Genomic DNA, 115,343 nt, shown 5'->3' on the forward strand with positions numbered 1-115,343 from the left:
STRCSSATNDATACTNTRYCHNAGCDCGATCATGCGATCAAATCGTGTATCCGGTCTTAGCTACCGTTTCCGGTAGTTATCCCAGTCTTACAGGCAGGTTGCCTACGTGTTACTCACCCGTCCGCCGCTAAGTTATCCCCGAAGGAATAACTCCGCTCGACTTGCATGTATTAGGCACGCCGCCAGCGTTCGTCCTGAGCCAGGATCAAACTCTCCATTAAAGTGTTTGACTTGCTCATTTAAAACTAACTGACAAGAACTCGAAAGTTCTTTATTTAATGCTTTAATTCACTCGTTGTTCAGTTTTCAAAGATCAATTTCTTTCGTTTCGTTCTCACCAGTGTTTCTCGGTGACAACTTTTATATCTTATCATGTTTGATTTCATAATGCAAGCTTTTTTTTAATTTTCTTTTTCAAAGCTTTAAAATCAAAATGCTGTGATAGATTATCTCGCCGGCGCCTTGTTAACGACCGGAATAATAATATACCACAGCATTCAAACCAAAGTCAACAGTTTTTTATATTGATTTATTTCAATAGAATCTCTTGGATAAAGAGACTTCTTTCATTCACCAAGTTGATGATAACTCCATTCACAGATACCCACGGACGAGTAGGATGATTGCGATCAGAGAATACAATCTCCCCCATGCGGCCGTCATTTAACCGCACAATCATACCATGATGGAATTGAGTCACTTTTCGAATAAAGGTCTGTACATATTCCGCATCCAACTTACCGAACGACTCTTCCTCCAGCTGCTCTAACACCGGATATGGAGACTGCCCCTTTTTAAAGGTACGGTCTAAGGTCATTGCATGGAAGATATCTGCTACGGCCACAATTTTGGCGTACTGATGGATCTGATTAGCTTTCACGCCTAACGGGTACCCTGAGGCATCAATTTTCTCATGATGTTGTAATGCTGCACGTTTCACTCCCTCATTAAGCGAAGCGACATTCTTTAGTAAATTGTAACCATAGGTTGTATGGCGTCTCACTTCTTCTGTCTCTTCACGTGTTAAAGAACTCGGCTTAAAAAGAATATCAGGATCCACCTTCGCATTTCCGATATCATGAAGCAGCCCTGCTAATGCGACCTGCATAAGTTCTTTTTGCTGAATTCCTTGCCACTTCGCTAAGCAGTAGGAGGTTAATGCGACCAATACCGCATTATGGTACATATACTCTCGTTCTTTCATTTGACGAGGTATAAAGGTAAGAATGTTGTAGTCTGAAATATCTGCAATCAATAATTCTAACTGAGAGCGCAGTCCCATCATTGGTATTTCGTTCACTAGAGCGTCCTTGAAGGCTTTCTTGACCAATGCGACCATCTTGTCATACTTTTCATAAAAAGATGCAGAGACAGGAGACGCCGCATCTCCTGCGGTCGCCTCCTGTGCTTCTTCAATCTCTTTCATCTTTCTATAATCCTCAGGTCGATCTACCGATACTTGCGTAACGAGAAAAGCTTGAAGTATTTCAAGATCACGCTGCAATAGAACTTTTCCTTTGTAGAACAGCAAACTTCCCAATGGTGTATGCACATCTTGCGTGATTTTATCGCCCATTTTCAATTGAGAAATAGACACACTCGCCATTTGGCTTCACTTCTCCCATATATACGCTGCAGATGATTATTGTTGATCATCACCAGGTTCTGTCTCGTCCTGAGTCGGAGCTTCTGCTTCCTCTTGGTTGTTCATTGATTCTTCTGTCATGTCTGTAAGCTCTTCTTCGTTCGACTCTTCTTCCTCTTGCTTATCTGCCCGAGCAACGGTTGCAACAGAATCATCTTCACGAATATTAATTAGTCTAACCCCTTGCGTGTAACGGCCCATAGTAGAGATACCGGACATGCTCATACGAATTAATGTACCCGACTCTGTAATAATCATCAGGTCTTCTTCATTACGTACAACTTTAAGTCCAACGACTGGTCCGTTCTTCTCGGTCACATTTATGGTCTTGATCCCTTTACCGCCACGGCTCTGTGTACGGTATTCGGTTGCAGGCGTACGTTTACCATAGCCTTTCGAAGTAACAATCAATACTTCAAGTTCAGGATCGACGATATCCATATCAATGACTTTATCATCATCGGAAATATTAATCCCTTTAACCCCAGTAGCACTCCGTCCCATTGAACGAACATCCTCTTCAGGGAAACGGATCGACATACCTTGGCTTGTACCCATAATAATCTCTTGGTTGCCGTCGGTTAATTTAACCCCGATTAAATCATCATCCTCGCGCAAATTGATGGCGATCAATCCGCCCTTGCGAATGTTGGTATAATCGTCTAGCGGCGTTTTCTTCACAATACCTTGACGTGTTGCGAAGAACAAGTATTCATCGCTATCGAACTTTTGCACCGGAATGACCGCATTAATGGTCTCGCCTTGCTCGATATGAATCAAGTTAATAATAGGTGTTCCTCTTGCCGTACGGCTTAAGTCTGGAATTTCGTACCCTTTAATTTTGTACACTTTACCTTTATTCGTAAAGAACATGAGGTAATGATGCGTATTGGTGACGAAAAGATGCTCGACAAAGTCGTTATCCTTCGTATCCATCCCAATAACACCTTTACCTCCGCGTCTTTGACTGCGGTAAGTGCTTACTGGAAGTCGTTTGATATAACCAGAATGGGTCAGGGTTACAATAACATCTTCTTGTGGAATCAGATCCTCGTCTAGGATGCTTTCCTCGCCTACCGTAATTTCAGTGCGGCGCTCATCTCCGAATTTGATCTTGATTTCATTTAGCTCTTCGCTAATGATATCGAGTACCAATTGCTCATTGGCAAGAATTTCGCGATACTCCGCAATCTTAGCCATTAATTCTCGGTACTCACTCTCGATTTTATCACGTTCCAAACCGGTTAGACGGCGTAGACGCATATCGAGAATGGCCTGTGCCTGATCAAAGCTTAGACCAAAACGTGTAATTAAGCCTTCACGTGCCTCTTCATCGGAATTAGATGCGCGAATCAAAGCGATAACCTCATCAATATGATCCAGCGCGATCCGTAAACCTTCTAAGATATGTGCACGAGCTTCTGCTTTTTTCAGTTCGAACTCGGTACGACGACGAATAACAACTTTCTGATGTTCCAGATAGTGATAAAGCATGTCTTTTAAGTTCAGCACTTTAGGCTGCTTGTCGACGAGAGCCAGCATATTAATCCCGAAATTCGTCTGCATTGCTGTATGTTTATATAGATTGTTCAGCACCACGTTAGGATTGACATCTTTACGCAATTCAATCACGATGCGCATTCCGTTGCGGTCTGACTCGTCTCTTAAGTCTGTAATGCCGTCTAGTTTCTTCTCGCGAACTAGTTCAGCGATCTTCTCCACTAACCGGGCTTTATTCACTTGATAAGGGATTTCGTGAACTACGATTCTTGCACGATTTCCATTCTCTTCAATCGTAGCTCTGGCACGCATCGTAACCGATCCGCGACCTGTATTATATGCTTGGCGAATACCTCCGCGTCCCAGAATCAATCCTGAAGTCGGGAAATCAGGTCCTTGTATGTAATCCATCAATTCCATAGGCGTAATCTCTGGATTATTAATAAGCGCCTGAACGCCATCAATGACTTCACTTAAGTTATGCGGCGGAATGTTGGTTGCCATACCTACAGCAATCCCAGACACCCCATTCACGAGCAAGTTCGGAAAACGAGCAGGTAAAACAACGGGCTCGTGCTCTTCACCGTCATAGTTGGGAGCATAATCTACCGTATCTTTGTTAATGTCTCGCAGCATTTCCATGGCAATTTTGGATAAGCGTGCTTCGGTATAACGCATTGCGGCAGCAAAATCACCATCGATAGAACCAAAGTTACCATGACCATCGATTAACATGTAGCGAAGCGAGAAATCCTGGGCCATACGTACCATCGTCTCATACACTGCTGAATCACCATGCGGATGATACTTACCGATAACTTCTCCGACGATTCTAGCCGATTTCTTATACGGCTTGTCCGGCGACATGCCCAACTCCGACATCGCGAACAATATTCTACGGTGAACCGGCTTTAGACCATCGCGAACATCAGGTAAAGCACGGCTAGCAATGATGCTCATTGCATAATCCATAAAGGATTCACGCATTTCTACACCAATGTCCCGATCATTAATTTGCGAGCGTGTTTCTTCTGACATGCTGGACCTCCTAATCTGTATATGCCTCAAAAAACATATTCATATAACTATATTACTTCCACCATCCAACCACAATTAAACATGGGCTAGAACGTGTCATTGTACATATGCACAACACTTCTATTATACCATATGAAAAGAGTTGTTGTCCTTTACTGTTTTCATTTTCATTTCTTTTCATGAACCCAAGGATACACGAGCAACCCTAATCCAATAAGTATTACACCGAGACCAAAGGTTCTCCAATCCGCTGTACCGGCCACGATAATCCATACCGCATAAATACATGCTAATGATGCAATGATCCCGTCTACAATACGTTGACGACGTCTTGTGTATGTCTCTCCAGTCCATACCAGCTTCAACTGGAACAACACGGCAATCAAGTAAGGGATCAATGATGCCAAGGTCGCAATGAGAATTAAAAAGTTATAAAAACCTGCCATCGTCTTGGATATAACGGAAAAGACGAGAACTTGCATCATCAGGCATGTGCAGAGCAGAGCAAACACCGGCGTCCCCTGTTCATTTACCTTACTAAATACAGGCGGGAATAATTTGAGCCGGGCAGCCTGATAAGGCACTTCTGCGCTTAGCAGCACCCAACCAATCATAGAGCCGGCCAGAGAAATTAAACCTAGGCCCGCCATGACGTATGCACCTGAGGTTCCGAGCACCATTTGCAGTACTTCAACAAGCGGCTTATCCGTCTTAAGCAACTGCTCTTGCGGCAGCGCCCCAAGAGCAAGAAACGTGATGATGACATAGAACGTTACCGCGATAAGCAGACCAAGGATCGTCGCCTTTCTAACATCTGACACTCTTTTTGCCCGTCCAGCGAAAACCATGGCAGATTCCACCCCGATAAAAGCCCATAGTGTAAGTACAGCCGCTTGGTTGACTTGTCGTAATAATCCAATGGGTTCGCCAGTTGGCTCGGTATAGGGCTGGTTTAATGGAACCATATGGCTGTACTCAAAAACGGTTAAGGCCAAAATAATAAAAATGATAAACCCGGCGATCTTTGCAGCGGTGGCTGCGAAATTAAATTTGCCTGCTTCCTCTACACCGCGTAATACAAAAAAATAACAGGACCAAATGAGTAACGTACACACGAGAAACGAAAGCACATTCCCTACACGAAACTCCACATTTCCGATCACAAAAGCAATATACGATGAATTTAAAATCGGGAAAAAGGTCGATAAATACGTTGTAAAGGCTGTAATGACAGCCGCATTTCCCACCCAGTTGGCTACCCAGTATCCCCAAGAAGCAAGAAACCCGGCGAACGTAGATTTTTTCGTATGTTCGGGGAAAAGCGCTTTGGCATACAACTGTGGACCCCCGCTAATGTCCTTTCTTCGAATGGCTAGATTTCCGAATACAAGCGCGAGCATTAACACGCCCGTCCCTGTAAGGATCCACGCCCATAATATAGCTAGCGGATTCGCCACCTCGGCCAAACTCCGAGGGAGCATAAAGATTCCCACTCCTACCATATTGCCAAGAACTAATGCGGTGAGTAATCCTACACTTAACTTTTTTTCTTGCATGTACTCCCTATTCCTCCTCGTGCTGTTGATCATGTTGTTGAATGAAGTACTCTGGTGACGTGCTAAAGCACCGTCTACAAATAAAAGGGAAGATGGTTTCCCATCTTCCCCCAGATATGAAATCGTAATTTAAATATCTAAGTTCCTAACATCTTTAGCGTACTGATGGATGAAATCACGACGTGGTTCTACGTTGTCGCCCATCAAGGTATCAAAGAGTATATCGGCTTCCATAGCATCGTTAATCGATACTTGTAGCATGGTCCGGCTCTCTGGATCCATCGTAGTTTCCCATAATTGTGTTGCATTCATCTCGCCCAGCCCTTTATAACGCTGAACATTGAATTTCGCGCCCTCGCCGAAAGTAGCGATAATATCATCGCGTTCCTTCTCACTACCCGCATAACGAACCACTTTATTACGTTCGATCTTGAATAATGGCGGTTGAGCAATATAGACATAACCTGCTTCAATAATCTTGCGCATGTAGCGATAGAAGAACGTGAGCATCAAGGTGCGAATATGCGCGCCGTCGACGTCGGCATCCGTCATAATAATAACTTTGTGATACCGCGCTTTCCCAATATCAAAATCATCACCGATTCCCGTTCCGATCGCCGTAATCATCGCTCGTATTTCAAGGTTGGATAGAATCCGGTCCAATCGCGCTTTCTCTACGTTAAGGATTTTGCCTCGCAATGGCAAAATCGCTTGGAAATGACGATCCCGACCTTGCTTCGCTGATCCGCCCGCAGAGTCACCCTCAACAATGTAGAGTTCACTGATCGAAGCATCTTTGGAAGAACAGTCTGCCAATTTCCCAGGCAATGATCCCACTTCAAGTACGCTCTTACGACGAGTAAGTTCACGAGCTTTACGAGCTGCTTCCCTTGCGCGCGCCGCTTGTTGGCCTTTCTCTACGATTTTTTTCGAGACAGCTGGATTTTCCTCCAAGAATTCTTGGAATTTCTCCGCAAAGAAGGATTCCACGATTCCGCGAACTTCACTATTTCCGAGCTTCGTCTTTGTCTGTCCTTCGAACTGCGGCTCAGGAATTTTGACCGAGATAATCGCTGTTAATCCTTCACGCACATCATCCCCGGAGAAGTTCGAATCACTAGACTTCAACGATCCTGATTTACGAGCGTAGTCGTTAATGATCCGCGTTAATGCGCTCTTAAAGCCGGATTCATGCGTACCGCCTTCATGGGTATTGATATTGTTCGCGAAGGAATAGATATTCTCTGTGTAGCCATCATTGTATTGCAACGCGACTTCAACCGTAATGTTATCTTTTACGCCTTCTACATAGATCGGCTGCTCATGCATCACTTCTTTACTGCGATTGAGGTATTGAACGAATTCAATAATCCCGCCGTCCGCTTTGAAGGTATGCGATTGATTCGTGCGCTCATCCAAGAGCGAAATGGAAATACCTTTGTTCAAAAAGGCAAGTTCACGTACACGAGCTACTAACGTATCGTACTCAAATATCGTCGTTTCTGTAAAAATTTCTGGATCCGGTTTGAAACGGATCGTTGTACCTGTTTCTTCGGTCTCTCCTACAACTTTCACGTCATATTGCGGAGCTCCGCGATGGTATTCTTGCTGGTGAATCGTACCGTCACGTTTGACTTGTACAATCAGCTGTTCCGACAAAGCATTTACAACGGATACACCTACCCCGTGCAAACCACCCGAAACCTTATAGCCTTCGCCGCCGAATTTACCGCCTGCATGTAGGACCGTTAGTACTACTTCAAGCGTCGGACGTTTCAATTTTGCATTTTCACCGACCGGAATTCCCCGGCCATTATCTATAACGGTAATACTATTATCTTCATGAATAATGATTTGAATCGTGTCGCAATAACCTGCCAACGCTTCATCAATACTATTATCAACGACTTCCCACACCAAGTGATGGAGTCCTTTGCCGCTTGTTGAGCCGATATACATCCCTGGCCGTTTGCGTACAGCCTCTAGCCCTTCAAGCACCTGAATCTGACTGTCATCATACGTATTTGGGTTCATAGACATGCCCTTCACCTACTTCATATAGTTTCAGTTTAACGAGTCGGGGGTATACAACATTAGGCCCCCGCCGTAAAAGAGTTCGCTCTTTTTTTCAACGTGGTAGAGGAAATCGGAGAATAATATATTTTGCCTTTCGTGACAACGATCGATTTAGCTTCCTCATCACCGATCACTTCCACGTTCTTATGCTGATGAGCATAGGTCAGAAATTGTTTTGAGCATTTCGAAGATTTCTCAATAGAGACATCAAAAATCGCTACGAGTTCTGCTGAACGGATCACTTTTTCCCCGCCCAAATGAATATACATTAGGTTCCACTCCTAGAGCTTTCCTGATAGAAAGCTAATTTCGTAAGCAAGTTCTTAACGCATCACATTTCCCGCACGGACATGATAAATGTTCGCATCCTTCAGTTTACTCGCATGAATACTTTCAATCCCGGTCGTTGTAATAAACGTTTGGACTTTGCTCTGGAAGGTCTCGATCAGCTGCGTTTGTCGATTCTGGTCGAGCTCTGATAACACGTCGTCGAGCAGCAGTACCGGATATTCGCCAATTTCCTCATGAATCAATTCGATTTCGGCTAGCTTCAGGGACAATGCCGTTGTCCGTTGCTGCCCTTGAGAACCGAATGTCTGGACTTCTTTATCGTTTATATAAAAAGAAAGATCATCACGATGAGGCCCAACTAAAGTAATTCCACGCCGTACTTCTTGTTCCTTCATTTGTGATAACTTTATCATAAAATGTTCAAATAAGACAGCTTCATCTTCCGTTCCGTCCATAGGGAACGAGGGAAGATACTGAATGGAGAGCTGTTCTAAACCATCCGTGATCCCCTCATGAATCGTTTTTGCCCACTGTTCCAGCTTACTTATAAATTGTTTCCTTTTTTTGATAATTTTAACACCATGGGTCACAAGTTGTTCATTCCATACATCAAGCATGGCTTGGGAACTGGCCCCTTGCTGCCATGCGTTTTTCAACACATTATTGCGTTGGATGACAATTTTCTGATATTGCTGCAGCGCATAAATATAATTGGGCTGCACTTGTCCGATCTCAATGTCGAGGAAGCGGCGGCGAACACCGGGTGTGCCCTTCACAATTTCCAGATCTTCCGGAGCAAACATGACGACATTTAGCGCCCCAATAAAATTACTGAGTTTCTTCTGCTCTAGACCATTGATTTTGGCCTGTTTCCCTTGGGGAGACAGATTAAGCTCTAGGTTAACAGGTCCGTATTTCTTATCGATCAACGCCCCTAGATGAGCGGAATTCTCCCCCCATCCAATGAGCTCTTTATTCTTATCCGTTCGATGAGATTTGGTCAAGGCAAGAACAAAAATCGCCTCAAGCAGGTTGGTCTTCCCTTGTGCATTCTGACCGATGAAAATATTGACGTTCTGCTCGGTGCTCAGTTCTATTTGCTTCACGTTGCGATAGTTCTGTAACTGAATATTCTTAACAAACACGCCTTCGCCTCCCCTGGTTCTCCGAACGAAACCGTTGTTACGAAAGCGCTGAACGTTCTACTTGGAATTCGCCGTGTCCGTCGACCTTCACGATATCGTTCGCATACAGCTTCCGGCCCCGACGATTCTCGAGCTCACCATTCACCCATACTTGTTCTTCTTGTAAAAAGAACTTAGCATGTCCACCCGTTGCGATGCAATCAGACAGCTTCAAAAATTGGCCGAGCGTAATGTATTCGGTCTTGATTGTAATGTTCTTCATGATTCATTTTCCTTTCCCAGGCATTTATCCTGGTATCTACTACACTTGTGGCGTACGATACGGCAAAATTAAATGCAAGCTGTTCTGATGATCTGTCGGTTTAATAATGATTGGGCTCATCGCCCCTGTGAATCCTATAAATATATATTCACTTTCGATGACTTTCAGCACGTCTAACATATATTTGGAGTTAAACGTAATTCGAAGTGGTTCCCCATTGTTTTCACGTACCTCAAGCTGCTCCGTTACTTTACCAATTTGTGTCGAACTGGAAGAAATTTCGATACTGCCGTCTTCTTTTGTCATCAGCAACACAATATTCGTTTTTTCTTCACGAGACAGCAAATAAGCACGGTCGATCGCTTCCGTTAATTTTTTTGTGTCCAGAACGAGTTCTGTTTTGTAGTGGTTCGGAATAATTTTAGAAGTATCGGGATAAATGCCGTCCAATATACGCGTGTAGAAGAGCACTCGACCGATTTTGAACAATACTTGGTTATCGGATACGACAATATCTACCAGCGTATTTTGATCCGGGATGATTTTGCTCAATTCATTTAACGTTTTACCAGCAATAACGACATTGTTGATACGTGCTTCGGCTTCGACGTCGATGGTAGCTGAACGGCTTGCCAGACGATGACGGTCAGTTGCAGCAAATTTCAACTCGTTACCAACGAGGTTCCAAAGAACACCGGTGAGAATTGGCGTACTTTCGTTCGAAGAAATGGAGAACACGGTTTGTTTTATCATGGTTTTCAATAAATCGCCATGTACAGAGATGATTTGATTTTCTTCAATGGTTGGAAGGACTGGGAACTCTTCAGGATCCAAACCGACCATTTGAATTTCGGTTGCTCCTGAACGAATTAACGTTTGGAAATGGGAATGTACGTCGATTTCGATATATTCTGACGGCAATTTTTTGATCATTTCGATAAAAAATTTAGCAGGCAGCACAACGCTTCCTGTTCTTTCGATCTGGACGATGGTTTGCTTGTCATCTTCAACGGGAATAAAACTCTGAATCGATATATCGGTATCGCTTGCCGTTAATGTAACCCCTTGATGCGAAACATCAATTTTGATGCCGTTCAAAATGGGAATAGTCGTACGACTGGAAATTGCTTTGGATACATGTTGTATCGATTCATTAAGTTCATGTTTTAAGATGCTGATTTTCATTGTGACACTCCTTCTTATTTGGTGAAGAAAAGGATGTTTTCTTGCGATTGTTTATAGTTGTAATTCTTTAAATAATTATTAGTAATAGCAGTAGGCACACTGAATATGTGGATAAGTGCATAAATCGTCCATAAATGAAGCCTATCCACATGTGTATAGATTGTGCATAGGCTCTTCATTTGTTCACGTTGGATTTTTAATTTTTTCCGTGATGTTGTTAATGATTTTATATAATTCCTGATCTTGCTTCAGATTCTGGCTGATTTTCTCGTGGGCATGAATGACCGTTGTATGGTCGCGCCCGCCAAAAGCTTCACCGATCTTCGGAAGGGAGTAGTCCGTTAATTCCCGGGACAAGTACATCGCGATTTGTCGAGGATAGGCGACGGCTTTCGTCCGTTTTCTCGCTTTAAAGTCTTCCATTTTCAGATTATAGAACTCGCCAACCTTCTGCTGGATATGTTGAATCGTGATCATGCGCGGCCTTGCCGATGGAATGATATCCTTCAACGCTTCTGCTGCAAGATGTGACGTAATATCCTCGTTAATGAGGGATGAATAGGCTACGACGCGAATGAGCGCTCCCTCAAGCTCACGAATGTTCGTATCGATCTGATTCGCGATATATACCATGGCTTCATTCGGAATATCCAGGTTCTCTGCCTTGGCTTTCTTCCGCAGAATGGCAATACGCGTCTCTAGATCCGGTGCTTGAATATCCGTGATTAATCCCCATTCGAACCGAGAACGCAACCGCTCTTCCAAGGTCGGAATCTCTTTTGGAGGTCGGTCACTAGAGATAATAATTTGTTTCCGTTCCTCATGCAGCGCATTAAACGTATGGAAGAACTCTTCTTGCGTACCGTCTTTCCCCGCTAAGAACTGAATATCATCAATAAGAAGAATATCGATATTGCGATATTTGTTCCGGAAGCTCTCCCCTCGATTATCACGAATCGCATTAATGAATTCATTCGTGAATTTCTCGGACGACAAATAGAGTACTTTGGCAGTGGGGTTATGTTCCAGGATATACTGGCCGATGGCGTGCATTAAGTGGGTCTTCCCAAGTCCAACGCCGCCATAGAGAAAGAGCGGATTGTATGCTTTGGCCGGTGCCTCTGCAACGGCGAGCGATGCGGCATGCGCAAAGCGATTGTTCGCACCAATAACAAATGTATCGAAGGTATACTTCGGATTTAACATATGAGGGAAAGGCTCATCATGGACGACTGGCTGAGCTACGGCGATGGGAGGCTGAGCAAGAACTTGCTCGGCTTGTTTAGGTTCTTCTATTACGAATTTGACTTCAACCTGCTTGTCCAAATATTCGGAAATCGTTGAAGCAACAAGCTTTGTATAGCGGCTTTCAAGCCATTCCACAGCGAAGGATGTCGGTGCAGATATGATCACGGTAGAATCCGTAAGAGATACGGCTCTTGTTGCTTTAAACCAGGTATCAAAGCTGGGTTTGCTTAATTTGGTTTGGATGACAGACAAAATTTGAAGCCATAGTTCATTCGTATGGCTGCTATCCACAGTTGGTCACTCCTTTAATCTTTTCAAAATGGTTGTGGCCATCGGAATTCTGTCATATGCGGCAGAAAAAGAAAAAACGATGTAGAAATATCCACAAAACTCAGAATGACAAAACTGAATTTGTACCCCAACATCGAAGTTTGTTCACAACGTTATCCACAGGCTGTTGATAAAATTGATATTATTTTAGGCTATTCACAACAAAAAGTAATCTAATCATAGCAAAAAGGGCCTTGATTTTCAACGAATCCCAGTAATTTATCCACAAATTCAATAACTTGTGTATAATTTTTATGTACAACACAAGATATTGTTTATAACTTGTTGAGCAGTCGACAAAGTACTCCAAAATTTGATTTTTATTATTCACAGGTTGTCCGCTGTGGGTAAGTATTTGTCGAACAAAACTGTGTATATGTATGAAAGGGCAGCTGTGGATAAATGATGTCGATTCAAAACGTAAAAAGAGGGACAAGTTTTCGACTTCTTTCATTAGTAGTGTATGAATGATGGACAGACACCATACATCATGGAGGATCGTCCAAATGTGGCAGAAAGCGGAAGCGGTTGACTTTTAGGCTGCTGCGTGGTTTAATGTAAAAAGGTGTTTTTTTAACTAGGACCGAAATGAATTCCTTTGAGGGGGTGCAAATAAATGAGACCAACATTTAAACCCAATGTGAGCAAACGCAAAAAGGTTCATGGTTTCCGTAAGAGAATGAGCACGAAAAACGGCCGTAAGGTGTTAGCTGCTCGTCGTCTTAAAGGCAGAAACAAATTAAGCGCGTAAGGCTTACGATAAGACCACTTATGGTGGTCTTTTTTTTTCATGTGTGAAAAACCTCAATCGAGGTTCATTAAGAAGAGCAGAAACAGTACGTCGTCCAAAGGGCGGGGTCTGTTTGTGTTAAAGAAAAACGGTTTATATACACGTCAGAATGTCGATACTACTGACAGTTACATCCATGCTAATAGATGTTGTTCAAAAGATTCTTTTGAGCATGAACTAACGGGGATGAGGAATTTGTTGTGCAGAAAAAGTTACGTTTAACCAATCGCGCGGATTTTACGCGTGTGTACCGGCGTGGTAAATCATTTGCGAACCATCAGTTTGTGGTGTATTGGTTCCATAAACCGGATGTAGAACAGTTTCGAGTCGGTATTTCAGCGAGCAAGAAGATTGGGAATGCGGTCGTTCGCAATCGAATGCGCAGGATGATTAAAGAGATTGTTAGGAAGCATGAGGCCAAATTAATCGATCATATTGATTTGGTGTTTATTGTACGAAAAGGTGCTGTCCAGATGTCTTTTCAAGAGATGGAGAAGAGTATTCTTCATGTATTGAAAAAAGCATCTCTAGTAAAGCGTGAACGCTAGAGGTGGACAGTTTCTTTGTTGTACTAAATATGTTATTATTTACAGTGGAATCGGTAGGCGAAGAGAGGAGTTATGAAATTTGTTCCTGAATATGTTACGGAATCGTAAATGGATGTTAGTGGTCTCACTCGTGCTGCTCGTAGTTGTGTTGGCTGGGTGCGCCCCGACGAACCATGTAACCATGACAACAGAAGAATTAAAGAATGGGGGCTTCTGGCAAGCCAACGTTGTGTATTATTTCTCATTAGCACTGGATACGTTTGCAAAATGGTTCAACGGAGCTTACGGTCTTGCAATTTTAATCATGGTAATTATTGTTCGTACATTAATTTTACCTTTAACGATTAAGCAGATGCGCAGCTCAAAAGCAATGCAGGCCATTCAGCCTGAGATTAACAAGTTGAAAACGAAGTACAAGGATGATCCGAAGAAACAGCAAGAAGAAACAATGAAGCTGTTCCAAGAGCACTCCGTCAATCCCATGGCAGGATGTCTTCCGTTAATTATTCAGATGCCAGTGTTTATTGCGTTGTATAACTCCATTTATATGAACGTAAATATTTATGATCACACTTTTTTATGGTTGCAATTGGGTGAAAAGGACCATTTATATATTCTACCAATCATTGCAGCGATTACAACTTTCATTCAATCCAAAATGATGCCAACACAAGCTACGGGCGGAATGCAGTTCATGTTCCTGATCTTCCCGGTGTTGATTTTCGTTATGGCGATTCAGTTCCCAGCCGCACTACCGTTATACTGGGTTTACAGTAATATCTACACGATTACTCAGAATTACTTCCTATATAAACGTGGAGACAAAAAAGACAAAGATAATAACGATAATAAAGATAACCAGAACGGTAATAAAAAAAGCAAAAAAAATAAGGGGGCTCTTCCTGCGAAATGAGAACAGTCGTAGCTTCAGGAAAATCGATTGAGGATGCAGTAAAGAACGGTTTAACCCAGTTGCAAACAACTGAGGATCGCGTTTCGATTACAGTATTAGAGCAGCCGTCCAAAGGATTGTTCGGTCTCATCGGTGCCAAAGTGGCCAAGGTTGAATTGGCGCTGCTTCCTGAGCCTGAGCCTGTAACGATATCGGCTGTACAAGCTTCGGCTGCACCGGTTGCGGTTCAAGAGAAAAAAGACGATGCGTTCCCATTGGAAGAAGCTGTTCGTTTTATTAAAGAAGTTGCTCTAACGATGGATTTGGACATTGAAGTAGAGCATACGGTAGAGAGGGAAGGTAATGTTCTGAACATTACCGGTTCCAATCTCGGATTGCTTATCGGACGTCGCGGTCAGACGCTAGATGCTTTGCAGTATTTGACCAATATCGTCGTCAATCGATACTCCAAGAACCATTTGCGTGTTATCTTGGATGCGGAATCGTTCCGTGATCGCCGGAGAAAGACGCTGGAGGAATTGGCAGATCGATTGGCAGGACGCGTCATACGTACGAGAAAAGATGTGGTACTTGAGCCGATGTCTCCGCAAGAGCGGAAGGTTATTCACTCAAGACTGCAAGATCATTCCAAAGTAAAAACATTTAGTAAAGGCGAGGAACCAAATCGCCGTGTAATTATTACGCTTAAGTAGACGAAAATGCAATGACTCTTGGAGAGATGCCGAGTCATTGCTTTTTTCATAGATGAGAGGTGCAACAATGATTAATGATACGATTGCTGCGATCGCAACGGCGGTTGGAGAAGGCAGCATTGCAGTCGTACGTGTGAGTGGACCGGATGCGGTTGCGAATGTAGAAGCTATCTTTTCGTCCAATGAGAAGTTAACAGAAGCTGCATCGCATACCGTACATTATGGATATATTGTGGACCGCAAGACGAGAGAAAAGGTAGAGGAAGTTCTCGTCACGGTCATGCGTGCGCCGCGTTCTTTTACCATGGAGGATGTTGTTGAGATTAGTACGCATGGTGGCGTCATTGCCGTCAAAAGAGTCATGGATTTGCTGTTAGAATCCGATATCCGATTGGCGGAACCTGGTGAATTTACGAAGCGCGCTTTCCTCAATGGGCGGATTGACCTCTCCCAGGCGGAGGCGGTAATCGATTTAATTCGCTCTAAATCCGAACGTGCGTTCTCTGTTGCTTTGAAGCAAGTGCAAGGGAATTTATCGAAACAAATTGAAGAACAACGGTATACGTTACTGGAAACCATGGCTCATATTGAAGTAAATATCGATTATCCAGAGCATGATGTTGAGTCCATGACAAGTGCATTTATTCGCGAAAAATGTTCAAGTGTGATGGATGCGATCGAAAAACTGCTAAAAACAGCGAATGAAGGCAAAATATTAAGAGAAGGTATTGTAACAGCGATTGTCGGGAGACCGAATGTCGGAAAATCTTCCTTATTAAATGCATTGGCCAAAGAGAGCAAAGCGATTGTAACGGATATTCCAGGAACAACGCGTGATGTGATTGAAGAATTCATTACGATTAATGGTATTCCGTTGAAGCTGCTTGATACGGCTGGGATTCGCGATACGGCGGATGTCGTCGAGAAAATTGGCGTTGAGCGTTCCAAGAATGCATTAGAAGAAGCGGATCTCGTTATTCTGGTGTTGAATCAGAATGAACCACTTCATGAAGATGATATACAGTTAATGGAACAAATCAAAAGTAGACAAGTGATTGTGGTACTGAATAAAATGGATTTACCACAAAATTTAAATATGGATCAGATCGAAAGCCGGTTCGATGCACAACATATTGTGAAAATGTCAGTTAAAGAGCAAGAGGGACTAGATGCATTAGAGGAAGCTATTGCAGCGATTTTCTTCACGGGGGGGATTGAGGCGAATGATTTGACATATGTCAGCAATGTCCGACATATTGCCTTATTGAAGAAAGCGATTGTTTCATTGCAAGATGCCATTCAAGCCACGGAAGAACATATTCCCATTGATCTGATACAAATTGACGTAAGATTAGCCTGGGAGCATTTAGGTGAAATCATCGGTGAAGCGGTAGGCGATTCGTTGATTGATCAGATTTTCTCTCAATTCTGTTTAGGTAAGTGATAAAGGAGGATCCTTGAAATGGGTTATTTAGCTGGAGAATATGATGTACTTGTCATTGGCGCAGGGCATGCAGGCTGTGAGGCAGCACTCGCTGCAGCGCGAATGGGCTGTGAGACGCTATTGTTGACAATCAATTTAGATATGGTGGCATTTATGCCGTGTAATCCATCCATTGGAGGTCCGGCTAAAGGCCATGTCGTGCGTGAGATTGACGCTTTGGGTGGAGAGATGGGACGCAATATCGATAAGACCTTTATCCAAATGCGGATGTTGAATACAGGGAAAGGACCTGCTGTACATGCGCTGCGTGCACAAGCAGATAAATTCTTGTATCAACATATGATGAAGGAAACGATCGAAAGCACAGAGCATTTGACACTTCGCCAAGGTATGGTGGAAGAGTTGTTGATTGAAGATGGACAATGCGTAGGTGCAGTAACGAAGACGGGTGCAGAGTATCGTGCAAAGTCGGTTGTTCTAACAACAGGGACCTATCTACGCGGTAAGATCATTATGGGTGAACTCATGTATGAAAGCGGCCCGAACAATCAACAACCGGCTGTCAAACTTTCTGAATCTCTTCGCAATGCAGGTCTACAGTTGGTACGCTTCAAGACCGGTACACCTCCGCGTGTTCATAAAGATACGATTGATTTCTCCAAGACTGAAATTCAGCCAGGGGATGAGCAACCGAAATTCTTCTCATTCGAGACAACGTCATCAGACAATGAGCAATTGCCTTGTTGGTTGACGTATACTTCCGCAGCTACACATCAAATCATTAATGACAACTTACATCGTGCGCCGATGTTCTCGGGGGCGATTGAAGGAACAGGCCCTCGCTATTGCCCTTCCATTGAAGATAAGATTGTTCGATTTAGCGATAAACCGAAACATCAAATTTTCCTAGAACCTGAAGGTAAGAATACATCCGAGTATTATGTACAAGGATTATCCACGAGTATGCCCGAAGATGTTCAGCTTCAAATCCTTCGTTCGATTCCTGGATTAGAACAAGTGGAGATGATGCGTACAGGTTATGCGATTGAGTATGATGCAGTCGTACCAACCCAACTATACCCTTCGCTTGAAGTGAAGCTGCTCCCTGGATTATTTACGGCGGGACAAATCAACGGAACCTCTGGTTATGAAGAAGCAGCGGGGCAGGGGATTATGGCCGGGATCAATGCAGCTCGTAAAGTACAAGGCAAAGAAGCCGTTGTCATCGATCGTTCCCAAGGATATATTGGTGTTCTAATTGATGATTTGGTGACCAAAGGAACGAATGAGCCTTATCGTTTGTTGACTTCCCGTGCAGAATATCGTCTGCTGCTTCGTCATGACAATGCCGATTTGCGGTTAACACCAACAGGATATGATATCGGATTAATTAAGGAAGACCGATACGCAAGATTCCAGCATAAAAAAGAAATGGTCGAGCTAGAGATCGAACGACTTCGCTCCACAAAGATCCGCCCTGATGAAACAACACAAGCGATGCTTGCATCGGTAGGATCAGCTCCATTGCAGAATTCTGTAGACATTCTTACGATTCTTCGCCGTCCGGAAGTCACATATGCACACATCGAGCCGATTTCACCATCTTCGCATGAATTGACGGAAGAAATGAAAGAGCAAGTTGAAATTCAAATTAAATATTCAGGATACATCGAGAAGCAGTTGATTCAGGTTGAACGATTGCAAAAGATGGAGAAAAAGAAAATACCTGATGATATCGACTATTCGGATATTCACGGGATTGCAACAGAGGCAAAACAGAAGCTCAATAAAATCCGCCCGATCTCCATTGGCCAAGCATCGCGCATCTCCGGTGTAACCCCTGCCGATATTTCGATCTTGTTGGTTTACCTGGAACACTATAATCGCGTTATCGCATCGAGAGGATAAGATATGGATCCCATACAAACTGTTTTTGTAGAACGATTAGCGAGTCATGGCATTTCTTTAACGGATCAGCAATTGCAGCAATTCGAGATATACTTTAAAGAACTCGTGTCATGGAACGAAAAAATGAATCTAACAGGAATTACAGAAAGAGAGCAGGTCTACACGAAGCATTTTTATGACTCTGCTTCCCTTTCTTTCTTTTTGGAAATGAATAAGGTCAGCACATTAGCCGACATTGGCTCCGGCGCAGGCTTTCCAAGTATCCCTTTAAAAATTGTATTCCCGCATCTGAAGGTGACCATTGTGGACTCACTTAACAAGCGTATCCAATTCCTCAACCATCTTGTTGAGCAGTTAGATTTGCACGACGTGGAGTGTATTCATGGAAGAGCAGAGGATGTGGCAAGACAATTCAAGTACCGCGATCAGTTCGATGTTGTAACGGCCCGGGCTGTCGCAAGATTATGTGTATTGAATGAGTTCTGTCTTCCTTTTGTAAAAGTGGGTGGAACGTTCGCAGCGATGAAAGGCACCGATTTGACCGAAGAAATTAAAGATGCTGCGCGAAGTTTCAAAGAGTTGAAAGGTAAAGTTCAACGCGTAGAACATTTTAAGCTGCCGGTTGAGGATTCAGATCGTCACATTGTGTTGATACAGAAAACGGGGCCTACGACAGGGAAATATCCTCGTAAAGCAGGTACCCCCCTGAAATCTCCACTCGTATAAGGGGACACGATTTGTTTCACGTGGAACATTATTGAAAATTTATTATCGACGTCTCCCTTGGCAGGAAAAAGAGATAGATTTGGAGAATAAGTAATAGAGTAGATTTGTTTTGCGGTTGTAACCGTGGAGTGTTTTCTAGCATTTTGAAACCCAGTGAATCTGTCTTCTTTATGAACAGGAGGAAGAGGGATTCACGGTGTTTCTACTGGATCATGGTTTGGGTACATAGATCGGATATGAAGATGAACGGGATGAACACGCTGGTTTTTCTGTCATGATGAGAGATTGCACAGTTGGTTCAAATATAAGAAAAACCTCTAACGGGCCTTTCGAAGATGAGCGACCGCGATTAGATGTAGGTTTTATCGCCAAATAAAATTTTGTATTTCGGGACGTCGAAATTTCATAAATTCTATTGTGGTGAAAAAACCCCTATCGATTCCATCCAAAGAAGAGCGACCACGTTAAGATGTAGGTTTTATCGCCAAATAGAATTTTGTATTTCGGGACGTCGAAATTTCATAAATTCTATTGTGGTAAGATGTTATAATCTAAAGGATAGATTATATGCTTATATGTCATATGGGTATGAACTCTACTATAATAGAAGTAGAGATTCGTATCTTCTTGCTACCAATCTAGTACGATTATGAATTTAGGTGGTATCATACGGAATGAAAGAACAATTCTCTAAATTGTTTGGGATCGCAGAAAAGAATAATCAAGATGAGGTCAAGCAAATTCCCGTTGCGGAAATTGTAACAAGTCCTTATCAGCCTCGTACCATATTTGACGATGAACGAATCGAAGAGTTATGCCAGACGATTAAAACACATGGCGTGATTCAACCGATTGTTGTTCGTATGCGGAATGGCAAATATGAGATCATTGCCGGTGAACGTCGCTGGAGAGCTGTCACGAAGCTAGGGTTGGAGACGATTCCTGGTATTGTTCGTGAATTTAATGATTCTCAAGCCGCTTCTATTGCGCTCATTGAAAACTTGCAGCGTGAAGGATTAACTTCCATTGAAGAAGCTGTCGCTTATCAGAAATTAATAGACTTGCATAGTCTTACGCAAGAAAGTCTGGCACAACGTCTAGGAAAGAGCCAATCTACGATTGCCAATAAGATTCGTTTGTTGAATTTGCCGGAAGTGGTTAAACTTGCATTGATGGAACGTAAAATTACGGAGCGTCATGCAAGAGCTTTGTTATCTTTGGATAATGAAGAAATTCAACTTAAAGTGTTAAATGATATCATTACCAAAGAATTGAATGTGAAACAGACGGAAGCTCGCGTTGCTTTCTATAAAGAAGCAATGAATCCGAAGCAGAAGTCTAAACGTATTTCTTTTACCAAAGATGTGCGTCTCGCTTTGAATACAATTCGCCAGTCAATTGAGATGGTTTCCGGTACAGGCATGCAGATCAAAACCGACGAGAAAGATCATGAAGATCATTATGAGATCGTGATCAAAATACCTAAAAGATCATAGAACCTTCTGATGAATAGCGGTGTAATGACCGCTTTTCTTTCTTGTCTAAAATTTGAGGTGAGAAACATTGTCTAAAATCATAGCTGTAACCAACCAAAAGGGAGGCGTTGGTAAAACAACGACTTCTGTCAATTTAGGAGCTGCGCTTGCCACCTTGGGCAAACGTGTATTATTAGTTGATATCGATCCACAAGGCAATACGACAAGTGGAATCGGTGTTAACAAAGCAGATGTGGCGAACTGTATCTATGATGTCATTATTAATGATGTGCATCCTAAAGATGCGATTCTTCCGACTCGAATTGAGGGACTAAGTATTCTCCCTGCAACGATTCAGCTTGCTGGAGCAGAAATCGAGTTGGTGCCCACTATTTCGCGTGAAGTACGGTTGAAGAAATCTCTTCATCTTGTTAAGCATATGTTCGATTATATTATTATCGATTGCCCGCCATCTTTAGGCATCTTGACGATTAACTCCCTTACAGCGGCTGATTCTGTCATTATTCCAATTCAGTGCGAATACTATGCTTTGGAAGGACTTAGTCAACTGTTAAATACGGTACGATTAGTCCAAAAGCATTTAAATACGTCATTACAGATCGAAGGCGTGCTGATGACGATGTTCGATGCGCGTACGAACTTGGGTATCCAAGTCATTGAAGAAGTTAAGAAGTATTTCCAACAAAAAGTATATCAGACGGTGATCCCGCGTAACGTGAGACTCAGTGAGGCTCCGTCGCATGGTGAATCGATTATTACGTATGATCCGAGATCGAAAGGTGCAGAAGTGTACCTGGAGCTTGGAAAGGAAGTGATATCAAGTGAGTAAACGCTTGGGAAAAGGGTTGGATGCGCTTATTCCTTCATTGTCTATTAATGAAGATGATAAGGTTATAGAAATATCATTAGGTCATTTACGTCCCAACCCATATCAACCACGGAAAACATTTGATGAAGCTTCGATTCAAGAGTTAGCTGAGTCCATCAAACAACACGGTGTTATTCAACCGATTATCGTCCGTAGTGTTCTAAAAGGGTATGAAATCATTGCAGGGGAGCGTCGCTTCCGAGCATCACAATTGTGCGGAAATGCAACGATTCCTGCGGTTGTTCGTAATTTTAATGATCAACAGGTTATGGAGATTGCATTAATAGAGAACTTGCAACGTGAGAATCTAAATGCAATTGAAGTTGCTGTGGCCTATCAAGGGCTTATGGATCAATTCTCCTTAACACAAGAAGAACTCTCGATGAAGGTAGGGAAGTCTCGTTCCCATATTGCTAACTTCTTGCGGTTACTGCAACTACCAGAAGAAGTCAAAGATTATGTTTCACGTGGAACATTATCCATGGGGCATGCAAGAGCCATAGCAGGGGTGAAGGATACTGCAAAGGTAAAAGAACTTGCTAAGCTGACGATAAGTAATGAGTGGAGTGTTCGGGAGTTAGAAGAAGCCATTCAGAATTTAGACAGTAAAGCGACCGCGGAAAAGCAGAAAGTCAAAGCTCAGAAACGAGATCCATATATCCATCAGGTGGAGGAATCGCTTCGAGAACGATTCAAAACAACGGTGAAAATTAAACAAAGTAAAGAAAAAGGTAAGATAGAATTATCTTACTACAATCAACAAGATTTGGAACGGTTATTGGAACTTTTAAATTAGAACAATATAATAAGCATCCCCAATAGCATGCCATTGAATTCTTCCTAGGGAAGGATTACACTAAGGTATGCTATTCTTTTTCATAAAAGCGGGGTGTGATGAAATGGACGAAAATAACCGCCGACGTGTTATTTATATGGATCATGCAGCGACATCTTGGCCGAAGCCAGAACAGGTATTGCATGCAATGCAGGAGGCTCTTACTTCGTATGGAGCAAACCCGGGTCGAGGCAGTCATACGATGGCGGTACAAGCGAGTAGAGTGATTTTTCAGACACGAAGAAATCTGGCGAAGTTATTTGGGATCCGAAACCCGAATGACATTGCCTTCACCATGAATACAACAATGGCATTAAATATGGCGATAAAAGGTGTATTGCATTCAGGCGATCATGTGATTGTAACATCCATTGAACATAATTCCGTGCGGCGACCTCTTGAGTATTTAAAAAAACATCATGGGATCGAAGTGACGTATTTACAATCAACTACCGATGGCCAATTGGATGTATCCGAACTTGAACGATCTTTCCAGCCGCACACGAAGCTCGTGATATGCAGCCATAGTTCGAATCTATTGGGCACGATTCTACCCATTGCTCAGATCGGAAAGATAACACATGCAAGAGATGTTCTTTTCTTGGTTGATGCAGCCCAATCAGCAGGTATTCTACCAATTGACGTAGAAGCCATGAATATCGATCTGCTGGCTTTTCCAGGGCATAAAGGGTTATTGGGTCCTCAGGGGACAGGAGGGCTCTACATAAGCCCTGAGATCGATCTGGAGCCATTGCTTCAAGGCGGAACAGGGAGTCGTTCAGAGGATATTGAGCAGCCGTCTGTTCGACCAGATCGATACGAGGCCGGGACGCCGAACACGGTGGGGATTGCAGGATTGAATGAGGGCGTAAAATTCATTCTTGCGGAGTCGGTGGACAAGATTCATACAAAAGAATGGACGCTTACGCAGCGTCTCATGAAGGGACTCGAATCGATTCCATCTATTCAATTACTAGGGCCAGCATGTGGTGAGCCGAGAACAGGGATTGTATCCTTTATTGCAGAGGGTGTCGATGCTTCTGAAATGGCCTTCCGATTAGATCGAGAGTATCAGATCGCGGTCCGATCCGGCATGCATTGTACGCCGCTTGCGCATGAAACAGCAGGTACGTTAGGTAGCGGAGCCGTGCGAGTAAGTATTGGATATTTTACGACAGAAGAAGAAATTGAGGCTGTCATTACAGCCGTTCAAGCAATCATTGCGGATTATTTACGGTAGGGGAGAACAGAAGGAATGGACACGATGATGCAAGATCAAGTGCTATGGATGGTTGTAGGTGTATTAATATTGTTGACAGTAATTCTGTTCATCATGATATTGGTTCAAGCGTCAAGGTTGAAAAAGTTACGGCGTAAGTACAATGACATGATGGATGGCACAGGTGTTAAGGATTTAGAAGAGCTGATTATTGAAATGAAGGAGCATATTTATGCTTTGCAGGAAGGGCAATCCGAACATACCCAAGCGATTCAAGGCTTGAATGTAAAGATGAAGAAGTCGAAATCCAATGTCGGATTTCTACGGTATAATCCTTTTAGCGATAACGGTAGTGATTTGAGCTTCTCACTTGCCATTGTGAATGAAGAACAAGATGGAATCATTCTAAGTGGATTGCACAGTCGCGATAGTACGTATGTGTACGCCAAACCAATTGAAGAGGGAAAGTCCAAGTACGCATTATCTCCAGAAGAGGAAGAAGCGCTTAGTCTCGCGGAGCGTAAGGCTTAGGCAGATGATGCCATTGCTTGATGGCCAAATATAAGCTGTTCGCAATTATATCGGATAATTTCATAACCAAGCTCAGACGAGTGTTCTGTAGAACAAAGTATTCCATAAAGCCGCCTACGTTGACGATCCCTGTAATATGCATATCGCCGACCGGCGGCAATTGTTTATGTACCCCTGCACCAGGACGAACGGGACCCGAAGCGACTTGAATATTACCTACACTGCTCGTTTGGCCGAGGCAGGCGTCAATGCCAATGATAAATGGATTTTTGACATGGGTATCGATATGCTGTAATGTATCGGCTAAGTTGACAGCATGAACCGGTTCATCCAGCGTCCCAAAAACCTTAAAATGCGGGCTGTTGAATCTGGCGAGTGATGAGCCAACGAGAGGGCCAAGGCAATCGCCCGTCGAGCGATCTGTGCCGACACAGACGATGGTAATGGTACTTTCAGCCGTAATAGGGGTTAAGAAATCTACTATTCGGTTCGTTACTGCGGCGTGAATGTGAGATTCGGTATGAGACATTTTGAGAGAAGGTAGTTCTTTAATACGGCTAGAATAGATGGAAAAAGACATGTTGGCATAACCTCCGTCTATGAATTGTATTCCTAGTATATGGATGAAAGAGCGGTTTTATACTTGTGAAATAGAAGAATTCATTAGATGGTTATATTCCATTGAATTAGAGGAGTGCGAGCGAAAATCATGGAGTCGTGGATGCTTATTGCTTTTGATTCGACACAGCAGGCGCTGCGGACAGAAATGCTCTTGGAGTTCTTAGACATTGAGATTGATATCTGTCCGACGCCCAAAGAGATTACGGCAGGTTGTGCCTTGTCGATTCAGTTTCCAACAGATGATTTAAATACGGTGAAGAAGACCATTCAGGATGAGCAAGTTGAAATCCGGGGGATCTATTTTAAAAGTGAGAACGGGTATGATAACATCGAGATGTAACATCATGGAAGATAGGGAGTGATTTCATGTCGTATCTCTTTGCACTTGACGAGAATGAAACCACACAAATGATTGAGAATAATATTAGTTGGTTCCAAAAAAAGATCTGGGGGCCGCTCACGAATCCAGATTTGTGGGGAAATTTGATGTGGATATCCATCAAAATTATTCTAATCATCGTGGTATGTCGCGTATTGATTAGAGTACTACAAAAAACCATCAATCATGTGATTCTAAAAAAAGCGGATCAGCGTACGCAGGTGAACCCCCGTCGTATGATTACGATCGGTAAGCTGTTAAGCAGTGTTGTGCGGTATGGTATAAATGGTGTGATGATCCTTATGGTGATCTCCGAGCTGAATGTCGTGGATTTAAGGCCGATACTAGCCGGAGCCGGTGTACTCGGTCTAGCGATAGGTTTTGGAGCACAGAGTCTCGTGAAAGATATCATTACAGGGTTTTTTATCATATTCGAGGACCAGTTCGCTGTAGGGGATGTCATTGAGGTGAACAAAAGTCGGGGTACGGTTGAAATGATTGGACTTCGCTCGACTCGGATTTTAAGTTGGACAGGGGAAGTTTTCATTATCCCAAACGGCTTAATTAATGAAGTAACGAATTTCTCCTTACATAATTCCCTTTCAATCGTGGATATTGCCATTGCTTATGAAGAGAATGCGGATGAGGCGATTGAATTTATGAAGAAGGTTATGCCGGCGTTGAAGGAGCGTAATCTAGATCTTGTGAAGGAGCCGGAAGTGCTTGGTGTTCAGCTTATAAGCCAATCCAGCGTCACGATACGCATCATTGGGGAATGTAAACCTAATACACAAGCGGGCGTTTCTCGATTTATTAATATTGAAATGAAAAGATTGTTGGATGCACATGGAATTGAATTCCCGTATCCACGTATGGTCACCTATCATCGAAAGGAAAAAGGGGAAGTGGGAGATGGAGCGTAAACAATTCGAATTGTGGGATGTCGTTCAAATGAAGAAACCTCATCCATGTGGTACCAATGAGATGGAGATCATCCGCATGGGTATGGATATTCGCATTAAGTGTGTAGGATGCCAGCACAGTGTTCTTATTCCTCGCTCAAAATTCGAGAAGAACTTGAAGAAAGTTCTACGGAATACGAAGCGCCAAGATGAGGTTGCGGGGGATCCAACAAATTCATAATTTTTTTGGACAACTAGTTGCGAAAAGCTCTAAAATCTGATAATATTAATGATGCTGCGGAAAGGTACCCAAGAGGCCCAAGGGGGCTGACTCGAAATCAGCTAGGCGTCGCAAGGCGTGCGTGGGTTCGAATCCCACTCTTTCCGCCACCATAAACCTATAAGCAGAACCTCTCTAATCGTCAGTAGACGATGGGGAGGTTTTTTTGTGTTTCTAACCGAAATGATGGCTGCATTAGTTATCCACAATCTAAAGTGATGCTAGTGAATAAGATAAGAAGAAAAAATGGATATACACATGTGGGTAAAGGGTTTGGACAGAAATTCAACAATTGAATTTTGAAATATTTCTGTGGATAAGTGAGGTGGGGAAGAAGGAAGGGTTGTAGTGTAATTAAGTCAGTGAGAAGAAATTCAGCACGAATGATGTGTGGATTTCAACACTAATCTAGGGGCTGTCTTCGCTCAGGCCAACGTGATAGAATGACTGCGGAAATGTAAAACAATAATCCGTCGTGTAAGCAGCTAGGATATAGGTATTGATGTAAGCGGTTACAAATTGGGAGCAAGGTGGAGCAGGCGGCTTGGAAGTGTTCAATTATAACAGTGCTTATTTAGGGAAGTTATTCAAGAACCATACAGGGAGAAAGTATATACCGTCGCAGAGAAGGTTGGATATGCGAACGTGAATTATTTTCACAGTAAGTTCAAGAAGTATGTAGGTGATCACCGACGACTTATTGCAAACAGCGCAATGCTATGGATGAAGAAGAGATGTCGAACTAAATCAAACGAGCCGTTGCAGGGATGCGCAGGCTCGTTTTTTATGTTCTTCTTATGCAGGTAAAAGGGTAAGCAGTTCTTCAAAGGACGTGATGATGGCATCGGCGCCTTCCAGCTCGCCTGATTTACGGAAGCCTGCATAATCGCAGCCAATGGCTGTAATGCTATTCTTATTGCCTGCTTCAATATCGGAAGAGCGGTCGCCGACCATCCATGCGGATTGAATCTGATGGTTCGTAAGAAGCTTATGAACAAGATCAACCTTCGTTGCAGTCTGGTATTCGCCAGCGCTATAGAGGCTTTCGAATAAGGAATCGATGCCCATATGACGCGTTACGTCACGAACGTAATCTTCTTGGCCGTTACTGCCTACGAAGAGACGGATTCCTTGCGCTTTGAGGGCACGCAGTGTCTCGACAACGGCAGGATAGAGTTTGCCGTCCCCGCGCTCAAGAAGTTGATTTTCGTAGTACATCATCAATTCGTCGGCACGGGCGCGAACCTCTGCTGGCGTACCTGGCATGAGACGTTCCCAAATATGTTCGAGCAGCATGCCAAGGCAACCTAGGATATCTTGATCCGCCGGCACTTCTCCGTGATATAGATCTTCTTCGGCAAGATGTGCATAGGTAAGGCGGAAAGCTTCCAGCACAATGGTCTCGGTCTGAAATAAAGTACCGTCTAAATCGAAGATCATGGCTTCTGGTTTCTGTAACATGATGAACCTCCGTTTATGATTTTCTAGAACAACCTTAGTCATACCATATTTTGGGGGCAAGATACAAGGACAGAACCGAGTGCAGTAGATTGCGACCTGGTTCGATTTGGTGAACGTGCTTTCATCATGGGGACCTATATGATGTAGCTGTATGGCGAATTGCGGGGAGGAGCCGAATATTGAGCTACCTTTGGGAGCGTTGCAGGGCAGCATTCTCGACGTTCAGTGCGTGTATCCGCGCGTGAATGATTGCGAATGGAGTTGGAATGCTGAAGTGGGTACGCTAGGAGTGTGCTTGCCGAACGTGAAAACGGCGAGATTGTTCGAGATTCGGAAGTAAAGTGTTGAATTTTAATTGTTTTTTAATAATGCTGCCTAAACACAGGAGTGACCCATAGTTGGCAGGATTCAGGTACTTTATGGGTTCAAAATCTATGTTAAGGTAGTTGTGCGTTCATCTTGCATGGACGAACTACAAAACATAGGAGGACTTATATGAATCCTACAAATACAACGCAAGCCAAACGACTAGGTAAAACATGTGCAGCGGTTATTCTAAGCCTTTCCGTGGCTTTTTCTATAAATATGGCAACGAACTCGACGAAGGCTCATGCAGCATCAGCCTTATCGATTGCAGAGCAAGTGATTTCAACAGGGAAAAAATATATTGGGGTACCTTATAAATTTAGAGCACAAGCAGGGAATACGAGCGCGTTCGATTGCTCTTCTTTTACCGAATATGTATTTAAGCAGCAGGGGATCGAACTTCCTCGTTCCTCAAGAGAACAAGCGAACGTAGGGACGTACGTATCCCGAAATGACCTGCAGCCGGGCGACTTGGTCTTCTCCGATACGAATAAGGACGGAGTAATTAACCATGTGAGTATTTACATGGGCGATGGAAAGTTGCTTCATACGTACCGTGTAGGGATCGGCGTTACCATTTCGGATTTCGAGGGCAGCACATGGGATAAAACGTATGTTACCGCTCGACGCGTGATTCAGGGCGATTCTACCAACACAAATCAGCAGTAACTCTATAAAAGGACAACCTGCACCGTAGGTAGTATTATAAAAAGGAAGCTCGGGAATTCACCTGAGCTTCTTTTTCGTTTATCGTAACCTTGCATCTAAGCTAAGGTTGAAGTGGGATCACCCATGGGCCCTGAAGAAGAATTAACGGGTCTTGAATATAAAAAGTAAGGCTCTTGCGACCAGGTTGGATCGGTAAGTTTAACTCTTCTAGGGCTCTTGAGCTTTCATTTATATGTGTCGAGTAGCTTTGTCCATCAAGCTTCAGCGCATCTATCGCGAAATATTGCATGGTCTTGGGTTGATTGGGGTCAAAATGCATATTTACATAAATACGAACTTCATTTTCGCTCAAGCGATGCACTTGGGTAAAAGTAATCGGGAACCCAGCTAAGGATAGGGTCTGATTAACTTCAGCTGTGCCTTGTTCTGGGATGGAGAGCGTTACTGTTGCCTTTGCATTCCTGTCCACAACGCGAATGGATGGAATGGTTAGGGTTAATGGCAGCACATCCTGTGAAGGGCGCTGAAATACAAGTCGGCTTTCTTTGACGAAATCAGCATCTTGTAATATATCGACGTTCTTACCTTGATGATCCATGAGCGAAATATTGATGTCCTCAGCCAAAGGCTTTTTACCATAGCTATCAACCTCTTGACCTTCGGGGAGCTGGCTGAGCAGATGGATTTGATCATGTTCTTCAGCCAATGCAGACTGGACTGCGACGATTCGAATCCCGTTATGCTCGGATGAAGGCCCAAGTCCTTGCAGGGTTTCGGAGGTATGAGCAGGTACGAGCTTAAAAGGTCCGATGGATCGATCTTCAATACGCAGCGTAAACCTGCTCTTTTCAGATCGTGGTATAGCTTGATTTATAGAATAGGTTCCAACCCAAGGGCCTAATGCGCTAGAACTGGAGATGGAGGAAGGGTGGAATGGGTATACATCCCCCGTATCGGTGACGAGTGTCAATTCCTTTACACGTTCGGTTTCATTACCATATAGGTTGATTAATGTGTAATCGTCTTGCATGAGGATGCCTTCAACCGTTAATTCGCCTGTTTCCAACGATACGCTGATAGGTCGCTCAAGTACATAAGTTGGGTTATCATTCGATTTTTCTTGGACCGTCCCAAACCCGGGAATGAATTGAAGCATGTTGCGCAATTCTGCTTGCACATTCGTAGAGAGGGATAATCCTACCCCTAAGATAAGAAGGGCGGCAGCTGTAATCCCAGTGAACCAGATGTTCTTTTTCTTGATCGCCTTGGTTGGTTCTTGTGATGTAAGAGTAGGATGGTTTAGTGTTTGGAACGTCTTCTTCTTGATTCGGGATAGTGCATCAATGTCCAGAGCCCCTGTCTCATGGATGTCGATATCCTCAAGAGACGTGAATGATTCAGGATTCATTTGATCCATCAGCTTAAAGAAATGCTTCTCATCCGCATCCATTATTCATGACCTCCGATCTCAAAATAGTCGAGTTGTTGTCTGAGCAAGGTTCTGCAACGATATAATCTGCTCTCTATCGCTTTCTTCGTAAGACCATATTGGAGTGCGAGCACGTCGAGTTTCTCGTAATAAAAATACCTTCGATAAAATAAACTCCTGTCAGGCTCAGGGAAGGAATCAATGATACCCATAGTGACTTGAGTAGCTTCTTTGGATAAGATAACATCTTCGGTCTCATGCAGCGCAGCCGGATCTACTTCCAAGCTGAGCGTGATATTCTGCTTTATCAGCTTGCGTCGATAATCCAAAGCCTTATATTTTGCGAGAATGAGCAGCCAGGTCTTGAAGATGGCCTTGGACCGATCATACTCGTCAATTCGATTCCAAGCAGCAACGAACACGTCGCTCACGCATTCTTCAATATCCTCTTTTTGTGCCAAGCCTCCAAGAATACGTTGAATGAGTCCATACACAACATTGGCGTAGGCATTCATGAGGAACTCCAAAGCTAGCGGATTCTGCTTCAGCAACTCACTGTCCAGATTATGCTCTGATACCTCCATAACAGCCTCCGTTCTGATATTGTGATCATCTATTTAGTACTACGTTATCCCTGAGATCAATCACTCATATGAAAACATATTTTTTATCTTTTTTAGCTAAAGAAATATTAAGGTAATGTCTTTAGAACGCCATGACAAGAAAACCTACAAAAAATAACTTTTACAAAAAATATAAGAACAAACGTTTGACAAAATTGCAGTATTTATGATTTGATATATAGACCGATTGGTATAATCTATAGAAAGAAGGAATCTTGATGAGGGAGAAGTCCCACGCAAGAGATCAGATTGTGGGTACGGCATCACGATTGTTTTTCTCACAAGGGTATCATGCGACAGGCTTGAACCAAATTATCAAGGAAAGCGACGCACCGAAGGGCTCGCTCTACTATTACTTTCCGAACGGGAAAGAAGAACTGGCGTTGGTCTGCATCGAGCAGCACAAGTTGTTCGTTCATAGCCGTATTCGAGAACATTTCGCAGTAGCAGCGAATTTTATTGACGGGATGCAGGCATTGATTCATGAATTTGCGGACGAGGTCATTCTTAATGATTATCAGAGTTTTGCGCCCAGCGGATTCTGGAATGCCGTAGAGACGTCATGCATTAGCGATCGGTTGCGGATAGCTTGTCAGAGCAGCTTTGCCGAATGGAAGGCGGTTATCGTGGAACAACTGCGGGAAGAGGACTACGAGGAAGATCGGGCGGAGGAGATAAGCACGGGGATGATTTCTTTGATGGAAGGTTCCTTCGTACTTGCACTAACGTATAGAGACGTAAGTCCGTTAATCACAGCAGCCAAACTCGTACCGCTGATTGCAAGGAATAAATAAAGAGATATATTGGAGGATGGAACGTGGAAGCTGTTATCAACAAAGATTCATCAAGTGAAGCAAAAAAATATAAAGTACTGCCGATTATGATTTCGCTATTAATCAGCGGATTTATCGGGATGTTCAGTGAGACAGCCTTAAATATTGCGCTCAGCGACCTCATGCAGGTGCTGAATATTACGCCGGCTACGGCCCAATGGCTTACAACGGGATATCTATTGACCTTAGGTATTCTGGTTCCTGTATCCGGATTGCTATTGCAATGGTTCACGACGAGGCAATTGTTCATTACTTCATTATCGTTCTCCATTGTGGGGACGTTAGTCGCGGCATTGGCATCAAGCTTTGACGTATTGTTAATCGCTCGTGTCTTGCAGGCGGTCGGAACAGGCCTCATGTTACCTTTAATGTTCAATACCATCTTAGTTATCTTCCCTCCGGAGAAGCGGGGCGCAGCGATGGGGATTATCGGACTTGTTATTATGTTCGCTCCCGCAGTAGGACCTACGCTAGCAGGTATTCTTATTGAGAACTTAACATGGAACTGGATCTTCTGGGTATCCCTTCCCTTCTTGGTGATTGGATTAATCTTTGGTTCACTATATATGCAGAATGTATCGACAATCACAAAACCTAAAATCGATATTCTTTCGATTATTTTATCCACGATAGGATTTGGCGGCATTGTATTTGGATTCAGTAAGGCTGGTGAAGGAACTGATGGATGGAGCAGCCCGTTGGTTATCGCGTCGATCGCCATCGGTATCATTGCCTTAGTATTATTCTCCTTACGTCAGCTATCCATGAAGAAACCGATGATGGATTTACGGGTATTTAAATATCCAATGTTCGTGGTCGGACTGATTATGGTGTTCTTATGTATGATGATTATTCTATCCACAATGCTGATTTTGCCGTTATATCTACAGAATGGGATGGGGTTATCGGCCTTCTCAGCAGGACTTATCCTATTGCCGGGTGGGATCTTAAATGGTCTTTTGTCACCGCTCATGGGTTCATTATTCGATAAATACGGTCCGAAATGGCTCGTTATTCCGGGGTTGGCAATCGCAGCTGTCGTGTTGTGGTTCTTCTCGGGAATTACTGCAGCATCAGCGACAGCACTTCTGATCGTGCTGCATACTTGTCTCTTCATTGGAATATCGATGATTATGATGCCGGCTCAGACGAACGGCTTAAACCAGCTGCCTCGCGAAATGTATCCAGATGGAACAGCGGTGATGAATACATTGCAACAAGTGGCTGGGGCGATTGGTACGGCTGTTGCGGTAAGTATTCTTTCCAATGGAATCAGCGATTATATGCGTACATCGACGAATCCAACAGATCCGGGCGAAGCGGTCAAAGCGATGACGGTCGGAGCCCAACATGCTTTCTTATTCGCGATGACGATTGCGATTGTTGGTCTTGTGATTGCGTTTTTTATCCGCCGTGTTCATGTAGATAAGCAATCGATGAAAGGCCCTATGCATTAAAAAATATGAAGCCTCCCATCTAACTTGTGTTGGATGGGAGGCTTTTTGCATACAAAAAGGTCTAGTGATTTTTATCCATTTGGTACCGGGTAAAAAGGGATAGAAATTGATAAAACAGCATCTGGAAATAGATATATATGGATATTATCGAAATCGGTTGATATGAAATAAAGCGGTTTCATTACCACGCGTCACAATAAAAGTCAAGGCTTATTTATCAAATAATTCTCATGGTTCTCTAATAAAATTCATACGAACCAAGAGTCGTCTCATTTTGCAAGGTTTCAGGTAATTTATGTATTTTTTATCTGTGTTAAGGTAGTCGTGGGTGCACCTTATACGATCCAGAACACGAGGAGGACATTATGAATAATACAAAGAAGAAACCTATTGGTAAAATGCTGGTGGGAATCAGTCTTAGCCTCTCAGTCGCTTTTTCGATAAGTATGTTTGCTACACCACAACCTGTTAGTGCCGCAGCAGCGAGTACTTCGATTGCAGATCAAGTCATCGCAACAGGCCAACAGTTCTTAGGAGTTCCATATCAATTTAGTGCAAAAGCGGGGAGAACCGATGCATTCGATTGTTCTTCATTCACACAATATGTATTTAAACAAAATGGAATCAATCTTCCGCGTAACTCTAGACAACAATCCACTGTAGGAACTAAGGTTGATAAAAGTCAGCTACAACCAGGAGATTTGGTCTTCTCGGATACGAATCACGACGGCGTGATCAATCATGTTAGTATCTATATGGGCAATGATAAATTACTTCACACTTACCGTGTAGGAATTGGCGTTACGATTTCTAATTTCTCTGGCAGTGCTTGGGATCGTTCGTTTGTTACGGCTCGCCGTGTCATTCCAGACAATGGACAAGCCACACCGCCGGAATCCCAACCAAGCGTACAACCGTCGCAACCCGCTGACACAAATACGCAGCCAACTTATCAAGCCCCTACACAATCGCAAAAACATAGTTACCATAAAAAAAGATCAAGACATCATTATACGGAAAACAATCAAGATTAATAATTAAGGCAGAGTCTTTTAAGGCTCTGCCTTTGTCATAAAATTTCTCTGGCGGTAAGAATATAAAGGGATAGCAGATGCAGATAGAAACCAAAAAGGACCTTTTTAGGGGTCCTTTGTTGGTATCGGTGTTAGTTAGTTGGAATTCTTTTACGATACACTTTCATTTCAGCTCGTTGTTACGCATTGTTGTGAGACAATACATTCATGTGTTTTACAGACGGTAGTCTACGACACATCCACTCGCTTTCTATGCTAATGAACTTCAAGATCTCCTTGGTCATGTTCTGCTGAATAATTCAACGGAACCACACCTCTCTTGCACCGACAAGACTTATTATGTTCAATTTCGACATCTTTATACAGGGTTCTAAGAAAAAAGTTTTAGAGGGCCAACCATGTGTGCGAATAGCAAAAAAGGACCTTTTTAGGGGTCCTTTTTCTGGTGGCCGATGTCCGCGTCGGAACATTCGGTTACACTTCATTTCAGCTCATGTGTATTGCCGTGAGCAATACAACGGATGTGTTCAGACTTGTGGTCTTCACACGATGCTGTCCATGCCGTGTAACTTAGTTTCCTAAGTCATGTTGCTGTTGAGTGATCAACAGTGCCATGTCTTTTGTGCATCGACAATACTTATTATGTTCCTATTCGACATCTTTATACACGAATTGAAAAGATTTTGTGTAGGCTTAAAAGAGGCTTAGAAAACCAAAAAGGACCTTTTTAGGGGTCCTTGTTTTTGGTGTCGATGTTCGTTTTGGAATTCTTTACGGGGTACACATCATTTACAGCTTCGTTGGTATTGTTTGTGGCAATACTAATGTGTTACAGACGGTAGCCTTTAGCACATCCACTCGCTTTCTATGCTGAGTAAACTTCAAGATCTCCTTGGTCATGTTCTGCTGAATAGTTCAACGGAACCACACCTCTCTTGCATCGACAAAACTTATTGTGTTCATTTCCACCACATTTATACTTTTAGTTGCCGAAAAATAATTGGCGGGATGATTAATGAACCATCGCCTTGATTTTCTTTTTCCACTTCCGATCTTTGTTCGTCGTCTCTGGGAACGTGTCGCCACGCTTCAGATCAACCAGCTGCGGATTCTGGATCTCGGAGTGAAAGCTTGCTTCGCCGACTTCCATATAAGTGCCGTTATTCGGAACTTTGTCGCCTGGTTCAAATTCTGTCTTTTCACCCATGGGGGCCACCTCCTGATTATAAAAGAGCAGTACTCGTTTATTTTGAGCGAAATGCCCCCGGTTCATGAGTGGAGAAATGTTCCCAATAAAGCCGTAGAGAATCAGCTTACAACTTATCTCCCACAAAGCGGTACTTGCAGGTCGATGGTGGATTTGGTATACTCTTTGGGTGCGAGTTTATCTCGTGCCCCTTGCTCTCAACGAGATTTGAGGGCCGCTAAGTCCAAGAGGAGGTGAAAGTATGCGCAAATATGAAGTGATGTACATTATTCGTACTGATATCGAGCAGGAAGTTGTTCAAGCAGCAGTCGAAAAATTCCAAGGCATCATCTCCAACGGTGGAGAGATTACAAAGCACGATGTGCTCGGTAAACGCCGTCTTGCGTATGAGATCAAGAAGTTCCGTGACGGACATTATGTCCTAGTTAACTTCACAGCTGAACCAGCTGTTGTAGCGGAACTTGAGCGTGTGATGAAGATTTCTGATGAAGTCATTCGTTACCTGATCACTCAAGACGTTGCTTAATTGACGCATGATTTGTAATTGATCGTTGAAGGAGGGGACTTTATTGTTAAACCGTGTAATTCTTATCGGTCGACTCACACGTGATCCAGAATTGCGCTACACGCCTGCGGGTGTTGCAGTGACGCAATTTACGATTGCAGTAGATCGTCCGTTCTCGAGCCAAGGCGGCGAACGTGAAGCGGATTTCATTCCGGTCGTCACGTGGAGACAACTCGCAGAGACTTGCGCAAATTATTTGCGTAAAGGTCGCTTAACCGCGGTAGAAGGTCGTATTCAAGTTCGTAATTATGAGAATAACGAAGGAAAACGTGTATACGTGACTGAAGTTATTGCTGATAATGTGCGTTTCTTGGAGTCTGGAAATCGTGAAGGCGGATCTCGTGAAGAGACTCAAAGCTCAGGTGGTTTCGGCGGTGGTGGATCTGGCGGCGGAAGCGGTCAAGGAAGCAACCGGAATACATCGCGCAGCAACAATCAAGATCCTTTTTCCGATGACGGAAAACCGATTGATATTTCGGATGATGATTTGCCATTTTAATTGGAAAGGACTGACAACGAATGAGCTTTAAGCAAAGAGATAACAATGAAGAGCGTGGCGAGAAGAAATTCGGCGGCCGCCGTGGCGGACGCAACAAACGTCGGAAAGTTTGCTACTTCACAGTAAACAAAATTACTCACATTGATTATAAAGATACTGATTTGCTTCGCAAATTTATCAGTGAGCGTGGAAAAATTCTTCCTCGTCGTGTAACGGGTACAAGCGCTAAATACCAACGCTTGTTGACAATCGCGGTTAAACGTTCCCGTCAAATCGCATTGTTGCCATACACAACTGAGTAATCAGTAATCATCGTGTATAAGAAGCCTGCCTGAGACCTTGGTCTCGGCAGGCTTTTTTGATGTTCCTATTATTCATATCTCAGCGATAACCAAATGAATGTTAGCCAGAGAGATATAGGGATGAAGAACCCCACAAGTATAGATATCCAAACCATTCGTTTGTTTTCTTGTATAAATCTCCAGATCATCGTGAAGATCACGCATCCTTTTTATCAAAAATATACCATTATTAATAATTTTTGACTATATTGAACACGCTTGACCCTTTGGGCTACAATAAAGCCATACATAAAAAAGGAAAGATACGCCGAAAGGAACATCGACATGAAACATGGAACGATTCTGTTAGTGGATGATGAAGCGGATATCATCAAGCTTATGCAAGTTTTTTTGCAAAATGAAGGCTACCGCCTGCTCACCGCCAGTAATGGCAAGCAAGCGTTGGAATGGGTCGAGAAAGAATCCGTTGACCTTATCATTCTGGATATTATGATGCCTGTCATGGACGGGTTGCAAGTCTGCATGAAAATTCGGGAAGAACATCAAATGCCAATTATCTTCTTGTCTGCAAAAGGGCAGGAAATAGATAAAATAACCGGATTAAGCCTTGGCGCGGATGATTACGTCACGAAACCCTTTAGCCCGCTGGAGCTGATTGCGCGCGTTAAATCACAGCTGCGACGGTATAACAATTATGCATCGAATGGATCATCGAACGAGGAACAGATGGTCATTGATGATTTAGTTATTAATATTTCGACCCATGAGGTGACGGTCGACGGAAATGTCGTGAAGCTGACGCCTCGCGAGTTCGCGATATTAGAGCTGTTGGCCAGAAATCAAGGCCTGGTTCTTAGCATGGAACAAATCTACGAGAACGTATGGAAAGACACCTACATGGATTCGAATAACACGGTGATGGTTCATATTCGTAAAATTCGTGAAAAGATCGAGCCGAACCCTAGAGCGCCTAAATTTATCAAAACCATATGGGGCGTAGGCTACAAGATCGATAAAATCGAAGGAATACGGAAGTGATGGGGATGAAGCGAATTCATTGGACTCGTAAACTAACGTGGAAAATGCTCCTGGTCGTGGCAGCTAGTTCACTTTCCGTCGCAATCATTCTCATGCTCTGTTATTTTTCGTCTTCACTGCTGCTCTGGTTGAATCCTTCATCCTCGTTCTTCGGAACCAAGCTCCTGAGGTGGGTGATTCAAAATATAAGCTCGGCCTGGATGATGATCTTTATAGGGATCCTGTTATTTATCGTGTTTTTCTTCATTTATATCAATTCCATGGTGCGGCGCTTGGATGATATTTCGATGGGGTTGAAAGAAATCACCGATGGGGAGCTAACCCATCATATTCAGGTGAAAGCGTCGGATGAGTTAGGCGATGTCGCAAGTCAGATCAACTTCATGACGGCACGGCTTCGAGCTTCGATCGAGGAAGAGCGCGCCGCCATGAAAGCGAAGAATGATCTGATTACAGGGGTATCGCATGATTTAAGAACGCCGCTGACCTCGATTATCGGGTTCCTACAATACATTGAAGACGATCGATATAAGGACGAAGTGGAATTCCGCTATATTACGAGCATTGTGTATGACAAATCGATTAGTCTCAAAAAGCTGATCGATGACCTTTTCGAATATACCCGTATTACGAGCAATGAGATACCTCTCCAGTTCGAACGGATCGATCTAAACCCGTTGCTCCAACAGCTAGCTGAGGAATTCGTACCTGTGCTAGAGCAAGCAGGGATGCGTTATCGCATCCAGACCACAGATACACCGGTCATGATGAAGGCGGATGCCGGTGAGCTCATCCGGGTGTACGACAATCTCCTATCAAATGCCGTGCGTTACGGCAGTGGCGGTCAAGTCATCGACATCACGGTAATCGAAAAGGATGGACAGGCAACCGTGAGCGTGAAGAATTATGGAGAACCGATTCCTGCAAGGGATCTGCCGCATGTCTTCGAGCGATTCTATCGCGTGGACAAGTCCCGTTCGAAGGACACGGGCGGAAGCGGCCTTGGACTTGCCATCTCGAAGAGCATCGTCGAGATCCATGGCGGTACGATATCCGTGACGAGCTCGAAGAAACAGACGGAGTTCGTAACGAGTTTTCCCCTCGCGCCCCTGGAGCAAGACGGGGAGGAGTAGGGAGTTGTTGGTTGAGGAGTATTTGGGTTGTGATGAAACGGTGAACAAAGGAGTTGAGGGGTATCTGCTGAAGAGACCTGGCGATCGCCTTTGTAACCGGGAATATTCCACTTTATCAATTCAACATTCCTGGTTACAACAGCGACGGAAGCGGATACCCCTCACACCAGAGTTCTGTTCATCATGCCTGAGCAGCTTCTCTACAAGAACAAGACAGCTCATCCCTGTCTTGTTCTTTTTTAATTAAGAAAATGTTAAGAACTCAGCCACCCCGTTGTTAAGATCTCCCCTTTATATTGGGTATTAACGTACTTCAACCCAAATTAAAGGATGAGACGCCTATGTTATTCAATACCTACTCCTTTTTATTCCTATTCTTCCCGGCGACCGTTGCGGTCTATTTCATACTTAACCGCTGCAAATATACACGTGCCGCACAATGGTGGCTTACGCTATCGTCCCTGGTCTTCTACGGCTGGTGGAATATCAAATACATCCCCTTGATCATCGCTTCAATTACCTTCAACTATGCGATGGGTCGCTGGTTAGCCAAGCTGGCCGATACGAAGGCAGTGTCTATGCGCCGCCGAAAATGGGCGCTTATCGCAGGGCTCAGCGCGAACCTGCTGCTGCTCGGCTACTATAAATACGCAGGATTTTTCTTAGAGAACCTGCATGAGTTAACCGGGCACACGTTCCCGTTCATTCAGGTGGTCTTGCCGCTCGGAATCAGCTTCTTCACGTTTACCCAAATTGCCTATCTCGTCGATGTACATCGCGGTAAAGCCCATGCGTATCACTATGTGGACTATATGCTGTTCGTTACGTTCTATCCGCATCTGATCGCGGGCCCGATCCTGCATCACGGCGAAATGATGCCGCAATTTGAGCGGCTGAAGAATAAACTGTGGAACTGGCACAACGCAGCCCAAGGCGCTTACATGCTATGTCTAGGATTGTTCAAGAAGGTCGTGATCGCAGACACTTTCGCCTCCTATGCTGATAGCGGTTTTGCCTCAGCCGTGCATTTTACGGACACATGGATTGCTGCTTTATCGTACACTTTTCAACTATATTTCGATTTCAGCGGTTATACCGACATGGCGATTGGGATTGCCTTAGTCTTTAACATCAAGCTCCCGCAGAACTTCAATTCTCCCTACAAAGCCTTAACCATTCAAGATTTCTGGAGAAGATGGCATATGACGTTAAGCCGGTTCCTGAGAGATTATATCTACATTCCGCTCGGGGGCAATCGAAAGGGCTTCTGGATGGCCATTCGCAATACGATCATTACCTTCGTGCTCGGGGGGTTATGGCATGGTGCCGGATGGACATTTATTCTCTGGGGGCTCCTGCATGGCGTAGGGCAAGGTGTCCAACGCGTATGGAGCGTGAAGGTAGGATGGAAGCTGCCGAAATGGCTCGCGTGGAGCATCACCTTCGGATTCATCAATGTGACATGGGTATTCTTCCGTTCCGAGGATGTAGGACAAGCGATACATTTGCTTAAAGGCATGGCTGGTTTGAACGGCTGGGGATGGTCAGCCATCCGCAGTCATCTGGCTCCAATCCTTCTAATCCTAATCTCCCTATTCGTCATCATTGGAGCTTACAATTCGTCCGAAAGGCTAGCACGATTCCGACCATCGGGCAGAACGGCGTTGATGATGGGGGTAATGCTTGTGGTTTCGCTTTTGTTCCTGAATCGGATCACAACGTTCTTATATTTCAATTTCTAGAAAGGAGAGATCGACATGGAGAATCCTATCCAACCGTCTCATCCAGAGGCGTCAACGCGGCGGCAACGCCAAGCTAACTTATCGAAAAAGCGAGCGCGCCCAAAACGTATGGTTCTACAGTTTCTAAGCATATCTCTGATTCTTGCGGTCACCGTTGCCTTGTTTACGGCACTTATTGATCCGCTGCAGTTCTACCATAGAGGTATTGGCTATACGCCATTGTTATCCTGGGAGGAGCGCTATCAGAATCCCGGGCTCGCAAAGAACTATGATTACGACACGATTATTATCGGTACATCAATGACGGAAAATTTCCTTCCATCCGAGGTGAACAACGCACTGGGTGGGACGACAATGAAACTTTCGATGGAGGGATCGAGGGCGGACGAACATTATAAAATAGCAAAGCTTGCACTCGAAACCGGGAAAGTCAAAAAGGTGCTGTGGGGGTTGGATTATTTCTCGCTCAAGAACAGTACTGAAGCGGATGCAAAAAAATATTTTCCAGATTATATGTACGACGATCAATTATGGAATGATTATAAGTACTGGTTCAATTACTCGGTGTACCAGCAATTCTTCCGCAGTCTCAAAGCCAACATGAAGGGAAAGGTGACGCAGAACCTAGAGTATCTGAATAATTGGAATGGTCTAGTCACGTTCGGCAAGGATCGGACCGCGGCATCGTATGCCAAAGCCAATAAGGAAGAGACGTACTTTGAGGGGAACGAAGAGAGCATCGAGGTAATTCAAGCGAACTTCACAGACCATATTCTGTCCCTTGTTCAAGCTTATCCCGATGTGCAATTCTACTTCTATTACCCGCCCTATAGCGTGCTTCGCCAGGTGGTCTGGTATAACACCAATCCAACGCGGTTCAATAATCAGCTTGCAATGAAAACATGGATGTTCGAGCAGTTCACAGCTTATGGTAACGTCAAATTGTATGATTTTCAGACGGAACGCGCGTGGACCTATAACCTGGATTTATATAAAGACCTTTCCCATCATAACCAGCAGGTGAATTCATGGATTGCCCAAGCGGTGGGGCGTGACGATACGAAATATCGGGTAACCGCAGCAAATGTCCAAAATTTTAACGATGTGATGACCTATGACGCGAAGACGGCAGTGCTGAATGCAGCGAATGAAGTGGAGAATGTTGCCGTCCGTCTACAGGGCGAGGTTGCTCCTTTTACCCACCGCCTGCTCACGGATGGAGAGTTATTGGTCCCTGTGAAAGAAGCCATGAACTTACTTGACGCAGAGATGTCCTGGGATCAAGCGACGAAAACGCTCATGTTGAAGCGCAATCAGCATACGCTCTCCGTAACCGTAGGCAATCTGGAAGCTACTGCGGATGGTCAGCACGTGCAACTGAAGGCAGCGCCATATTTGGATGAGGGATTATCGTTGATTCCGATTAGTGAAGTTGCTGCGTATTTGGGGTGGACCGTAGAGCAGCACAAGGAGGGTCAGACGACCGCGATAGACTTGTCCCTAAATCCCCAATAAAAGGTATATCATAAAATAGAAGTCGAACATTCTACGGAATGATCGGCTTTTTTCGGTTGTGGAGTTCTGTCCATCAGGTGCTGCAAATTGATAGATACCGTAGAATAATTTAAATGAAAGCGTTACAATAGGGGTTGGCATACCGTGAGATACATACTTGACCTATCGATTATCTGTGGAAGATGGAGGAAACAAAATGAAAATATCGATTGAAGGATTTTCGTTTTTCCATTTATTGCAGCAAGAGATGATAGACACCTTTGGTTATTTGGAAAGCTTGAAGTACCGCTATCGCGTGGACGCAGCGGGGTTATGGAATGGTTTTTTTGCCGATTTAAGCGAAGAGATTTGTAAGTTAAAAGATGCTGAATATATTCGTAAAATAAAATTAGCGCTGCTCGAGCGAGAGATGGAGCTGCCTAATCTTGCGGTGGATGGCGCACATCTCTGGGATCCAAATCCGGAGAAACGAGAATTACTCTATCAGAACGCTTTGGCTCATTTGGATATTGCTGAATACTTGGGTGCACGTTCGGTACGTATTGATACCGGAGGCCATGGCTCAACAGATATGACAGAGGAGCAATTTGAGTATACCGTCATGAGGTACCAAGAATTCGCCCAGCGGGCGGCAGATGGCGGATATCGAATTGGGCCTGAAAATCATATGGGACCTTCGCGCATGCCGAAACTCATGGAGAAGCTGGCGCAAGCCGTCAATCATCCCGCGTATGGGATTCTTCTGCATATGGGTCGTTGGGACAGCGATGCTGATATAGGGGATTCGCTCCTAGCGCCATGGGTATTCCATGTCCATCTCGATCCCAAACACGTGAAGCCGCATCAAATCGAGGAACGGATGCAGGTCCTTTTCGATCATGGCTACGAAGGTTATTGGGGCGTTGAATATTATGCGCAAGCCGCACCTTATGCGGAGATTGAGAGTTATGTCAGCGCGGTGAAGGCGGCCTACTTGAAACAAATGGGGGCCACACTGCTGTAATACCGGAAGGAACTCTTATTGAAAAAACAGCCATCGGAGGAGCATACGTGGGAACATCAGGTACCAAACAGATTCGTGGTTTATCCTCGCTGCGCATGTATTTATTTTTTGTATATGGCGCATTAGCTGTGTTATCCGCATATTTGCCGGTGTACCTATCGGATGCGGGATTAAGTAAGGTGCAGATTAGTGCATTGCTCGCTTGCGGGCCGTTCGTGTCGCTTCTAGCCAATCCTTTCTGGGGATATTGGAGTGATCGAATGCAGAATGTTCGTCGAATCTTATATATTCTGCTTGTAGGCAATTTTCTATTTATTATGATGGCATTTCAAATGAGCAGCGTCGTTTTTCTGTATGCGGCTTTAATCTGTTTTTATTTCTTTCAGAGTCCTATATTTACGCAGAGCACGAGTCTTATCCTAACCGCGATTGACGGTACAGATTATAAATTCGGATCGTTCCGCATGTGGGGTTCATTAGGGTGGGCCATCATTGCATTCATCTCTGGACCGATCATGACATGGATTGGCGTCGAACATTTAGAGTGGGTCTATGCCGCACTTATGCTCTGCTGCTTCGTGAATGCCATCCGGCTGCCTGATTTCTCCCCACCAATGGGGAAGAGCGTGCAGCGGGTCAAGAGGAGACAGACTGCGGAGATGCAAGAAGCTGCGGGCAAAAGTGTATATCGGAACAAATATTTCATGATGTTTATTGCGTTAGGCGTGCTGATCTCGGTTCCTAATATGATTAACAGTACGTTCATGTCGTTATTCATCCAGGACTTAGGCGGTTCGCTTACGTATGTGGGATTAGCTATATTTATGTCGTCCATTTTTGAGGCGCCAATCTTTATGCTCTTGGATCGTTATTTATCCAAGCATAAATCACATATGCTATTCTGTATTATGATCGTAAGCATCCTATTTACCCTGCGGTGGTTCTTCATGTCGATGGTGGTATCGCCGACGATGGTTTTGTTCATTCAATTAATGCATTGCATTACGTTTGGCTGTTACATGTACATTGGGACGCAGTTTACGGAACAGATTATTCCGCGTGAACAAAGATCCTCTGGTCAGGCTGCTTATTCACTGTCATGGAATGGAATCTCAGGTGTCATTGCCGGGGCGTTGGGCGGGTTCTTGTATCAGAATTACGGACCGCGCGTCATGTATACGATCACAGGGTTTATCAGCATTATTGGTGTAATCGGATTCATTATGATGTGGGTACAGGAGACAAGACATAATTACGAACAGTTGCCAACGTCTTCCGGAACGCCGATGGACTGAATTTTGCGAAGGGCTATACAAATGTTGTACCATAAAGGTAAATCGTTCAAGCGCTTGCTGAAGAAAGGAGTTGAGATACATCACGAGACTGTGCCCATAAATCCCCGCAAATAAAAGATCCTGTGGGTATGGCACAATATCAGTACTACTCTAGAATAAAGGGAAATCAAACATGACCAACAATAAACCTAAAAAGATCTATATTATATTGCCCATTGTGGCACTGGTGCTTCTTAGCGGATTTTTATTCAGGAAGCAGCTGGCGGTGTTGGCCTTTGACGTGTTCTTTTCCGGACATGTGGAGAAGAAGCTGGAAGGCTCTTATGAGCCTATCGAAGGCGCCCAGCCTACACCCGAAACGGTGATAAAAGGACCCGATGCGAAGCCTTTTTCCATCCTGTTATTAGGCGTTGATCAACGCGGGAAGGAAGTTGGGCGGTCGGATACGATTATTTATACAGTCGCTCGCCCCAAGGACGATAAGATCTTAATGGTATCGATCCCGAGGGATACGTATACAGAAATCGTAGGCAAGGATAAATTCGATAAAATCAATCATGCCTATGCTTTCGGCGGTAAGAAGATGATTATGGACTCGGTCTCGAAATTGGTGGATGAGCCTGTAAATCATTATGCGTCCATTAACTTCCAAGGGTTCATCGATGTCGTGGATGCGCTAGGTGGCGTGAAGCTGCCGATTGAGAAGGATATCGTGAACAAAGCCGCTGAACATGAGAAATTTACGGTCAAAGGCGGTAAGCCAATTTATTCCGGTCAAGAAGCCTTATATTATGTCCGCTATCGGGAAGATGACCATCTTAACCGTTCTAGTCGTAATATGATTTTCGTAAATGCTATTCTGGATCGCGTGACAAGCCTAAATCAAATTTCTAAAATTCCAGCACTTATTGATATTATGGGCAGTAATTTCGCAACAGATATTGAACCGAAGAATATGATTGATTTGGCCAAAGACGTGTTTCAGGCAGATCATCAGGAAATATATAGTTACACCTTAAAGGGTGAGGGCGGACGGAAGTCGAATAATATATGGTACTACATTCCGGATGAGAAGGACGTTACGTATATTCACAATTTGATCGATAATTGGATGGATCCGGATACAAAGGCAGAGAATTTAATGGTGCCTCAAGCGGAGTAAGAGCGCTAGAGCGTATCCGAATGTCGTCAGACATAGGGAGGTTAAGGGGAAACATGAATATAGCTTTTTTCTTGTTGCCAAAAAATGAAGTGGTTTGCTTGACACAAGAAAGCACATTGCGCCAGACGTTAGAACGAATGGAATATCATCGGTTCACATCTGTGCCGGTGTTATCGGAAATAGGGGAATATGTAGGAACATGCACAGAGGGAGACTTGCTCTGGTTCATGAAGAATTCCGAAGGGAAAATCACGTTCGAAAATGCGTCCAAAGTCTTGTTGAAGGATGTACCCTTGCGCAGTGCGAACAAACCTGTCCTCATCGATTCGAATATGGAAGATTTAATCAGTCTTGCCAAAGTACAGAACTTTGTTCCTGTGGTGGATGATATGAATAAGTTTATCGGGATCGTCAGACGTTCCGAAATCATTAGTTATTGCGAGAAGAAAGTATTCGCAGCTCAGGCGTAAGCATAGCACATAAGTACAACGATCACAGACTGCAGCGTCAACGTCACATTGGGACAATGCAGTCTTTTTTATGTTATAATCGAGCATAAAGCGTTTTTCTATCCAGGGAGAGAGTGCGGGTGACAAAGATGCAGAAAGAAATGGATTTGGCCAAACGTGCCAAGGTGATTGAGTGGCTTAAGACGGAAGTGCTTGATCACGTTTCACGACTGTTTAAATCTTTGTGGGAAGGCAGCACGACTCGCGTCGTTGACAGTCTTTCCAGCTTAATTGTGAGCAGCTATATCCTCGGCCGCCGTCTTGGCGTGTCGCATAAGGAATTAGATGACAGCATTCTTGAGAAACTTAAGAAACATAAGCAAGAGGGACACCAGCTTGAAGACTGGTACCAAGACATCTCCGCGCTTGAAGAACATTTACGTAAGAGGTGAACATATTGAAAATGCGCTGGTCGTCGGTAGCATGGAGCGTGATTGCCCTGCTGCTGATATTGTCGCTATTTACTCCGTTTCAGATTGTAACGATTAGCTTCATTGCGATTCCAATCGTTATTCTGTACGCCACATTAAGTGTAAGATCGTTTATTATTCATATGTTGCTGGTATGGCTGGTGGCGTTTCTCGCGATGGGGACCTTTGGTTCAGCCGCAATTCTTTTTGCCATCTATTTTACGATTCCAGCCATCGTTATGGGTCGGCTATATCGCCGGAAATCAACCGCGATATCTGTCTTGTTCAACGGCACAATCACGATTCTCATCGAATCGATTATTATGTTGTTCGTCATGAATACGCTGCTAGGCTTTAACTTTAATGAATATTTAGGCGAAGCCATTCGTACCAGCATCGATCCGCTGCAGTCTGCGAATTTAATGCCTGTAGGCTGGACGCCTAAAATGACGGATGACCTGATTGCGATGATGACTTCGATGCTGCCGTTCGCATTAATCTTCAGCTCGGTCATGATCGCGGCTGTCACGCATGCCATTAGTCAGCGTATTCTAAATAGACAGGGTGTAGAGGCGGCGAAATTCAAGCCTTTACGTGAATGGATGCTTCCGCGTTCACTCATTTGGTATTACTTCATCGCGGTTCTAGCGGATATGTTCATTTCACCAACCGATACATCTTTTGTATCGATTGTTCTTCTGAACTTATTGCCTGTTCTAAAGATTGCCTTTATGATCCAAACGGTCTGTTTCTTCTTCTTCGTGGCTCATGCCAAAAAATGGAACAAAATTATTCCATTCTTGTTGATGATTCCGTTGTTTATTTTTCCACCGCTGCGGATCATTGGGCTGATGGACATTGCGTTTCCAATTCGCCAAAGCTTAGTCAAACCTAAAATGTAGGGTGAGAAGAGGATGCCTAAATATTTATTTCAACGGTGGCACGGTTACCATAAAGTATGGTCGCTAGTGATGATGTTAATTCTAATCATCGCGCTTGCTTGGTATAACTGGGTGCTCGGTATAGCGGGATTGATAGCGATTGGGGTCCTAGGAGTTTACGCATGGAATGCGGAGAAGGCTTTCCGCAAAGATATGAATGAATATGTCGCTACATTAACGTATCGCGTAAAGCGCACAGGCAACGATGTCATTAACGAGCTGCCTTTTGGTGTGATTTTATTTGATGAAGAGAAATTAATCGAGTGGCATAATCCATTTGTATTGAAAATGCTGGGTCGTGAATCCGTGATTGGAGAACCGCTGAAGGAAGTTTTCCCGGGTCTTCAATTTCAGAAAGAGAAGGACCGCGAGAAGATCATGCAGAACGAGATTGTCGTTCAGGATCGAATCTTCTTGGTTATTCCGAAGCAGGATGAACGGCTGATTTATTTCCGAGATGTTACGGATCTCGTGACATTGCGGCGCAAGTATGAGTCCGAGAAGTTAGTCATTGGGGTTGTCATGCTCGACAATTTGGATGAATTAACGCAGGGCTTGGATGACCAGCAGCGGGCGACGGTGCTTGCACGTGTTACGAATCATATTACGGAATGGGCGCATGATCATCAGATTTATATGAAGCGGCTCACTTCGGACAAATATTTGATTCTGCTAGATCACGATATTCTGAAGGATATCGAGCAGACGCGCTTTGTTATCTTAGATGAAGTGCGTGAATTGCCAATGGATAATAAGCTGCCGATGACGATTAGTATCGGGATTGCGGCAGGTATTGATAATATTATTGAGTTGGGGCAGTTAGCCCAATCCAGCTTAGATATTGCACTAGGACGCGGTGGTGATCAGGTCGCCGTTCGGGAAGGACAACGATTATCCTTCTATGGCGGTAAATCGAATGCGGTAGAGAAGCGGACACGTGTCCGGGTGCGCGTTATCGCGCATGCCCTCCGCGACTTCATGACGGCAAGCGATAAGATCATCATTATGGGCCATAAGGTGCCGGATATGGATTCGGTTGGCGCGGCAGTCGGCATCTTGAAGGCGGCACAGACGCTGCAAGTAGAAGCTTACATTGTGCTTGAGGGCGTAAATCCGTCCATTCAGAGGATGATGAGCCAAATTCAGCAGAATGAGTCGTTAGCAAGTCAATTCATTACGCCGGAACAGGCCATGCAGAAGATGACGCCGAACACGCTCGCGATTGTCGTGGATACCCACAAGGCTTCGATGGTCAAGGAACCACGCCTGTTACAACAAACAAACAGGGTTGTGGTAATTGATCACCATCGTCGCGGTGAAGAGTTCATTAATGATGCCGTATTGATCTATATGGAACCCTACGCGTCATCGACATGTGAGCTTGTTACGGAATTATTGCAGTATATCCATGATCGCATTGTCTTCCAACCGCTAGAGGCTACGGTGCTTCTGGCTGGGATGACGGTCGATACGAAGAACTTCTCCTTGCGGACAGGTTCAAGAACGTTCGAAGCTGCAGGCTTCTTACGTCGTAATGGAGCAGATACGATTCTCATTCAGACGATGCTGAAAGAGAATTTGAAGGAATATGTGGCCAAAGCCGAAGTGATGAAGCGCACGGAAATGCTCTACACGCACATTGCACTCGCGGTCACGCCACCCGATCAGAAATTCCCGCAGTTAATGATTGCGCAGGTCGCGGATGCGCTTCTCAATATGACGGATGTGTTCGCATCCTTCGTCATAAGTGAGCGCCCCGATGGTTATATAGGTATTAGCGCCCGCTCATTGGGACAAATGAATGTGCAAGTTGTCATGGAACGGCTCGGCGGCGGCGGCCATTTAACGAATGCCGCAGCACAGCTTGAGGGGACTCTAGCGGATGCCGAAGCCAAATTGAAGAAAGTATTAGCTGAAATTGAAGCAGAAGAGGGGTTATTCGAATGAAAGTAATCTTCCTAAAAGATGTTAAAGGTCAAGGTAAAAAAGGCGAAGTGAAAGAAATCTCTGAAGGGTACGCACAGAACTTCCTAATTCCAAGAGGCTTGGTGCGCCTAGCAACAGACGGTAACGTGAAGACATTAGAGCTACAAAATTTGTCGGAGCAAAAACGCAAAGCACAAGAAAAAGCAGACGCAGAAGCACTAGGTAAAACATTAGAAGAAACAGCGGTCATCATCAAAGCCAAATCCGGTGAAGGCGGTCGTCTATTCGGTGCGATTACAAGCAAGCAAATTGCTGAAGCGTTAGAGAAAATGAGCTTCAAAGTTGATAAAAGAAAAATTGAACTTCATGACCCGATTCGTTCACTGGGAACCATGCATGTGGTCATTAAACTGCATCCTGAAGTGAAGACGCAAGTGAAGGTTCAAATCGTGGAGGAATAAGCATGAGCGAGGATCTGTACTTCAATCGCATTCCACCGCAGAACCTCGAAGCAGAGCAGGCTGTATTAGGCGCCATTCTTATACATTCCGAAGCCTTGATAACCGTCATGGAGCGTGTTCAAGAAGAGGACTTCTATGATCCGCGGCATCAATTCATCTATGCTGCGATGGTACAGCTCGGGGAAGAGAATCAGCCGGTCGACCTTATTACATTAACGGCTACGTTACAGGATAAACAGCAGCTTGAGGATATCGGTGGCGTGACGTATTTAGCGAAGCTGGCGAACGCCGTGCCTACGGCCGCGAACGTCGATTACTATGCACAGATTCTAGAAGAGAAATCGATGCTTCGTCGCCTGATTCGTACGGCTACGCAAATCGTAAATAACGGCTATGCCTCGGAAGAGGAAGTCGGCGATTTGCTGAGCGATGCTGAGCGCAAAATTCTAGAAATTTCGAACCGCCGGACAGGCAGTGGGTTTATAGCGATCAAGGATGTTCTAATGGATGTCTTCGAGAACGTAGAGAACCTAAGCATGAACAAAGGTAGTACAACAGGCATTCCGTCTGGATTTACGGATTTGGATAAGATGACCGCAGGTTTCCAGCGGAATGACTTGATCATCGTTGCCGCACGTCCTTCCGTAGGGAAGACCGCCTTCGCCTTGAATGTCGCGCAGAACGTCGGCGTTCGTGCCAAAGAAACAGTTGCCATCTTCAGTCTCGAGATGTCCGCCGCACAGTTGGTTCAGCGTATCATCTGTGCGGAATCCAATGTGGATGCGACGCGTATGCGGACGGGGACTTTAGAGAATGATGATTGGGAGAAGCTCACGATGGCGATCGGTGCGTTATCCGAAGCGAATATCTTTATTGATGATACGCCAGGGGTTACCGTTGCCGATATTCGTGCGAAATGCCGTCGTCTGAAGAAGGAGAAGGGTCTTGGGATGATTATGATCGACTACCTCCAGCTGATTCACGGCCGCGGTAAAGCGGGCGAGAACCGCCAACAGGAAGTCTCTGAGATCTCACGTACCTTGAAGCAGATTGCGCGTGAGCTTGAAGTGCCCGTCATTGCGTTATCCCAGCTCAGCCGGGGTGTAGAGCAGCGGCAAGATAAACGTCCGATGATGTCGGACTTGCGGGAATCCGGTTCGATTGAGCAAGATGCGGATATCGTAGCTTTCTTATACCGGGATGATTACTATAATCAGGACTCCGAGAAGAAGAACATTATCGAGATTATCATCGCGAAGCAACGGAATGGTCCGGTAGGGACCGTTGAACTTGTCTTCTTGAAGAACTTCAATAAGTTCGTGAACTATGAACGAACACATCAAGACTCTATGCCTGGCAGCGCCTAGACGAATGTCGGATATTTCCGAACATTCGTCTATTTTTTTTGAAAATCGTTCGGAATTGTTTGACTTTGGGAAGTAACACTGCTAAACTTATCATGCCGCGTTAACGTGGTAAAAACTTGGTGTATGAACACCCGAAACGGGGGAATCATTTGTGTCAACAGTAGTTGTTGTCGGAACCCAATGGGGAGACGAAGGTAAAGGAAAAATAACGGATTTTCTAGCAGAAAGCGCAGAGGTTGTAGCGCGTTACCAAGGCGGTAATAATGCTGGACATACCATTTTAATTGATAATAAAAAATATAAATTGAGCTTAATTCCATCTGGTATCTTCTATACAGACAAAATTTGTGTCATTGGAAACGGATTGGTTGTAAATCCAAAGGCATTAATCGAAGAAATTAATTATGTGGAAGAGAACGGGTTCTCGGCAGATAACTTGCGGATCAGCGATCGCGCGCATGTGATTTTACCGTATCATTTGGTCATCGATGCACTCGAAGAAGATCGTAAAGGCGAGAACAAAATTGGTACAACGCGCAAAGGGATCGGTCCGGCTTATATGGACAAAGCAGCTCGCAGCGGTATTCGTATCGCAGACTTAATGGATGCGGTTGAATTCGAAGCAAAATTGCGCCATGCGATGAAAGAAAAAAATGCGCTCATCCAACAATATGGTGGAGAGCCGCTTGATGTTGATCAAGTATTGAAAGAATATTTGGCGTATGCCGAAATCATTCGTAAGTATGTTACAGATACGTCCGTTGTCTTGAACGATGCGATTGATGCGGATCAAAAAGTACTATTCGAAGGCGCGCAAGGCGTGATGTTGGATATCGACCAAGGTACATATCCATACGTAACATCGTCGAACCCATCTGCGGGAGGCGTATGTATCGGTTCGGGCGTGGGACCTTCGAAAATTCAACAAGTTATTGGCGTAGCGAAAGCTTACACGACACGTGTTGGCGATGGCCCATTCCCTACGGAATTGAATAATGAAGTTGGAGACGCGATCCGTGAGGCTGGTCATGAGTATGGTACGGTAACAGGCCGTCCTCGTCGTGTAGGCTGGTTCGACAGCGTTGTTGTCCGTCATGCACGTCGCGTAAGCGGAATTACAGGATTGTCTTTGAACTCGCTTGACGTATTAACAGGCCTTGAAACGGTTAAAATTTGTACAGGTTACAAATACCGTGGCGAAATCATCCATCATTACCCTGCTAGCTTGAATGCCATTGCAGAATGCGAAGCGGTATATGAAGAAATGCCAGGTTGGTCCGAGGACATCACTGGAGCGAAGACGTTGGCTGACTTGCCAGAGACAACTCGCAACTATGTGAATCGCGTATCTGAGCTTACAGGTATCCCGATTGCGATCTTCTCCGTAGGTCGTAACCGTGAGCAGACGAATCAAATATTGCCGATTTATATTTAAGTCTTTGAAATGATGAAGCCCCAATTCACGCTATGAGGCGTAAAGATTGGGGCTTTTTTGCGCGAGTTGGGCATATTAATGGCGAACACATGAAAGAATTATATCTTAGTCTATATACAATATTTGTCATAGGCATCATGGTAGGAAAGTGGTAAAGTGGAGTTCGCTCTAGACAAGCTGATGGCGATCAGCGCACCATTTTCTTAGAATAGGAAGGTTTTAAATCATGACACAGCAACAAGAATTATCTGCCCGAGAATGGTGGATGAAAACACTAAAGGATGTCGGTATCACCGCATTATGCGGGGTGCTTGTCGGCATAGGCATTCAGTTATTCTTAACGCCGCATCAATTGCTTAGCGGAGGGGTTCCCGGGATCGCGATGATTGCGAATTATGCAGCGGGCTGGGATGTATCCGTTATTTACTTTATATTGAACTTACCCTTGATTATATGGGGATGGGTAGAACTAGGCCGGAGGTTTATTCTGCTTAGCTTGTTATCCGTTGTGGTTACCACGGTGACGTTGGGCGTGGTTCCCGCATTTCAAGTGACGACAGATCCGATTATGGGAGCTATCGTAGGCGGTATCGTGATCGCGATCGGCGTAGGGTACTCTCTGCGAGTAGGGGGGTCTACAGGCGGTTTTGATGTCATTGGGTTCATCGTAACGAAGAACCGAGATTTCCCGTTAGGGAACGTGCTAACGGTCTTAAACTCTGTCATTCTGGTTGTGTTAGGGTTCTTGGTGAACTGGGATGTGGCCTTCTATTCGCTATTATCCTTATTCATCAAGGGCAAATGTATCGATATGATTCATGTGCGGCATATGAAGGTGACCGCCTTTATTATTACGCAGCAGCGCGATCTGATGGCTCAAGAGTTGATCAAGTTCCCGCACGGCATTACGATGGTCAAGGCTTACGGATGTTATAGCCATACGGACAATTACATGCTGATGACGGTTACGACGCGCAGCGAACTACCCATGCTTCGGAAGAGAGTGCTGGAGATTGACCCCAAAGCCTTTATTAACATCGTGCAGACGGCGGAAGTCGTGGGCCGTTTCCGACGGGTTATATAGATGACAAATGAAACAACCGTACCTCAGAAATGGGGTGCGGTTTTTTGCTGTTATGTAGAGGATTGTTTAATATATATCATAAAAAATGGTTAAAAACGCGAATGCCCCCATTCTTTTCCGTTAATACTAAGAAGTATGTCTGCAACTGGAAACGGAGGAATGGGAGATGGTCAAAGTCTTCGCATGGTTCGCAAAAATCGTTGGGCTCGTCGTTGTCGTTAGCACCGTGACAGTCATTACGACAGGATTGATTGTCAATTCGTATATAGATAGCGTATTGAAGAAGTTCAACATCCAGCTCGAAGGCACACCCTTCGCGCTGTCACAGCTGTGGGGCGGCGCGAGCACCACGCCGCCCAAGAAGGCAGACGACGCAGGCTCGTCGTCTACCCCTAAGCCGCAAGGCGACGCCGTCCCCGCCATGGGCGGGGTGACGGCGCCTCCAGCGGCAGCCGGCGGCGATGACGCAGCCGCCGGCAAGACCGGCACCGCCCCTGCGGAGGGCGGTGCCGCGGGCGCCACAGGCGCCGATAGCAGCGCCGCCGATCAGGCGCTGCCGAACACCGCGACGCCGCCGGAGGAAGGCGTCGTCATCTCGCGCGACGAGATCGCGCAGAGGAAGGATCAGCTGTCTTCGGCTGACAAAGACAAGCTGTTCCTCTCGCTGATGGCCAAGATCCCAGCGGAGGAAATGCAGAAGATCTCGACAGCGGTAGAGGATGGCCTGACCGAGACCGAGCTGCAGGAAGTGGAGCAAATTATTGCTAAGTATGTCAGCAGTGAAGAGTACGATAAGCTTATCGAAATGTTGAAACAGTATTGAGTATTGGTATACACTAATGTAAAGCTTTCATGAAGCGTGCCCTACCCCAACCTTAAGAACTAAGGCGGAAGGCACGCTTTTTCCAATTTCGACAAATCATGGAACGATACTATTAGCCTACTCATAGAGTTGAATTTGGTAGGAAAGCTGTGGTAAAGTAGTCTCGTAGACAAAAAGGTTAAAATTTTGACACCTTTTAGAAACGAAATTGAAAATTCTAGCGAAAAGGAGAAGCGTATGTCTGATGTAAAAGAAGAAAAATCATGGCTTAGCAGAATTACTATACCCGAGTGGATGAAACGTTCGAAGAAACAACTTACGATTGCTGTAGGCAGTTTAGTCTTTATTGGTGTAGCCGCTTTCGCGGGGAACCAGTATGTTACGGCAAATACAGTTGAATTCTATAAAGTATATATGGATGGCAAAGAGATTGGAACGGTGAACAACAAGGCGCTTGTGGATCAACTGGTTACGATCAAGACCAAAGAAGTGGAGCAGAAGTACCCTGGTGTACATATGACACTAAATGCAGATAAAATCACATACGCAGCCGATAAACAATATAAACCAACGGTCAATAGCAACGAGACGATCGACAAATTAAGCGATTTGCTCGTCCCGACAGCGACGGGGGTTTCTTTGAAGATTAATGGTAAGGTTGTTGGTGTAGTGAAGGATCAGGAGACGGCTGATACCATTCTTGCGAAGGTCAAGAGCAAATACCAGCCGCAATCGACGGCAGCAACGAAGCAAGTCAAGGCCTTATCGGTGAAGTCGACGTCCGCAGCAACGGCACCTACGAAGACGAAGATGTCCCGCGTGGAATCGGTGGGATTCGTTGAGAAGGTAGCTACAGAGGATACTCAAGTAGATCCTTCTAAGATTTTAACCGCGGAGGAATCCTATAATCTCCTTGCGCAGGGCGAGATATCGCCAATCAAGTACACCGTCAAAGACGGAGATACGATCTCCGGAATTGCACATAAATTCAATGTCTCGCAAGGGGTTATATATAACAATAATCCGAAAGTGGACGAATTCAATTTGAAGATTGGCATGAATTTGGATCTGACGGTTTCCAAGCCGGCCCTAACCGTCTCGACCGTTGAGAAGGTAACGGAGAACATTGTGATCGAACCGTTGACCGAGAATCGGACGGATCCGAGCATGCGTGCGGGTCAGACCAAAGTCGTTCGTGAAGGGAAAAGCGGCTTGAAGCAAATGTCGTATATGCTTACCAAGCATAATGGCGATCTCGTCATTGAACAATGGCTTGGACAGAAAGTCATTACACCGGCTGTCTCCAAAATTATTGTTCGCGGCACGAAAGTTGTGGTGGGTGAAGGTTCAGGTAACTTTGCTTGGCCGGTTAGCAGTGCAAGCATCTCGAGTCCATACGGTACTCGTTGGGGTCGTATGCACAAAGGAATCGACATCACAGGCAGCCACAATGTCAAAGCATCCGATGACGGCGTCGTTTCCTTCGCAGGCACGAAGAGCGGTTATGGGAATGTAATCATTATTAACCATAAGAACGGCTATGAAACGCTATACGGACATTTAGATAGCTTCAAGGTGAAAAAAGGCGCTGTCGTTGAAAAAGGACAAGCCATCGCGATTATGGGGAACACCGGTCGTTCGACAGGAACGCATTTACACTTTGAAATCCATAAAAATGGTTCGTTACGGAACCCAATGAGCTTTTTGTAAGCCTTACATCATTTGCTATTATCTATTAATCATAAAGGAAGCACGCTCGATTCATAGTCGAGGGTGCTTTTTCCTGTTAGATATGGGTTGTCTCGGTATGTTAGAATAGGAGTATCATTTAAACAGTAAGGGCGGTGCATCAAATGTTCGGAAAAATTCTTGTTGTGGATGATGAACAGCCGATTGCAGATATATTGAAATTCAACTTGGAAAAAGAGGGCTATCAGGTCATTTGTGCTTTTGACGGAGGGGCGGCTGTCGATCTCGCATTAAAAGAAAATCCGGATCTCATCTTGCTCGATCTCATGCTTCCGGTCAAAGACGGCATGGACGTATGCCGCGAGGTTCGTCAGCATCTGCATACGACGCCAATTATCATGTTAACGGCGAAGGATACGGAAATTGATAAAGTGCTTGGGCTTGAGCTTGGCGCAGACGATTACGTGACGAAGCCGTTCAGTACGCGGGAATTGTTGGCGCGAGTGAAGGCGCACCTTCGCCGTCAGACCAAGGCTGCGCAGATTGCCGCGGTAGACACCGCAGTAGAAGATGAGAAGACGGGCGTGCCATATTATAATTTATTTATCGATACGGATATGTATGTGGTCTATAAAAATGGTGAGCCGTTAGATTTAACACACCGCGAATTTGAACTATTGCATTACATGATTCGGAACGGCGGTAAAGTCATGACGCGCGAGCATTTGCTGCAAGCGGTATGGGGCTTCGAATATTTCGGTGACGTGCGAACGGTGGATGTCACGATCCGACGGTTACGCGAGAAGATTGAGGATGATCCGAGCAAGCCGGAATATATTACAACGCGACGCGGCCTTGGCTATATGATGCGCAACCCAAAAACGGGAGGACTGTAAGTTCATGAAGTGGATTCGTTTTTTTCGCACGATTCAAGCGAAGCTCATCATTATCTACGTGCTGCTCATCTTAATTGCGATGCAGCTCATTGGTGTGTATTTCGTGAGTGTGATGAAAAACTCCCTAACGAGCAGCTTCACCCGTGATTTGAATGGCAAAGGCGAGCTTCTGGCGGGGATTGCCGTCAAATATTTGAATCCGAAGTCCGAAGAACTGACAGGGGATCATAACCTGACCATTGATGATCTGCACGATGTTATTCGCGATCTATTCAATATCAATGATGGTGAAATTCAAGTACTGGATGCTAGCGGCAAGGTATTAACAACGTCGCTTCAAGCCCATCAAGCATATATTGGCCGCAAGAATACGCAGACCGTGGTCAGCCGTGCGCTGCAAGGTATTCGGGATAATGAAGACGAGATGATCGATGAGAATCGGACACGGAAGAAGATTATCGCGAAACCAGTCATGAATGGTACCAAGGTACTTGGAGCCGTATATATCGTGGCATCCATGAAAGAAATGTACGACACGATGGAGCGGATCAATAATATCTTTATCTCGGGAACTTTGATCGCGCTGGGATTAACGGCACTCCTTGGAGTCATCTTAGCGCATACCATTACAAGTCCGATTAAGGAAATTACGAAGCACGCTACCGCGGTGGCGGAAGGAGAGTTCGACCAAAGGGCGCCTGTGCTTGGCACCGATGAAATCGGGCAGCTGAGCGAAGCGTTTAACTATATGACCCAGCGTCTCCATAACGCCCTCTCCTTGCATGAGGAAGAGAAGGAACGGCTGCAGACGGTCCTGACGAATATGAGTGACGGAGTATTGGCTACGGATGAGCAAGGCAAAGTGATCGTTATGAACCGTCGTGCTAAGGAAATGCTGCAGGTGGATGAGGGCGAGCTTGAAAATCATGACATTACGAAGCTGCTCGGCATCTCCATGGAACGGATGAATGCATTGGAGCAAGAGTCCAGACCTTCGATGCTGATGAATATCGGATTAGACAACGAAGAGGAGCTAATCATGCGTGTCATGTTCTCGACGATACACCGTCGGGGCGAAGGGGTTACAGGCACGATCGTTGTGCTTCAAGACGTCACGGAGCAGGAGAAGCTGGAGCAATCCCGTCGTGAGTTCGTTGCGAACGTATCGCATGAATTGCGGACGCCTCTAACAACGATTAAGAGTTATGTGGAGGCCTTGGATGACGGTGCACTCGAAGAACCGCAGCTGGCGAATCGCTTCGTCGGCGTTATTCGGAACGAGACCGAGCGGATGATTCGCCTTGTGACGGACTTGCTCCACCTCTCGCGTCTGGATTCGAAGCAAGCTATCTTGCGGAAGAAGCCGACGAGTATCGAAGAGATGCTCGAAGAAGTGAAGGATCGCTTCTCCTTCCAAATGAAGCAGAAGCGCATCAAATCCAATGTTCGAATCGAGAAAGGCATTCATACGATCCAGTTAGACCGTGATCAGATCGATCAAGTGCTCGATAATCTCGTATCCAATGCCATCAAATACACGCAGGAAGGCGATTTGATCGAGCTCGAAGCCTACAAGGACGGGCCTGATCGGATTGCGATTTCGGTAAAAGATACAGGTATCGGGATTCCGAAGAAAGATATCGATCGCATCTTCGACCGGTTCTATCGCGTCGATAAAGCGAGGTCCCGCAGTATGGGCGGCACAGGACTGGGCCTCTCGATTGCCCGGGAAATTGTCAAAGCTCACGGCGGTACCATGCAATTGGAATCGGAGCTGAATGTCGGCACCAAAGTGACATTTACAATCTATACACCGCAGGAAGGGAGTGAGGCGCAATGATGGAGAAGGCGAAGACCATTGTGCTGACGCTCTTGGTGGTACTCAGTTTAGTACAGACGTATTTCTTATCCTATAGCATGCCGAACTTTGACCCGATTCAGAAGACGGATAGCGATTATGTTAAGACAGAGACGATGGGACCGGAGGAGAAGATTGAGAATCTGATTTTTCCGGAACAGATGATTCTGCATTTGGGCGCTGGCAAACATACGGTGTTTTCGCCGGATTATATCTTTTACAAAGAGATTTATAAGCGTCTGCAAGGCCGGAAGTTCGACGGGTTCCAACGCACGCAAGTTCAAATGCTTGATCTGAACAAGATTCGGAACGAGGATCAAGGCATTGAGCTGGTGTTCGGTCAAGGCGTTCCTGTCACCTTGCTGCGTAAAGTGATGCAGATTCAGGGGGATCAAGTTTTCGGTGATGAAATGATTAACCGGATCTGGATCTTTACCTCCGACAATAAGGAGACGGTGCGAGCGCTGTTCTTCAGTACCAAGGATAATGTCGTCTACGAGGCTTTGAAGGCCGATTTGACCGTTCAAGATATTAAGCAGCATGTGGAGTTCGGGCAGGCGTGGGACAGCTACCGGTTGCTCTACAATGAGTATTACCTGCCGGATGCGCCGCTAAATATGGTGCAAGTTGAAGTGCCGTATAATCTATTCACTGCAGAGCAGATGCAGAAGAATCTATTCCCTGATCCAAGCACGACGAGAGACATTCAGGAGAAGGACGGTTCCGAGATCTTCACAGACAGCAAGCGGAGCCTGCAGGTTCGGCCTGAGCATCAATGGGTATCGTATTCCGACCCTGTCGCGAAGGTAGAAGGATCCAATGATGTCAGCGAGAGCGTCATGTCTGCCGTGCAATTCGTCAATCAGCATGGGGGTTGGAACGGGACGCATCGACTTGCCATTTCGATGAATCAGAATGACGGCAGCGATGTGTATTTCCAGCAATATTATGGTGCCTATCCGATCGTGGCAGATTCCACATTCCGATTCGGCAGCATTCATCTGGTCGTGCAGCAAGGTGTGGTCTCGAAATATGAGCGTTCCTTAATTAATCTGCAGGAGAAGGCCTCCTCGAAGGAATTAGTAACGTTACCTGGCGGCGATGAGCTGGCGACCAAGTTCAAGAGGTATTTGAACGAATCGAAAAGCAAAGTGAAATGGATATTCCCGGCTTATCGTCCTGTTCTTGCGGACAAAGTGATTCGCCTGATTCCGACATGGGCGGTGCGGTTCGAAGACGGGACCATGGATTATTTGAAATAACGATGAAAATATGAGGTTGAAGGAGGTTGTCCATGGATTGGGGTCGCGCCAAGAGCGTCTTAATATTAGCTTTTCTGATTCTCAATATTATTCTCGGTTACCAGCTATGGTTGGATGTGAGGGAACAGCTAACCTCGAACCTGGATTGGACCTCCTTGACTGAGGATACGAAGCTGAGCATGGAGAAGAAATCGATTCAGGTACAGGCGAAGATTCCATCGGAGACGCCGGCCTTGCCGGAGCGGACATTTAAGTTCGTCGATAATGTGCAAGAAGGGCAGCGGATCGATTTGGCGAAGCCAGTGCCGAGCCGATTGATTTTTACCGAGAAAGAACTTCGCAAAGCCTTGAAGGATCAAATACCTAGTATCGAACAATATTCCTACGATCCGTTAACCAGCTTAGATGGCATTTTTGCGCTGAATTATATGTTAGATGGGAAATGGCCGATGTTCGAGGTGCGGATGGAGCTGTTCTATGCGAACCAGAATATTCTTGGCTATCGTGAAAATATGGTGAAAGAGCTGGAATCCAAGGGGAAAAATGAGAAGCAGCAGAAGGTCATCTCTGCGACCAATGCGCTCGATTCGCTCATCGGGAAGTATTTGCCCGCAGGATCTATCATCAAAGAGGTTACTTTAGGTTATCATGGGCAGGTTTACAATGAAACGTTAGTTACGGCGCCGGCATGGCGCTTCGTCTTGGAGAGTGGTGATATTTACTACATGAACGCGATTAGCGGTGAAGTATATCATCCTAAGGGAGAAGAGCAGAAGGAGTAATGAAACATGGGGATGCAGTTTACCGTGTTGTCGAGCGGTTCAACCGGCAATGCGACAGTCGTACAGAATGAATCAGCTACCGTGCTTGTGGACGTAGGGATGAGCGCGAAGCGCATGGATGAGCTATTCAAGGAGCGGGAAGTCGATCCGACGTCCATCGACGCCATTGTGATCACACACGAACACTCCGATCATATCAAAGGACTCGGCGCACTTGCACGTAAGTATGATTTACCAGTCTATGCGAATGAAGCGACATGGGGCGCGTTAGATAAGCATATCGGGAAGATTGCCGATGAGAAGAAGGTTGTGATGCAGACGGGTGAAGCTCGTGATTTCGGAACGCTCCGCGTGGAATCCTACGGGATCTCGCATGATGCAGCCGAGCCTGTCGGTTATTGCTTTTACGATGGAGAAGAGAAGCTGAGTCTAGCGACAGACTTAGGCTATATGAGTGATAAAGTGAGAGACGCCATATCGGATTCCAATGTGCTCGTACTCGAATCCAATCATGATGTTGAGATGCTGCGCATGGGGCGGTATCCCTGGAATATCAAGCGGCGCATTCTAAGCGACGTGGGTCACTTGTCGAATGAGGCTTCAGGCGAAGCGCTCAGCCAACTGATGACGGGTAATACCAAACGTACGTATTTGGCGCATTTAAGCCGCGAACATAATATGATGGATTTGGCGAAAATGACCGTGCGCGATGTCATGGAAGATCATGGCATCTTTTTCAAAGAAGATGAATTTCAGTTGCGAGATACGTACTATGACCAACCTACACCATGGGATAGGGTGGGTAAACCATAATTTGGTCGATTTCGTTCGCCTTCGCGGCAATTTCTTCCCGTGTGAATAAACCTTTGTCGACCAGCAGTTCGATAAGGGTGCATAAGGCCAGCGTATTGCGATAATGCTCCTCTTTCAGGTCGGCAAGCTTGCCGACAATTTGGACTTGATCGAATGTCGAATGGGATGATTTCATTATCGGATTTCGTCTCCTTTCGATGTTTTTTTGTGTTATGATAGGGTGTAATAGAATGAAAGTTTTCACTTCGTTTCTATGTATCTAGTTTCTCTATTACTAGTGTAGGCAGTTATACCTCAAAACATTCCTATTATTTTTGCACAATGAGAGAGGAGATGGCCCGGTTGAGCTTTTTTGATGATGATTTCTACTCACCTAAGATTCCTCGCGCAGTAAAAAAATTCAGGGCTCGTAAAGCAACAACTACTCTTTCAAAAAAACCCAGCCCACGCTGGTCAACCTTAAAAATATCCGTCGTCAGCTCCGTTAGCAGTGCGACGGTTGCAATTTTATTATTTAGCTGGATTACAGGCGTCGGCGATAACCGCGCCGCAACCACGCTGGCGCAAGGAAGCGGCGCTCCAGGCAGCGGGCAATCGGCCTATGCGGGAGACCCATACGAGCGTATCATACAAGTTTCAGATGAAGTCAGTCCTTCGGTCGTCAGTATCGTGAATCGGCAGAAGAAAGACGGCGCGTCCGTGGAAGCAGGACTTGGTTCCGGCATTATTTTCAAAAAAGAAGATGGACGCGCCTTAATTCTCACGAACTTTCATGTTATTGACGGTGCGGATGAGTTGGAGATCGTTCTGAATAATGGACAGAGTAAAATCGCCAAAGTCGTTGGTAAAGATTTCACCTCGGATATTGCGGTGATCTCGGTCGATGATGAAGGGCTGCCGAAAGCCGCGGAGATTGGTGATTCAGCCAAGCTGCGGCGCGGGGAGACGGTGCTCGCGATTGGGAATGCATTAGGCCTCGGCGAATCCCTGTCCTCAGGGATCGTGAGTAAGACGCTGATGAGTGTCCCAATATCGCTGAGTGGCGATGGAACCTATGATTGGGAGCGTGAGGTCATTCAGACGGATGCGGCGATCAATGACGGCAACAGCGGCGGTGCGCTCGTGAATTTGCGAGGGCAAGTGATCGGCGTCAACGCGATGAAGATTGCGGACGTCGGCGTCGAGGGGATCGGATTTGCGATTCCGATGAATAACGCGATGGATATTGCGAATGCTCTAATCCATGATGGACGCGTGATACGAGCTTATATGGGCGTATACACGATCGATTTGAACAGTACGTATGCACCGATCACGGATGAACAACGTAAAGACTTGAAGCTGCCGGCTTCGGTGAAGGATGGCGTCATCGTGATGGAAGCTGCCGGTCCCTCCGAGAAGAGCGGATTAAAGCTGAATGATGTGCTGGTGAAGTTCGATGATCAGCCGATCCCGACGACCGTAGAACTGCGTAAGTATTTGTTCACCAAGAAAAAAGTTGGCGACACGATGACAGTGACCTATTATCGCGACGGCGAAGAGCGCACGGCGAATGTGACGCTTGGAGACCGACCGCAGGAGTAGGGAAGTCTGGATTCGGATAATCTAATAGCACCAAAGAGAAAGAGGGACGTAGAGAATGTACGTTGTATGCAAAGATCATGTTGAATTAGCGATCGATCGTTTCGTAGATGAATTTGAAGATGCGCCGGATGTCGTTGATCTGAACGAAGTGGACTTCCCTGAATGGAAGCCGCCTGTGAAATGCATGGAATGCGATCAGGAAGCGAAGTACTTGATTGTGTAGCGTTTGAATACGTTTTTTAAGGGGAAGAGTCCAATGGCATTGGGCTCTTTTTTTTTTATCTATGAACTTACGAATATCGAAGCGTTCTCGCATGCATGACTTTTTTTATTTATTCCAAAATAAGAAATGAAACTATTAGGCGTCGTTCCCCATCTAACAGGTGTAAGTGAAGGCGAAGGGGTGATAGATAATGAATGATCAACAATTGATACAACAGGCTAAATCAGGCAATAACGATAGCTTTGCGACATTAATCAAGAGCCGTGGAGAGAAATTATATAAGGTAGCTTACTGCTATGTAAAGGATGAGGCATTGGCGCTAGAAGTCGTATCTGAGGCAACTTACAAGAGTTATATCAGCCTAGATAAGCTGAAGCATACGGAGTATTTCGATACATGGTTAGTTCGCATTGTTATCAATGAAGCGATTGATTTAATCCGTAAACGCAAGCGGATGGTCCTCACGGGAGAGGTTGATCAAGAGATTGCCGCACCGCAGAAAACCGGGATTGAAGATCGTTTGGATTTATATGAGGCTATAGACCAGTTGAAGGAAGATGAGAAGGAAATATTAACGCTCAAATATTTTGGCGACTTAACGTTTGCTCACATCGCGAAGCAGCTGGGGAAATCAGAGAATACGATTAAGACCAAGCACTATCGTGCGTTGGATAAGGTCAAGGCTATTTTAGAAGGAGGACGTCAATATGGAATTAAAAGAATATGACACGCTAACCATCCCTAAGGAATTAGATGATTTTATCGATCGCGGAATCGCAAAAGGGGTAGCACACTCGAATGCAATGCCTCTCCCAAAAAGAAGAAATCCTTATCGCACTTGGGGTCAAGCGGCAGCAGCGGTGATTATTGGGGGCGGATTGTTCCTAACGGTCGCAGCGAATGTGCCTGTGATGGCGAAGGGATTGGAGAATATCCCAGTGATCGGCCAGCTGGTGAAGGTTCTGGACTTTACGCATCAGCAAGAGCAGTCTGGAGGTCAGGTGACGGATGGAACGAAGATAACCGTGGGTTCGGACAAGGAGAACACGATTGATATTCATTTTAAAATGAATGAAGAATTGGTTTCAGATGTACCGGCTTATGTGACGAAATACGAGAAATATCCATACCGGTTAACATTTGAATTCAATGGAGTACGTGAATTTGATGCACAGGCGGCAGCGGAAGAGTTCCGTCAAATGCCATTTGTGAAGGATGTCTATCGTATTATCACGATGGATGATTCCGCGTATCGTTTTGCCGTGGAGTTCACGCAGGATGTAGATGTCTCGGTATCCGAGTATAAAGAACCGGGAATGATTCAAGTGACTGCAAAAGCGAAGGATTCGAAGGAAGCAGGAACACCGGAATCAGCGTACTTTATTCAAAGCGGATCTTATGAGATGGGCGAGCAGTTAGCGATCTTGGAAGAATACTTATTCTCTTATGATGGCGTCAGCTTCCAGAAAGATCAGCAGGGAACGTATATCCTACAAATGGGACCATTCACAACAGAGGCAGAAGCTGCGAAGCAGCTGAAGCAAATCCAAGCAGAGGTACCCGATGCTGAGAGCTTCTATGTCGCAGAAAGAGCAGAGGGACAACGTCCGGCAGCGCGGTAAGATAAGGTACCTTTGGAGTAACAGTGAAGACAGAGATATACGCGTAATATATGAACGATGGATGTTGGGTTAGAAAGGCTTGAAGAGAAGTTTTGATGGTGTTCACTCTTACGACTTTGAATTGGAAGGTCGGTTCATAAGGGAGTGCATGCGTCGGAGCTTCTCTTTTTTTGTATCTGAATCTAAATCTAATTTTAAATCCAATTCTAAATCTAAATCTAAATCTAAATTTAATGCTAATGGCTTCATTCCTCAGCTCCGGAACAAATTCTGCGTCAACTACGGTACTCTTTCCCCCTTTATCCGCTTATGGCGGGTAATTTGCGTGTTAATCGTACAGCCTATTGTACAACGTCGTTTTTAAAGCGTTTTTTATCGTTCATACGTATCCCATATCAAGAAAATCCATTGAAAACGGTGAGGGAATAGCGTTCAATTTGGCACAAAAATACTTAACATCAACATTACGTATGAAAATTAAATTGTGTTAGGTATATGTCATGTTTGTCAGGGTATATTTGGGATGATTTGTATACTACGTCATAATAAACGACATCCCCTCCCTCTTTTTTCGCATTTTCGCCCCAAATCGACCGTTTTTACATGATTTCGACCGGATATTCACCGCAAAATTCTACAGCTTTTTCATGAGGTCCGACACGGGTGCGTGCTGTATACAACTACCCATAAAATCTATAGTAATACTAGATAGAACCACTATTGTAAAAAGGCGGTATTATGCGGTTTTCAGCAGATATATGAATCCTCTACATCTGAATATATAACCCATTGTGGTATAATAATGCGATTGAAATGATGTGTATTTATGCATAAAAGAAGGGAAGATTCCGTTGAATATACAGATCGTGTGTGTAGGGAAGTTGAAAGAAAAATATTTGGTGCAGGGGATTGCCGAATATAGCAAGCGATTGGCGCCATATGTGAAGTTATCTGTCCATGAGGTACCTGACGAGAAAGCGCCGGAGAACATGAGCGATGCGGAAATGCGCCAAGTGCAAGAGAAGGAAGGCGACAAAATTTTGGCGTATATCAAACCTGACACCCATGTTGTCGCTCTCGCGATCGGCGGCCAATTGTGGTCGAGCGAGGACCTCGCTGCACATATGGACAAGCTCGGAACCTACGGTACGAGTACCATCGCCTACGTGATCGGCGGCTCGAACGGCCTCTCGGAAGCGGTGCTGTCCCGTGCGCAGTCGAAACTCTCCTTCGGCCGTATGACACTGCCGCATCAATTGATGCGATTGGTGCTCGTGGAACAGATTTATAGAGCGGTGAAGATTAATCGGGGGGAACCGTATCACAAGTAGGGCGAAAAATTGGGTATAAAGAAGGATAGAGAGAAACGTAGGATGATGGAAGAAGAGACAATAGAGTTATGTTTATCCCCCTAGAGACGGACTCAAGGGGGATTTTTGTGTGACAAAATCGACAATGTTTTCCAAATGCGTGATATAATTATTATACGTTTTTGGAATTTGGAAGACATGGATACGGTGAAAAAACTGAGGCAGTAGTGTGATTGGAATGCAGCCCAGTTCATGTTCCTTGGAGTCCTTTCTTATAAGATAGGGAAGGAAATAAATCAAAATGGTAGATTGGTAAATGTGAGGGGGCAGAGGACATATGCCAGTGAATATTAAAAACTTAGATGAGATAAAACAGTGGTATAAGAGTAAAAAACCTATGTATTCTAGTCTTGCAATGAAAGTTGAATCTATTATTAAAGATGTTTTGGATTCTGCAGGGATTACTTACTATTCAATTTCTAGTAGAGCAAAAGAAATTGATAGTTTCATGAAAAAAGCTTCAAAAGATAAATATAATGATCCAATTAATCAAATTCAGGACTTAGCTGGTATTCGAGTTATTACTTATGTTAAATCGGAAGTTAATGATTGCTGTGAGGTAATAAAACCCCTGTTCAAAATAGATGAAAATAATAGTGCTGATAAAAGTATGGAATTAGGTATAGACAGAGTAGGCTACAGATCGGTTCATTATGTTGCTACACTAACTGATGATAGGTCCAGATTACCTGAATTCAAGTGGTTTGAAGGTTTAACCTTTGAAATTCAAATAAGGACGATCTTAGAACATGCTTGGGCAGACATTGCTCATGATAGAAGCTACAAATTTAAAGGGGAATTTCCATCAGAGTATGACATAGAGCGAAGGTTTGCTTTAGCATCCGCAACACTTGAACTTGTAGACAGAGAGTTTAATTCTATAGTACAAACGCTAGATAAATATAATAGTGAGGTTTTAGAAAAAACTAAACAGGGTGACTTAGACATCCCTATTAATACACCATCTCTAACAAACTATTTGTCACAAAAGCTTGCTCACCTAGTCGCAATAGGAAAAGTACAAGCAACCTTCAACGGTGGAGAAGAAAAAGTTATTGATGAACTTGTAGCGTTTGGCATTAACAGCATATACGAACTTGATCAGATAATAAAGGATAACCCTTTGAAATTCATTGCGGATTCCGATATTGAATTTAACTATTTGTCGTATCTCAGACACATAATGTTATTTACAGACATAGATAAATACTTTGATCACGCCTGGAAAAATAATTGGTATGCAATTGAGTATGGAACAGCAATTATGCTGAAGCATGCTGGGGTTAATATTGATGTTTTTACAAAATATGGTGTTCATATAAGTGTTGAAGATGATATAGATATAGATACAGAAGTGGAGCACCTAACTACAATAATTTAATAAAAGATAAGTTATGTTCAAAGAATTCAATCCGTTATGGTGACTGTTGCAAAAGTCTAATTCTTTAGATCAAAGTACAGTCAAAAACAAAACGAGCCTTTAGAATCGCCTCTAAGGCTCGTTTTGTTTAGAGAGACATATTTATTCTCCTTAGTTTTTGGAATACCACTATTGCAATAGTCTTATACAAAGAGTAGTTTTTTATATTGATATGTATACCTTGTGTTCAAACTTAACTTTGTGCTTATATACATTACGGTGAACCATATCATAAGTAGGGCGAAGTATAACTTGTAAATAATTTTTTTATTTGGAAGCACCGTTTAACAACATGGAAATCACCATGTTGTTAAACGGTGCATTTTGTCATTGGTCGCCGCTTCGATTTGCTTGTGATCAGCAAGCCGAGCGAAGCTGCTTCTTGCTGCTAACCGAGGAATTCCACGCGCACAGATTGCTCTTGCATGATTCTGCTCGAACCGACGATCGGGCGTGACCTCTTTTATCCTTGAAGAGTTTATTCGCTTTTGCAGTGATACGGTGAACCGTATGGGAATATAAATGGATTGTAGTTGGTTGTAAACAGTGTTACTCTAACAACGGTAAACTCAAACTCTATGCTCTACGATACTTTATTAATAGTCACAAATTTAGTTATAAAGAAAGGTAACACTATGATAAAAGTTGAAAACTTATCCTTCTCATTTCCACAAAAAGAACTATATACAAACATTTCATTTACGTTAGAAGAGGCACAGCATTGCGCTTTTATAGGAACAAGTGGCAGTGGTAAAAGTACACTGATCGATATACTGATGGATCCAGAAAGATATTTGTTCGAGGGCAAGTTAGAGATAGATCCAACCTGCACAATAGGGTATGTAAGTCAGTTCTCCCAACTAGACAAAACGAAAGAAACAACCGTTTTTGAATATATTGGGGAAGAATTTATTCAAATACAAAATGAAATACAATCTCTTTGTACTGAAATGGAAACATCATCGGATATTGAGCCGTTACTCGAAAAGTACCAATTAGCTTTAGACGCGTTTAATGCAATCGGCGGCGATAATTTTGAAAGCAACATTAATAAAAAACTAAATCTAGCAAACCTCATGAAGCTAAAAGATGTTAGGGTATCCGAGCTGAGTGGTGGAGAATTCAAACTTATTCAAGTGATGAAGGAGATGCTTAGTAGCCCCGACTTGATGATTATGGATGAGCCCGATGTATTTTTAGATTTTGAAAACCTAAATGCGCTTAAAAATCTTATTAATTCCCACAAAGGCATACTGCTAGTTGTTACCCACAACCGATATCTATTGAATCATTGTTTCAACAAAATTATTCACCTTGAAAACATGGAGATCCAAGAGTTTGATGGGCGATATATTGAGTATAATTTCTCATTACTTCAGACAAAAATTGAGTTGCAAGAAATCGCAGTCGCTGAACAAGAAGAAATTGAGAGATACGATAACATTATTGATAATCTTAGAGCTATCGCAACTATTAATTCAGAAGCATCTAGAGGGAGAGCGTTAAAAGCTAGAGTTAGATTTCAAGAGAGATTGGAAGCGCGTAGAATTAAAGCGCCATTTGTTGATATTAAGCAACCGAATATTAGTTTTGATATTGATCATGAGATTGAAGACACCATTGTTGTAAATGTCAGTAATTATAGTGTTGCCTTTGATGAGCTGCTGTTAGACAATGTTAGCTTTGAGATAAAATCTACGGATAAAGTAGCCATTATCGGTCCAAACGGTACCGGAAAAACGACTTTACTCCGAGATATCTTTAACAATAATCATGATTCCATTGAAATAAATGCGGATGCTAAAGTGACTTATCTATCTCAGCTTCAAGGCGAAGTGTTAAAGGATTCTAATACAATACTAGAAGAATTCATTGATGCTGGGTTTAGCACTTATGATGAGGTTAGATCGTATATATCACACTATGGCTTTGAAGGAGAAATCGTTAATCAGAAGATAGCATCTTTATCTGGTGGAGAAAAAAATATACTCCAATTGGCTAAAGTTTCTGCTAGTAAGGCAAACGTATTGCTTCTTGACGAACCTACAAGCCATTTAGACACCTATACACAAATCGCGCTGGAAAAAGCCATTGAAGATTATAAAGGTGCGATTCTCATGATATCTCATGATTTCTATTCTGTTGTAAATGGTATGGAATATGTTTTAATCATTAACGATAAGACGATTAGAAAAATGAGCATGCGAAAATTTAGACAGATGATTTATGCTAGTCATTTTGATAGAGACTATTTAGAAACTGAACAAAATAAAAAATCAGTTGAAATGAAAATAGAATTGGCTTTAAAAGATACTGATTTTGAACTTGCAAAAGTATTAGTTGATGAGCTAGAAGAGCTGATTAAGTTGCTTTAAATTACGATCCTCTGATTGAAATGAAGACCCCACAGGAATTAGAAGAGAAGGCACCCGATCGGGTGCCTTCTCTTTCGCTCAATAGATGATATGCTGAACCGTATCATAAGTAGGGCGAAATTTTTTTGGGAAATGCTCGCAGTAGCCTGTATATAGATCATGCCGACCATGGCTTGATCAACTTTTTTGGTTGGTAGTCCGCGGTTCAGTCAGACGTTGCTGAAATCGTGGAAGTTGTCTCCTGCTTTGATTTGATAATCCTCATCTGAGCATGCTGAACAGAGAGACATAAGCAAGGAAAAAGAGAGCGAAAATCCATGATTATCCTTGAAAATTTTGAATTCCAGATACTTTAACAGGGCCGAAAATAGCTGTTTGTGATAAAATGCGTGCAACATCTTCTGGTGACCTATCCATTCCACATTCTAACCAATGTTGAATAAGACCAAGATGAGCTGAACTGATATAAGCTAGTAAATAATCTGGAGGAACGATCACATTATCTTCTTTAAGAAATTGCGAGAATCTAAGAAGCAGGTTGTCCTTAATCACATGTTTTAACTTGTTCTGAAAAGCGGGATTCCCTTTTGGCCCCAATAGAATCTTTATGAATTTAGAATTTTCACCAATAAATTCAAATAACTGTATTGTTAAAGGCAACAAATCATCCACTTTCATTACTTCTTCATCATCATAGTTTGCATTGTGCCAGAAAGTATCTACAATTTTTTTGAGCCCTTCAAAAATCTCTTCTTCACCTTGTTCCAGCAAATCGTATTTATCTTTGTAGTGCTGGTAGAATGTTCCTCTATTAATATCGGCTTTTTCTGTCAGGTCACTAACTGTTATGGCTTCAAATCCTTTTTCCTCCATTAGTAGGGTAAAGGCCTCCATAATCATTCTCCTCGTTCGAATAATTCGACGGTCAGTTTTCTTTAAGATCATTTTTGCACATCCTTATGTATACCTTGAACATTTTCCTGCTTATTGTTGAATAATGAACAATTCCAAAACGATTGGTGATTGTTATTAATACTCTGTTTATTATAATGAACATGTAGAGTGTTAATCAACAATGTGTACATTATTTAACTACTTGTAGAATAGATTTTTTTGAAACTCTATTAAATATATTCACGGGTAAGTATAAGGAGGGGTAATTGTGCTACAGACGCGTAAAATTGCCATTATTGGTGGAACCGGGAGGGTGGGAAAGTATATCGCGAAAAGAGCGGTTGAAAATGGATATCACGTTCGGATGCTCGTGCGTAATCCAGATAATATGATTTTTCGTGACCATCGTATAGAGATTATACAAGGTGATGTGCTGGATGTGATTTCTTTGAGAACGGTGCTCAAAAGCTGCGATATAGTCATGAATACCTTTGGGCAACCTGCAAAAGCAGAGCCGGTATATAGTCAGGTAACAGAACAAATCCTAAATATCATGGATGAATTTGATATTTGTAGATATATTGGTGTCACAGGTGGATCACTCAATGTAACTGGGGATCAAAAGAGCATTAAGAATAAAATCGGTGCGAGATTATTTGCACTGTTCTTTTCTAAGATGATTATAGATAAGAGAAGGGAACTAAAAATATTAGAGAAAAGCCAAGTGGATTGGACGCTTGTACGTCTACCCTTTGTTATGGAGGGTAAAGAAAAGGGGAAAATAAAAGAAAATGAATTAGATATGCCAGGTAATTTCATTACGAATAACGATATCGCCAGTTTTTTAATTCGGCAAATCGATGATAAAAAATACTTAAGAAAAACCCCTCTTATTTCAGGTTAAATATTTAAATTCTGTATAAGCGCCGCGGCGGATTTTTTGCCGATAGACCGTTAAGCTGAACCGTATTTCAAATAACGGCAAGTTTTTTGGGTGACTATGTAAAGTTCGCTTAAGATATTCACTGCCTATACCCCTCATAATTCCAATGATATCCTTATCCTATATCAGATGCGCACCTGATGAATCCTAATTTAAGATGGAAAGGGAGATAAAAAGATGGGTAAGGACAATATCATAAAATCGATGCTTTCTGAAAAGGTTAGTATGACCCCGAATGGATTTGTTGCAGATCAATTAAACCCAGAACAGTTCGTAGATTGCCATGAATTGTTTTTTGACAAGATCTTTGAAATTCATTCTTCCGATATAACGGGAGTAGAGGGCTATGGCGAGTTCAACGAGGAATGTAAAACGGAATATGGGACCTGTAGGGAATTTCTGATCGATACATTCGCAGAAGATAAAGAGGGCTATTGGTATAATTGGAAGGAGATGTTTGAGACAACGGTTCTTGAGCGTGAATTCTTCGAAAAATACTTACAGGAAATGAAGGACAGAATTCCGGATTGTGAAGGAAAACGTTATTTGGTGTATAACAATACGTTCTTCATCAATATGATCACAGATGGCAAGACGACAGTCGGGTTCCCTGACTGGAGCAGATCCGGCATTTGCGATTTCCTTCTCGATTTTGCCATTATGGACTTGAATAAGCCGTACTTGCACATCCCGGAATTGTTGTTCGAGTATTGCAAGAAAAGGGGCATCGTCATACCAAATTTTAAGGAAAGATTCTTATGTATGGCTTATTATAAAGGGATCGACACCTTACGTTGGCATGCATCAATTGATGACACGGAGTCCTGCACGTCCATCATGAAATCCATTAGTGAATTGAAAGATCGAATATACGCCTTATAGTTATGGTGAAGCTATGAAATATGAAAATGCGAGCGATATATTACCTGAGGAACTGCTGAAAGAAATCCAGAAATACGCAGGAGGGAAGCTTCTTTATATTCCCGCCGGGGAGGAAAAAAGGGCTTGGGGCGAAACGTCCGGCTACCGAGAACAACTGCAGAAGCGCAATCGAATGATTCGCAATAAGTACGCCCATGGGCTCACGGTTTCGGAACTTGCGGACGAATACTTCTTATCTTTGGATTCCATTAAGAAAATTATATATTCAAAAAATAATGGTGAGTATTTAACTTATTCTCCGACACTAGAATCTGCTGTACACTATGCGAATGCCGGGATGATCGAAGAGTGGATCCAATGCTATTTGCTGCTTACCCGAAAAGCTGCACCCACTGTACATGATCTCATGAATGAAGACTTTCTCTATTTGGGAATCGTTAAGTTTCCATTGCGTCTCATCCGGCTCGAAGAATACGATATCAGGGAGAACCTTGCAGACGAGAGTGAAGATGATGTATCCGCGCCCCCACCGCTTCTTATTGAATATGGGGAAGGGAAGTTTTATTGCACCGCACAACAAGAGTTGTTGGCTTCCTTAAAACAACGCAAAATAAATGCTTATCCCACCGTCATCGTTTTGAAAGGAAATGCTGAGTATAAAAGTTTCATGAAATACTACGGAAACAAATTTATTTATGTCGATAAAATATGAGTTGATTAATGGGCCATCCCGCAAAGGATGGCCTTAAAACTTGCCGTTACAGACAGTGCGGAGAACCGTATCATAAGTGATGGCGAAAAAATGTCGGCGATATGGATTTAAAACATTATCTAATCAGCCCATTGTATGGAGAACATAAAGGGGTCCGCCCATCTCAAAATAGACAGTATATTGACTAATTAAAAATATCTGATACGATTAATAAAGACAATATATTGTCTAATGAGGAAGAGGAGAAGGATTCATGGATAATTACAGAGAGTTATTTTTAATGCAACAAGTATACGCGACTTTATTCTCTCTTACCAACAAGATTCAGGGTAAAGGGGATAGCTACATGGATCATTTGACATCTAGACAGTTTATGGCAATGATGGCCGTTGCGCATTTATCCGAAGAGGAAACGTCGTTGAACAATGTTGCAAGAAAGTTAGGTTCCACCAAGCAGAGTGTGAAACAGATGGTCATCATTTTGGAGAATAAGGGTTATGTCAAAGTTGTATCTAGTAGTAAGGATAAACGGGCCGTCAATATTTCGATTACGGATTCTGGGAAACAAGCTCTTCTTGAGGACTCTAAAAACGGCATACTTTTCTTGGCAGAACTTTTTACGGAGTTCTCGACAGAGGAAATGGAAACATTCTGGGGCCTATTAAAGAAGCTGTACCGCTTTGACGGCGAGCAGCAAGATGGATTTGAAGAAGAGAGTAGGCTGGAAGTAACTGGGGACCAAAGAGACACCCAGATGAAGGCGCTGAAGGAGTTTGATAAACGAAGGAGCTATCGAGGAGTGGAGAATAGCCATGAAGAATACACGGCTGATTAATGTTGAAGAATACGCACCGATCAATGGAATTAATCAATACTTGTATCACTTGGGAACTAGCTATGATAACCCTGTAATGCTGTTTTTGCATGGAGGACCAGGTTCGGCTGAATCTTTGTTTACGAGGGTGTTCCAGGGAAAATGGGAGGACATCTATACGGTTGTTCATTGGGACCAGCGCGGGACAGGGAAAACATTAATTAGAAATCCAGATAAACTTCCAACAATTGATTTGGTACTGCAGGATTTGTTCGAAGTCATCCAACACTTGAAGAAGAAATATAACAAGCAAAAGATCGTCCTTATCGGTCATTCTTGGGGAAGTGTATTGGGCTCCGTGTTTATTCGGAAGTATCCTGAAGAGATAGCCTATTATATAGGCGTCGCGCAGGTTATTGATATGCTGGAAAATGAGAGAGTCGGGTATAACAAAGTTAAAGAACTGATTGAGCAAGCTGGTGATATCAAATCAATGAAGAAGCTGGAGTCCATCGGTGAATATCCTGGCAATCGAGTTTTATTTAACAAGGAATTTTTGAAAAAAGTTGAAGTGGTAAGAAAGCTCCAAGGAAAGTATGGAATAGGCATTAAGCTAGACCTTTCGACGTGGATAACGGTATTCAAGAGCCCTATTTTCAAGTTTTCAGATATTATTGCGTTCATGAAGATTTTTCGGGCAAATGCCAAACTACATGAATTTCTAGGTGATTTCAATCTCCGTACGGATGACGCAAATTATGAAGTTCCCATCTATTATATTTTGGGTGATAATGATTGGCAGGCTCCTTATGTCATTGCCCAAAGGTATTTTGAGGAGATCGAAGCTCCAAACAAAGGGATATTTATCATTCCTAATGCTGGACATATGACCATGATGGAACAGCCTGATCTGTTCTTTAATGCACTGCTGGAAATAAACAAGATAGAAGAAATCATGATTTGAAGAGTTGCGGAAATTGGAGTCGGGCGATCGACTCTATTTTTGTATACATGTGCTCCTTTCGCCTTTTCGCCGATAGCCCCGTTAAGCTGAACCGTATCATAAATAGGACGAAATTTTGAGTATTTAAATACCGTTCAAAGGGAGTTTTTGACTCTGCAAAAATGGCAGGTAAATACTCCTTTAGTAGTTTTGAAACCAAAGATTGCGATATCCCCAATCGAAGAGCAATTTCCTTTTGTTTAAGACCTTGCTCTCTTAACTGCTTCACCTCGTCTTTAGATTTTTTGTCTAGTTGGTCATAAGTAGACATTGTCCTTGTTTCCTTCTTTCCTGCACCAAGCCCGGAACGCTTCACCTATATTTTTATGGAGCACACGATCGGCAGGGGTTCCTTTAACAATGATTTCTTCTACGAACGTTTCGACAGGATTAATTTCTTCCTTATATGATCCTAATATCTCATCTGCTGCTTTTGATGGAGTGAAAACGTAACCGTTGTCTTTCAAATGACGCAGTCCAAATAAAGAAAAATTTAGTATACCTGGAAATTGTTGCAGCAGCAGATCATCAATAGGTGCATTAGCCGGGTGTGGCATTTTTATTGTTCATTTAGGTTGACAATGATAATCGTTATCAATAATGTAAAGATAGACGAGAGTCCTCATGCCCATCTTTCCGCATTCCAGCGGCAGATTTTTGATTGATTCCGAGTTTACACAGCCCAGTTAAAGGAGGAGATTCGGATTATGGCGGCTATTAGATTGATTTATGGTAGCATGACGAGCAATATAGAACAAATGGCTCAAGCTATAAGCTACGCAAAGCGGAATTGCTCCTCACCTGACAACTGGAACAGCAGCTTGTTGAATCGTATGTACTGCTTGTGGTCAAGAGCTGCACAGGATGTACAACGATCATCTCAGGATTACCAGTAAACTACGATTGAAATGAGGTATGCAATGTGAAAATCGACGTAAATCAGTTAGCAGAGCATTTTGCACACACTCCTTTTCAAGTAGAAGGAGTATATCGATATGCTAGAAATCCAGGTGTCCCTTACGCTGACTATACAGATTCTTTTCCTGGATTTGTGTTTCCACTTACAGGGAAGATACAATTTCAATTTAATGGCACGCCTTATATCTTTTCACCAGGAAAAGTTGTGCATGGGGGTGCAAAAATGAAACTAGATCAAAAAATGTTCGGTATAACTAACTGGGAATATATTCTTGTTCAATACCGGATATGTAATTCAGAACTAGAAGAGTCAAGCTTGTCTCATCAGCATTTTGAATTATCAACAGGACAATCTCCTCGTCTTATCGATTTAATTATGCGTCTTTGGCATGTGTATAATCAGCGTGGGGGCATTTCGATGTTTCAGACTGAAATGCTGTTTCGCGAAGTACTGAATGAGACCTTATTATGTGTTGTTAATAGGGAAGATAGCTGTGAAACAACGCATACTTTATTCGAACGGGTATCTAATTATATTCATGAATACTATGATCAAAGCCTTACAATCGCATCGCTTGCAGAACAACATAACGTTAATCGAAATCGACTTTCTTACATATTTAGAAGACATGCAGGTATGGGACCAGCAGAATATTTATTAAAATATCGTATAAACGCGGCGCAAGAAATGCTATTTACAAGTGATGCGCCTGTACAACAAATTGCGCAAACGGTTGGAATGGCTGACCCCTTTTATTTTAGTAGAGTGTTCAAGAAACAATGTGGCATTTCTCCTACTGAATATCGAGAGAAGTTCATCAATAATCCATGCTAATTTCAACATGCATCCATTCTAATCTAAAAATTACTTTACTATAATAATGGTTAACTAAAGGAACCATTATGTTGGAGGAATTTCGGATGCAAAAGATTAAAGGACTGCTAGTCTCAATGCTATTATTAGCAGGCATACTAGCAGGTTGTAATGAAGCACCTGCTGAAAATAAAGGATCAACTAAAGAAGGCACATCTACATCAGCAGTTAATGTAGATGCAACTGATTGGCCGAGAACATTTAAGGATGCCTTAGGTAAAGAAATTGTTATCAAGAAAAAACCAGAAAAAATAGCCTCACTATGGTATTTTTATCCTGAAATATTAGTTGCATTAGGTGAGCCACCTGCTGCTTCGACTGAAAAAGAGTATCTATCTTCTTTATCTTATTTAAAAGGAAAGCTGGATTCAGCTGAAGAATTAGGCGATAAAGTGTCTCCTAGTATTGAAAAAGTTTTATCTATTCAGCCTGATTTTATTTTAGCAACAGAGCATCATGAAGCAGTGTATGATTCACTAGATAAAATTGCGCCAGTCATTACGTTAAAATACAAGGACATCTATGAAGATTGGCAATATGGACTCCGTACAGTAGCCGAGATTATTGGAAAAGAAGACGAAGCAGAAAAAGTAATTGATAAAATGATGAAAGAAATCACAACTGGGCGTGAAGTATTAAAGTCGATGGAAGGAGAGACAGTAGCACTTATATTGTCTTGGGATGGAAAAACTTTTAATGTTCTAGGTGAAGGAAATCCGGTCTATAAAATTGCGTTTGATAAAGAAAAGGGACTGGGGCTTACACCAGATGATACATATACAGGCGCTAATAATGAATTTACTACGTTTGAAGGAATGTCAACTGTTCAAGCAGACCATATTTTCCTTATAGGTGACATTACAAAAGAGGAAAAATTAATGAATGGCTTAAAAGAAAGTAATGTATGGAATGCTATGAATGCCGTAAAGAAAGGCAATGTCTATTTAATGGATAATTCCGCTATTACTGGTGGGCCATTAGCTACTGAATACGCTATGCAAAATATATTAACTGCCTTGCGTAAGTAGATAATGGTTAGCTCTTGCCTGTTCACTGTAACGGTAGCTTGAAGGACAAAAAATAAGGAGTGATTACTATCCAATACCAAGCGATTAATCTAAATGAGAAACTATCTGAACTTAACGATCTTTGGTCTCTGAAAGTCATTGGTGAAATGAATGACTATCAATTTAAACTCATTAAGATTGCCGGGGAGTTTGAATGGCATAGTCATGAAGAGACCGATAAGGTATTTATGGTGATCGAAGGGGAGATGATCATTGATTTTCGTGATGGTCAGGTTAAAATCTCCAAGGGTGAGATGATTGTTCTCCCGAAGGGGATCGAGATGAAGCCTTCCGCCGAAAAGGAATGCCATATCATGTTGGTGGAGCCTAGAAGCATAGTAAACAATGACGGTACTGAGTCCGAATTAACTGCAGCCAATGATACTTGGATCTAGTGTTTGTTACTAGTACGAACTCAATGTATGAGAAAATGGTTCACTTGACATTCCCACGGCTAAAGCCGCAAGGTCACTAACGTGACTGGGATTCTTGGGTAGTTACCGTCCTCAATCCATTTCTTAAAAGCAACAGGAGAAAAACGATTCTTTTCTCCTGCTGTTATGTGTCATTTATGATTCCTTTCAAGGAAGAATCCCGCAAAGAAAACAATTAAACTAATCAGAGTACCGATAAATGTCCAAGTCATTACAGAAGTATCTTCGGCGGGACTATATGTTACAACGTAAATTACTGCAGTTACAGTATAAATAATTGATGTCACAACCTGAGTAACATGATTGATTTTAAGAAATAGTCTTACCTTCCTAGCATCCATTTTCACGAATAGCAAACCGATTGCATCAAAAATACACAATATTCCAACTGCCAAAAGTATAATGGCGACAATTTGAGGATACATTTTATCATTAATTATTCCAAATAATACATTGAAACCACTAGGATTTGTAGTTATTGTTCCTGTTGTTATTGAAGCAAATGGAAAGGCTAAAGTAAGTATTGTCACAAGCGAGAGCAAAAGTGCGACATTTGTATTAAAGACTACAAGTTTGTTTTTGTTTTTTTTCAAATTAGATCACTCCAGTTTAAGTTGTGATAGATCTAAGTCCGGTTAAAATTGTTTCCGAAAGGGTAGAGGTTCCTCCACCCTATATACGAAAAATGGACTCTCAAAATATTGAGGGTCTTTATTTTATTTCTGTAATGTCTACTTATGGTACATCTGATCACCTTTCAAGAAAAGTCGTTTCTGTTCGCAGGTAAATAGACGGTAAATGTCGTGCCTGTACCCGGTTGACTAGCGACACGAATGAAGCCGCCGTGGGCTTTGACAAAGTGATGGGTAATAGACAGTCCGAGTCCCGTTCCGCCCGAATGCCGCGAACGGGCTTCTTCCACCCGATAAAAACGATCGAATAGGTGTGCAAGATCTTCCGCCGGAATGCCGATGCCAGTGTCGGCTATGGAAACACTCGCAAAGACCGCATCCGACACAACAACTTGGTCTTCTATTTCAACGGATATCGTTCCTCCGCCGGGCGTATAACGGATCGCATTGGTTAGCAAATTAATGAAAACCTGCGTGATCCGTCTCACATCGGCCAACACCATTACCGGCCTTGTTCTCGAAGAAAGCTGGACTTCCAGTCCGAATTCTTCCGCTTCATGCATCACGTCTTCAACGATCTGTTCGAGCCGTGCCGTCAGATCGAGCATCTGACGGTCGAGCGATAAACGGCCCGCCTCAGCAAGGGACAAGACATGAAGATCCTCCACCAGTAGGCTCAGACGGATAACTTCATCATGAAGTCGAAGAAGCATTTCCGGAGGGATGTCATGTCCGTCCTGCTGGGCATTTTCCAGTTTGAGCTGCATGATGGATAGCGGTGTGCGGAGCTCGTGAGCGACATCGGCCACCAATCGCCTGCGGGCATCCTCGGCTTCTCGGAGCCGAAGCGTCATATCGTTGAATGTTTGGATCACTTTACCGTATTCGTCTCTCGTTTGTACAGGAACATTTACATCCAGATCCCCTTGCGCAACGCGTTCGATGGCTACAACGAGTTTTCTAAGCGGAAGTGTCAACACCCCCGAAATCCATAAACTGAAAAATAATCCGATCGCTACGATAAAAATCCCTTTTCCAAATCCGATCAGCTTCATCTTACCCATCATATATGTTTTCATGATCTCGATTTGTTCGTCAGGTGCGGCGTTCAAGTAAGCTTCATTGATTTTGTCCTTGTGAAATTGATCAAACAAGAAGTTCATGTAAAACTGATTGATCAGGGAATGAGTGATGCCGATGATTAAAACGAGGAGTCCCATATAGGCGAATATTTTTTGGCGGACTGTCATGGTTGTTCACCGAAGCGATACCCAAAACCGTATACGGTTTGAATATATCGAGGTTTGGTCGCATCATCCTCTAATTTTCGGCGGAGATTGCGGATATGGGAATCCATTGTCCGATCATATCCGATGTACTCATCCGTCAGAGCAGTCTTTAATAATTGCAATCGGCTGAAGACGATTCCTGGCCGCGACGCCAATGTATACAAAATTTTAAATTCGGTCGGTGTCAGCGCGATTTCCTCACCGTCTTTGAATACCTGACATTTGGCCTCGGAGATGGTCAAGTTATCCAACTTCAATAGCTTCGGCTGATCATCCGGCCCCCGCAGTCGGCGAAGCACGGCTCGAATCCGCGATGCGAGCTCGCGCAAGCTGAAAGGCTTAGTCAAATAATCGTCTGCGCCGATTTCCAGACCGACGATTTTATCCGATTCATCCAATCTGGCCGTAGCCATAATAATGCCGCAATGCGATGTTTGTCTTAATTCGCGGCATACATCGATACCGCTTTTCTCAGGGAGCATCCAATCTAGCACGACAAGATCAGGTTGCTCCGACCGCGCAACTGCAAGCGCTTCCTTACCGGTTCGGGCTAACAATACGTGGAATCCTTCCCGCTGCAAGAATGTCTGCATCTCATCCAGCAGGTCCGGTTCATCCTCCACAAGCAACAATTTGATCTCCAAAGTCAGTCCCTTCTTCCCGCTTAGTTTGAAACCATTATACCCTGATATTTGGGGAGAGTGACGAAGTCCTCGCAAAAAGAGTGAGATCTGCATATGATCTCGACATTTGTTTTGTAAACTGAGTGGGAAAGAAGGGGGGAATGGTTGAGTATGATGAAAACAATCTGGCATTAGAAGCCATTACACATGATACCAATGGGAGGAATGGTTATGAAAATTACAGTCATTGGTTCCACGGGACGAACGGGTATGCATGTTCTCGAACAAGGTGTTCGTCGAGGACATGAACTGACTGCATTTACACGAAGACCGCAATTATTGGCAAATTTCAACGGTTTAAAAAACGTAGTGACAGGGGACGGCCTTCATTTATCTGATATAAAAAAAGCCATAGATAAGCAGGATGCCATCATTGCCATTGTAGGAGATAGAAGCACCCCGATTGCGACCGATATTACTGGAACAATCATTCAAGCTATGTATGAGTCAGATGTACATCGCATTGTGTGTGTGAGTTCTTACTTACTTGGATCAACGCGTCCAAGAGTGATAACCCCTCTTTTCCAATGGTTATTGCGTCATTCTTTGGTGGATCGGTTATCTGCGGATCAATTAATCCTATCCAGTAAGACGGAATGGACGATTGTTCGTGCTACGAGATTGCTTGATAAACCAGCAACCGGCAACGTGCGTCGGCTAAAAGCAGGGCATGAATTCGAAATCGGTCCATACGAGATTTGTAGGGCAGACCTCGCGACCGTCCTTCTTGATATCGTAGAAAGTAAAGCCGACAGCAAGTCTATTATCAACGTCACTTGGGGGAAAAGAAGATGAACAATCAAGCGATTACCAGAATGCAACTGGTTTTTAAATGGATGGCATGGATCTGTGCGATTGGCATTTTGCTTCAGGTGTTTCTCGCTGGTCTATCCTTATTCTGGGAAAGTTCCTACTGGGCAAGTCATCGGGCCTTTTCCCGAGTGGTCACCATTCTGCAGTTGCTAATGCTCGTGACTTCCTTCATTGCCCGACTTCCTGTCTCCATTCGCCTGCGTAGTGCAGGGCTGGTTGGCATGATCATCTTAATGACAGTTACCGCCAATTTATCTTCGGGAGTTGCCTATTTATCGGCGCTTCACCCGGTAATCGCAGTCGTATTGTTCTTGGAAACGGTGTCCATCGCCCGAAAGCCGGTTGGCTAAAATCGAGAAATGGGGAGATATCGCAATGAAGAAGGATATTGGAATTGAAAAATGGGTGGCCGGTCCAATAACCCGATGGGTTACCTTGCTTGTTTGGATTGTTGCAGTGGGGCTGTTAAGCACGCTGCTGCCCTCCATTAACAAAGAAGTCGTAAACAACGTTCCCCCTCTGGGTGACTTCAAGCCTTCCATGCAAGCGGGTGTATTGGCTGCTAATGAATTCTCGAATGCCGATGACATTCCCGCACTTATCGTGTGGCAACGCCAGGGCGGATTAACGGACGCGGACTTGCAGAAGATTCAGGCACTCATGAAGACGCTGACGACAAATCCTGTGCAGTATCAGACGTTCGTACCACCCTTGCACCAAACATCTTTGCAGGCATTGAAAACGAAGCTCTCGGAGGATGGTAGTGCAATGGTCACACCATTACTTTTTAACAAACAGGCAGATGGAGTACAACTGGAAGAAAGCATGACCAAGGTCAAGGAAGAGGCAGCCGTGTTGTTCGGCTTAGATCCGTTCTATGTTGCCATTGATTCACCAAACAACCTCCATGCTAGAGTCACCGGTCCAGTCGGCATCCAGGTTGACGCCGTCGGATTATTCGGAAAAGCCGACAAACCGCTGCTTATCGGTACCGTGCTGCTCGTACTGGTATTACTCTTGCTTATCTACCGTTCACCGATTCTGGCGCTCATTCCGCTCGTCGCTGTCGGCTTCGCTTATCTTGTCATCAGTCCGATCCTAGGCTGGATGGCGCATGAAGGCTGGATTACGGTGGAATCTCAAGGGAAAAATATTATGTCGGTTTTATTGTTCGGCGCCGGAACAGATTATTGCCTGTTCCTCATCTCTCGGTTCCGTCAACTGCTGAAGATCGAATCTGACAAAGGCAAGGCGTTGCGTGAAGCCTTATCCGGTTCATCCGGTGCGATCGCGATGAGCGGCTTCACTGTCGTCCTTGCGCTCATTGCGCTGCTTGCCGCGGAATACGGCCCGTACCAACGATTCGCTGCTCCATTCAGTATCGCTATCCTCATTATGGGGTTGGCCAGCTTGACATTGGTCCCTGCAATGTTGGCCATTCTGGGTCGTGCTGCTTTCTGGCCATTCGTTCCCCGGACGACGGCCATGCAAGTTGATCGCGCTAAGCTTAAGGGGCGTTCCGCGCCAATTTTGTCGGTATCCTCCCGCAACCGTGTCGGTTCGCTTGTCGTACGGCGGCCATGGTTGATCATGATCACTGCCATCATCATACTTGGCGGACTGGCATTATTCACGACCCAAATTCAATTTACCTACGACAGGCTATCCTCCTTTCCCAAGGACATGGCTTCCCGAGAAGGATTCGCTGTCATAGGCGAGCAATTCTCGTCTGGCGAATTGGCTCCAGTTAAAGTAATGGTCGATACCTATGGGAAGGAGCTGGATGTCGGGAATACTATAGCTTCACTTCCTTATGTTAAGCATGTATCCGAGCCGCAGACCGGGAAGTCGAACTCCGAAATCTTGGCTTACGACGTACAGCTCAACATGAACCCTTATTCAACGGAAGCGATGGATCTCATCCCGGAAATTCGTCAAGTTGCCGAGAAAGCACTCTTACAGATCGGTGTCTCCGATGCTGCGGATCATGTATGGATTTCCGGACAGACAGCTGAGCAATACGACACGAAAGTAACAGGCGAGCGGGATATGCGCATCATCTTTCCCATCATAATTGGATTGATTTCGCTGCTTTTGTTTGCCTATCTTCGCTCTTTGATTGCTACAGTATACCTCATTCTAACCGTCATCCTATCGTATTTATCGGCGCTGGGATTAGGATGGTTGGTCATTCACTACATCTTCGGGGCGGATGCGATCCAGGGAGGCATACTGCTATACACATTCGTGTTTATTGTCGCGCTAGGCGAGGATTATAATATCTTTATGATTTCTAGTATTTGGCAGAAGATCAAGCATATGTCTTTGAAGCATGCGATCCAAGAAGGCGTAAGGGAGACGGGAGTAGTCATTACATCGGCAGGTCTTATTCTTGCGGGTACGTTCGCTGTTCTGGCCACGATGCCGGTTCAATTGCTTATGCAGGTCGGAGTTATTGTAGCGATCGGAGTACTGCTCGATACGTTCATCGTCCGTCCTTTTCTGGTGCCAGCTATTACGCTGCTGCTAGGCAAATGGGCTTTCTGGCCCGGTCGTCCTTGAAAACGGACCGCAAAGGTGATTAGCATTTTTCTACCCGTCCCCTACAAGGCAGGTGCCGTTACCAGGACAAGTGTCCCGACATAGGAATAAGCAGATGAGAACAGCTTACTCCATGAACGAGGATGGTGGACATTCGATGGCACAAAACCGGAAAAAGGCAGGTACCCGATTGACCGGAAGGATCGTGTTGCCGGGCAACCCGTCATACAATGCGGCTAGAATGGAGTTCAACAGGCGCTTTTCCAAGTTTCCACGGGTCATCGTTTTTTGCAGACGAACGCAGGATGTGATCAACGCAGTCAAATGGGCTCGTGAGCGGGGCGTACGGCTGCGAGCGCGCAGCGGGCGGCACAGCTATGAAGGATTTTCGGCTGTCAATGGCGGGGTTATTATCGATGTGAGCGAGATGAATAAGGCTAAGGTGAACCGCAAGAATATGGTGGCCCATATACAGACGGGCAATCCGCTTGCTCGCGTGTACAGGAAGCTCTGGAATAAGCGCGTGACACTACCGGCTGGAACTGCACCCGATGTGGGGATTGCCGGACTTACTCTGGGAGGCGGAATTGGACTGTTGTCGCGCAAATATGGGCTTACCTGCGATAACCTGAAACAGGTAAAGATGGTCGTAACCTCAGGACGGTATGGGGCGAAGACGATCGTAGCAAACAAGAAGAAACATGCCGATCTGCTCTGGGCATCACGTGGCGGTGGGGGAGGGAACTTTGGCATTGCTACAGCGTATACGTTTCGGGTACGGCCCATCTCAACAGTCTCCATCTACAGCATTACCTGGAAATGGCGCGATCTGGGGAAGGTATTCCCGGCTTGGCAGCGCTGGGCACCTTCTGTCACGAACCGCTTAACCTCAACCATCGAGGTGGCTGCCAAGCAGGTGGGAACCATCGTGTCTACCGGGCAATTGCTGGGAGGTGCAGAGGAGCTGCTGCGATTGATTAGACCGTTGCTACAAGTAGGAACTCCGGTAAAAGTGATGGTGCGGACAGTGCCTTTTATCGAAGCGACCAATTTTTTTGCCGCAGCGGACCTCAATCTGGAGCCGAAGTTTAAAATTACCGGGGCTTACGGGTTTAAGCCTTTGCCTCGCAAAGGCGTACGGATGATTCGTGATTTCCTGTCCAAAGCGCCCAACAGGCATGCTACCGTGTGGTGTCAAAGCTTGGGTGGTGCAGGAAGCGCGGTGAGCCGGGTATCCCCGACTGCAACGGCCTATCCTCATCGGAAGGCAGAGACGATCTATGAGCTGTCGGCGCGATGGAGGAACGACGGCGAGCAGCAGCGGAATATTCAGTGGGTGAAAAGGTTCCGCAAAGCGCTACGTCCCTTTGTTATTGGGGATTATGTGAACTTTCCCGATTTGCAGATCAAGAACTGGCCTAAGGCGTATTATGGTGTGAACATTGCCAGATTGAAGCGGGTGAAACGAAAATACGATCCCCATAATGTATTTCGTTTTGCCCAGAGTATTCCGGTGGGGAGCAGGTGAGCAAGCGGTTCCAGTCAAGCTGAGCTTGCTCACCAGGATCTGTTTCGAATCGTACTGTTCTTGCGGGGAAGTGAGATGTTTCCGATGATGCCAAATTATCAGTACCGAGACGATTTAACAGGTTGTCATGTTTAGACAAAATTAAGCGGTCTTGGTCCTGATTTCATGGGATTAAGGCCGTTTTATGATATATTCAAGTTAAGACGGCTTAATCACTAACGACAAACCATTAAAAGGGAAGTGCGAATAATGAATCTAGAAATGGTCATGCAAGAGCTTGAAGCTCTCGGCAAGGAACGTACCAAGAAGATATACCAATCCAATGGCGCGCATGAACCGCTTTTTGGCGTGGCTACAGGCGGGATGAAGCCCATCTTCAGGAAAATAAAACGCAATCAACCATTGGCCGAGCAGCTCTATGTTACAGGGAATTACGACGCTATGTACTTTGCCGGGGTGATCGCGGATCCTAAAGCAATGTCTGAGGCGGATTTCGATCGGTGGATAGATAGAGCTTATTTTTATATGCTGTCGGATTATGTGGTGGCAGTAACTTTAGCAGAAACGGATATTGCGCAAGAAGTTGCCGATAAATGGATTGCAAGCGATATAGAGCTAAAAATGTCGGCGGGCTGGAGCTGCTACTGCTGGCTACTCGGGAATCGTCCGGACAGTGAATTTTCCGAAGAAAAACTTGCCGATATGTTGGAACTTGTAAAAAATACGATTCATGATGCCCCTGAACGTACGAAATACGCAATGAACAATTTCATGTACACTGTGGGAGTATCCTATCTGCCACTCCATGATAAGGCGGTCACGATCGCGAAGGAAGTAGGCCCGGTGGAAGTCAATCGCGATATCGCAAAAAGCAAGTTTTTGAACGCTTCCGTAAATATTCAAAAGGCGGCAGATAAAGGACAGCTCGGCTTCAAACGAAAATATGTAAGGTGTTAGTCAATATATCTTGAATGATTAAATAGGGCGAATGAATTGGCCTCATTTCCCAAAGAGCACCCGTTTGTTATGCATGAGTTTTCTCCAATTTTATTTCGTGGTTGTAAAATAGGATTCCCCTAGAAGTTCCTTCACTTGATAACTGCTTGGTGACAGTTCTTTTTCAACAAAAGCGTTGATTTCCGACTTTTCAATATCATACATAACTTCAATTTCTTTAGAAAATAATAGCTTTTCTTTTTCAAGCAGGTTTGAAAGGGATGGTTGTTGTTTTGGTTGTATTTCTTCCGTATTTAGAATTTGCTGTAGGCCCTCAACATAGGACTCCAACGGACGACTACCCACGATTTTCAATCCTTTATTTTCCTCGTTGATCATAATGATGGTCGGGAAACCTCTAACCCCAAGGCTTCTAGCGAGACTAAAATCTTCATTCAATAATTGTTGGCCGGTTTGTTGTTCGGCATCCCTGACAATAGCTTCTCCATCAAGTCCAAGCTGATTTACGATGTCTATCATGATGGATTCATCGGCGATATTTTGATTAAATGCGAACAGAGCTTCTCGTGATCGTCTTAAGTAATCATAGGCTAATGCATCGTTATGATTTTTCTGAATCACTTTAAATACACGAGAAGGCGGATAAGAGGATTGGACCGGATTATCGAGCATCAATGAACCGTCAATCGGCATGCGCGAATATTCTCCAACCTCTCTCCAGTGGCCGAAGACGTCAGCAGGTCCTGATATTCCGTTACGTGGGTCGACAGGCTCATCACTCCATTTTTCCAGCAACCCGCCCATTACCGTATGAAAGTTGAAATAATGTCCATACTGCTCTTTAAATCGACGAAGAACGGGTTCAAGCGCCCAGCAGTGAGAGCAAATAGGATCCGTTACATAATACAATTCAATGGATTTTTGAGGTTGATTAAAATCAATCATCTCCATTTCTTCCTCCCCAGCTACGCCACATACACCGGTTTCTAAATCACAAATCATATGATTATCGTTCGCCATTCGTTTATCCTCATTTACCATGATTGTTGCCTCCTTGTAGTAGTTGTTTTCCCATCATTCTAACCATAATCAATCGAGCAGAACACCAATAGATCATTCGATTTGTCGTTTATGCAACACATTGATACAATTGTTTAAAAAGTTGGAGGGACATGATATGACGCAATCAAAGACAGATCCCCGAGTTTTACGAACTCGTAAGTTAATCATGGACTCTTTTATTGAACTTTCAGGTAAAAAAGAATTCAAGGATATTACCGTTAAGGATATTACATCAGAGGCTAAGATTAATCGTGCAACGTTCTATTATCACTTTGAAGATATATATGACTTGCTCGACAAGATATTATCGGAAGTATTATTGATTAATTTGAACGCCATCGATTTCGAGAAAAGCGAACTAAATGAAGCATCGATTATTGATATCTTCGTGGCCATAACGGATTTTCAGAGAGCGTTATCCAATCGGTGTCATAGAGGATACGATGAGACCATAGCCCGCATTATTAGGGAGCAACTTGAAATCATTTTCTATGGAATGTTACGAAAACAACATACAACAGAAGAGGATGAATCCCTAAAAATTACAGCTGTCATTTTAAGTTGGGGCGTTTATGGCGCTTCTGTGGAGTGGAGGAGAAATTGTAAGGAATCATCGCCGGAAGCATTTATTAAGTCGGCCATTCCTTTTCTGATGTCTGGGATTGAACACGTGTGAGGTTTTATAATTTCGAAACTAAGATGAAGAATGAATTTAATCCAATCATAAGGATGATCTGCATATGAAAATTTTATTAGTCGAAGATGATAAGACGATCGCGTCGGGACTGGAATATTCGTTGCAGCAAGATGGTTATCCAACCGTTCTCTGCTATGATGTCGCCTCAGCCAAAAAGGCGCTCGCAGATGACATCGACCAGTTCGCTTTATGCTTGTTCGATTTACAGCTTCCGGATGGAAGCGGCTATGAATTGTGCAAGATGGTGAAGGAGCGGCGAGACATTCCGGTCATCTTCTTAACGGTGATCGACGATGAGGTCAATGTCGTGATGGGGCTCGACATGGGAGCCGACGATTACATTACCAAACCTTTTCGAGTTCGTGAGCTGCTGTCCCGAATCAAGTCCGTCTTGCGGAGATACCAGAAGCCGTCCCAAGCCAGAGCGATCATCGACATCGACCATGTCCGAATCAATACGCTGGAAGGCAAAGTGCATAAAAACGGCGCCGAAATTTCGCTCACCGCCTTGGAATATCGCTTATTGCTGATCTTCGGCAACCACGTTGGACAAGTCCTCACAAGGAATCAGCTCTTAGAGCAAATCTGGGATGTGGCCGGCGACTTCGTGAACGACAATACGTTAACGGTGTATATCAAAAGGCTGAGGGAAAAGCTGGAGGATGATCCAGGGCATCCGACATTGATCAAAACGGTACGCGGTTTAGGCTATAAGGTTGGTGATTAGATGTTGCGTAATCGAGAAATTCAACTATTATTGCTCCTCATGGGCTTGATTAGCTTAGCGGCGCTCGTTGCCGCTGCTTTCATTTCGATTGTCGCCGCGGTGCTCGTATTCATTCTATCCATTCTGCTCATTGGCAGCAGTTTGTTATTCACCAGATGGAGATATCGCGAGCTAGCGAAGCTGTCCGTCTATTTACGGAAAATTAGCAACGGCGATGATTCCCTCGACGTTCGCGATAACCAAGAAGGCGAGCTGAGCATTTTAAAAAATGATATTTACAAAGTGACGCTCATGCTATCGGAGCACCGGTCGCTATTGCAGCGGGACAAAACTCAACTGACGGATGCCATCTCCGATATTTCGCATCAGCTCAAGACCCCGCTTACCTCCATGACGATGATGGCGGATTTATTAAGCGCCCCTGACCTGCCTCTGGATAAAAGAACGGAGTTCACCCATCATATTCGCGTCCAGCTTGATCGCATCGATTGGCTGGTTTCTTCCTTACTAAAGTTATCGAAAATTGACGCGAAGACCATCCCATTCAAAAAAGATCGAATACCCGTGACAAACCTGATCCAAAAGGCATTAGAGCCGGTGATGATTCCGATGGACATTAAGGGACAGACGGTTTCCATCGCGGGCGATGACGACGTCTCTTTTGTCGGCGACTTCAATTGGACGGCCGAAGCGGTCATCAATATATTGAAGAACGGCGTAGAGCATACGCCTGAAGGAGGAGCGATCACCATCGCATATTCCGAAAACGCGTTATTTACGGAAATCGTCATTGCCGACAACGGCAAAGGCATTCCGAAAGAAGATTTGCCTTATATTTTCAAACGTTTTTACAAAGGAAAGAACGCCGGCGAAGGAAGCATCGGCATAGGACTTGCAATGGCTCACAGCATCATTGCCAGCCAGAACGGCGTGATCGATGTAACGAGCGACGGCGGAAAGGGTACGCAGTTTCGGATTAAATTTTATAAGCAAGTGATTTAACGGCAAGCCGTAAGTGACTGAATTGTCACCTCCATCGTCACCGGAAAGTCATTTTAGACAGATAAAATGATATTCATCAGCTAAGCGATGGAGGTAAGACAATGCAATTGAAGCAACACCGAAAGATGATTTTGGCTATAACCATATCGTATACCCTTTTGATTCTTTATTTTCTGTTTTTCGCTTTCGGCAGAGTAGATAAGGTAGATCAAATCACCGAGTACACCTTTATTTTTTTGCCGGACGGTTTCTTTAGGCTGCCAGGTCTATCCGATCTTCTACATCCTACGCTGATGGATTTAGTGGGTTTCGGGAACATCACAGCCTTCATCCCTTTTGGCATCTTGATTCCGTTGTTATATCGGACCAACTTTATTCGATTTATGACATTGTTCACCCTGTCCATTCTCGTGCTGGAGACGATCCAGGCACTAACGTTCCTCGGCAGCTTCGATATAAATGACGTCATACAGAACGCATCGGGCGCAGCCATCGGATTCGGGGCGTTTAAGCTTGGCTTTCGTATGAAAAACGACTGGAGAAATATTGTTGCTACGGGCATTTACAGTGTTGTCTTGATGCTTGGGGTATGGGGGGTCTTCGGGCTGGTTGACCAAACGTTCACCAAAGAAATCGGCCCCTTTGTGGCGTACACGTATACGTTGGGCAATAGGGAGGAGAAATATCTCTCCTTTAATTATGGAGAGGTGTAAAATGAATTTTATTAATGAACGAGAAAAGAAATTTACTAAACGACAAATTATATTACTTATATTAATAGTAGGATATTATTCCCTTTTAATAATGGCTACCACATTTGGTCGTTCAGCTGAGAATATCTTTGTAAGAACAATTGATTTCGATGTACTGAGCGAGTATCAAAAAGCATGGAATCAATTTTCATTTAATTCTTTTTTTCATATCATTGTTAATATAGGTATGCTGTTTCCGCTAGGGATTTTATTACCTTTATTTAGTGAAGTTTTTTTGAAAGCAAAATGGATGTTAATCAGTTCAATTACAACATCTTTATGTATTGAAACGCTTCAATTTATAACACTTCGTGGAAGTGCGGAACTAGACGATTTACTTCATAATACCGTAGGAATGATGCTAGGGTATTGCGTATTAAATATAGCTCTTATTATTTTGGGAAAAAAGGAATCATACACACAAATAGTCAAATATTTAATCTTACCCACGGCAGTAAGCCTCGTCGCACTTGGAATAATTATTTCGTATCAAATGAAGGAATTTGGTAATATGCCATTTGATCCTTATGGAAAAACAGATATGTCTCATGTCACGATAAAAACATCACTAGAGTTAAGTGATGAAGGTGAAAAAATGCCTATTTACGATTCCAAAGGTCAGAAAGTGCGAGACGTCGAAATTATTTCTCCAAAAGAAGCATTTCAAAAATTGAAACATGGAGACATTTATCCTATGGGACCTTTCGGAGCGGGTGAAGAATTTGAAGGTGAGACATTAGTCATTACAGAGTATAAATTAGAGCACGTCACTGATACAAAAGGTTTTTCTCAACCTGTATATATTTTTCGCGTACAGTTAAAAGATCATGACTTCGTTCTTACGGCTCCACCTATTTCCGCAAGGAAATAATGTGAAATGAAACACAAGGAAAGGAGGTATGGCCATGGATATTTTAAAAATCGAGCATCTGTCTAAAATATACGGCAAAGGCGAATCAGCAGTGAAGGCGCTTGACGATGTTTCTTTCTCGGTTCAAAAAGGCGAATTCGTCGCGATTATCGGCCCGTCCGGATCGGGAAAGTCGACGCTCCTCCATATGCTGGGCGGCGTGGATCAGCCGACTGGCGGTAAAGTTTATGTTGAGGATACGGATATGTATGCCTTGAACGAAACGCAGCTGGCCATCTTCAGGCGCAGGCAAATCGGCCTAATCTACCAATTCTTCAATCTGATTCCCGTCCTGACGGTAGAGGAGAATATGACGCTGCCGCTCTTGCTGGATAACCAAAAGGTAGATCAAACGCAGTTGGATCGTCTTGTAAATACGCTGAATTTGCAGCATCGATTAAATCACCTGCCGAATCAGCTATCCGGCGGACAACAGCAACGGGTCTCGATCGGCAGAGCACTCATCGGCAATCCTGCGATCATGCTGGCCGACGAGCCGACTGGGAATCTGGACAGCAAGAATAGCAGCGAGATCGTCGACTTATTAAAAATGTTGAATAAAACCTATCAGCAGACGCTGATTGTTATTACGCACGACGAACGAATTGCCTTGCAAGCCGACAGGATCATTTCGATTGAAGACGGGAGGATTGCCAAAGACGAGGTGATCCGACGTTGAATATTGTTAATACGCTAACTATCCGGCATCTGAAGCAGAACAAGAGACGAACACTCGTAACCATCATCGGCGTCATCATTTCGGTTGCCATGGTGACCGCCGTCGCTACGCTTGTGTTTTCCTTTTCGGATTTATTGATCAAGCAAGCTATCGCGGATTCAGGGGAGTGGCATGTCCAATATCAAGATGTCACCAAAGAACAGCTTGCGGCGATACAGGGCGATGACGCAACCAAAACCGTCGCGATGGCAAGAGATATTGGGTTTGCCCCACTAGAAGGGGGGCAAACTCCCAATAAGCCGTACTTGTTCATCAAGGCATATGACGCGCAAGGTTTCGCGCAATTTCAGGTTGAACTAAGCAAGGGGCGTCTTCCGCTTACGGACAAGGAAGTCGTTATCTCCGAACCCGTTGCAATGAACGCCAAAGTGAAGTACGAAATCGGCGATCGTCTATCCCTTCGCGTCGGCGAACGATTCGAACAAGGGGGCGATCATCCCCTGGATCAGACCGAACCGCTGCGTAGGGAAGACAGCTCATTGACTGAAACGTTGCAGCATATCAAGACAAGGGAGTATACGGTGGTAGGCTTCATTAAGACTCCCTTAGGGGAAACGCCCTGGTCCCCGGGGTATACAATCCTTAGCTATGTCGATGAAAATAGCATCGGGGCAAACGATCGAGTCGATGCGTCGGTGGTGTTGCAGCGTGTCAATCCGTTCTTGTTCGCTCATGCGGAGGGTTTGGCAGAGAAAAACCATATGGAGTCCGTCCAATATAATAACGGTTTACTTCGTTATTACGGCTTGTCCAAAAGCAGTGGCTCGTCGAGCATGATGTTCTTCTTATCGGCGATCATTATGGGGGTCATTATGATCGGATCGGTGTCGCTGATCTATAATGCTTTTGCGATATCCGTCTCGGAACGTTCACGCCATTTAGGGATGCTGGCGAGCGTGGGGGCAACGAAAAGGCAGAAGCGTAATTCGGTGCTTTTTGAAGGTGTCGTCATTGGATTGATCAGCATTCCCATTGGCATCCTATGCGGTCTTGCCGGGATTGGGATCACTTTTTGGTTCATGAATTCCATGATTCAAGGGGCATTATGGACCAATGAAAAGCTGACGCTTATCGTTACGCCGTTATCGCTCTTAATTACTTGTGTGTTATCGCTGTTGACGATTTTCATTTCGTCGTATCTCCCGGCGATCAGGGCATCCAAGGTATCCGCGATGGACGCGATTCGCCAGACTACCGACGTCAAGCTTACGGCCAAAGCCGTGAGAACGTCGAAGTTCATCCGCAAGTTCTTCGGGATCGAAGCGGAGATCGGGCTGAAAAACTTAAAAAGGAACAAACGGAGATATCATGCCATCGTATTTTCGCTCGTCATCAGCATTGTTTTGTTTTTGACGGTATCATTTTTTACGGCCGGCATGACACAATCCCTGGAACTGTCGCGGGAAGGCATCAATTTTGATATTGAAGTGTTGCACGGCGACGGAAAAAGATTAGACGACCGGTTGATACAATCGATTGTATCCCTGGATGGCGTCACGGAATATAACGTGATTCGTGAGATGTATGGGAACGCTTGGGTCGATGCAGCGATCATCGCCGATGAATTGCAAGCGAAGGTGAAGAAGGACAAGAGCTTACTGCAAGACGGCAAATACCCTTACGATATTAAGATTCATGCATTGGACGATTCGAGCCTGCAAGCCTATGCCAGAGCGGTCGGCGCAGATTACGCGCAGCTTACGGATCCGGATCATCCCGCCGCGATCGTGATGGATAGGATCCATTACAAAGATATGGATACGGGGAAATACGTCCAGACGAAGGCCATCTATACGAATGTCGGCCAACGTATCGAGTTAACGAACTTCTATAAAGAAAATGGAGAAGAAACGAAGGTAAACGAAGTGACCGTTGCCGCGTTAACGGATCAAGCACCGATGGGGATGGGCCCGACAGGCGTAGGCGGGTTAAATATGATCGTGTCGGAACGCGTCATGAATCGATTGGCAGACGACGATCTTGGTAACGTTCAGATGTACCTCCATTTGAAAAGCACGGAACCGCTGCGAACGCAGCAGGAAATCGAAGAGATGCATGAGACCAATCTGAATGTCTTCAATGTATATCAATCCCGAAAAAGCGAAGAACAACAGATTCTATTGATGTCCGTCTTCTCTTATGGATTTATCGTATTGATTTCGGCGATTTCCATTGCGAACATTTTTAATACGATCTCGACGGGCTTATCCCTTCGCAAACGAGAATTCGCGATGCTGAAATCCGTAGGCATGACGCCAAAAGGCTTTACGAAAATGATGAACTATGAAAGTATTTTTTATGGGGTCAAGTCACTGGTGTTCGGGCTTCCCGTCAGTTTCATCGTGATGTATCTGATCTATAGGGCATTTTCGAACAAATTCAGCTATGGGTTCACCCTTCCTTGGATGAGCATTCTGTCTGTCATTGTCGCCGTATTTGTCATTGTCGGTTCCGCCATGTTATATTCCGGCGCGAAAGTAAAAAAGGAAAACATTATGGATGTATTAAAGCAAGAGAATATATAATAGGCCAAAGACCCTGACTTGGTTAAAGTCAGGGCTTGCTTCGTTTGAAATGGGGGTTATTAAAACATGAGTATTGAATTCAAAAAGGTGAGTGACTTTAATCGAGGAATACTCTTTGAATTATTGACAGATGCGTATTCATTTGATTGCAGATATAAACAAAGTTGTAATTCTGATTGGCAAGATTTTGAAAACTTTTTCTTTGACAATTTGCAAATTGCAGATAAATATGGGTTTATCACAACATTAAACGATGAAGCCATCGGATTTGTTTTTTGGGATCCGAGAAACATGCCTGAGTATGCGGAAATTGGCCATAACTGCATTGCTTCAAAACAGAAAGGCAATGGGTATGGCAAAATACAGCTTCAAGAAGCGGTCAATAGAATCACCCGAAATGAGGTGGAAAAAATCATTGTATCCACAAATGATGACCTAATCCCTGCTCAAAGAACGTATGAGAGTGTTGGGTTCACAATATATCAAAAAAGGAAGAATCATAATATCGCAGATGGTGTTGGTGAACACATAGATTATGTATATTATACTAAAAGCATTAGAACAGCTGGACGATGAGCAAGTGAACTGGAGGCCTAATAATTTAATATCTTTTCTGAAGCGTGAGTGCTTGGTGGCTTTACAAAATAGTTTCTTTCATTTTGAATGGCTTATGCTCATCAGAAGCTGGATTTCATGGTATTATAGTATGCAAAGATTACCAATTCATAGTTATGGAGGCGCATACTTATGGACCAACAATTGCAGCAAGAGGGGTACTTCGGAGAGTTTGGGGGCAGCTTTGTCCCTCCGGAATTGCAGGAAGTGCTGAACTATTTGAGTGAGCAATTTTACAAGTTTCGAGACGACCCAGACTTCAAGGAAGAGCTTAGCTATTACCTGCGTGAATATGTTGGTCGCCAGAGCCCGCTAACGTATGCTGAGCGGCTGTCCGAAGCTTGGGGAGGCCCCAAGATCTACTTAAAGCGCGAGGATCTGAATCATACCGGAGCGCATAAGATTAACAACGCCATTGGCCAGATTCTGCTCGCTAAGAGGATGGGGGCTAAGCGGATTATCGCCGAGACCGGTGCCGGACAGCACGGTGTCGCTACGGCAACGGCTTGCGCCATGTTTAAAATGGAATGCGTCATTTACATGGGAGCTGAAGATACGCGCCGCCAGGCGCTTAACGTGTTCCGGATGGAACTGCTTGGCGCAACCGTCATTCCGGTTCATAAAGGACAAGGACGACTGAAGGACGCAGTGGATGAAGCGCTAGACGATCTGGTTCGAAACTATAAAAATACGTTTTATTTGCTCGGATCCGCGGTTGGTCCGCATCCGTTCCCGACGATGGTCAAGCACTTCCAGGCAGTCATCAGCGAAGAATCAAAGCTGCAGATTATGGAGAAGGAAGGCCGACTGCCGGATGCGGTGGTGGCATGCGTGGGAGGCGGCAGCAATGCTATTGGTGCATTCGCCCACTACATCGACGAGCCGAGCGTCCGTTTGATTGGCGTCGAACCCGACAAAGCGCCAAGCTTAACCCAGGGTGTCCCTAGCATCATTCACGGCTTTAAGTGCTTAGTACTGCTGGACGAGGAAGGTCAGCCGCAGAAGACCTATTCGATCGCTGCGGGGCTCGACTATCCGGGTATCGGGCCGGAGCATAGCCATCTGAAGGTGACAGGACGGGCCGAATATGCGACCGTCACCAATGAGGAAGTGCTGGAAGCTTTCCAGGAGCTGTCCCGTACGGAGGGAATCATCCCTGCCCTAGAGAGCGCGCATGCGGTTGCATACGCCAAGAAGCTAGCACCGACGATGGGGCGGGATCAAATTCTCATCGTTAACCTATCTGGCCGTGGGGACAAGGATGTTGAACAAGTGTTTCAAATGCTCAAATAATATTCGCAGGTGCTTTGGCCGTCAGGAAGTTGATCTGGCGGCCTTGCATTTGTAAACCATTTATTGGACCGTCATCTATGCGGTATGAATCGACCGCCAAGAAGTACCGTATCATAAATAAAGCCTGGGCGAATGATATTTATCTCGTTGACAAAATATTTAACTGCGATTAGTATTAAAAAAAATTAAATAGTTAGCAAGCTATGATTGCTATGGATCGTACTATAGCAGGAGCAGCTTCTGGAGAGACCGTGGAATTCCACGGCGCCGAAGGGTTCACAATCTCAGGCAAAAGGACAGAAGAGTATTAAATATCTACTTTGTTATATTGAAATAGTTATAGCAAAATTTATTTATTATTCTTTTGATCAAGAGATTGGAGCGCATCCAATCTCTTTTTTTATTGGCGCCAATAATTGTTCATTTTTTCACATGAATGAGTTTTATTTTGAATTAGGGGGAGTTTGGTTTGGCACAACAGGAATTAAAGAGAGATTTAGCAAATCGACATGTTCAACTTATTGCTATTGGAGGCACCATTGGTACCGGATTATTTCTCGGATCGGGCAAAGCTATACAATTGGCAGGGCCGTCCATTATCTTCGCATATCTCATCGTGGGGATCGCCATTTTTTTTGTGATGCGGGCGCTGGGAGAGTTACTGTTGTCTAAAGCAGGGTATCAATCTTTTACGGACATTGCCGAAGACTATCTTGGGCCGCGGGCCGCGTTTGTAACCGGATGGACCTATTGGTTTTGCTGGATTATGACGGCTATGGCCGATGTGATTGCTGTTGGGGTATACGTCAAATATTGGTTTGACATCCCGCAATGGATACCTGCCGTTATCTGTATAGTCATTTTATTAGCGCTTAATCTGTTAACCGTTAAAAGTTTCGGAGAATTGGAGTTTTGGTTTGCGTTAATCAAAGTGGTGACGATTCTCTTACTCATTGCCATTGGAGTTATTTTGTTGGTGATCGGATTCAAAACAGATACAGGAACGGTGACTGTCAAAAATATTTGGGGGCACGGGGGATGGTTTCCAAACGGAATTACGGGTTTCTTGCTTTCATTCCAAATGGTTGTTTTTGCCTATGTCGGTGTGGAGTTAGTGGGTGTATCTGCAGCGGAAACATCGAATCCGGAAAAAAATATCCCGTCGGCGATTAATAAAATTCCTTTAAGAATTCTATTTTTCTACGTTGGTGCATTGATCGCCCTACTATGCATTAATCCATGGACAGGACTCAATCCATCAGAAAGTCCTTTTGTTAAAACGTTTAGTTTAGTCGGGATTCCGATTGCCGCAGGAATTATTAACTTTGTTGTATTAACTTCAGCCGCTTCCGCTTGCAACAGCGGGATGTTTTCAACAAGCCGGATCCTATATAATTTAAGCAAGAAGGACCAGGCTCCATCCCGTTTTGCCAAATTGAATAAAAATCATGTACCCAGTAATGCGTTATTCATATCTACGTTTGTCCTATCCGTGGGAGCTCTTTTGAGTAAGCTTATTCCGGAGCAGGCTTTTGGCATCGTGACAACCATTAGTGCCATTTGTTTTATCTGGGTATGGGGTGTCGTTCTAATTTGTCATTTACGGTATAAGAAAAAACAGCCCCAATTACATGCAGAATCAAAATTTAAGGCACCGTTTACGCCATTTATTAATTATGTTGTCCTAACGTTGTTTGCCATCATTCTCGTTATTATGCTGTTTGCTGAAGCAACGCGTCCGGCCTTATTGTTGACGCCTCTATGGTTTGTTCTATTATTTACTTTGCATGCGAGCAGAAGTAGGAAGGAAAAGGGTAACAAGGTATTGGTAAAGAATCAACAATCAACAGATGCCTGACCTCCGCTATGATAATGTTGTATTAACGTGCCCTGATTTGGTAAAGGCACCCGAATCGGGTGCCTTTAGATTTTAGCTTTATAAATGATATGCAGAACCGTATCACAAGTAGGGCGATAATTCGGAGACATAGACCGAATACACTCCGTTCCGCATTCCAGCCGATTCACCCCTCGGTGTGTAGTCACTTTAAATCGATGGGTTGTTGTTGTGTAACACAATGAATCATACCACCATCTTTATAAAGCTCTCTCACGTCAATTCCAATAACTTTACGGTCAGGGTATAGTTTCTGGATTGTATCGTTTGCTATTTTGTCATTAGGATCATTATAGTTTGGAACTAGTACAACGGTATTTCCAATGTAATAATTGATATATGAACCTTTGTACCCCAAATTATTTCCGTTATCTAACACGACATTGCTTTTGGTAATTGGTAAATACACATAATGATAAGGCTTGTCAAAGGCATTCTTAGCGTTCATTAAGGTGTTAATATCCTTGTCGGAGACACCCCATTCTTCCAAATCCGCTTCTTTCATTGTGATCATTGTAGACTTATCATGAAATTTAGCAAAACCATCAATATGGAAATCTGTAATATCCAGACCGGGCACACCATCTAACCAAATAAAATTCGTAGCACCAAGATTTTCTTCTATAGCTTCCTCAATTTCTGCTTCTGATAATTTAGGATTTCTATTCTTATTCGTCACCGCACTACGTGTCGATAAAAATGTACCATTGCCATCGAGTTCAAATGCGCCACCTTCAAGTACGACTTCATTGAGATCGATACGTTCCATACCCAACTGCTTACTAAGTCTATTAGAAATTAATGCATCTTTTTTATACGGCGTTTTCTTGCCCCATCCATTAAATCCCCAGTCCATGAGTTTAAGATTGTTATCTTTATCGTATACAAAAATCGGTGCGGTATCTCTTGCCCATACATCGTCCGTAGGGACAATATAGAAGTCGATTTTGTCCATATCTATACCCTCATCATACAGAAGGTCATAAATATATTCTTTTTCGTATTTATCATATGCGATGATATGAACATTTTCCCCTTCACTTAAGGCACTTGTCATCTCTATCCAAATGGTTTCGTAATCTTCTTTATGTCCTTTTCCATAGGTGAAGTTATGGGGCCATTGTAACCAAGTACCTTCATGTTTGCTTCTTTCATCAGGCATCGTGTATTTGCCTACGTTTTGTTTTTTCATGCTTTGATCCTCATCAGCTTTACTTTGCGTACACCCAAATAAGATCCCTGTTGTTAATAAAACCCCCGTGCACAATACAATCATCTTATTCATGTCCAAATCTCCTTATGTTCTAATCGCTTTCTCTTGAAGTAGAATAAGCTTTGACATCGTGTCAAGGTCAAGCAATTATTGTCTTGCTTCGTTGGTGACGGGAAAGCAGACTTGTGTCACATACTCCTCCACAGGGCAGTCACATTCTGAACCTTTCAAGTAGGTTTCATAAGGCGAGCCATTCAAGAAGTAGCCGTTGCGTTCTATCCATTCTTCAAGAGCCATATGGGCATATCCGATATAGTCATAACTTCCGATATGCAAGGTAGTAGCAATAAACTCTTGGGGGAGTGTTTTTATTTGCCAATCACATGATGCCTCTTCGTCATTCCGATCCACGATCGGGATCATCAATTCAATATCGCTGTGATCTGGAGTATATTCTTCATCGAAAAAAATGGCAGACGGAACACCTAGTAAGTGAATATTGCTTTCTTCTGCTTCTTCGTATAAGGAATCAACATACTTGTCCATATTTGCAATATTCATCTGCACTCTTTGACTTAGGACACGGATCTCGTTTCTCATTCCGAGCAGTATATCATAAGAACTTCTTTCTCCTAGAATCAAATCCACTTTGTCTTCGATCATCTCTTGCATTTCTGCAATAATCTGTTTATATCGATTCATCTCATTTGATAATTCATGGATTTTCGAGTGCATCAATCCTGTAAACCATTCCCTGTCTGATGTCTGAAGGATCGTTCTAATTTCCTGTAGGGTGAATCTATATTCTTTCAGTTTCTTGATTTGTAATGCCGTCTCTAATTGACTCTTCTCATAATATCTATACCCGTTCGTTGTATCTACATGTACTGGTTTTAAGAGTTCTTCCTTGTCATAGTGTCGTAACATGCGTGCACTCATTTTGCAAAGCTGAGAAAATCGGCTGATCGTGTACATAGTTCTCTCTTCCTTCGTATGGTATTTCACCATTATATTATTCTAATACATACGATTCATACAATTCTTTGCCAATTAATTACTGGCTGCGATTACTTATTCTGAAGCGCCAAAGAGAGGAGATGGTTAATGAAGAGATGTTGGAAGATCGGTGACCTCGCCAAGCTGACTGGGCTAACCGTACGAGCCTTGCGGTTCTATGATCAAAGTTGTCGTCGTTCACGTTCCCTTTCGGGGTTGGACGGTGATTTTTATATTAGTAAGGGAGGACGGTGGTGAAGATTTGATAGGCTATTGAGACAGATTTTCGCCGATAGACTCGTTAAGCTGAAATGTATCATAAGTGACGCAAATTTATTGGCGGTAAATAGTGAAGACCCCTTTTAAAATTTCGATAAACAAATTCGCCAGTCAAAATTTTCTTTTGAATCATTTTTGGTATAATAATTGCTAGATAAAAGGAAATAACTTGAAGAGTGGTTTAGTTTTTGGTGAAATACGGATTCATATTGTTGGCGAATAATGAGAAGGAGAGATGGAAATGTCGTATATCGTTGATTATAAGAATGTGTCTACGGTTGGTTTAGAGTCTTCCCCTGTAGTAGAAGCGCTTGCTGGGTTACGTGCAAATGAAGCCCGTTACTTTATGAACAAATACAAACATGAATTTACGGTTGTATCCGCTAGCGAAAGTCAGGATACCCTTGATTATGTGAACCGAATTTTGACAGAAGAACGTAATATTGAGTTTGCGGCCAAACCTTTAGAAACGTCGCGTTTTCAAGTGGAAAATATCCAGTTTGCCTACGTTTTCTATGAGGATGGTCTTGCGGTAAATGTTATGTATACGGTGGATGACCCTAAGAAGCGGGCCGTTGGTTTTAAGCTGTCTGAGGGGATGGGGGTACCAAAGGAGCTAGAAGAGAAGTTTAAGTTTGCTAGGCAGAAGTCTAAACTAGCCGGAACCATTCGGGGCTCGTTTTTTGTAATTAAAGGACAATATTAAAGCAAGCCAATCACAAAAAGAGAAGTTAAACAAGCCACTCCATTGTCAGGAGTGGCTTGTTGTCTATATGCTGACGTATATTTTGTGGTTAAGCTGTACTTTGTGTCTAGATACATTACGGAGAACCGTATCATAAGTAGGGATCCAGCCACAATCGGAAAAATAGGGGTTTCTCAACAGCCTGAGCCGCTATACACGCGGGTTTTGTTTATTAATAGAAGAGGGCGATGATTTTGCTCGGTACCAGGCAAAGGACGGCTTCCCGGCGGAGCGGGTGTTTTATTAGGTCGTGCAGCACAACCCTCCAACGGTGTTTATTTTTTCACGTTTGACTTGCACCCCCTTTGATTTTTTGATATTCTTGTTATTAACAAATTGTTATTATCAAAATAGTACTAAGAAGTTACGAGCGATTATTGGACCGATCAAAGATCTGAACGGCAACGAAATTATATAGAGCAATGAAGGAGGTGAGGACATTGGATTTGTTGGATCGCGATGGCCTTACGGAACGCGAATTTTTGGAACAGTATCGGGTGGGGGATTTCGAGCGGCCCTCGGTGGCTGCAGATATGGTCATCTTCACCGTCACGAACACGGAGGCGGACAGCTACCGCAAGCTTCCAGAGAAAGAGCTGCGCGTCTTGCTCATCCGGCGGGGAGGGCATCCGTACATAGGTAAATGGGCGCTTCCGGGCGGCTTCGTCCGGCCGAGCGAGACGACGGGGCAGGCAGCAACGAGGGAACTGCGCGAGGAGACCGGCGTGGATGATGTCTATCTGGAGCAGTTGTACACATTCAGCGATATGGGGCGTGACCCTCGAACTTGGGTGATGAGCTGCAGCTATATGGCTCTGATCGACAGCGACCAGGTACAGCTGAAGGCAGGGGACGACGCTGCCGACGCTACCTGGTTCAAAGTAACCTATCGGCTACTGCGGGAGCGGAAAGAACTGCTCGAGAATGGGTATGTAAAAACGTATGAATATGAGCTCAAGCTTAGCAGCGAAGAGGAGGAGCTTACGGCCGTTGTGGATCGGACGGAGACGGTAAAGCCTACCTCGGCGTCTACCGTATACTCCATCGTATCGAATAATGGATTGGCTTTCGATCACGCGAAAATTATTGCCTGTGCCATTGAGCGACTAAGAGGAAAAGTGAATTATTCCGATATTGCCCTGCATTTGATGCCGCCCTTGTTTACGCTGACGGAGCTGCAGCAGGTCTACGAGGTTATTTTAGACAAAGAGCTGTTGAAAGCTGCCTTTCGGCGTAAAGTGGCCGATCTTGTGGTAGAGACCGACCGCTACACTGAAAATGCGGGACATCGTCCTTCCCGCTTATATCGGAGAAGTTTGGAGGATTAGAGATGATATACACGATCGAAGAGTTAAGAAAAGCTTATAACGCGGGAAACAAATTCAAATTTGTGTTCTTCTGGGGCCATACACCGTCAAAGGACGGGAGCGTCGACAAAAGTTGTTTTAGTCAATGGTGGAAGAGCCCGTTTGAGGTAGAGGGGACTGCGTATTCCTGCACTGAGCAGTTTATGATGGCTGAGAAAGCAAGGTTGTTCGGAGATGACGAAATGCTGGATGCGATCCTTAAGGCTCATCATCCCAAGGAGATGAAAGCTTATGGGCGCGCGGTTAGAAACTTCGACAAGGACGTATGGGACCAAGAATGCTATGGCATCGTCAGAAGAGGCAGTCTGGCCAAGTTTACGCAGAACCCGAATCTTGGCGGATACCTCAAGTCGACGAAAAACCGTATTCTCGTCGAGGCGAGCCCGCGGGATCACATCTGGGGAATTGGCATGGGCCAGTCCAACCCGGACGCGGAGAACCCCATCAAATGGAGAGGCAGGAATCTGCTTGGATTCACGCTAACCGATGTGCGGGACGAATTATTGCGCGATTAACTTCAGGCGGAATCGGTACGGATGAAAGAAGGGGAAAAAAATGAACCGAAAAGAAATTGCAGAAGAAACCTTACGGATCCTACGGCAGGGCTTCTATGAATATGAGGGGCGCCGGATAGAAATCGGTGCAGCGCAGAAGCATTCCGAGGAGAACAGCGAGCTGATTACGCCGGAGCAAGCTGAGGCGGTCGTAAAGGGAATAGCCCAGTTGCCAAGGCTGCCGCAAACCGCAGACTGCTTCGTTACCAACGAAGCCACGGTAGAGGCGATTGTGGACTTCGCGAAGGCAGGGAAAGGACATGTTGGTGTGCTGAACTTCGCCAGCGCCAAAAACCCCGGGGGAGGATTCTTGAACGGGGCGATGGCTCAGGAGGAGAGCTTGGCAGCCTCCAGCGGATTATATGGTACACAGCTGCGTCATGAGAGGTACTACAAGGCGAATCGGGCTTGCACATCGATGATGTATACCAATCATGCCATCTATTCGCCGGACGTCGTGTTTTTCCGCGATCAGCAGTTCAGTCTTATGGAACGGTCGGTGGCCGCTTCGGTATTGACGTTGCCTGCCGTGAACTATGGGCAGGTTGTGCTTAAGGGAGAAGACCCCCTGGAAGCGGAGCGTGTCATGAAGGACCGGATGAGGCTGGCCTTGGCCATATTCGCCCAGAAGGGTCATAGAAACCTCATCTTGGGTGCCTTTGGTTGCGGTGTTTTCCGGAACGATCCGGTGAAGGTGGCTAGGTGGTGGCGGGAGCTATTAAAGGATGAAGCGTTCGGACTCCTGTTTACGGAAATCCGTTTTGCGGTATTAGATACATCCAAAGCTGGGAGGAGCGTACTTGCTTTTGGCAAAGAGTTTCATGGCTGATTTTGAGGAGCTTGTCGCGCAGCGGCGGCTCCTTTCATGATTTTTATGTGATACACTAGGAAAAAAGGATAGAAACTGGAAATTATAGGTGGAGGGAGAGAAGATGAAACCGATGTATGAGCGTTTGGCAGACAAACTGAAGTTATTTGTCAAAATTTTTCGCAGTAATCGAGGTAAGATGCGTGATCCGCATTATTATCAGGAGCCTTCTTTGCATCAGAGGAATGGACTAAATGCTTATGCTTCGATAGAATATCATCTATATTGTTGTATTTAGGATTTTATTAAGGCAGATTGGAGAGGTAATCATGGGAAATACGGATAAGTTTGAAATGATAGCTAATAGATATGACACTTCTGAAAGAATTCAAATTGCAAAGGTATCATCAGATGCCATTCGTGAATATTTAGTTGACGCTAATCGTAAGAATGCTATTGATTTTGGGTGTGGAACGGGTCTTGTCGGTATGAACTTGTTAAACGATTTTAATTCTATGCTTTTTCTGGATACTTCACAAAACATGATTAATCAAATAAAGCAAAAAATTTCTGATTTTAATATTCAGAATGTAGATACATTATGCTTTGATTTTGAAAAGGAAGGTCTATCGGATTTACATGCTGACTATATTTTTATGGCTCAGGTTCTACTCCATATTCATGATGTTGAATTCATTTTATCAAGATTATTTGATGTTCTAAATGAAGGAGGACATTTACTAATCGTAGATTTTAATAAAAATGAAAAAGTAGTTTCAGATATCGTTCACAACGGATTTAATCAAGTAAAGCTAACTGACATGATGACTAAAATAGGGTACAGGAATATTCAATCCAAAACTTTTTATCATGGAAGTAAAATATTCATGGGACAGGATGCATCTATGTTTATTCTTGATTCTCAAAAATAATTTTATCATATCCAAAACGATGCGCGAGGATATTCGAGTACAGGATGGTGGACTCTCGGAACATCTTCAGTTCGATCATTTCGAGAATTATTGAATTTTAAGTGCACTAAGAAAGTGAAAGCGCTGTATCCCATGAAAAGGAGCGAGGACGATGACCATATTAATTACCGGAGCGAGCGGTTTTTTGGGAGTTCGTTTGATAGAGCGACTTGCTAAACAGCATGATGTTCTGGGTATGTCTAGAAACAAACCGAATAGCGATGTGCCTTTTGTGAAGGGGATGTTCGACAGCTTAGAGGATTTGCGTCAGCTCGACAAGTATGAGATTACATCGGTCATACATCTTGCAGCAGTTACAGGCGGATGCAGTGAGGAGGATGGGCTTTCCGTCAACTTACTCGGAACAAGAAGGCTGCTCCGTTATTTGCTTGACCGCGGGTGCCGAAAATTCGTCATAGCCAGTTCAATCGCAGCAGTCGGTTGTCTGGACCCAGAGTTTCTTCCCTTAAGCTTCCCTATTGCTGATGATCATCCTTGTTTGGCAACGGATGCATACGGATTAAGTAAGGCCATGGTGGAGGACCTGACGCGATACTTCAGCCGTAAATATGCGAATGCCGATTTTATCCATTTGAGGTTTGGGAGCATTGCATCTGATGAAACCTGGTCACCGGAAGAAGTTGAACTTCATACTGCGTTATCTTTACCGATCACACAATTAACGCATGTGCTTGCAAGTGATGTGGTTAATGCCGTCGAAAAATCGGTAGAGAGCTCCAATCATACAGGTGTGCGTGTTTACAATGTTGTCGGACCTGACGCTACTTGCGACGTTCCGGTTATCGCGAAATTACGCGCTACTCTCGGGGATGCTAAGCTTGAAGGATTCGATTTTAGCTATTATGAGCAACCAGGGAATGAGCATAAGCCATTGTTTGCTATGGAAAAAATCAAAGAGGAGCTTGGACACGAATCCGTCATGACGACAATGCCGAAAAAAAGAATGAATGCATTGAAATCAATTTAGGAACGGCAAAAGTGGAACATGATGATGTGGTGAAAACGAGATTTCCGAGAATGGGCAAATCCGAACAACCGCCGTGTGAGCGACATGGGTTTGGGGCAGGTCACTCATTCCAAATAAAACAGTCGTTGATACAATGACTTATAAACAGAAATAAATCTACAACACCTCAATAAAAAAGGAGGAATCAAGGCTGATGAACATATCAGGTATCCGATACGAACCCTTCAGTGAAAAAGATTATAATGCCGCCAGAGAATTATTAAGCTATGACGTCGACGCGAGTGAAGGCATCCTTCGGGTGCTTGATGAAGAACCGGAATTGCTTATTACCGCGTTTATTGAGGATAAGCTTGTTGCACTGGCCCAAGTGAACGAGCCTGCTTCTCAATCCTATTTAACAGTGTTCGTCTCTCCTCCATTTCGCAGGCAAGGAATCGGTACTGCCATGGTAAAGTATGCTGAAAACGCATTGCGGGTGGGCGGAACCCAAAAAGTTAGGAGTTCCTTTCGTGCCGGTCATCAATCATCTCTTGCGTTCGCTCGCAAGCTCGGTTATGACAAGTACTTTTCAACGGCTTATATGCAGCGGGCCGGCGATTCCTTTCCCCTGAAGGAGCTTCCGGTGAAGCAGTATACGGACGAAGACTATCTTCTTAGTCAGTCGTTGTATGCCATAGCTTTTCATGAAATGCGCGTCCGTGTTGGGTGCTTTCCTGATTCTGTGATTGAACAGCCTAGTGAAAAAGGACGAAGAGCATGGAAAGAGGATGCGGAAAACCGTTTTGTCTATGAAATAAATGGGGAAATCGTCGCTTATAGCCGCCTTTGTGGTAATGAAATCAGCAGTATTTCTGTACGTACAGACTATCAAGGGCTTGGGATCGGAAGAAAGTTTGTTATGTATTTATGCAACGAAATCTATCAGCGTGGCAGCGGAACCGTCGACCTTTGTTGTGTCGTCGGGAATGATGCCAGAAATCTATATGACAGCCTTGGCTTTAGGGAAAAGTATATTATGGAATTGATGCGGAAAACGCTCTGATCGGTATATCCGATTTATCGGGCGGTTGCACCCCCCCATTCCAACCTTGCTCCCCCTACGCCGGAACAATCGTTGATTCACCAAATGAACATAATTGTTTTCATAAGAAAAAGATACTACAATATGATTCGTCAGTAGAGTTGCTTCACCATTGTTTGGGATTTTGCAGTTTTGACCAAAATAACAGCTAAGAGAGTAGCAGAGGGAAAGGAAACTGCAATGGAAAACAAGGAATTAAAGAGGGGGCTCGAAGCGCGTCATATTCAGATGATTGCTTTGGGCGGCACCATCGGTGTCGGGTTATTTATGGGCTCTGCAAGCACGATCAAATGGACAGGTCCATCGGTGATGCTTGCGTATGCCATTGTAGGGATTTTTATATTTTTCATCATGCGCGCAATGGGGGAAATGCAGTACGTAGAACCAAGCACGGGGTCATTTGCGACCTTTGGCTATAAGTACATTCATCCTTTGGCAGGGTATACGACGGCTTGGAGCAACTGGTTCCAATGGGTTGTTGTCGGGATGGCGGAGATCATTGCCGTTGGGACATATATGAAGTACTGGTTTCCGGATTTGCCTGCTTGGATACCAGGTATCGTCGCAATGGTGATTCTCAGTGCAGCCAACCTATTCTCTGTGAAATCATTTGGTGAATTTGAGTTTTGGTTTGCGATGATTAAAATTGTAACCATCGTATTGATGATTGTTGCAGGGTTTGGTCTGATTTTCTTCGGGATTGGCAATGGCGGGAATGCTATCGGATTTTCTAACCTGTGGCAGCATGGGGGATTTTTTACCGGAGGCTGGTCGGGCTTTTTCTTTGCTCTCTCGCTGGTGATTGGGGCTTATCAAGGTGTCGAACTGATCGGGATTACAGCAGGTGAGGCAAAAAACCCGCAAAAAACGTTAATGAGCGCGACGCAAAGTATTATTTGGCGGATTTTGATCTTTTATATTGGCGCGATTTTTGTGATTGTAACGGTCTATCCTTGGAATCAATTACAAGCCGTCGGCAGCCCGTTCGTTGCAACGTTTGCGAAAATCGGCATTACTGCAGCGGCGGGGCTCATCAACTTTGTCGTCATCACGTCTGCCATGTCAGGTTGCAATAGCGGGATTTATAGCGCAGGACGCATGCTTTATACATTAGGAGTCAATGGACAGGCACCGAAAATATTTACGAAACTGTCCCATAACGGCGTGCCCCTGCTGGGAACGATTGGCGTGCTCGTGGGATTGGGCATTGGCGTGATCTTAAGCTATATTGCACCGGAAAATCTGTTTGTGCATGTGTACAGCGCCAGCGTACTTCCCGGTATGGTACCGTGGTTTGTTATTCTAATCAGTCAAATCAAATTCAGGAAAATCAAGGGGGCTGCATTGGATCATCATCCGTTCAAAATGCCTCTCGCCCCAGTAACAAACTATGTCACCATTGCCTTTTTGCTTATGGTATTGGTCGGGATGTGGATGAACGATGATACACGCCTGTCCCTTATTTCCGGCATAGTTTTCTTAGGTATTGTAGTGATTAGTTTCTACGCTTTCCGAGTTGGCAAGGCTGTTCCAATACGTGCTCAAACAGATGATGAACATACTTAAATAGAGAAGAGCCCAACCCGCACGCTGTCGGCGTACGGATTGGGCTCTTTTTCGTTTTCCGCTTACTTGTAAATCTTGTTCAAAATGCGATACATAAACACGGCGACTTCCGCTCTCGTGGCGTTTCCTTCGGGGTTCAGCGTCTGACCGTCGCCTTGAATCAGACCTTCCTTCACCATTCCGGCCAGACTGTCCGCCGCATAAGCGGAGGCCTTCGCACGATCCGCGAAACCAGCTAACGTCTCGGCGCTTGCGGCCATTTTCAAGTTTCTGGCCGTACTCAGCGCTCTAGCCGTGATCGTAAACATATCCTGGCGGGAGATTTTTTCTTTTGGATGAAAGATCCCGTCGCCGGTTCCTTCTATGATGTTCAATTCCTTGGCCGTGCCCAGTGCCTCGTAGTAGTAATCGTCGCTGTTCAAGTCTTTGAAGTTACCTGTTACGGTAGCGCTCAGCTCCAGCGTTCGAACGAGCATGGCAACAAAATCCGCTCTTGTAATGTTCGATATCGGGGCGTATGTGCTCTCATCCGTGCCCTGAATGATGCCGCGCGCCGCTAAAGCCTCGATCGACGGTTTAGCCCACGCATAAGCCGCAATATCTGCAAATGTCTTGTCGACAACCGCTACGCCATAGGTGCTAAAGTGCTTCACTTCAAAGTGCACCATTCCTGTCGCCGAATCGTAGATGCTGCTCGGTACCGGAAGAATGCGGCCTGCCGCATCGAGGTATTGGACGACAATGCTGCCCGGGTTCTCCAGTTCCTTCGCTGTCGGCTTATACGGAATGGCAATCCGTACGACCGTATCTGGATTGTTCCACGCGCGGTGTGTCCCTTTTTCCATGACCTCTAAATGGATGATCGGACGGCTGCCGATATCTTTTCGGGCGTTTACGTTTAGTGAAGTTGGGTCGACCTTGCTAATGATGAGGCTCACGAAGTCGGTATCCGATACGTTCTTATCCTTCAGGAAGTCCGAAGGTAAGGTGACGCTGCCGATCGACGTCACGATCTCAATCTTGTTATCCGGCGTCGGCTTGTTCACAGACTTCTTAGGCAGCGACACTTCCACGTGGTTCGCAGCGGATGCACCCTTCACTTCGATACGGACGACTGTAGCGCCGTCGCCATCCTGCTTCGCATCCTTCTGTGCGCGCTCCAGATCATCCGCACGAATCTCGACGATGGCGGTTCCAGCTTCGACCTTCGCTTCTACGGTGATATTACCTGGCGTTACCGTAGCCTTGCCCGGCGTAACAGCCGGAGGCTGCGTATTTGTATTGCCCGTGGTGCCCGACGTCCCCGGTGTGCTGGAACCCGGGCCGCTGTTGGAGTCGTCCCGATCTTTGACGATCAGCTCCAGCTGCGCGTACTTGGTCGGGTCCATCTGACTCGCCGCGCGAATGAACACCGTTCCCGGGTTCAATGCGGTAACCAGACCTTTGTCGGTGACATTCGCAATTCTCGCCGGACCTTCCACCGACCAGATGACGTTTTTGTTAAGAACGTTCTCCGGCAGTATTTTTGCGGACAACTGCAACGTTTCTTCCACTTTGATCACCGCTCTCTCGCGATCCAGCCAGACCTCGCTGACCGACGGATTGGTCGGCTTATCCGCTTCTTCCACGGTTAGCTGGAAGTCTGCGTATTTCGTCGCATCCGCTGCGCTCATGGCGCGGATGGTTCTCGTTCCTGACGAGATGGCCTTCACCAGACCGCTCTCGGTGACGTCGGCCACTTGCTTCGACGCATCGCCGTATACGGACCAAATGACGCTCTTGTTCGTCACATTCTCCGGAAGAACCGTTGCGTTCAATTGAAGCTCTTGCCCAACTTTCAATGTTCCGCTCGACTGATCCAGCTGTACCTCTTCCACGTAAATCTCCGGCAATCGGTCCACCGTAATGACGCTGTCGGCGTATACACTGCTCCATACGCTTGTCGCCCGAACGATGGCGCTCCCCAAATTCTGGGCCGTCACCAAGCCGTCCGCTGCCACCTGAACAACATTGTCTGGAGAAGAGCTATACACGGACCATGTAACGCCCTTGTTGCTGACATTGTCCGGCAGCACGGTAGCGTTCAACTTCACACTCTCATTTACGGCCAGATTGACGTTCGGTTGGTCGATGACGACCGACTGTGCCGGAATTTTGACTAGTTTGAACTCATCGACCACGCGGTCGTTGATGGTCTTCACGACGAATTTCATCTCGTCCCCGTCGATCTCGGCAGCGACGTACATCTGCACTTGCTCACCGTCGGTCACCTTCTGCCAATCCCTTGCCCATACCTGGTAGAACTTCGGACCGGACGAGCCGCCGACGATATAGGTCGTTCCTTCGCCATCGCCCACCGGCTTTTTGTCCTTCATCGGATAGGTTCGCACATACACGTGATCGTGACCGTTCATGACAAGATCGACTTGGAACTCGTCAAAAATCGGCGTCCACGTGTTGCGGATATGCTCGGAATCGTACATGCTGCCGAACGGTCCGCGGTGGAAAGCGACGATCTTCCACTTTTTGTCGGTTGCGGCCAGATCTTTGCGCATCCATTCCTTTTGCTGCTCAAAATCATATTCACTGTTCAGCACAATAAAATGAGCGTTCTTATAATCAAAGGAGAAGTTGCTTCCTTTGAGACTGTCAATCCCGTTCTGCGGGTGGTTAAAGTGAGCGAGGTAATCTTCCGTTTTGCGCGTACCTGTCACTTCATGGTTGCCGACGACAGGCACGATGGTCGTCTGCATCAGGACGCCTTGCGCGGCATTGAACCACATGTTCCACTCGTTTTCCTTGAAGCCGTCTTCGACCAAGTCGCCGCCCTGCACGACGAATTCCGTATCCGGATGATCCGTCATCGCTTTTTTCAGAATATCGCCCCACAGCTTGAAATCCGCTTCTTTCGTTGCCTGCGAATCCGCCAAGAAAATGAACTTGGTCCGCTCACCCGTAGAGGCTGCAGTCTGGAAAGACCCGTTCGTGCTGAAGTTGTCATGCCCGTCACCTGCGCGGAACATATAATTCGTTCCAGGCTCTAGGCCGCTTGCAACGGATTTATGAACTCGAACGGTTCCCGTATCGGTCGTGGTGAACAAGTAGCTGCTGCCGGTGAATCGCAGCACGTTCGGTGCGTTGAAATCCGTAAACTCCGACTTCTTCACGACCTCAACCACCGTATCGGCCGTAGCCGGGTTCGTGTGCCAAGTGAAGGCTTTGGAGGTCGTCGTGTCCGCTCCCATCGTCACGCTGACATTGCTCGGGGCGGGGCTGCCCGCTAGCGGCGATACTTTAAATTTCAGGATCGAGCTGTAGGCATCGCCCTTCACCGCTTGGAGCTGGTAATCCTTCACTTCAGAGGTAAGCGTCTCCGTCACTAGCGTACCATGCGCGTCGGTCGTACCGACTTCTGAACCGGAGACGTTGGTGACTTTCGCTCCTTCGACCGGAGCACCGCTCTCATCGATGACGCGGAACGTGGTAGGCATCCCTTGCACGTCGCCATGCTCATCCCAGCTTAGCTGCAGATGGTGCTTCACAGCCGCTTCCACCGGCAAGCCGAAGAAGCCGAAGCTCGTATCGCCTTTATCTTTAAACGTAATGGCCCCCGATTTAAAAGCAAACTTGACCTTATCCTCGGCATCGGGCTTAATCCGGTATTGAATTTGACCAAGCAGATCCTGGTCCGTCAACCCTGCCGTATAGACGTTATTGAAGCTCAACTTTACGGTGCCTGTTGCCTCATCGATTCTAGAGACGAGTTGGCTCTCTGCCAGCTTGCCGCCTTTCAACAATTTCAAGCCGTCAACTTTCGCTGGATCAAAGCCGAATTCCATCGTTCCGTCCTGGATATCCGCTGCTTTTAGCGCTTTTATATCAACGGTGTACGTATTTCCTGCATAGACGGTTGTAGGAGCATCGTATACGATCTTCGACGAGCCCGTATCGACCGTGAATGTCCATTCTTTCTCCGTAACGTTACCAGACAAGTCTCTGATCTTGATCTTCGCCAGGTGAACCCCGTCAGCTAGCGGCACGTTCGGTGTGTAGTGAATTTGTCCTTTTGGAGGATACAGCGTATGCTGCACCAAGACACCGTCGACATAGAAGCGGATTTTGTCCGGGTCGATCAGCGTCGTTCCCGGATGGGTCACAGGATCGTACCCGTAATCCTCGCCGATCGCCTCGATTTTCGGCGTATTCGTCGTGACCGTACTGCCTTCCGCAGGTTTGAAATCTTTCAGGATCGGCGGATCCATATCGTCGTTGGTAGGTCCGTATACCGCCCGGATTTGGTCGATGTAGAGGACGCCTGCTGTCTTCTTGTCGTTCTTCGTCTCCATGTAACGCACTGGCTGATCCATGCGCAGCGGAAGCGGACGCCCCTTCGGCACATCGGCCTCCAAGTATCGCCAGCCCGTAAAATCGACGCCTATCGATTCATCGACGTAATCAATACCGACGGCCGATCCATTGCCGTCGCGGATTTGTCCGCGCAGCCAGTGCTTTTTCCCGTCGCCATACACCCAGATGCCGATTTTCTCCGGATAGCCGGGGATTTGAATATTGCTCTCCAGATCTTTCGCTGCCATATAGGCCCCGGACGTTCCAATCGTTTCCGTAAAATCGTACTCCAGCTTTGCCGATTTATTGCCTAGACGGACGAAGTCCTCATCCGTCTCTTCGCTAAGCTTAACACTCTTGTAACGTGCGCCGGATTCGGTCAGATACTTGCCCGTACCATTCTCGAAATCCTCCAGCACCACCGGCGGAAGCCCGACCTTGACGTCCATCGACGTCTCAACGTTGTTGTATCTCACGACAATTTTGCCGCTCTGCTCCGTGTCATTCGTAGCGGTAAATATGCCGTTCTCATCAATGTTCCCGATCGGCCCCTCTACACGCCATTCGAACTTGTTGTTTTGCGCTTGGATGAGCTGCCCGTTCCGAAGGGCACT

The 115,343-nt window shown here is 44.6% G+C and carries 107 protein-coding genes, 1 tRNA gene, 1 rRNA gene, 4 pseudogenes and 1 riboswitch (1 of these 114 running past the window's edge); of the genes and pseudogenes, 87 read left to right on the forward strand and 26 right to left on the reverse strand.

Annotated features, from left to right (window positions below):
- The 10 genes from BVG16_RS33075 to dnaA all read right to left on the reverse strand — a co-directional run.
- A 16S ribosomal RNA gene (locus BVG16_RS33075) occupies positions 1–221 on the reverse strand; the annotation flags it as partial.
- Between the two features lie 308 nt (positions 222–529).
- Entirely contained in the window at positions 530–1,606 is a 1,077-nt protein-coding gene (locus BVG16_RS07775; protein WP_078497994.1) for an HD-GYP domain-containing protein, read from the reverse strand.
- 36 nt (positions 1,607–1,642) lie between these two features.
- A complete protein-coding gene (gyrA, locus tag BVG16_RS07780; RefSeq protein ID WP_078497995.1) occupies positions 1,643–4,183 on the reverse strand; it encodes a DNA gyrase subunit A in 2,541 nt (846 codons plus the stop codon).
- 167 nt (positions 4,184–4,350) lie between these two features.
- Positions 4,351–5,739: an amino acid permease gene (locus BVG16_RS07785; protein WP_078497996.1), complete on the reverse strand. Its 1,389-nt coding sequence runs from the start codon at positions 5,737–5,739 to the stop codon at positions 4,351–4,353.
- 129 nt (positions 5,740–5,868) lie between these two features.
- On the reverse strand, positions 5,869–7,779 hold the full coding sequence (gyrB, locus tag BVG16_RS07790; RefSeq protein ID WP_078497997.1) for a DNA topoisomerase (ATP-hydrolyzing) subunit B: 1,911 nt from the start codon (positions 7,777–7,779) through the stop codon (positions 5,869–5,871).
- Positions 7,780–7,832: 53 nt separating this feature from the next.
- A complete protein-coding gene (remB, locus tag BVG16_RS07795) occupies positions 7,833–8,084 on the reverse strand; it encodes an extracellular matrix regulator RemB (RefSeq protein ID WP_078497998.1) in 252 nt (83 codons plus the stop codon).
- A gap of 54 nt (positions 8,085–8,138) precedes the next feature.
- Complete coding sequence (recF, locus tag BVG16_RS07800; protein ID WP_078497999.1) at positions 8,139–9,251, reverse strand: DNA replication/repair protein RecF; 1,113 nt, start codon at positions 9,249–9,251, stop codon at positions 8,139–8,141.
- A 37-nt stretch (positions 9,252–9,288) separates the two neighbouring features.
- Complete coding sequence (gene yaaA, locus BVG16_RS07805) at positions 9,289–9,513, reverse strand: S4 domain-containing protein YaaA (RefSeq protein ID WP_078498000.1); 225 nt, start codon at positions 9,511–9,513, stop codon at positions 9,289–9,291.
- Between the two features lie 39 nt (positions 9,514–9,552).
- Positions 9,553–10,698 (reverse strand): DNA polymerase III subunit beta, encoded by a 1,146-nt coding sequence (gene dnaN, locus BVG16_RS07810; RefSeq protein WP_078498001.1) that lies wholly within the window; start codon positions 10,696–10,698, stop codon positions 9,553–9,555.
- A 183-nt stretch (positions 10,699–10,881) separates the two neighbouring features.
- Complete coding sequence (dnaA, locus tag BVG16_RS07815) at positions 10,882–12,237, reverse strand: chromosomal replication initiator protein DnaA (RefSeq protein WP_078498002.1); 1,356 nt, start codon at positions 12,235–12,237, stop codon at positions 10,882–10,884.
- 655 nt (positions 12,238–12,892) lie between these two features.
- On the opposite strand from dnaA, the gene rpmH reads away from it, so the two are divergent.
- The 12 genes from rpmH to BVG16_RS07875 all read left to right on the forward strand — a co-directional run bounded on the left by rpmH (position 12,893) and on the right by BVG16_RS07875 (position 24,246).
- Positions 12,893–13,027: a 50S ribosomal protein L34 gene (rpmH, locus tag BVG16_RS07820; RefSeq protein ID WP_018754151.1), complete on the forward strand. Its 135-nt coding sequence runs from the start codon at positions 12,893–12,895 to the stop codon at positions 13,025–13,027.
- A 239-nt stretch (positions 13,028–13,266) separates the two neighbouring features.
- Positions 13,267–13,614: a ribonuclease P protein component gene (gene rnpA / locus BVG16_RS07825; protein ID WP_078498003.1), complete on the forward strand. Its 348-nt coding sequence runs from the start codon at positions 13,267–13,269 to the stop codon at positions 13,612–13,614.
- A 91-nt stretch (positions 13,615–13,705) separates the two neighbouring features.
- Entirely contained in the window at positions 13,706–14,527 is an 822-nt protein-coding gene (locus BVG16_RS07830; protein ID WP_408635320.1) for a YidC/Oxa1 family membrane protein insertase, read from the forward strand.
- A complete protein-coding gene (gene jag / locus BVG16_RS07835) occupies positions 14,524–15,219 on the forward strand; it encodes an RNA-binding cell elongation regulator Jag/EloR (RefSeq protein ID WP_078498004.1) in 696 nt (231 codons plus the stop codon). The genes BVG16_RS07830 and jag overlap by 4 nt, the downstream gene beginning before the upstream one ends.
- Before the next feature lie 67 nt (positions 15,220–15,286).
- Positions 15,287–16,663 carry a tRNA uridine-5-carboxymethylaminomethyl(34) synthesis GTPase MnmE gene (gene mnmE / locus BVG16_RS07840; protein WP_078498005.1) on the forward strand — a complete coding sequence of 459 codons (1,377 nt, stop codon included), beginning with the start codon at positions 15,287–15,289 and terminating at the stop codon, positions 16,661–16,663.
- A gap of 18 nt (positions 16,664–16,681) precedes the next feature.
- Positions 16,682–18,571 (forward strand): tRNA uridine-5-carboxymethylaminomethyl(34) synthesis enzyme MnmG, encoded by a 1,890-nt coding sequence (gene mnmG, locus BVG16_RS07845; protein WP_078498006.1) that lies wholly within the window; start codon positions 16,682–16,684, stop codon positions 18,569–18,571.
- Between the two features lie 3 nt (positions 18,572–18,574).
- On the forward strand, positions 18,575–19,297 hold the full coding sequence (gene rsmG / locus BVG16_RS07850) for a 16S rRNA (guanine(527)-N(7))-methyltransferase RsmG (protein ID WP_078498007.1): 723 nt from the start codon (positions 18,575–18,577) through the stop codon (positions 19,295–19,297).
- 674 nt (positions 19,298–19,971) lie between these two features.
- On the forward strand, positions 19,972–20,793 hold the full coding sequence (gene noc, locus BVG16_RS07855) for a nucleoid occlusion protein (protein ID WP_078498008.1): 822 nt from the start codon (positions 19,972–19,974) through the stop codon (positions 20,791–20,793).
- Between the two features lie 67 nt (positions 20,794–20,860).
- A complete protein-coding gene (locus tag BVG16_RS07860; protein WP_078498009.1) occupies positions 20,861–21,622 on the forward strand; it encodes a ParA family protein in 762 nt (253 codons plus the stop codon).
- Positions 21,615–22,457, forward strand: coding sequence for a ParB/RepB/Spo0J family partition protein (locus BVG16_RS07865; protein WP_078498010.1), 843 nt, complete (start codon positions 21,615–21,617; stop codon positions 22,455–22,457). The genes BVG16_RS07860 and BVG16_RS07865 overlap by 8 nt, the downstream gene beginning before the upstream one ends.
- Positions 22,458–22,560: 103 nt before the next feature.
- The gene (locus tag BVG16_RS07870) at positions 22,561–23,736 is read left to right on the forward strand and encodes an aminotransferase class V-fold PLP-dependent enzyme (protein WP_078498486.1); all 1,176 of its coding nucleotides are present in this window, start codon (positions 22,561–22,563) and stop codon (positions 23,734–23,736) included.
- 15 nt (positions 23,737–23,751) lie between these two features.
- Complete coding sequence (locus BVG16_RS07875; protein ID WP_078498011.1) at positions 23,752–24,246, forward strand: DUF4446 family protein; 495 nt, start codon at positions 23,752–23,754, stop codon at positions 24,244–24,246.
- On the opposite strand, the gene yyaC is transcribed toward BVG16_RS07875, so the two are convergent.
- The gene (yyaC, locus tag BVG16_RS07880) at positions 24,221–24,826 is read right to left on the reverse strand and encodes a spore protease YyaC (RefSeq protein ID WP_078498012.1); all 606 of its coding nucleotides are present in this window, start codon (positions 24,824–24,826) and stop codon (positions 24,221–24,223) included. The two genes, BVG16_RS07875 and yyaC, sit on opposite strands and share 26 nt — an antisense overlap.
- A gap of 129 nt (positions 24,827–24,955) precedes the next feature.
- On the opposite strand from yyaC, the gene BVG16_RS07885 reads away from it, so the two are divergent.
- From BVG16_RS07885 to BVG16_RS33300, 5 genes and pseudogenes are all read left to right on the forward strand, one after another.
- On the forward strand, positions 24,956–25,207 hold the full coding sequence (locus BVG16_RS07885; RefSeq protein WP_078498013.1) for a DUF3343 domain-containing protein: 252 nt from the start codon (positions 24,956–24,958) through the stop codon (positions 25,205–25,207).
- 26 nt (positions 25,208–25,233) lie between these two features.
- Entirely contained in the window at positions 25,234–26,169 is a 936-nt protein-coding gene (locus tag BVG16_RS07890; protein WP_078498014.1) for a mechanosensitive ion channel family protein, read from the forward strand.
- A complete protein-coding gene (locus BVG16_RS07895) occupies positions 26,159–26,389 on the forward strand; it encodes a DUF951 domain-containing protein (RefSeq protein WP_078498015.1) in 231 nt (76 codons plus the stop codon). Before BVG16_RS07890 ends, BVG16_RS07895 begins: the two co-directional genes overlap by 11 nt.
- 58 nt (positions 26,390–26,447) lie before the next feature.
- Positions 26,448–26,538 (forward strand) — tRNA-Ser (locus BVG16_RS07900).
- A 437-nt stretch (positions 26,539–26,975) separates the two neighbouring features.
- A pseudogene (locus BVG16_RS33300) lies at positions 26,976–27,174 on the forward strand (AraC family transcriptional regulator); the annotation flags it as partial.
- 49 nt (positions 27,175–27,223) lie between these two features.
- Here the strand turns inward: BVG16_RS33300 and BVG16_RS07910 are convergent.
- Positions 27,224–27,889 (reverse strand): HAD family hydrolase, encoded by a 666-nt coding sequence (locus BVG16_RS07910; RefSeq protein ID WP_078498016.1) that lies wholly within the window; start codon positions 27,887–27,889, stop codon positions 27,224–27,226.
- A 151-nt stretch (positions 27,890–28,040) separates the two neighbouring features.
- Here BVG16_RS07910 and BVG16_RS07915 point away from each other — a divergent pair, with 151 nt between their 5' ends.
- Entirely contained in the window at positions 28,041–28,229 is a 189-nt protein-coding gene (locus BVG16_RS07915) for a hypothetical protein (RefSeq protein WP_078498017.1), read from the forward strand.
- 155 nt (positions 28,230–28,384) lie between these two features.
- Positions 28,385–28,924, forward strand: a complete 540-nt coding sequence (locus tag BVG16_RS07920) for a C40 family peptidase (protein ID WP_078498018.1) — start codon at positions 28,385–28,387, stop codon at positions 28,922–28,924.
- A gap of 100 nt (positions 28,925–29,024) precedes the next feature.
- Here BVG16_RS07920 and BVG16_RS07925 read toward each other — a convergent pair whose 3' ends face one another.
- Positions 29,025–30,374 (reverse strand): DUF4179 domain-containing protein, encoded by a 1,350-nt coding sequence (locus tag BVG16_RS07925; protein WP_078498019.1) that lies wholly within the window; start codon positions 30,372–30,374, stop codon positions 29,025–29,027.
- Complete coding sequence (locus BVG16_RS07930) at positions 30,374–30,937, reverse strand: sigma-70 family RNA polymerase sigma factor (RefSeq protein ID WP_078498020.1); 564 nt, start codon at positions 30,935–30,937, stop codon at positions 30,374–30,376. Before BVG16_RS07930 ends, BVG16_RS07925 begins: the two co-directional genes overlap by 1 nt.
- A gap of 257 nt (positions 30,938–31,194) precedes the next feature.
- Between BVG16_RS07930 and BVG16_RS07935 the strand changes: the two genes are divergently transcribed.
- From BVG16_RS07935 to BVG16_RS07945, 3 genes are all read left to right on the forward strand, one after another.
- The gene (locus BVG16_RS07935) at positions 31,195–31,770 is read left to right on the forward strand and encodes a TetR/AcrR family transcriptional regulator (protein WP_078498021.1); all 576 of its coding nucleotides are present in this window, start codon (positions 31,195–31,197) and stop codon (positions 31,768–31,770) included.
- 35 nt (positions 31,771–31,805) lie between these two features.
- Positions 31,806–33,266 carry a lincomycin efflux MFS transporter Lmr(B) gene (gene lmr(B) / locus BVG16_RS07940; protein ID WP_408635321.1) on the forward strand — a complete coding sequence of 487 codons (1,461 nt, stop codon included), beginning with the start codon at positions 31,806–31,808 and terminating at the stop codon, positions 33,264–33,266.
- Between the two features lie 365 nt (positions 33,267–33,631).
- Entirely contained in the window at positions 33,632–34,300 is a 669-nt protein-coding gene (locus tag BVG16_RS07945) for a C40 family peptidase (RefSeq protein WP_078498023.1), read from the forward strand.
- Positions 34,301–35,312: 1,012 nt separating this feature from the next.
- On the opposite strand, the gene BVG16_RS07950 is transcribed toward BVG16_RS07945, so the two are convergent.
- The gene (locus tag BVG16_RS07950; protein ID WP_078498024.1) at positions 35,313–35,507 is read right to left on the reverse strand and encodes a YjzC family protein; all 195 of its coding nucleotides are present in this window, start codon (positions 35,505–35,507) and stop codon (positions 35,313–35,315) included.
- Positions 35,508–35,748: 241 nt separating this feature from the next.
- Between BVG16_RS07950 and rpsF the strand changes: the two genes are divergently transcribed.
- From rpsF to BVG16_RS08075, 25 genes are all read left to right on the forward strand, one after another.
- Positions 35,749–36,033, forward strand: coding sequence for a 30S ribosomal protein S6 (gene rpsF, locus BVG16_RS07955; protein ID WP_078498025.1), 285 nt, complete (start codon positions 35,749–35,751; stop codon positions 36,031–36,033).
- A gap of 43 nt (positions 36,034–36,076) precedes the next feature.
- The gene (gene ssb / locus BVG16_RS07960) at positions 36,077–36,571 is read left to right on the forward strand and encodes a single-stranded DNA-binding protein (RefSeq protein ID WP_078498026.1); all 495 of its coding nucleotides are present in this window, start codon (positions 36,077–36,079) and stop codon (positions 36,569–36,571) included.
- A 20-nt stretch (positions 36,572–36,591) separates the two neighbouring features.
- A complete protein-coding gene (gene rpsR / locus BVG16_RS07965) occupies positions 36,592–36,873 on the forward strand; it encodes a 30S ribosomal protein S18 (protein WP_078498027.1) in 282 nt (93 codons plus the stop codon).
- 324 nt (positions 36,874–37,197) lie between these two features.
- Complete coding sequence (locus BVG16_RS07970) at positions 37,198–37,911, forward strand: response regulator transcription factor (protein ID WP_078498028.1); 714 nt, start codon at positions 37,198–37,200, stop codon at positions 37,909–37,911.
- Between the two features lie 5 nt (positions 37,912–37,916).
- Positions 37,917–39,044, forward strand: a complete 1,128-nt coding sequence (locus BVG16_RS07975; RefSeq protein ID WP_144027327.1) for a sensor histidine kinase — start codon at positions 37,917–37,919, stop codon at positions 39,042–39,044.
- Positions 39,045–39,385: 341 nt separating this feature from the next.
- Positions 39,386–40,786, forward strand: coding sequence for an MBOAT family O-acyltransferase (locus tag BVG16_RS07980; RefSeq protein ID WP_078498030.1), 1,401 nt, complete (start codon positions 39,386–39,388; stop codon positions 40,784–40,786).
- A 15-nt stretch (positions 40,787–40,801) separates the two neighbouring features.
- Positions 40,802–42,301, forward strand: a complete 1,500-nt coding sequence (locus tag BVG16_RS07985; protein WP_078498031.1) for a copper amine oxidase N-terminal domain-containing protein — start codon at positions 40,802–40,804, stop codon at positions 42,299–42,301.
- A 196-nt stretch (positions 42,302–42,497) separates the two neighbouring features.
- Positions 42,498–43,304, forward strand: a complete 807-nt coding sequence (locus BVG16_RS07990) for a sugar phosphate isomerase/epimerase family protein (protein WP_078498032.1) — start codon at positions 42,498–42,500, stop codon at positions 43,302–43,304.
- A gap of 47 nt (positions 43,305–43,351) precedes the next feature.
- Positions 43,352–44,599, forward strand: a complete 1,248-nt coding sequence (locus BVG16_RS07995; RefSeq protein ID WP_078498033.1) for an MFS transporter — start codon at positions 43,352–43,354, stop codon at positions 44,597–44,599.
- A gap of 172 nt (positions 44,600–44,771) precedes the next feature.
- Complete coding sequence (locus BVG16_RS08000) at positions 44,772–45,761, forward strand: LCP family protein (protein WP_078498034.1); 990 nt, start codon at positions 44,772–44,774, stop codon at positions 45,759–45,761.
- A gap of 53 nt (positions 45,762–45,814) precedes the next feature.
- On the forward strand, positions 45,815–46,231 hold the full coding sequence (locus tag BVG16_RS08005; RefSeq protein WP_078498035.1) for a CBS domain-containing protein: 417 nt from the start codon (positions 45,815–45,817) through the stop codon (positions 46,229–46,231).
- Between the two features lie 128 nt (positions 46,232–46,359).
- A complete protein-coding gene (locus tag BVG16_RS08010) occupies positions 46,360–46,662 on the forward strand; it encodes a MazG-like family protein (protein ID WP_078498487.1) in 303 nt (100 codons plus the stop codon).
- Between the two features lie 11 nt (positions 46,663–46,673).
- Positions 46,674–47,582 (forward strand): DUF2232 domain-containing protein, encoded by a 909-nt coding sequence (locus tag BVG16_RS08015; protein ID WP_233146989.1) that lies wholly within the window; start codon positions 46,674–46,676, stop codon positions 47,580–47,582.
- Between the two features lie 12 nt (positions 47,583–47,594).
- Complete coding sequence (locus BVG16_RS08020; protein WP_078498037.1) at positions 47,595–49,568, forward strand: DHH family phosphoesterase; 1,974 nt, start codon at positions 47,595–47,597, stop codon at positions 49,566–49,568.
- Positions 49,565–50,008, forward strand: coding sequence for a 50S ribosomal protein L9 (gene rplI, locus BVG16_RS08025; protein ID WP_078498038.1), 444 nt, complete (start codon positions 49,565–49,567; stop codon positions 50,006–50,008). The genes BVG16_RS08020 and rplI overlap by 4 nt, the downstream gene beginning before the upstream one ends.
- A gap of 2 nt (positions 50,009–50,010) precedes the next feature.
- Positions 50,011–51,375 (forward strand): replicative DNA helicase, encoded by a 1,365-nt coding sequence (dnaB, locus tag BVG16_RS08030; protein ID WP_078498039.1) that lies wholly within the window; start codon positions 50,011–50,013, stop codon positions 51,373–51,375.
- A 151-nt stretch (positions 51,376–51,526) separates the two neighbouring features.
- Positions 51,527–52,810, forward strand: a complete 1,284-nt coding sequence (locus tag BVG16_RS08035; protein WP_078498040.1) for an adenylosuccinate synthase — start codon at positions 51,527–51,529, stop codon at positions 52,808–52,810.
- A gap of 226 nt (positions 52,811–53,036) precedes the next feature.
- Positions 53,037–53,894 (forward strand): YitT family protein, encoded by an 858-nt coding sequence (locus tag BVG16_RS08040; protein ID WP_078498041.1) that lies wholly within the window; start codon positions 53,037–53,039, stop codon positions 53,892–53,894.
- A 166-nt stretch (positions 53,895–54,060) separates the two neighbouring features.
- Positions 54,061–54,717, forward strand: coding sequence for a hypothetical protein (locus BVG16_RS08045; protein WP_078498042.1), 657 nt, complete (start codon positions 54,061–54,063; stop codon positions 54,715–54,717).
- 237 nt (positions 54,718–54,954) lie between these two features.
- Complete coding sequence (locus BVG16_RS08050) at positions 54,955–56,427, forward strand: peptidoglycan DD-metalloendopeptidase family protein (RefSeq protein ID WP_078498043.1); 1,473 nt, start codon at positions 54,955–54,957, stop codon at positions 56,425–56,427.
- A 143-nt stretch (positions 56,428–56,570) separates the two neighbouring features.
- Positions 56,571–57,302 (forward strand): response regulator YycF, encoded by a 732-nt coding sequence (yycF, locus tag BVG16_RS08055; protein ID WP_078498044.1) that lies wholly within the window; start codon positions 56,571–56,573, stop codon positions 57,300–57,302.
- A gap of 4 nt (positions 57,303–57,306) precedes the next feature.
- Complete coding sequence (walK, locus tag BVG16_RS08060) at positions 57,307–59,142, forward strand: cell wall metabolism sensor histidine kinase WalK (protein ID WP_078498045.1); 1,836 nt, start codon at positions 57,307–57,309, stop codon at positions 59,140–59,142.
- Complete coding sequence (locus BVG16_RS08065; RefSeq protein WP_078498046.1) at positions 59,139–60,422, forward strand: YycH family regulatory protein; 1,284 nt, start codon at positions 59,139–59,141, stop codon at positions 60,420–60,422. The genes walK and BVG16_RS08065 overlap by 4 nt, the downstream gene beginning before the upstream one ends.
- A gap of 32 nt (positions 60,423–60,454) precedes the next feature.
- Positions 60,455–61,204 carry a two-component system regulatory protein YycI gene (yycI, locus tag BVG16_RS08070; protein ID WP_078498047.1) on the forward strand — a complete coding sequence of 250 codons (750 nt, stop codon included), beginning with the start codon at positions 60,455–60,457 and terminating at the stop codon, positions 61,202–61,204.
- A gap of 6 nt (positions 61,205–61,210) precedes the next feature.
- Positions 61,211–62,017: an MBL fold metallo-hydrolase gene (locus BVG16_RS08075; protein ID WP_078498048.1), complete on the forward strand. Its 807-nt coding sequence runs from the start codon at positions 61,211–61,213 to the stop codon at positions 62,015–62,017.
- Here the strand turns inward: BVG16_RS08075 and BVG16_RS08080 are convergent.
- Complete coding sequence (locus tag BVG16_RS08080) at positions 61,986–62,192, reverse strand: hypothetical protein (RefSeq protein ID WP_078498049.1); 207 nt, start codon at positions 62,190–62,192, stop codon at positions 61,986–61,988. The two genes, BVG16_RS08075 and BVG16_RS08080, sit on opposite strands and share 32 nt — an antisense overlap.
- 167 nt (positions 62,193–62,359) lie before the next feature.
- On the opposite strand from BVG16_RS08080, the gene BVG16_RS08085 reads away from it, so the two are divergent.
- The 7 genes from BVG16_RS08085 (at position 62,360) to BVG16_RS08115 (ending at position 70,611) form a co-directional block, all read left to right on the forward strand.
- Complete coding sequence (locus BVG16_RS08085; RefSeq protein WP_144027329.1) at positions 62,360–63,601, forward strand: S1C family serine protease; 1,242 nt, start codon at positions 62,360–62,362, stop codon at positions 63,599–63,601.
- A gap of 55 nt (positions 63,602–63,656) precedes the next feature.
- On the forward strand, positions 63,657–63,824 hold the full coding sequence (locus BVG16_RS08090; protein WP_078498051.1) for a CxxH/CxxC protein: 168 nt from the start codon (positions 63,657–63,659) through the stop codon (positions 63,822–63,824).
- 190 nt (positions 63,825–64,014) lie between these two features.
- A complete protein-coding gene (locus BVG16_RS08095; protein ID WP_078498052.1) occupies positions 64,015–64,551 on the forward strand; it encodes a sigma-70 family RNA polymerase sigma factor in 537 nt (178 codons plus the stop codon).
- Positions 64,532–65,446 carry an SPOR domain-containing protein gene (locus BVG16_RS08100; protein WP_078498053.1) on the forward strand — a complete coding sequence of 305 codons (915 nt, stop codon included), beginning with the start codon at positions 64,532–64,534 and terminating at the stop codon, positions 65,444–65,446. Before BVG16_RS08095 ends, BVG16_RS08100 begins: the two co-directional genes overlap by 20 nt.
- An 851-nt stretch (positions 65,447–66,297) precedes the next feature.
- Positions 66,298–66,777, forward strand: a complete 480-nt coding sequence (rlmH, locus tag BVG16_RS08105; protein ID WP_078498054.1) for a 23S rRNA (pseudouridine(1915)-N(3))-methyltransferase RlmH — start codon at positions 66,298–66,300, stop codon at positions 66,775–66,777.
- 316 nt (positions 66,778–67,093) lie between these two features.
- Positions 67,094–68,197, forward strand: coding sequence for a GTP pyrophosphokinase (locus tag BVG16_RS08110; RefSeq protein WP_078498055.1), 1,104 nt, complete (start codon positions 67,094–67,096; stop codon positions 68,195–68,197).
- A gap of 674 nt (positions 68,198–68,871) precedes the next feature.
- Positions 68,872–70,611 carry an ABC-F family ATP-binding cassette domain-containing protein gene (locus BVG16_RS08115; protein WP_078498056.1) on the forward strand — a complete coding sequence of 580 codons (1,740 nt, stop codon included), beginning with the start codon at positions 68,872–68,874 and terminating at the stop codon, positions 70,609–70,611.
- Positions 70,612–70,932: 321 nt separating this feature from the next.
- Here the strand turns inward: BVG16_RS08115 and BVG16_RS08120 are convergent, their stop codons facing one another.
- On the reverse strand, positions 70,933–71,556 hold the full coding sequence (locus BVG16_RS08120; RefSeq protein ID WP_078498057.1) for a TetR/AcrR family transcriptional regulator: 624 nt from the start codon (positions 71,554–71,556) through the stop codon (positions 70,933–70,935).
- A 217-nt stretch (positions 71,557–71,773) separates the two neighbouring features.
- Between BVG16_RS08120 and BVG16_RS08125 the strand changes: the two genes are divergently transcribed.
- The 5 genes and pseudogenes from BVG16_RS08125 (at position 71,774) to BVG16_RS08145 (ending at position 75,820) form a co-directional block, all read left to right on the forward strand.
- A complete protein-coding gene (locus BVG16_RS08125; RefSeq protein ID WP_078498058.1) occupies positions 71,774–72,409 on the forward strand; it encodes an NAD(P)H-binding protein in 636 nt (211 codons plus the stop codon).
- A gap of 216 nt (positions 72,410–72,625) precedes the next feature.
- Positions 72,626–73,330, forward strand: a complete 705-nt coding sequence (locus BVG16_RS08130; RefSeq protein ID WP_078498059.1) for a hypothetical protein — start codon at positions 72,626–72,628, stop codon at positions 73,328–73,330.
- Positions 73,331–73,343: 13 nt separating this feature from the next.
- A pseudogene (locus tag BVG16_RS08135) lies at positions 73,344–73,601 on the forward strand (CD3324 family protein); the annotation flags it as partial.
- Positions 73,602–74,295: 694 nt separating this feature from the next.
- On the forward strand, positions 74,296–74,877 hold the full coding sequence (locus tag BVG16_RS08140) for a MarR family winged helix-turn-helix transcriptional regulator (protein WP_078498060.1): 582 nt from the start codon (positions 74,296–74,298) through the stop codon (positions 74,875–74,877).
- Complete coding sequence (locus BVG16_RS08145) at positions 74,855–75,820, forward strand: alpha/beta fold hydrolase (RefSeq protein WP_078498061.1); 966 nt, start codon at positions 74,855–74,857, stop codon at positions 75,818–75,820. The genes BVG16_RS08140 and BVG16_RS08145 overlap by 23 nt, the downstream gene beginning before the upstream one ends.
- On the opposite strand, the gene BVG16_RS33980 is transcribed toward BVG16_RS08145, so the two are convergent.
- Positions 75,810–76,130, reverse strand: coding sequence for a helix-turn-helix domain-containing protein (locus BVG16_RS33980; RefSeq protein ID WP_078498062.1), 321 nt, complete (start codon positions 76,128–76,130; stop codon positions 75,810–75,812). The genes BVG16_RS08145 and BVG16_RS33980 overlap by 11 nt on opposite strands.
- Complete coding sequence (locus BVG16_RS08155; RefSeq protein ID WP_078498063.1) at positions 76,117–76,416, reverse strand: hypothetical protein; 300 nt, start codon at positions 76,414–76,416, stop codon at positions 76,117–76,119. Before BVG16_RS08155 ends, BVG16_RS33980 begins: the two co-directional genes overlap by 14 nt.
- A 150-nt stretch (positions 76,417–76,566) precedes the next feature.
- Between BVG16_RS08155 and BVG16_RS08160 the strand changes: the two genes are divergently transcribed.
- The 4 genes from BVG16_RS08160 (at position 76,567) to BVG16_RS08175 (ending at position 79,113) form a co-directional block, all read left to right on the forward strand.
- The gene (locus tag BVG16_RS08160) at positions 76,567–76,755 is read left to right on the forward strand and encodes a flavodoxin family protein (protein ID WP_078498064.1); all 189 of its coding nucleotides are present in this window, start codon (positions 76,567–76,569) and stop codon (positions 76,753–76,755) included.
- 26 nt (positions 76,756–76,781) lie between these two features.
- Positions 76,782–77,612: a helix-turn-helix transcriptional regulator gene (locus BVG16_RS08165; RefSeq protein WP_078498065.1), complete on the forward strand. Its 831-nt coding sequence runs from the start codon at positions 76,782–76,784 to the stop codon at positions 77,610–77,612.
- 86 nt (positions 77,613–77,698) lie between these two features.
- Entirely contained in the window at positions 77,699–78,679 is a 981-nt protein-coding gene (locus BVG16_RS08170; RefSeq protein ID WP_078498066.1) for an ABC transporter substrate-binding protein, read from the forward strand.
- Positions 78,680–78,747: 68 nt separating this feature from the next.
- Positions 78,748–79,113 carry a cupin domain-containing protein gene (locus BVG16_RS08175; protein ID WP_078498488.1) on the forward strand — a complete coding sequence of 122 codons (366 nt, stop codon included), beginning with the start codon at positions 78,748–78,750 and terminating at the stop codon, positions 79,111–79,113.
- A 170-nt stretch (positions 79,114–79,283) separates the two neighbouring features.
- Here BVG16_RS08175 and BVG16_RS08180 read toward each other — a convergent pair whose 3' ends face one another.
- From BVG16_RS08180 to BVG16_RS08190, 3 genes are all read right to left on the reverse strand, one after another.
- Entirely contained in the window at positions 79,284–79,745 is a 462-nt protein-coding gene (locus BVG16_RS08180; RefSeq protein ID WP_078498067.1) for a hypothetical protein, read from the reverse strand.
- A 164-nt stretch (positions 79,746–79,909) separates the two neighbouring features.
- On the reverse strand, positions 79,910–81,034 hold the full coding sequence (locus BVG16_RS08185; RefSeq protein WP_078498068.1) for a sensor histidine kinase: 1,125 nt from the start codon (positions 81,032–81,034) through the stop codon (positions 79,910–79,912).
- On the reverse strand, positions 81,031–81,717 hold the full coding sequence (locus BVG16_RS08190) for a response regulator transcription factor (protein ID WP_078498069.1): 687 nt from the start codon (positions 81,715–81,717) through the stop codon (positions 81,031–81,033). The genes BVG16_RS08185 and BVG16_RS08190 overlap by 4 nt, the downstream gene beginning before the upstream one ends.
- A 210-nt stretch (positions 81,718–81,927) precedes the next feature.
- On the opposite strand from BVG16_RS08190, the gene BVG16_RS08195 reads away from it, so the two are divergent.
- From BVG16_RS08195 to BVG16_RS08215, 5 genes are all read left to right on the forward strand, one after another.
- Entirely contained in the window at positions 81,928–82,551 is a 624-nt protein-coding gene (locus BVG16_RS08195) for an NAD(P)-dependent oxidoreductase (RefSeq protein ID WP_158081647.1), read from the forward strand.
- The gene (locus BVG16_RS08200) at positions 82,548–82,919 is read left to right on the forward strand and encodes a DUF6220 domain-containing protein (protein ID WP_078498071.1); all 372 of its coding nucleotides are present in this window, start codon (positions 82,548–82,550) and stop codon (positions 82,917–82,919) included. Before BVG16_RS08195 ends, BVG16_RS08200 begins: the two co-directional genes overlap by 4 nt.
- A gap of 25 nt (positions 82,920–82,944) precedes the next feature.
- On the forward strand, positions 82,945–85,131 hold the full coding sequence (locus BVG16_RS08205) for an MMPL family transporter (RefSeq protein ID WP_078498072.1): 2,187 nt from the start codon (positions 82,945–82,947) through the stop codon (positions 85,129–85,131).
- A gap of 136 nt (positions 85,132–85,267) precedes the next feature.
- Positions 85,268–86,638, forward strand: a complete 1,371-nt coding sequence (locus BVG16_RS08210; RefSeq protein ID WP_078498073.1) for an FAD-binding oxidoreductase — start codon at positions 85,268–85,270, stop codon at positions 86,636–86,638.
- A gap of 249 nt (positions 86,639–86,887) precedes the next feature.
- Positions 86,888–87,595: a DNA alkylation repair protein gene (locus BVG16_RS08215; protein ID WP_078498074.1), complete on the forward strand. Its 708-nt coding sequence runs from the start codon at positions 86,888–86,890 to the stop codon at positions 87,593–87,595.
- Positions 87,596–87,685: 90 nt separating this feature from the next.
- On the opposite strand, the gene BVG16_RS08220 is transcribed toward BVG16_RS08215, so the two are convergent.
- Positions 87,686–88,636, reverse strand: a complete 951-nt coding sequence (locus BVG16_RS08220) for a DsbA family protein (protein WP_078498075.1) — start codon at positions 88,634–88,636, stop codon at positions 87,686–87,688.
- 136 nt (positions 88,637–88,772) lie between these two features.
- Here BVG16_RS08220 and BVG16_RS08225 point away from each other — a divergent pair, with 136 nt between their 5' ends.
- From BVG16_RS08225 to BVG16_RS08270, 10 genes and pseudogenes are all read left to right on the forward strand, one after another.
- Entirely contained in the window at positions 88,773–89,333 is a 561-nt protein-coding gene (locus BVG16_RS08225; RefSeq protein ID WP_078498076.1) for a TetR/AcrR family transcriptional regulator, read from the forward strand.
- A 64-nt stretch (positions 89,334–89,397) separates the two neighbouring features.
- Complete coding sequence (locus tag BVG16_RS08230; RefSeq protein ID WP_078498077.1) at positions 89,398–90,081, forward strand: response regulator transcription factor; 684 nt, start codon at positions 89,398–89,400, stop codon at positions 90,079–90,081.
- On the forward strand, positions 90,082–91,083 hold the full coding sequence (locus BVG16_RS08235) for a sensor histidine kinase (RefSeq protein WP_078498078.1): 1,002 nt from the start codon (positions 90,082–90,084) through the stop codon (positions 91,081–91,083).
- Positions 91,084–91,184: 101 nt separating this feature from the next.
- Positions 91,185–91,787: pseudogene (locus BVG16_RS08240) on the forward strand (VanZ family protein); the annotation flags it as partial.
- Positions 91,788–91,797: 10 nt separating this feature from the next.
- Positions 91,798–92,706, forward strand: coding sequence for a VanZ family protein (locus BVG16_RS08245; RefSeq protein ID WP_078498080.1), 909 nt, complete (start codon positions 91,798–91,800; stop codon positions 92,704–92,706).
- A gap of 34 nt (positions 92,707–92,740) precedes the next feature.
- Positions 92,741–93,424, forward strand: a complete 684-nt coding sequence (locus BVG16_RS08250; protein WP_078498081.1) for an ABC transporter ATP-binding protein — start codon at positions 92,741–92,743, stop codon at positions 93,422–93,424.
- Positions 93,421–96,009 carry an ABC transporter permease gene (locus tag BVG16_RS08255; RefSeq protein WP_078498082.1) on the forward strand — a complete coding sequence of 863 codons (2,589 nt, stop codon included), beginning with the start codon at positions 93,421–93,423 and terminating at the stop codon, positions 96,007–96,009. Before BVG16_RS08250 ends, BVG16_RS08255 begins: the two co-directional genes overlap by 4 nt.
- Positions 96,010–96,075: 66 nt before the next feature.
- Positions 96,076–96,585, forward strand: a complete 510-nt coding sequence (locus BVG16_RS08260) for a GNAT family N-acetyltransferase (RefSeq protein WP_078498083.1) — start codon at positions 96,076–96,078, stop codon at positions 96,583–96,585.
- 171 nt (positions 96,586–96,756) lie between these two features.
- A complete protein-coding gene (trpB, locus tag BVG16_RS08265; protein ID WP_078498084.1) occupies positions 96,757–97,917 on the forward strand; it encodes a tryptophan synthase subunit beta in 1,161 nt (386 codons plus the stop codon).
- Positions 97,918–98,147: 230 nt separating this feature from the next.
- A riboswitch (glycine riboswitch) is annotated at positions 98,148–98,227 on the forward strand.
- Positions 98,228–98,386: 159 nt separating this feature from the next.
- Positions 98,387–99,775, forward strand: a complete 1,389-nt coding sequence (locus BVG16_RS08270) for an amino acid permease (protein ID WP_078498085.1) — start codon at positions 98,387–98,389, stop codon at positions 99,773–99,775.
- Between the two features lie 184 nt (positions 99,776–99,959).
- Here the strand turns inward: BVG16_RS08270 and BVG16_RS08275 are convergent, their stop codons facing one another.
- Together BVG16_RS08275 and BVG16_RS08280 are read right to left on the reverse strand one after the other, a co-directional pair.
- Positions 99,960–101,099: an agmatine deiminase family protein gene (locus BVG16_RS08275; RefSeq protein ID WP_078498086.1), complete on the reverse strand. Its 1,140-nt coding sequence runs from the start codon at positions 101,097–101,099 to the stop codon at positions 99,960–99,962.
- 75 nt (positions 101,100–101,174) lie between these two features.
- A complete protein-coding gene (locus BVG16_RS08280) occupies positions 101,175–102,002 on the reverse strand; it encodes a MerR family transcriptional regulator (protein WP_078498087.1) in 828 nt (275 codons plus the stop codon).
- Positions 102,003–102,131: 129 nt separating this feature from the next.
- On the opposite strand from BVG16_RS08280, the pseudogene BVG16_RS08285 reads away from it, so the two are divergent.
- From BVG16_RS08285 to BVG16_RS08325, 9 genes and pseudogenes are all read left to right on the forward strand, one after another.
- Positions 102,132–102,209 (forward strand): annotated as a pseudogene (locus BVG16_RS08285) (MerR family DNA-binding transcriptional regulator); the annotation flags it as partial.
- Between the two features lie 334 nt (positions 102,210–102,543).
- Positions 102,544–103,008 (forward strand): phage tail protein, encoded by a 465-nt coding sequence (locus tag BVG16_RS08290; protein ID WP_078498088.1) that lies wholly within the window; start codon positions 102,544–102,546, stop codon positions 103,006–103,008.
- A gap of 479 nt (positions 103,009–103,487) precedes the next feature.
- Positions 103,488–104,375 (forward strand): NUDIX hydrolase, encoded by an 888-nt coding sequence (locus BVG16_RS08295; RefSeq protein WP_078498089.1) that lies wholly within the window; start codon positions 103,488–103,490, stop codon positions 104,373–104,375.
- 2 nt (positions 104,376–104,377) lie between these two features.
- Complete coding sequence (locus BVG16_RS08300; RefSeq protein ID WP_078498090.1) at positions 104,378–104,929, forward strand: NADAR family protein; 552 nt, start codon at positions 104,378–104,380, stop codon at positions 104,927–104,929.
- 40 nt (positions 104,930–104,969) lie between these two features.
- Positions 104,970–105,797, forward strand: a complete 828-nt coding sequence (locus tag BVG16_RS08305; RefSeq protein ID WP_078498091.1) for a TIGR02452 family protein — start codon at positions 104,970–104,972, stop codon at positions 105,795–105,797.
- 308 nt (positions 105,798–106,105) lie between these two features.
- Positions 106,106–106,708: a class I SAM-dependent methyltransferase gene (locus tag BVG16_RS08310; RefSeq protein WP_078498092.1), complete on the forward strand. Its 603-nt coding sequence runs from the start codon at positions 106,106–106,108 to the stop codon at positions 106,706–106,708.
- Positions 106,709–106,859: 151 nt separating this feature from the next.
- Entirely contained in the window at positions 106,860–107,735 is an 876-nt protein-coding gene (locus BVG16_RS08315; RefSeq protein WP_078498093.1) for an NAD-dependent epimerase/dehydratase family protein, read from the forward strand.
- A gap of 193 nt (positions 107,736–107,928) precedes the next feature.
- Positions 107,929–108,777 (forward strand): GNAT family N-acetyltransferase, encoded by an 849-nt coding sequence (locus BVG16_RS08320; RefSeq protein ID WP_078498094.1) that lies wholly within the window; start codon positions 107,929–107,931, stop codon positions 108,775–108,777.
- A 219-nt stretch (positions 108,778–108,996) separates the two neighbouring features.
- Positions 108,997–110,382, forward strand: coding sequence for an amino acid permease (locus BVG16_RS08325; protein ID WP_078498095.1), 1,386 nt, complete (start codon positions 108,997–108,999; stop codon positions 110,380–110,382).
- A 62-nt stretch (positions 110,383–110,444) separates the two neighbouring features.
- Here BVG16_RS08325 and BVG16_RS08330 read toward each other — a convergent pair whose 3' ends face one another.
- On the reverse strand, positions 110,445–115,343 hold the 3' portion of the coding sequence (locus BVG16_RS08330; RefSeq protein WP_078498096.1) for a phosphodiester glycosidase family protein. The gene runs 1,530 nt beyond the window's last position; the window shows 4,899 of its 6,429 coding nt (coding positions 1,531–6,429); the start codon falls outside the window, past its right edge; it ends in the stop codon at positions 110,445–110,447.

Source organism: Paenibacillus selenitireducens (assembly GCF_002021565.1).
Lineage (GTDB): Bacteria > Bacillota > Bacilli > Paenibacillales > Paenibacillaceae > Paenibacillus_K > Paenibacillus_K selenitireducens.

Excerpts from the sequence above, each read along its gene's own strand:
- BVG16_RS08195 (WP_158081647.1), top strand. The coding sequence starts at position 81,928 with ATGAAAATTACAGTCATTGGTTCCACGGGACGAACGGGTATGCATGTT.
- trpB (WP_078498084.1), top strand. The coding sequence starts at position 96,757 with ATGGACCAACAATTGCAGCAAGAGGGGTACTTCGGAGAGTTTGGGGGC.
- BVG16_RS07975 (WP_144027327.1), top strand. The coding sequence starts at position 37,917 with ATGAAGCGAATTCATTGGACTCGTAAACTAACGTGGAAAATGCTCCTG.
- BVG16_RS08015 (WP_233146989.1), top strand. The coding sequence starts at position 46,674 with ATGCGCTGGTCGTCGGTAGCATGGAGCGTGATTGCCCTGCTGCTGATA.
- BVG16_RS07950 (WP_078498024.1), bottom strand. The coding sequence starts at position 35,507 with ATGGGTGAAAAGACAGAATTTGAACCAGGCGACAAAGTTCCGAATAAC.
- remB (WP_078497998.1), bottom strand. The coding sequence starts at position 8,084 with ATGTATATTCATTTGGGCGGGGAAAAAGTGATCCGTTCAGCAGAACTC.
- BVG16_RS08220 (WP_078498075.1), bottom strand. The coding sequence starts at position 88,636 with ATGGTAAATGAGGATAAACGAATGGCGAACGATAATCATATGATTTGT.
- BVG16_RS08325 (WP_078498095.1), top strand. The coding sequence starts at position 108,997 with ATGGAAAACAAGGAATTAAAGAGGGGGCTCGAAGCGCGTCATATTCAG.
- BVG16_RS08095 (WP_078498052.1), top strand. The coding sequence starts at position 64,015 with ATGAATGATCAACAATTGATACAACAGGCTAAATCAGGCAATAACGAT.
- BVG16_RS07980 (WP_078498030.1), top strand. The coding sequence starts at position 39,386 with ATGTTATTCAATACCTACTCCTTTTTATTCCTATTCTTCCCGGCGACC.
- BVG16_RS08235 (WP_078498078.1), top strand. The coding sequence starts at position 90,082 with ATGTTGCGTAATCGAGAAATTCAACTATTATTGCTCCTCATGGGCTTG.
- BVG16_RS07890 (WP_078498014.1), top strand. The coding sequence starts at position 25,234 with ATGTCGTATCTCTTTGCACTTGACGAGAATGAAACCACACAAATGATT.
- mnmG (WP_078498006.1), top strand. The coding sequence starts at position 16,682 with ATGGGTTATTTAGCTGGAGAATATGATGTACTTGTCATTGGCGCAGGG.
- BVG16_RS08130 (WP_078498059.1), top strand. The coding sequence starts at position 72,626 with ATGGGTAAGGACAATATCATAAAATCGATGCTTTCTGAAAAGGTTAGT.
- BVG16_RS08155 (WP_078498063.1), bottom strand. The coding sequence starts at position 76,416 with ATGCCACACCCGGCTAATGCACCTATTGATGATCTGCTGCTGCAACAA.
- BVG16_RS08065 (WP_078498046.1), top strand. The coding sequence starts at position 59,139 with ATGATGGAGAAGGCGAAGACCATTGTGCTGACGCTCTTGGTGGTACTC.
- BVG16_RS08080 (WP_078498049.1), bottom strand. The coding sequence starts at position 62,192 with ATGAAATCATCCCATTCGACATTCGATCAAGTCCAAATTGTCGGCAAG.
- BVG16_RS07925 (WP_078498019.1), bottom strand. The coding sequence starts at position 30,374 with ATGGATGCGGATGAGAAGCATTTCTTTAAGCTGATGGATCAAATGAAT.
- BVG16_RS07830 (WP_408635320.1), top strand. The coding sequence starts at position 13,706 with ATGTTACGGAATCGTAAATGGATGTTAGTGGTCTCACTCGTGCTGCTC.
- BVG16_RS08205 (WP_078498072.1), top strand. The coding sequence starts at position 82,945 with ATGAAGAAGGATATTGGAATTGAAAAATGGGTGGCCGGTCCAATAACC.
- BVG16_RS08305 (WP_078498091.1), top strand. The coding sequence starts at position 104,970 with ATGAACCGAAAAGAAATTGCAGAAGAAACCTTACGGATCCTACGGCAG.
- BVG16_RS08215 (WP_078498074.1), top strand. The coding sequence starts at position 86,888 with ATGAATCTAGAAATGGTCATGCAAGAGCTTGAAGCTCTCGGCAAGGAA.
- BVG16_RS08020 (WP_078498037.1), top strand. The coding sequence starts at position 47,595 with ATGCCTAAATATTTATTTCAACGGTGGCACGGTTACCATAAAGTATGG.
- BVG16_RS07910 (WP_078498016.1), bottom strand. The coding sequence starts at position 27,889 with ATGTTACAGAAACCAGAAGCCATGATCTTCGATTTAGACGGTACTTTA.
- BVG16_RS08100 (WP_078498053.1), top strand. The coding sequence starts at position 64,532 with ATGGAATTAAAAGAATATGACACGCTAACCATCCCTAAGGAATTAGAT.
- BVG16_RS08090 (WP_078498051.1), top strand. The coding sequence starts at position 63,657 with ATGTACGTTGTATGCAAAGATCATGTTGAATTAGCGATCGATCGTTTC.
- rpsF (WP_078498025.1), top strand. The coding sequence starts at position 35,749 with ATGCGCAAATATGAAGTGATGTACATTATTCGTACTGATATCGAGCAG.
- BVG16_RS07935 (WP_078498021.1), top strand. The coding sequence starts at position 31,195 with ATGAGGGAGAAGTCCCACGCAAGAGATCAGATTGTGGGTACGGCATCA.
- BVG16_RS08040 (WP_078498041.1), top strand. The coding sequence starts at position 53,037 with ATGACACAGCAACAAGAATTATCTGCCCGAGAATGGTGGATGAAAACA.
- BVG16_RS07870 (WP_078498486.1), top strand. The coding sequence starts at position 22,561 with ATGGACGAAAATAACCGCCGACGTGTTATTTATATGGATCATGCAGCG.
- yycI (WP_078498047.1), top strand. The coding sequence starts at position 60,455 with ATGGATTGGGGTCGCGCCAAGAGCGTCTTAATATTAGCTTTTCTGATT.
- BVG16_RS08200 (WP_078498071.1), top strand. The coding sequence starts at position 82,548 with ATGAACAATCAAGCGATTACCAGAATGCAACTGGTTTTTAAATGGATG.
- BVG16_RS08160 (WP_078498064.1), top strand. The coding sequence starts at position 76,567 with ATGGCGGCTATTAGATTGATTTATGGTAGCATGACGAGCAATATAGAA.
- BVG16_RS08260 (WP_078498083.1), top strand. The coding sequence starts at position 96,076 with ATGAGTATTGAATTCAAAAAGGTGAGTGACTTTAATCGAGGAATACTC.
- BVG16_RS08320 (WP_078498094.1), top strand. The coding sequence starts at position 107,929 with ATGAACATATCAGGTATCCGATACGAACCCTTCAGTGAAAAAGATTAT.
- BVG16_RS08110 (WP_078498055.1), top strand. The coding sequence starts at position 67,094 with ATGCCAGTGAATATTAAAAACTTAGATGAGATAAAACAGTGGTATAAG.
- yycF (WP_078498044.1), top strand. The coding sequence starts at position 56,571 with ATGTTCGGAAAAATTCTTGTTGTGGATGATGAACAGCCGATTGCAGAT.
- BVG16_RS08000 (WP_078498034.1), top strand. The coding sequence starts at position 44,772 with ATGACCAACAATAAACCTAAAAAGATCTATATTATATTGCCCATTGTG.
- BVG16_RS07920 (WP_078498018.1), top strand. The coding sequence starts at position 28,385 with ATGAATCCTACAAATACAACGCAAGCCAAACGACTAGGTAAAACATGT.
- BVG16_RS08290 (WP_078498088.1), top strand. The coding sequence starts at position 102,544 with ATGTCGTATATCGTTGATTATAAGAATGTGTCTACGGTTGGTTTAGAG.
- BVG16_RS08225 (WP_078498076.1), top strand. The coding sequence starts at position 88,773 with ATGACGCAATCAAAGACAGATCCCCGAGTTTTACGAACTCGTAAGTTA.
- BVG16_RS08280 (WP_078498087.1), bottom strand. The coding sequence starts at position 102,002 with ATGTACACGATCAGCCGATTTTCTCAGCTTTGCAAAATGAGTGCACGC.
- BVG16_RS08075 (WP_078498048.1), top strand. The coding sequence starts at position 61,211 with ATGGGGATGCAGTTTACCGTGTTGTCGAGCGGTTCAACCGGCAATGCG.
- BVG16_RS07945 (WP_078498023.1), top strand. The coding sequence starts at position 33,632 with ATGAATAATACAAAGAAGAAACCTATTGGTAAAATGCTGGTGGGAATC.
- BVG16_RS07915 (WP_078498017.1), top strand. The coding sequence starts at position 28,041 with ATGGCGAATTGCGGGGAGGAGCCGAATATTGAGCTACCTTTGGGAGCG.
- BVG16_RS08005 (WP_078498035.1), top strand. The coding sequence starts at position 45,815 with ATGAATATAGCTTTTTTCTTGTTGCCAAAAAATGAAGTGGTTTGCTTG.
- BVG16_RS07785 (WP_078497996.1), bottom strand. The coding sequence starts at position 5,739 with ATGCAAGAAAAAAAGTTAAGTGTAGGATTACTCACCGCATTAGTTCTT.
- dnaN (WP_078498001.1), bottom strand. The coding sequence starts at position 10,698 with ATGAAAATCAGCATCTTAAAACATGAACTTAATGAATCGATACAACAT.
- rplI (WP_078498038.1), top strand. The coding sequence starts at position 49,565 with ATGAAAGTAATCTTCCTAAAAGATGTTAAAGGTCAAGGTAAAAAAGGC.
- yyaC (WP_078498012.1), bottom strand. The coding sequence starts at position 24,826 with ATGTCTTTTTCCATCTATTCTAGCCGTATTAAAGAACTACCTTCTCTC.
- BVG16_RS08050 (WP_078498043.1), top strand. The coding sequence starts at position 54,955 with ATGTCTGATGTAAAAGAAGAAAAATCATGGCTTAGCAGAATTACTATA.
- jag (WP_078498004.1), top strand. The coding sequence starts at position 14,524 with ATGAGAACAGTCGTAGCTTCAGGAAAATCGATTGAGGATGCAGTAAAG.
- BVG16_RS07970 (WP_078498028.1), top strand. The coding sequence starts at position 37,198 with ATGAAACATGGAACGATTCTGTTAGTGGATGATGAAGCGGATATCATC.
- BVG16_RS07775 (WP_078497994.1), bottom strand. The coding sequence starts at position 1,606 with ATGGCGAGTGTGTCTATTTCTCAATTGAAAATGGGCGATAAAATCACG.
- BVG16_RS08300 (WP_078498090.1), top strand. The coding sequence starts at position 104,378 with ATGATATACACGATCGAAGAGTTAAGAAAAGCTTATAACGCGGGAAAC.
- dnaB (WP_078498039.1), top strand. The coding sequence starts at position 50,011 with ATGAGCGAGGATCTGTACTTCAATCGCATTCCACCGCAGAACCTCGAA.
- BVG16_RS08170 (WP_078498066.1), top strand. The coding sequence starts at position 77,699 with ATGCAAAAGATTAAAGGACTGCTAGTCTCAATGCTATTATTAGCAGGC.
- BVG16_RS07895 (WP_078498015.1), top strand. The coding sequence starts at position 26,159 with ATGGAGCGTAAACAATTCGAATTGTGGGATGTCGTTCAAATGAAGAAA.
- BVG16_RS08250 (WP_078498081.1), top strand. The coding sequence starts at position 92,741 with ATGGATATTTTAAAAATCGAGCATCTGTCTAAAATATACGGCAAAGGC.
- BVG16_RS07930 (WP_078498020.1), bottom strand. The coding sequence starts at position 30,937 with ATGGAGGTATCAGAGCATAATCTGGACAGTGAGTTGCTGAAGCAGAAT.
- BVG16_RS08010 (WP_078498487.1), top strand. The coding sequence starts at position 46,360 with ATGCAGAAAGAAATGGATTTGGCCAAACGTGCCAAGGTGATTGAGTGG.
- BVG16_RS07985 (WP_078498031.1), top strand. The coding sequence starts at position 40,802 with ATGGAGAATCCTATCCAACCGTCTCATCCAGAGGCGTCAACGCGGCGG.
- BVG16_RS08115 (WP_078498056.1), top strand. The coding sequence starts at position 68,872 with ATGATAAAAGTTGAAAACTTATCCTTCTCATTTCCACAAAAAGAACTA.
- gyrA (WP_078497995.1), bottom strand. The coding sequence starts at position 4,183 with ATGTCAGAAGAAACACGCTCGCAAATTAATGATCGGGACATTGGTGTA.
- mnmE (WP_078498005.1), top strand. The coding sequence starts at position 15,287 with ATGATTAATGATACGATTGCTGCGATCGCAACGGCGGTTGGAGAAGGC.
- yaaA (WP_078498000.1), bottom strand. The coding sequence starts at position 9,513 with ATGAAGAACATTACAATCAAGACCGAATACATTACGCTCGGCCAATTT.
- noc (WP_078498008.1), top strand. The coding sequence starts at position 19,972 with ATGAAAGAACAATTCTCTAAATTGTTTGGGATCGCAGAAAAGAATAAT.
- BVG16_RS08120 (WP_078498057.1), bottom strand. The coding sequence starts at position 71,556 with ATGATCTTAAAGAAAACTGACCGTCGAATTATTCGAACGAGGAGAATG.
- BVG16_RS08185 (WP_078498068.1), bottom strand. The coding sequence starts at position 81,034 with ATGACAGTCCGCCAAAAAATATTCGCCTATATGGGACTCCTCGTTTTA.
- BVG16_RS08310 (WP_078498092.1), top strand. The coding sequence starts at position 106,106 with ATGGGAAATACGGATAAGTTTGAAATGATAGCTAATAGATATGACACT.
- walK (WP_078498045.1), top strand. The coding sequence starts at position 57,307 with ATGAAGTGGATTCGTTTTTTTCGCACGATTCAAGCGAAGCTCATCATT.
- BVG16_RS08315 (WP_078498093.1), top strand. The coding sequence starts at position 106,860 with ATGACCATATTAATTACCGGAGCGAGCGGTTTTTTGGGAGTTCGTTTG.
- BVG16_RS08210 (WP_078498073.1), top strand. The coding sequence starts at position 85,268 with ATGGCACAAAACCGGAAAAAGGCAGGTACCCGATTGACCGGAAGGATC.
- BVG16_RS07885 (WP_078498013.1), top strand. The coding sequence starts at position 24,956 with ATGGAGTCGTGGATGCTTATTGCTTTTGATTCGACACAGCAGGCGCTG.
- rpmH (WP_018754151.1), top strand. The coding sequence starts at position 12,893 with ATGAGACCAACATTTAAACCCAATGTGAGCAAACGCAAAAAGGTTCAT.
- BVG16_RS08145 (WP_078498061.1), top strand. The coding sequence starts at position 74,855 with ATGAAGAATACACGGCTGATTAATGTTGAAGAATACGCACCGATCAAT.
- BVG16_RS08245 (WP_078498080.1), top strand. The coding sequence starts at position 91,798 with ATGAATTTTATTAATGAACGAGAAAAGAAATTTACTAAACGACAAATT.
- BVG16_RS08140 (WP_078498060.1), top strand. The coding sequence starts at position 74,296 with ATGGATAATTACAGAGAGTTATTTTTAATGCAACAAGTATACGCGACT.
- BVG16_RS33980 (WP_078498062.1), bottom strand. The coding sequence starts at position 76,130 with ATGTCTACTTATGACCAACTAGACAAAAAATCTAAAGACGAGGTGAAG.
- BVG16_RS07990 (WP_078498032.1), top strand. The coding sequence starts at position 42,498 with ATGAAAATATCGATTGAAGGATTTTCGTTTTTCCATTTATTGCAGCAA.
- gyrB (WP_078497997.1), bottom strand. The coding sequence starts at position 7,779 with ATGTCTATGAACCCAAATACGTATGATGACAGTCAGATTCAGGTGCTT.
- rpsR (WP_078498027.1), top strand. The coding sequence starts at position 36,592 with ATGAGCTTTAAGCAAAGAGATAACAATGAAGAGCGTGGCGAGAAGAAA.
- BVG16_RS08045 (WP_078498042.1), top strand. The coding sequence starts at position 54,061 with ATGGTCAAAGTCTTCGCATGGTTCGCAAAAATCGTTGGGCTCGTCGTT.
- BVG16_RS08275 (WP_078498086.1), bottom strand. The coding sequence starts at position 101,099 with ATGAATAAGATGATTGTATTGTGCACGGGGGTTTTATTAACAACAGGG.
- rsmG (WP_078498007.1), top strand. The coding sequence starts at position 18,575 with ATGGATCCCATACAAACTGTTTTTGTAGAACGATTAGCGAGTCATGGC.
- BVG16_RS07875 (WP_078498011.1), top strand. The coding sequence starts at position 23,752 with ATGGACACGATGATGCAAGATCAAGTGCTATGGATGGTTGTAGGTGTA.
- BVG16_RS08230 (WP_078498077.1), top strand. The coding sequence starts at position 89,398 with ATGAAAATTTTATTAGTCGAAGATGATAAGACGATCGCGTCGGGACTG.